This is a genomic window from Prevotella sp. E15-22, assembly GCF_023204875.1.
Taxonomy (GTDB): Bacteria; Bacteroidota; Bacteroidia; order Bacteroidales; family Bacteroidaceae; genus Prevotella.
Genome location: NZ_CP096247.1, coordinates 1,441,508 through 1,556,850, shown reverse-complemented (window position 1 = coordinate 1,556,850; position 115,343 = coordinate 1,441,508). Strand labels below are relative to the sequence as shown.

Below are 115,343 nucleotides of genomic sequence, written 5' to 3'. Positions count from 1 at the left end.
GGTATGGCCACACTGATGCTGGCGATACATGGCGAATGTGTCGGTATCGTAGTAGGTGGTATCGTACAGCATGTTTCGCTCGCCGTCGATATCCTGAACGTAATAGTCGGATTGGGCCATCGCCAGCAGTTTCCTCAGCATAGGGAGCGTCGTCACGAACTTGGTGTCCGTGCGATTCATCAGTTTTACACTGCTCATCTCGGCCAAAGTAATTGGGGCGAATGATGCCAGTAAATCATCCATATTCAGCTTTTAGTTATTTGAAATCGCTGCAAAAGTACACATTTTCGCAGAATTGTGCAAATAATTTCAGTGTACAGTGCATTTTTTCGGATAAATTTTTCAAAAATTCATATGAATTGTTTATCTTTGCACATTGGAATTATACATATTTATGGAGAACAAAATAAAGTTTATTGCAGGGCCCTGCGTTATTGAGTCGGCCGAGTTGCTGGACACAGTGGCAAGGAAATTGGTTGACATCAATGAGAAGTTGGGCACAGACATTATATTCAAGGCCTCGTTCGACAAGGCCAACCGCACATCCATCCACTCGTTCAGAGGTCCTGGCATTGAGAAAGGACTGCAGATGCTGGCCGACGTGAAAGCAAAATACGGATTGAAGTTGCTCACCGACATTCACGAGGCTTGGCAGGCCGAGCCTACTGGTCAGGTGGTTGACGTGATTCAGATTCCCGCTTTTCTTTGTCGTCAGACCGACCTTCTGGTGGCTGCAGCCAAAACGGGCAAGACGGTGAACATCAAAAAGGCGCAGTTCCTGGGCGGACGCGACATGCTGTATCCGGTAGAGAAGGCTCGCGAGGCAGGTGCTGCCGAGGTGTGGCTCACAGAGCGCGGCAACATGATGGGATATGGCAACCTGGTGGTTGACTTCCGAAACATCAGCGATATGAAAGAGATTGTGCCTACGGTCATCATGGACTGCACGCACAGTGTTCAGCGACCCGATGCCAAGGGCGGAAAGACGGGCGGCGACCGCCGTTTCGTGCCCTCAATGGCACTGGCTGCCAAGGCTTTTGGTGCCACTGGCTATTTCTTCGAGGTGCACCCCACCCCGGACCAAGGTCTGAGCGACGCAGCTAATATGCTGGAGCTGGACAAGTTGGAGAACCTGGTAAAACAAATTATCGCATGACAACAAGAGAATACGGCATACAAGCTATCAAAGACGAGGCGGAAGCCTTGCTGGAGTTGATTCCTAAGATGGACGAGAACTTCGACCGGGCCGTCGATCTGATTCTGCAGTGCAAGGGAAAGGTGGTGGTGACGGGCGTCGGCAAGAGTGGACACATCGGCGCCAAGATTGCTGCCACGCTGTCGTCAACGGGCACGCCCTCGTTCTTCATCAACCCGCTCGATGTCTTTCACGGCGATCTGGGCGTGATGACAAGCGACGATGTGGTGATTGCCATCTCGAACTCGGGACAGACGGACGAGCTGCTGCGATTCATTCCCATGGTATTGCACACCAAGATTCCTATCATTGGCATGAGCGGCAACCCTAAGTCGCTGCTGGCCAAATACTCTACGTATCACCTCTATGTGGGCGTCAGCAAAGAGGCATGCCCACTAAACCTGGCTCCAACGAGTAGTACCACGGCCACGCTGGCCATGGGCGACGCGCTGGCCATAGCCCTGATGCAGAAGCGTAACTTCCGCCCGCAGGACTTCGCGCATTTCCATCCGGGCGGCGAACTGGGTAAGCGTCTGCTGACAACGGCGCAGGATGTGATGCGAGCCGACGAGTTGCCTGTCTTCGCACCGGAAACGCTTCTGGGAACGGCTATCATGCTGGTGAGCGAAGGTAAACTGGGACTGGGTGTGGCTCAGGTGGACGGCAAGATTGCCGGACTAATCACCGACGGCGACATCCGTCGTGCCATCGAACGCTGGCAGGCCGATTTCTTCAACCATACGGTGAGCGACATCATGACGCGCAAACCTAAAACGGTGAGCTTAGAAACAAAAATCACAGAAATACAACGCATCATGCAGGAATATAAGATTCACTCTGTGTTGGTGGTCAGCGACGACAACCGACTGCTGGGTGTGGTCGACCACTATTCGTGCATGATTTAGCAAGAAGATAAATAGTATGAAAATCCTAAGAAAGCTTATATTCATTCTGCTGACAGTCATCGCACCACTACATGTCATGTCGGCCGACTATGTGTTCAAGATACTGGATGCAAGGCAGGGTCTTACATCGAGTCAGGTGAACTGCATCTTGAAAGACTCGCGCGGCTTCATGTGGTTCGGCACACCCGCCGGACTCTATCGTTACGATGGCTATATCTATAAGCACTTCCAGTGCGATTCGCAGGACGGCTCGTCGCTGCCCGACAGCTATATCGAGAGTATTCAGGAGATGGATGGCGATCTTTGGATTAAAACGCCTGCAGGCTACTGCATCTATCATCCGCAGTCTGAGAGCTTTGAGCGCGACATGCGACTGGTGTTCTCGAGGATTGGACTGAAAGAGGTGCCTTCTATCATCTATATCGACCGACACAAGAACCTGTGGGGATACATCCCTGGGAGGGGCACCATCTGCTATAACACGCAGCAACAACTGCATTTTGAGTTTGGTTATACCAACGACGCTAACGGCATCCCTCAAGGAAACATCTGCTCGATTGGCGAATGTAAGGATGGCACGGTGCTGGTGTACGACGACGGACGTATGGCTTGTTGCGAGGTGATTCCCCAACAGCACGTGGTATGGAAAAGTACGGAGATTGCTCAGCAGCACTTGAGAAACACCAAGACGCTTCGAGTATTCGCCGACCAGATGGACAACTTATGGCTCTACGGTCAGGGCACGCTGTTCCTCTATAACAAGAAAACGCATGAATGGAACACGCACATTGGCGACGAGTTGGGACTGTCTAGCGTGACCGTCGACCACGCTGTCAACTCGATTGGCGGCGACCGCAGCGGCAATGTTTGGGTGGGCACCAACCGTCATGGTCTGGTGAGAATCAACGTGAACACGCATGCCATGGAGTTCGTCACCATCAAAAGTATGAGTCCGTACCGAACGGCCAGAAGTAATGTCGGGGTGCGTAGCATCTATGTGGACGACACGGACCTGCTTTGGGTGGGCACCGCAAAATCGGGTGTTGCCTATACAGGACAGAACATCTATAAGTTTGAAGCTTCTGCGTTGGGCGACATTACAGCGCTGGCTCAAGACAATACAGGCAAGGTATGGTATGGAACTAGCGACAACGGACTGCTGGATTACAACGGACGATTGGCCAGTCTGAAGGTGTCGGCATTGGTCTATACTAACGACGGAAGCTTGTGGGTTGGCTCTATCCAAAACGGACTGACAAGGATAAAGAACGGACAGTCAACCATCTACTCGGTGGCGCAGGACAGCACACGTCGCACACTGATAGACGACCACATCAACGCGCTCACAGCCGACAAGATGAACAATCTTTGGATAGCTACCGATGGCGGACTGCAGGTGTATAACCCGCGCACAGACCAGTTCTCGAGCTACACACGCGAGAATGGTAAAATAAGAGTGAACAACATCACTTCACTCTATTATGCTAAGGGCAACAAGATGCTGATTGGTACGTCCGAGGGACTTATCATACTTAACATCTCGACCTCTGAGATGAAGTATCTCACAGGCAATTCTACCAACCTGTCTAAATTCACAAACAACTATGTAACTCAGGTGTTCGAGGACTCTCGTGGACTGATTTGGGTGGGTACGCGCGAAGGTGTGAACATCTATAACCCAGAGAACGATATCTTGGACTACCTGACCGAAAAGAATGGACTCTGCAACAATAATATCTGCGGCTTTGCCGAGGACAAAAACAAAAACGTCTGGATCTCTACGAGCAATGGTCTATGTCGTATCGTAACGCAAAGAAACCACGAGGACGGAACATATAACTTCGGTTTGTACAACTATACTCATGCGGATGGTCTGCAGAGCGACGAATTTAATCGCGGAGCCATGATGGTGAATAATGATGGCAATGTTTATTTCGGTGGTCTGAATGGTATTAACTGGGTAAGAAAAAGAACGGCCGATGAGACAGAGAGTCTGCCGCGAGTAATGTTGACGCAGTTCTTCATTGGTGAAGAGGAGATATTCACTGGACACGCCTACGACGGCAATGTGCCTCTGCAGCAATCTCTGAACGAAAGTAGCAGAATTGAACTGAATAGCGACCAAAACACATTTACCATCAAGTTTGCTGCTGGCAACTACAACCTGAGTGAGCGCCTGCAGTTCATGTACATGATGGAGGGACTGGACAAGACCTGGCACGACGGTGATGCCATGAAGCACGGCGTCACGTTCACCGATCTGCCATCGGGCACATATAGACTACATGTCAAGGCCATCAGCGCCGAGGGTGCGGTGAGCAATCAAGAGCGTGTCATTGAAATTGTCATCAGAAAACCTTGGTTCCTGCAGTGGTGGATGCTGGTGGTCTATGCCATCATCCTGATTGTTGCCGTATATCTCTGGAAGCAAGGCATGAACGAACTTCGTGCTCTCTGGAAAAAGAAGAACGCCATTCTCGTTGAACTGGCCCGACAGAAGGAGGAAATCAAGGCGGCAAGCGACGACCTGCGTCAGCCTATGTCGAGAATGACGACAATCATCATGAATCTCTCGGAAAAGGAAAGTACTCTTGAGGAACGCGAACAGTTGAACACACTCCACTCGCAAATGCTGCAGGTCATCACCCGAGTGAGTGATATGCAAATGGCCCTGGAGAATCCTCAAGAAAAAGCCAAGAAGAATGTCCACCGCTTCTATGAACTGAACAGTAATGGCGAGATGAGTCTGCCTGAGGTGCTCAACGACGAGCTGACATCAGAGATTAGACCTTATCAGTCTGAGCTGCCATCGGCGAAGTTCCGCGTGGTGTTTATCGATGGTAACCAGGAGTTCACACAGTTCGTTTACTCAAGACTGAAGTACATATACGATATCCATCCCTACGACAACATCCATAAAGCTGCTGCCGAGATTGAGTCAATGATGCCCGACCTGGTGATTTGTAAACAGAACATGGAGGGAATGACGGGTAGCGAACTGTGCAATAGCATCAAGATGCACCCCACCCTCAACAAGATTAAGTTCGTGTTGATGACAGATACTAAGTTGTCTGGACAGGAGATGATTAATCAGAACATCACAATGGCTGCCGACGACTATCTGGCTAAACCATTTAATATTCAGGAGGCCGTGATGCGATTCAATAAGTTGTTGGGAATTGGACCGTTCGAGGTAAACAGCGACTTGATAGAAGGTGCTGAGACAAGACAGTTGGAAGACAGGAACTCGAGTATGACCACCGCTACGGAAAGCATGGACCTTGCCACTATCAGTGCTTCGGGAACCATCAATGAGGATGAGATGTTGAGGGCCGTCAGTCTGCGCGTTGTAAAGAACCACAGCGACGACGCAATAGAAAGCAACTATCTCTTTGGCAATGATCACGACGAAATGCACGAAAAATACAGCATGTCGGATTCAATGGACCAACAACTGTTGAACAGTATTGAGCAGTATGTACAGCAAAACATGAATCGAGGCACCATCAATCTCGAAGATATGGCGGCAGCAATGGGCATGAGTATGAAACCCCTGTTCCAAAAGGTGCGCGAAATTACGGGCAGAACACCTGCCGAGGTGGTGCGCGACCTTCGACTGAAGCATGCCTGCATACTACTGCAACGCACGAATATCAACATGAGTGAACTTGCCAATCATGTGGGATTTGCCACGGGCGAGCACTTTATCAATATCTTTAAGGAAAGATTTGGCATGTCGCCATCAGAATACAGATTGAAATACAGGAAATGAGCAATAACACACACATGCGAATCAGGGCAATCATCATTGCCCTTGTTTCGTGTTGCGTCTGCATAAACGCACAGAATAACGAATCACTTTCTTCTGACTCACTTATACAAAAGCAACTGGAGGACTATGGCATCACGTTTACAAAGAACAACAGTGTAGCACTCCTTTTATCGGGACAGGAGAAGTTTGATGACATGTTTGAAGCCATTCGTCAGGCTAAGCACAGCATTCATTTGGAGTATTTCAATTTCCGCAACGACTCTATCGCCATGCTTTTATTCGATCTCCTGAAGCAAAAGCGACGCGAAGGTGTAGAGGTCAGAGCAATGTTCGACGGTTTTGGTAACGACTCGAACAATCAACCGCTGAAGAAACGCCATCTGAACGTATTACGTGCTGACAGCATCAACATCGTGGAGTTCGACCCAATCCGCTTTCCATGGGTGAATCACATCTGGCCCAGAGACCATCGAAAGATTGTGGTTATAGACGGAAGAATTGCCTATACGGGCGGTATGAATGTGGCCGACTATTATATAAAAGGTACGGAACAGGTGGGTGCGTGGCGTGATATGCATTGCCGACTGGAAGGTGGTGTGGTCAATGACCTGCAATTAATCTTTGCGCGCATCTGGAAGAAAGCCACAGGCGAGGACCTTTCAATTCATCCCCAATATTTTCGTGCCTACGAACAGGTGGAGGCCATAGGACTGAAAGCAGACACAACGGCTACGAGGGGACAGAAAACGGTGGGAATCATCAACCGAGAGCCTCGAACCACCAACGATGTGATGCGCTATTTCTATGTTAACGCCATAGACGATGCGAAGGACTCTATTCACATCATCAACCCCTACTTCACTCTGATTCCATCTGTCAGCAAAGCCATTAAACGGGCCATTAAGCGAGGTATCAAGGTTGACATCATGCTCTCTGCCAAAAGTGATATCCCACTCACGCCAGACTGTGCCTTCTACAACGCTCATAAACTGATGAAGAAGGGAGCTAATGTATGGCTCTATCAACCAGGGTTCCATCACTCTAAGATTATGATGGTAGACGGAAAATTCTGTACCGTTGGCAGCACGAATCTGGATGCGCGAAGCATGCGCTTTGACTACGAGGAAAATGCCGTCATCATAGATAAATGCACAACAAAGGAGTTGGACGACATGTTTGAACGCGACAAGAAAGAGAGCATTTATCTGACACCCGAGACCTGGAAGAAGTTTCGTACACCCTGGCAACGCTTCAGGGGGTGGTTTGCTCACTTGCTGAGACCATTCCTATAAAAGACAAATAGGTTGCCTTTAACAAAAGGCAAATAACCTTTTACTATAGAAAGTTCACAGCATCAAGCATCAACAGAACATCCATCTGACTAATATGATGTCGGCGTAGCATTTCGGCTTTTTCTACAAGAAACATTTCTCTGAAATCAGTAGTCTCACCTGCCGTTTTGCGTAGTTCCACATACTTTTTAAAAGCTTTTAACGCCTCGTCATTCTGCTTGGCAAACCAAAGGCAGAAAGCGTAATTCTTGAGATCATCAGCCTGATTTTGCTCACCCGACAACAATTGTTCGTACAACGATAGAGCTTGTTCATACTTGTCTTGTCCTGTCAGGACTTCGGCCAAACCACGTTTTACGTATAAGTCATCTGGATACTCGTAATTAAGCTTATACAGATATTTTTCGGCCTCATTATAGCGATACATATTGCTGAGGCTGTAGGCCAGATAAAGCATATAGCTCTTCTTCTCGGGCTGAATCTGCAACAACTTTTCATAATTCTCGATGGCTGCTGCATAACAACCTAAATCAAAAGAAGCACGAGCAAATCCAGTCATAGCTCGCTCGTCGTCAGGATTCAATTCTAAGGCCTTACGGAAGCAATCGGCAGCGTGAGCCAACAAGGATTTTTTATGCCTACATATGCCACCTTTCATCATATAGAGCTGATAGTTATACTGCTCTTGGGGTATCATTTCCAAAATACGGAGCGCATCGTCAGCATGCTGGCGCTTGATAAGAAACGATGCCACTTCCTGAAAATGCTTTTTCAGAGGCGTCGTGTTGAATAAACTGCAGGTAAAAAACAGCAAACTCCTATCCTTTCCGAACGGGTTGGGAAACTCAAATCTCTTGTCAAAGATATTGTAGAAACGATAAAGGTCCTGAAGATATATGCGACGAATATAAGCAGGCATCTTCTTTTCCTCAGGATCTACCTCACCACCAACAGGCATTGGTGTGGCTGCGCCGTTGTCCATCATCTCGATCATCTTTGAGGGCAATTGGTTTCTCACTTGTTCAAAAGCTAACACAAGTGAATACTTGTCGCTATCACAAAAAGACCCTACATCAGCTATATAATGCAGCATCTTACTTCCCTTGGCTTTCTCCCATGAATGTGCAATGGCAGGATGGTTTGGCATAAAAGGGGCAAACCAATTCGAGATGTCCTGGAAAAAGGGAAAACGCTTCATCTGACGGAAGCCAGAATAATAAATGTCGGCACCTTGTTTCTGCATGTCGGCCATTCGTTTCATACTTTTCTCCATTTTCTCCATATCACGCTCCAACGCCTCAGGATGAAGAATATCCTCCAGACTATCCTCGTCCATATCAAACTCCCCACCCTGCGACATCTGAATACGACTGCCATTCACCAAATCGGGCATAATTTCATCGTGAATAGTCTTCTGATCGTTGTCCGTGTCTATGCAATAATACAACTGCATCTGAAGTTCCGTCAGTTCCTTGCAATTCAAATCGTCTTGACATATCGTATTCACTATCTCGACAACCTCAGGAAATATTTCTGCTTCAGATGAATCGACTGCCAACACCCAGCCAACCAGTGCACGCTGACGCACATGATTATCAGAGGACTGCTGATATAGCGTAGTCAGCACCTTGAACTTATTAATATCAAAGGCGTTTTGTAATGACAATGATATGGCGCTGATAATCATCAATTGGTCGTTGACATCAATTGTGGGAGCCAAAAGTAAATCAACAAAAGCATCACACAAGGAATCTTTCCATAGATGGGATGTAAGAATGTAATCAAAAATATCATTCACCAACTGCTGATGACGCGTATTTAATTCCATCCGTTTCTTTTGTTGAACATGCTGAGGTTCCAGCTCCAATAATACAGAGTCTGATACATATGCCTCTAAATCACTTTTGATAGATGCGACTGCCCATTCTGTGCGCACTATCCGCGGACGTTTGTATACTCCCTGCAGATACGGACTCTCCATAAAACGTTCGTGCAGGTCTCTGTTGACAACAAGTTGATATAACCGGTGCAACAACTGACGATAAAGCATAGGACGCTGCGGATCATCAAAACCACGCCTCCAATAGTCTGCCATCAGCTGATAGTCATTGCGTATTTCTGTCAACTTGTCCAGATCTATTTGGGTGGGGCGAGTCGACAGATATATTTCCATGGCATTAATAGCCTCACCAAGGCGTTGGCGAGATATGTAATTGACTATCAAACGGAGTTGTTCGTTTTTGTGCATATGATGCATTCTTCTTTAGTGATTCAACCAATTAACGGCCCGGTCCACATCATTTTGCATAGGCAGATGAGAGGGAGAGAACTTGTAATCGGAAGGGATGGAGTCTACAACAGATGACTTCACCCGACAACGATTACGAATGAGGTCTCGATAGCCACCAAAACCATATTTATTAATTGAGTCGCAAGCCTCGTCATACGACTTAAGGAATGCTTCTACCTGACTCTTGCGGAGTGTAGCGTCAGCAATAGCTGTATCGTTCATCACCACCACACCCATATTAATATTATTATGACGTGTGTCATAAAGCACATTTACATCAAGTTCGCTAGCTGCAGATGCCAAAGGCTCGGGCAGAAGCAACAAATCCATCACTTGATTTTCAAGCATACTGTATCTGACACCCAAATCATTCACTTGTATCTTGAAAACATGGTCTTTTTCGCGGATAAGTGCCGTATCTACTAACATATCCACTAACATGTCGGTTGCCGAATAACGACTCATCGCCACCATCTTGTTTTCCATCTGATTCAGGCGTTTTACACGAGCCATCTTTGAAGCTACGAGTTGCCAATGAAGATCTGTTGAAGTGAGGTAAGACAGTAGCATACCCTGCTTCTTCAGTCTCTCTGCTCGCACCAAATCGGTTGCCATTGCATCTACCCAACCACCCGTCAAAGCTGTGTCGCAATCCATTTGGGCCGCATAAGAATAAAGACTAACACTAGCACCATTTCGAGCGAAAATACCGCGTTCGGACGCAACATAGATGGGCAAGCAGTCGAGCGTGGGCATCACGGCTATCTTTATCATAGCAGAATCATTGACCCAGGCTTCATAGGCCTCGTCGGCAAAGGATACTGCCTTGATATCTTCTTTTTTGCAAGCATTAAAGAACAGCAATATTGTAGCAAGCAACAAAAAACAGATTTTTCTCATTTCTAAATAAATATGCAATTATAGTCGCAATTTGAATGCAAAAGTAATAAAAAGTTTTGTAACCACGAAAATAATTAGTAATTTTGTACCATAAAACAAGGACCTATGGCAAAAGACAAGACAGCATACGTCTGCGAGAATTGTGGACAGGAATCGCCAAAATGGATTGGCAAATGTCCTGCTTGTGGACAATGGAACACTTTCAAGGAAATCAAAATTTCGGCCGACTCAGCTCGTCAAACTGCCACATCGGCAGCAGCCAGCACGGCTCGTTCGCTACTTAGCAACAAGGCTATGCGCCTGCGCGACATTAACAGCAAGGATGAAGTGCGAATTGATATGCATGACGGCGAATTGAACCGTGTGCTTGGTGGCGGACTTGTTCCAGGCAGCATTGTACTCTTGGGCGGCGAACCAGGCATTGGCAAGTCAACACTTCTGTTGCAAACCATGCTGAGTCTTAACGAGAAACTTATTCTCTATGTCAGCGGTGAGGAGAGCGCCCACCAACTGAAGATGAGAGCAGAACGTATATCTCCTAGCAACTCACACGATAATTTTCTGATTCTGTGCGAGAACTCACTAGAGAAAATCTTTGAGCATATCAAGGAAGAGAAGCCCGAACTTGTGGTCATCGACTCGATTCAAACCATCGCCACCGAAGATGTAGAGTCATCGGCTGGATCGCTGGCTCAAGTGCGCGAATGTGCGGCTTCGCTACTACGTTTTGCAAAATCTAGTGGCGTACCCGTCATCCTCATTGGCCACATCACCAAAGAAGGCACGTTAGCGGGGCCAAAGATCTTGGAACACATCGTCGATACGGTCATTCAGTTTGAAGGTGATCAGCATTATATGTATCGCATTCTGAGAAGCATTAAGAATCGATTTGGAAGTACCAGTGAATTAGGTATTTATGAAATGCAGACAAATGGGCTAAGACAGGTGTCAAACCCATCCGAATTACTTCTCACACAAGACCACGAAGGGCTCTCGGGCATAGCTATCTCCAGTGCCATAGAGGGCATCCGACCATTCTTGGTTGAAACACAAGCATTAGTATCATCTGCAGCATATGGCACTCCACAACGTTCTGCCACGGGATTTGACCAAAGACGTTTGAACATGCTTCTAGCAGTATTGGAGAAACGCGTAGGATTCAAACTGATGCAAAAAGATGTCTTCGTAAATATTGCTGGCGGACTAAGAGTTACCGACCTGGCAATGGACCTAAGCGTTATCGCAGCCGTACTATCATCAAATGTTGATACACCAATTGACAACACCTGGTGCATGGCTGGTGAAGTTGGACTGAGCGGTGAGGTTCGCCCCATCAACCGAATTGAACAACGTATAGCAGAAGCAGAGAAACTGGGATTCCAGCACATCATTATCCCACGCTATAATCTTCAAGGTATTGACCACCACAAATTCAACATAGAAATTCATCCAGTACGTAAAGTGGAAGAGGCCCTAAGAGCATTATTCGGATAAGAAACAAAAGTATCAAAGGACAAAATATTTTTATGTCGACAAATGTTTGCACATTTGAAGAATAATGCGTACCTTTGCAACGCAAAAGAAACATGTATCACGCAATGGACGATATCAAACGCATAGTTCTCACAGGTGGACCTTGCGCTGGCAAGACAACTGCCTTGGTGCGCATTATCGAGCATTTCTCCAGTCTCGGTTTCAAAGTCTTTACAATCCCAGAGGTTCCTACCCTTTTCACACAGGCAGGCATGAATTACCTGACCAAGAACCAAGGATTCTTCTATGAAGGCGAGAAAGCTACTCTTGAAATACAACTAGCACTTGAGGATAAATTCCTGCGAATGGCCCAGGAGTGCAAACAACCGTGTATCATTGTATGCGATCGCGGTGCAATGGACATCTCTGCATATATGGCCCCAGAGACTTGGGACAGCATTACTCGTGCTGTTGGCACATCAACACCTGAGTTGCGTGAGCGATACGATGCAGTGTTGCATTTGGTCTCTGCTGCTGATGGTGCCGAGCAATATTACACCACGGCCAACAATGCCCAGCGTTATGAGCAAATGAATGAAGAGGGATTGAATATTGCTCGTGGACTGGACAAGAAGGTTATTCATGCATGGACTGGTCATCCACACCTGCGTGTCATCAACAATCATGACGACTTCGATTGCAAGATGAATCGCGTCATCAAGGAGATTTCAAATGTGTTATGTCTGCCTCAGCCCATCGTAGAGGAACGGAAATACATTGTGGAGCTTAACGGTCAACTGCCAGATGATAGTATTCAGAGCGAGATAACTCAAACCTATCTAAAAGGCGATCCTGACGCAGAGATTCGTCTGCGAAAACGCTGCTGGGGACAAAAGCAGGTGTTTGTACATACAACAAAGAAGCAAACCTCTGAGAAAGAAGAGCTTGTCACCGAGCGACAAATAAACAATAGCCTCTATGAGATGATGCTAGGATTAGCCGACCCTGAGCGCAACACCATCCACAAGATTCGTAACAGTTTCATATGGAAAGGACAATACTTCGAGGTAGACACCTATCAAGACCAACTAGCGGGCCTCATCATTCTTGAGACAAAGGGCATTGCCGAGGGAGAGCCCGTAAAATTCCCGCCTTTTCTCAAGGTGGTAAAGGATATAACTGGCAACGAGGAATATTATAACTATACCCTCGCCAAGAAATAGAGAAAGAACAAATTATCATTTATACACATTAAATTTATTGTTAATTATGACTATCAACGAATTCAACTTTGCCGGTAAGAAGGCAATCGTACGTGTAGACTTCAACGTACCCCTCGATGAGAATGGTAAGATCACAGACGACACCCGTATCCGCGGTGCCCTGCCTACCCTGAAGAAGATTCTGAATGATGGTGGTGCTACTATCATCATGAGCCACATGGGTAAGCCCAAAGGTAAGGTAGATGCCAAGAAGTCACTCGGTCAGATTCGCGAGGCTGTTGAGAAGGCTCTGGGTGTTCCCGTTGCTTTCGCCCCCGACTGCGCTAAGGCTGCTGATGCTGCCAAGGCTTTGAAGATGGGTGAGGCTCTGCTGCTTGAGAACCTGCGTTTCTATCCTGAGGAAGAGGGTAAGCCCGTAGGTATCGACAAGGCTGATCCTGCATACGACGAGGCTAAGAAGGCCATGAAGGCCAGCCAGAAGGAGTTTGCTAAGACTCTCGCTTCTTACGCTGACTGCTACGTAATGGATGCCTTCGGTACAGCTCACCGCAAGCACGCTTCTACCGCTGTTATCGCTGATTACTTCGACGCTGACAACAAGATGCTCGGTCTGCTGATGGAGAAGGAGGTTCAGGCTGTCGACGCCGTTCTCTCTAACATCAAGCGTCCTTTCGTTGCCATCATGGGTGGTTCAAAGGTATCTTCTAAGATTGGTATCATCGAGAACCTGCTCGGTAAGGTTGATAAGCTCATCCTCTGCGGTGGTATGACATATACCTTCGCTAAGGCTCACAACGGTGAGATTGGCGAATCAATCGTTGAGCTCGACAAGCTGGATGTTGCTCTGGGTGTTGAAGAGCTTGCTAAGAAGAACGGTGTAGAGCTCGTTCTGGGTTCTGACTGCACAGCTACTAACGGTCTCGACTTCGGTACTATGAGCGTTAAGGCTGGTGCTGAGATCATCACCTGCCCCGCTAACAACGTACCTGCTGGTTTCGAGGGTGTTGACGCTGGTCCTGAGAGCCAGAAGGCATTCGCCGAGGCTATCAAGGGTGCAAAGACCATCCTGTGGAACGGTCCTGCTGGTGTATTCGAGTGCGATGCCTTCACCGCTGGTTCACGTGCCATTGGCGACGCTATCGCCGAGGCTACCAAGAACGGTGCATTCTCACTGATTGGTGGTGGCGACTCTGTTGCTTGTGTAAACAAGTTCGGGCTTGCTGATCAGGTATCTTACATCTCAACTGGTGGTGGCGCTCTGCTCGAGGCTATCGAGGGTAAGGTTCTCCCTGGCGTAGCAGCTATTAAGGGTGAATAACCTTTATTAATTGCATATGATGTTACCAATAAGGTAACAAAATTATATTCATTGAAAAGGGGGCTGCCCAATCGGCAGTCCCCTTTATCTTTTAGAAATTGATATATTAATCGGTGATCTCAGATAGTAAAGATAGAAGATATTCTATTAACTAACTATTTTCTGATAACCGTTACTTCACCCGTAGGGCCAAGTTTGATGATACTCGAAGGCTTGTGAGGCTTATGCTCCTGTCGGCGTGTCCAGCACACATAATCCACTTGTTCAAGTATGCGAGGGTCAATATCTCGGTAGTTTTGAGCAGCTGGTTCTCCACTAATATTGGCCGAGGTTGATACAATAGCTTTCTGGAATCGATAACAGAGTTCGTGTGAAAAACTCTCGTGCGTAATACGAATACCGATGGAACCATCCTCAGCAATAAGGTTAGGTGCAAGATTAACCGCACCATCAAGAATCAGCGTAGTGGGTTTATCTTGGTCCATACAATCGATAAGCTGCCATGCTACATCTGGGACATTTCGTACATAACGCTGAAGTCGAGCATCACTATCAACAAGACAAATAAGAGCTTTTGAATCGTCACGCTGTTTTATCTGGTATACACGCTTCACAGCCTCAGCATTTGTCGCATCACAGCCAATTCCCCATACGGTGTCGGTTGGATAAAGAATCACACCACCTTTGCGCATCACTTCGATGGCATTTTTAATATCTTGTTCCTGTGTCATACTTATATATAAAGATTTAATTATTTAATCGAATAATACGAATTCCAGTATGCTTTGGATGCTTCTTCAGATAACGATCCAAGGTCATTGGTTCTTCAACCACACGATGGTACAACTGAGAAGCATTAAGCAAATGTAGACCATCACGACGCCATACTGCAAATCCCAAATGAGCAATATCAAGACCTGACTTCGAGCATGTGATAGCGATGACATCACCATCATGAACAATCTTTCGCATCAGCTTAGTGTTCTTAACCATGTTCTTAGGTATATAACGATACCGTCGACCATTGAGATCTTTCTCCTGAGCAGCAATTTTATCAATAAATTCTGGGTGTACCTTTAAAGCTTCATAGGATTGTGGATGATTACTCATATAACCCACGTTAATAATCTGAACCGCAGAAAAAGGAGACTTTTCCTGCTGAATCTCATGAACAAAGCCCATTTTGGTATTGTCCTCAATCCAGTCGGTAAAATAGTGCAAACGCGAGGGATAGCCATTGATAACGCCATGACGATAGCGCAACTGGCGTAGATACTTTCGGAAAGCGTTGAAATGTCGCTCATTATTCTTTGCACACAATGTCAATGCTATTACATTCTCAACAAACGTTGTACAGTCCAACTCACGCGTATTAACAACCAAGCGTTCCTGTCCTTTGGCATGAATCTCTAGCGTATGCGCTACATAAGGCAAGCCTATAAACTGACGGGCAAAAGAAAGCACGTCGGTCGAAGTCCCTTGCAACGTTTTGACAACAAAGAGGCTATCCGCATTATGAGCCCGTGACACAAGGACCGAGAATGACATGAAGCATAAGATTAAGAGTCGTTTCATTTCTATTTCTTTTGTCGATATTTATTTTTCAATCCAAAGTTCACACCAACATAAACGTTAAGCGAGCCAAACGTATTATTAGTCTGAAACCTAGACTTTCGGTAGTTGTATGTATGAAAAATGGCACTGGCTCCCGCATACCACTTCATATTATTATATACAAGTGCAAAACGAGCAATGCCATCGATATTGAAATTATTAATAGAAAAACCACGCTGATCGATGCCTGCAGTCTCGCCATAACAGCGTTTATATCCTAAAGCCATTTGTAAGCTAGAAGCGAGGAGCCAGTTCTTTGCAAGAACCCAATTATAGGCATATCCACCAGAAAGGCTTACATCGTAATAGCGTACTGTATTAAACATTAGTCCGCTGTCCAATAATACAGAATGCTCCCCCATTTTCTCGTTAATTAGCGATTGAAGACTCTGATAGTCAAAGTCTAACGAATGGCGTGTATACCCCACTCCTGCCAGCCATGATCCACAACTAATCTTCTGAATAGTACTCTGCGAGAATGCTGCAGGATAAGAGAACCTTCCATGGTTAAATATGTAATAAACATTAAAGCCTGTGATGCCAACCTTCAATCCATCAAAAGGTTGGTCGTTGAGCTCCGAGGCATCTATACCTTCGCCCAAATTGGCGTCACGCAACTTATAATCAGAACCTGTACGACGATAAAACAAATCAACTCCTACCTGCGAACTATACATGCTAAAATCAAACTCACGACGTCCATCATCAAAGTTTAATTTACCCAATTCAAAACAATACCCCAAAAACACCCATTTCCAACCGGCATAAGGACCGGCCTTTACCTTTGCATCAGGCATAAATGTAATGCTTTGGTCAATAAGGCCAGAAGAACTCAGTGAATAACGGTCAATACTATAACTCCCTTGAAGCATAGCCGAAAAGACATAGTGTTGCGGTTCAATATATCGCTCATCCAAATGGTCGAACTCTCTGATAGTACGACGGATAACGCCAATTGAATCACTTTGTGACACCGCATAACAGGGCCACAAAGTCACCAACACAAAAAACAAAACAAGTCTTTTCATTCCCTACATTAGTACTTTCCTAAAATACGGTCAAGCACCCAGTTAACAGAGGTAGCCGACACGCTAGTGGCCGTACATACGGCACGACCCTGCAAGTGTTCACACACATTTTTAATCAACGGATACTGCACATAAGGCGGATTGGGCACTTCTATACGTTGCGTTCCTTCGCTAGTATGCAGTTCTATGGGGTCGTAATTGAAAACCGAAAAACTAAGTGAACCTTGATTACCAATAATCAGTATACGATCGGTGCGAGCCGACTCATGGCCAACAAAGCACCACGAGCCACTGCCAGGCAAACCGTTTTCAAAACGAAACACTGCGCTCACAGAATCCTCAGCAGAATACAGTCGGCCACGATTCGCACATATTCCTCGTGCTTCAACAATGACGCCAAACATCTCCTGTAGCAAATCAAGTTGATGAGGCGCTAAATCGTAGAAATAACCACCACCAGCAATATCTGGCTGAAGGCGCCATGGCAAATTCTCGGGATGAACATAGTCCAACTCACGGGGTGGCCAAGCAAACCTAATCTGCACATTAATAACATTACCTATAATGCCCTGCTCAACTATATTCTTAACTCGCAAGAAATAAGGTAAATATCTACGATAATAAGCCACAAAGCACGGCACACCCGTTTGCTCACTAATGCGATTGATTCGAGCACAGTCCTCATAGTTAGCTGCCAAAGGTTTCTCTACGTAAACTGGCTTTCCTGCCTTCATGGCCATAATAGCAAAAGTGGCATGACTTGAAGGGGGAGTAGCCACATAAATAGCATTCACATCAGGGTCATCAATAAGTTCCTGTGCATCAGTATACCACTTAGGCACATGATGACGCTCAGCATATGACCGTGCCTTTCTTTCCGAACGGCTCATCACAGCCACAACCGTAGAGTCCTCTACTTCAGCAAAGGCCGGTCCACTTTTCTTCTCGCAAACCTCTCCACAGCCAATAAAACCCCACTTCAACTTTTTCATAATTGCTAATTTTCTGCAAAGGTACAAAATAAATGAGAATTGACAATTGACTATTAATAATTATTTTGTACCTTTGCAGAAAAATTAAGAGACATCATGAACGAGAATAGCGAATTAAACGCGCATCGTGTACGCAGCATCCGAGCCATTGTCCGCGATGGTTATTTGCTCTATACCAACAACTTCAAGAAAATCTTTCGTGCAGTTTGGCTCATTGCCATTGTCTATGCTCTTGCGTTTGCATGGGCGCTGAACAATGTCATTAGTTTAATCCCAACATACATTGTAGCCTTCTCCGGAGGATATGTAGACCCAGTTTCGATGACTGTCAACAGTATGCTTTACATCGTCAGTTCTATACTATTCGACATCATGATAGTCATCTTAGCTTCGTGTGGTTTCAAAGCCTGCTACGAGCATTACACCACTGGCGAGATTATACGTACGAGACATTGGTGGGGAACGTTTCCCATGAAGACGTTCTTTAAATTGATTATACCAGCCATCTGCTGGTTCTTTCGCAATTGGCGTCATTGGGGATTCCTGATTGGCACACTCATACTTGTCTTCATCATTATGACTGCAGCAACCCTACTATGCTGCATGCCTGGTGTTATCATTACCATAGCAAACGTCAAAGCATATATTGGAGCTTTAGAAGGAGATCCGTTGGGCATGCCCGACTATCTTCCCACGCTGTCATTCATCGCATTTACGATAGCAGGTTTCATCCAGGCATTCGTTCATCTTTGGAGCGTGTTCCCACTATACTACACAATTGACACCATCAAGCAAAAAGAAATCAATAAAAAGAAATACCTATGAACCCTCAACGTATCCTATTCATTGACCGTGACGGCACCATCGTCGAAGAACCACACGACGAACAAGTAGATGCCCTAGAAAAGATTCGCTTCAAGCCAGGTGTTTTTCGTTGGCTTTCTTTTCTTCGTGAAAAAACTGATTTCCGCTTCGTAATGGTCAGCAACCAGGACGGATTAGGTACGTCATCGTTTCCTGAGGACACGTTTTGGCCTGCGCATAATTTCATTTTGGAAGCTCTGAAAGGCGAAGGTGTTGAGTTCGACGACATTCTCGTGGACAATCACTTTCCGGAAGACAATGCTCCCACCCGTAAGCCACAGACAGGCCTCGTTGAGAAATACATGAACGACCCTGCCTATGACATAGCCAATAGCTATGTTATTGGTGATCGTGAAACAGATGCGCAGTTTGCCAAGAATATAGGATGTAAGTCGCTAATATTAAGCGATGCCCTTTCGTGGAAACAGGTGGCCGAACAAATATTCGATGGAGAACGTACTGCAGAAGTGAAACGAACCACCAAGGAAACCGATATATATATAAAGGTGACACTTGACGGCACCGGACAAGCTGACATACAAACCGGTTTAGGATTCTTCGACCATATGCTTGAACAGATTGCACGCCATGGTCAGATGGATTTGGTAATACACACAAAGGGCGACCTTCATGTGGACGAGCATCACACCATCGAGGACACAGGACTGGCTTTAGGTGAATGTTTGCTGAAGGCGTTAGGTTCGAAACGAGGTATTGAGCGATATGGATTCTCACTTCCCATGGACGACTGTCATGCTCACGTAGCTTTAGACTTTGGTGGCCGTCCCTGGCTAATCTGGAATACGGAATTTCATCGCGAGCATGTTGGCGATGTTCCAACAGAAATGTTCTTCCATTTCTTCAAAAGCCTGAGTGATGCTGCACAGATGAATCTCTACATTGAGGCAGATGGTGACAACGAGCACCATAAAGCAGAAGCAATCTTTAAGGCTTTAGCACGTTCGCTGAAATCAGCCGTACGTCGTGACATAGACCACTATCAATTGCCCTCAACAAAAGGTATGCTATAAAGAAGCGGGAAACATACTGTTTCCGTGCATTATTCAGTAGCTTTCAATAGGCGTTCTGTATGCATCAACACCGATGGTTTCCTGACTACCAATTGTCATCTGACGCAAATCGTAGAATGAGCCATTATAGATATTGAAATCGACCGGTCCCTTGATGCCAGGCAGACTGCCCGCATCAGTGTGTTGCCAAAACTTCCAATCGCCCTCATACTTCAGACTGTCCACATAATAATGCGCAATCCAATAGGGATACTGATTAAAAACTGAGTCGTTCAAATAATCGAGTTTAAACTTATAATAGGTATAGAGAATGGGCTTCACACCATAATGCGACTCAACAACTTGAAGCCATTCCAGCACACTATTCTGAAAATCGTCTAAAGACTGTCGACGAGGTCTTTGTTCCACATCAAGTACGGGAGGAAGGTCACCAGGTTCCAGTTTTACAGTATTAATAAAATGGGAAGCCTGTGCCTTTGCCGAAGACTGGGTACTAAAATAATGATAGGCTCCACGCGTAAAACCATATTCACGGGCTTGATAGAAATTATCGTGGAAATTCTTGTCAATCTTGGTACAACCCTCTGTAGCCTTGATCATAACAAAACAAATGGGGCAATCATCAATAGAGCCCTGGTTTCGCAATAATTCCCAATCTATTTCACCTTGATAGTGACTGATGTCAATACCGTGAATATCAAAACCTTCAGGATAGTTTATTTCGCCATAAAGTGCCTGCCAACGCAATGCTGAAGACGAAACAAAGAAATAATAGAAGAACCAAATATAAATACCCGCAATTGAGAATCCGCCCATCCACCACGCCCAACCTGGAACATGGCGCAACAAACGGATAATTACACTTGGTTTCTTTCTACGAACAGGCGAAGTCAAGCGTGGTCGTTTGCGACCCGCCTGACTTCGCTTGATAGTTTTATTTCCAGACATCAATTATTTTGCCTGTTCAAGTGCCAGCGTCTTAGTGGGCTGGTCACAAACTTCTGTGGGACCCCAATACTGAATAGGACCGGGATAAACGTAAGCGGTCTCGCGAGCCCAACGATCACGCTGAGCAGCGAAGGTCTTGAAGGGTTTACCGTCGAGTTCTACAAGAGCTTTGCGGATAACAGGCTTCATCTCACCATTACGCTTCTCCATGTTCATCATCATCGTGATGGGCACACCACCAGCCTTCCAATCATCGGCAGGAGCAGTGGTATTCTTCACAATAGCCATATAACCAGTCTTGCCAGCAGCAATCAACTGAGCTGCGCTGGTACCAAGAGCATAGCAATAGTCGGCATCAAAGTTAGAAGGAGCAGCACAACGACCCTCATAACCGAAGAAGTGGTGCTGAGCAGCGAATTTACCAACATACTTACCTTCTTTCTTCATTTCATCAAGCTTCTTAGCTACCATCTCAGAAAGCAGCTTCTCGGTCTCAATGAGCGATACCTGTACGTTTCCGTGAGGGTCACGATCAAGAGCCAGCTGACGAGCCACGCCCTCGGGCAGACTGTTAAATACAGCAAGGTTCTCTGCGGTGAGGTGACTCTTAGCGAAGTCAACCTGCTCGTCGCGACTGATGTTCTTTGCCTCGGGCAAAGCCAAAACGTCGTTCAACTGAGCAATAAGTTTCTTGATGGCAGGGATGAACTCGATAACGCCCTCAGGAATAACAACAGTACCAAAGTTGTTGCCATCGGCAGCACGCTGAGCAACAGCATTAGCAATATAAGCAACGATATCATCAAGACTCATGGCCTTCTGCTCAATCTCCTCAGAAACGAGGCAGATGTTTGGCTGTGTCTGCAAAGCGCACTCAAGTGCAATGTGAGAAGCTGAACGACCCATCACCTTAATGAAGTGCCAATACTTACGTGCTGAGTTACAGTCGCGTTCGATATTACCAATGAGCTCTGAGTATGTCTTACAAGCGGTATCGAAACCGAAAGAAGTTTCAATCTGATCGTTCTTCAAGTCACCGTCGATAGTCTTGGGGCAACCAATAACCTGAACACCATACTTCTTAGCAGCATAGTACTCTGCCAACACACATGCGTTGGTATTTGAGTCGTCACCACCGATAATCACGATAGCCTTAATACCCAGCTCGCGAATAATCTCAAGACCTTTCTCGAACTGCTCCTCTTTCTCAAGTTTTGTACGACCAGAACCAATCATATCAAAGCCACCAGTATTACGATACTCATCAACAATCTCCTTGGTGAGCTCCATGTAGTTGTGATCAACCAAACCGCCAGGACCAAGAATAAAGCCATAGAGACGGTTGGCTGGGTTCAAACGCTTCACAGCATCGAACAGACCAGTAATCACGTTATGACCGCCAGGAGCCTGACCACCACTAAGGATAATACCAACGTTCATGGGCTCGTAGCTCTTATCTTCACCGGGAACAAACTCAACAAGAGGCATTCCATAGGTATTGGGGAAGAGGGCCTTGATTTCTTCCTGGTTATCAACACTCTGAGTGGGAGCACCTTCAACAACCTTTACTGCACCCTTAAGACCACGGGGCAACTTGGGCTGATAAGCTGCTCTTGCAATTTGCAATGCACTTTTTTCCATACTGTTCTAGAACAATTATATAAATAAAATAATGTTTTGGATTCTGGTTGCAAAGGTACTACAAAAATATGAAACCCCCAAAAAATTATTCAAGAAGATTTGGAGGTTACAATTATTTTATTTATCTTTGCAAAGGATTCAACAACTCTAAAGACTATGGCAAACAAGAGAACACTTAAGAAGGTAATTAATCAGATCTGCGAAGAACTGTTTACTGAGGCTGTAGCTGCTTCATTGTACGGAAACGAAGCCAACAAGGATAACACCCAGGCATTGCTTGTGGCAGTCATCAAAACCCAGCACAATTTTATTAGTCGCGTATCACATCCAGAACCTGGCATTGAAGCCAGCGCATACTACAAGGATTTGCGCGAGAAGTTTGCAGCGCAGGTGAGTGAAATCGTGGACCAAATAAACAACCTGTAAATGTGGCAGAAATTTTGTAACTGGTTATTATTCAAAAAAATGGGATGGACAGCTAATATTACTGAAAAACATCCCGAGAAATACATTATTTGTCTTGCTCCACACACCAGCAATTGGGACTTTCTTATAGGCCAGCTATATAATGGTGCTAAAGGTTTGGACAGCAATTTTCTAATGAAGAAAGAGTGGTTTTTCTGGCCACTTGGCACATTATTCAAACGAATAGGCGGCATCCCCGTATACCGTCAAAAACACACAAGCATGACCGACTCAATGGCAGAGACGGCCAAGCAAGCCACCTCTTTTCACCTATGTATTACCCCCGAAGGTACTCGCTCACGTGTTGAGGAATGGAAGAAGGGCTTTTACTTCATTGCACTAAAAGCCAACATTCCCATTCTGCTCTACGGCTTGGACTACGAAAAGAAACACATTCAATGTACCAAGACCATCATCCCCACAGGCGATCTTGAGGCTGACATGCGTGAAATAAAACTATACTTCAAAGACTTTAAAGGCAAGCGGCCCGAACTGTTCACGATAGGTAATGTATAGACTAACATTTCTATTTCTAACACTATTTGTGCTATCAGGTCGTCAACACCTGACAGCACAAGTTACATGGGAACATATAGATTACAAAGGAGAGCCATGGGTTAAGAACACTTCTCGTCCCTACTCCATCAGCCACGGACTGGAAGGGCGCCATATAGCACTCTGGGCCAGTCACGGACGCTACTTCGACAACAAAGAAGGACAATGGCGTTGGCAGCGTCCTGCATTATTTGGCACCACCGAGGACTTATTCACTCAAACCATTGTGGTACCATATCTCATCCCCATGCTCGAGAATGCCGGTGCCGTTGTATTCACACCTCGCGAGCGCGACTGGCAGCGCAACGAGGTTATCGTTGACAACAACTACGAGCAGTCGACATCAGTCTATCAGGAAAACGGAACGCACCATACGTGGAAAGACGCTCCTCATGCAGGATTTGCCATGCATGCAGGATTATATCACGACCTAGAGAACCCCTTCGAAGCAGGCACAGCGCGTATGATTGAGACAACCCATTCGCGCAACGCAGTAAGTACAGTTAGTTACCAGCCAGACATCCCCGAGGAGGGACAGTATGCTGTCTATGTAAGCTACCAGACTATCGAAGATGCCGTTGACGACGCACACTACACCGTATGGCATAAAGGTCAGAAGACAGAGTTTCATGTCAACCAGCAAATGGGTGGCTCCACATGGGTATATCTAGGAACATTCGCTTTTGACAAAGGTTGTTCTGAGCAGAATTGCGTCATTTTATCAAATGACAGTCACCACAAAGGTCACATAACAGCCGATGCAGTAAGATTTGGCGGAGGCATGGGAAATATTGAACGTGGCGGCGAGACAAGTGGCTTGCCACGCTGCCTGGAGGGAGCCCGATACTATGCACAATGGGCGGGAATGCCCTATGACGTATACAGTTCCAAGCATGGAGAGAACGACTATGGCGACGACATCAACGTCCGTTCACTCATGACAAACCTTTTATGTGGTGGTTCGCCTTTTGCCCCCGACTCCATCGGGCGTAAAGTCCCCATTGAACTATCATTAGCCATTCACAGCGATGCGGGTTATACAGACACCGGGGTGGGTGTTTACGGCTCTCTGAGCATCTGCACCACCCATCACGGCGATAGCGTTCTGGCTGCTGGAATCAGTCGTGAAGCTTCATATGAGCTGGCTTCCGATTTGCTGCACAACACCACCGAGGACCTAAGATATCGTCTTGGCGAATGGGTGGCACGCAACCTCTACAACCGCAACTATTCCGAGACACGCATACCCATCGTGCCAAGTGCCATTCTAGAGACATTATCGCACCAGAACTTCGGCGATATGAAATACGGTCAAGATCCCAACTTCCGATTCACATTGGCACGTTCCATCTATAAAACATTGCTTCGATACATCACACAACGACACGGAAAAGAATGCGTAGTACAGCCTTTACCCCCCACAGACTTCCGTATTGAGTTCACAGACAAGAAAGGACAAGTAAAACTAAGTTGGATTGGTCTGGAAGACGGCCAAGAAGTAACATCAACTCCAACAGGCTACACCCTATATATTGGTCAGGAAAATGGCGACTTCGACAACGGCACCTATCTTCGTGGCACATCATGCAATATTCAGTTAAAGCCTTACATCCTCTATAAGTTTCGAATAACAGCAAACAACGACGGTGGACAAAGTTTCCCTTCAGAAACGCTAACCGCACTATATAATCCACAGGCCAGCCAAAACATCATGATTGTCAATGGCTTCAATCGTCTCTCGTCACCAGCCATCAGTAAAACAGGACAAGGTTTCGACATGAGCGACGATATGGGTATCAGCTACGGGCGAACATGCGGTTGGTTAGGACTTCAGCGCATTTTCGACGTAAAAAAAATTGGTGTAGAGGATTCCACCGGGCTGGGATATACAACCCCTGATTTTCAAGGAATGTTCATTGCTGGCAACGAATTCAACTATAGTGTTGAACATGCTAATGCTATTCGTCGCGCAGGCAACTACAACATCATGAGTGCATCAGGAAAAGCTATAGAAAAGGGCTATCTTGACCTGCGCCCATACCAGGTTGTCGACCTTCTGCTAGGACTCGAAAAGAACGACGGACACAGTATTGTATTATATAAGAGTTTCCCGTATGCTCTACAACAGCAACTCAGAAACTACACGGCCCAAGGCGGCAACCTTCTGGTGAGCGGAGCCTATACTGGTTCGGACATGACATCAGAAGACGAGAAATTATTTATGAACGACGTTCTAAATACACGATACGAAGGCGTCAACACCGATCTAAACGAAGGCGTGAGCGGTATGGGAAAAACATTCAGTTTCTATCGATTGCTGAACGAACAACACTATTCCGCTAACAAGACAGATATACTGATGCCTGCCAACATGCTGGCTTTCCCTGCAATGGTATATGCCGACGGAACTAGCGCAGCTGTCGCTAGCCAGAATGGAAAATACAACGCATTTGTCATGGGTTTTCCATTTGAATGCATCAAGGATGAAGATATTAAAGCTATAATAATGAAAGGAATATTAAATTTCTTAATAAACAAATAGTTATGATAAAAATACAAGCAAACGCTTCAGGCACAAGAAGCATCGACATCAATGACCAGCACTTGTCAACAATTGACCAATATCAGTTGTTCCGTGATTTAGTTGACTCAAACGGCTACATTGACGAGTCAGTACTCGACAAATTAAAGCTCAACATCCGCTCGCTATTAGAGTCGGAAGCAGGACGTGACAAGCAGTTGTTAGACCTCTGTCTGGACGTTGTCTACCATCCCAACATGAAGGCCATCGGACTTCAAAATCTAGTATCAACTTACAAGGATTGGAAGGAAAAACAGGAGAATGGAGTATCGGCTGACTGATTTCTTACCTACTACAAAAAAAGAGCTTGAGCTGCGAGGTTGGGATTATGTAGATGTTATTCTTTTCTCGGGCGATGCCTACGTAGACCACCCATCATTTGGTGCGGCCGTCATCGGGCGTGTGCTCGAGTCGGCAGGTTATCGTGTGGCCATTGTACCTCAGCCCGACTGGCACGGAGACTTCCGCGACTTCAAGAAGTTGGGACGCCCACGATTATTTTTCGGCATCTCGCCTGGCTGCATGGATTCGATGGTTAATAAATACACGGCAGCCCGACGCCTTCGTTCCGAAGATGCCTACTCACCCGATGGTCGCCACGACATGCGTCCTGAATATCCCACCATCGTCTATACACAGATACTCAAAAAACTCTATCCCGACGTTCCTGTGATACTTGGTGGCATTGAGGCCTCTCTGCGCCGATTGACCCATTACGACTATTGGCAAGACAAATTACGGCCCAGCATTCTTTTAGATAGCGGAGGCGACATCATTAGCTATGGCATGGGCGAGAAGACCATTGTAGAGATTGCCAACAAGCTGTCAGAAGGCTGCCGAGTGAAAGATCTGTACGATTTGCCACAGACAGTCTATCTGACAAGAGACATACAGCCCAAGGAAAACGACATCGTGCTTCATAGTCACGAGGAATGCCTCCAGAACAAAAAAGCACAAGCCGAGAATTTCCGCCATATTGAGGAGCAGTCGAACATGATGCACGCCCAACGTCTTATTCAGCAAGTGGGAAGTCAGTATGTGGTGGTAAATCCACCATATCCACCAATGACCACAGACGAACTTGATGCCTCGTTCGACCTGCCCTACACTCGTCAGCCCCACCCCAAATATAAAGGCAAGCGCATTCCCGCCTACGATATGATTAAGTTCTCGGTCAATATTCATCGCGGATGCTTTGGCGGCTGCGCCTTCTGCACCATCTCAGCCCATCAAGGAAAGTTCATCGCCTGTCGTTCAAAGGAGAGTGTCTTGAAAGAAGTAAAGCAGGTTGTCCAGATGCCCGACTTCAAAGGCTATCTAAGTGATGTCGGTGGACCTAGTGCCAATATGTATGGCATGCATGGCCGCAACCTCAACGCATGCGAGAAATGTAAGCGTCCCAGTTGCATCCATCCGCAAGTATGCCCCAACCTTAATACCAGTCATCAGCAATTGTTAGACCTCTATCGTTCTGTCGATGCTATTCCTGGCATCAAAAAGAGTTTCATTGGTAGTGGCGTACGCTACGATTTGCTGCTGCACAAGAGCAAGGATGAGGCCGCCAACCAATCAACTAAAGAATACACACGCGAACTGATACGGAATCACGTCAGCGGACGCTTGAAAGTGGCACCCGAGCACACCAGCGACCGCGTGCTGATGCTCATGCGAAAACCACCATTCTCGCAGTTTGGCGAGTTTAAGCGCATCTTCGACCGTATCAACCGCGAGGAGAATCTACGTCAACAAATCATTCCCTACTTCATCAGTAGTCACCCCGGCTGCCACGAAGAGGATATGGCCGAGTTGGCCGTTCTGACAAAGAATTTAGACTTCCAACTGGAGCAAGTACAAGACTTCACACCAACGCCGATGACTGTAGCCACAGAGACATGGTACACAGGCTATCATCCCTATACACTGGAACCAGTATTCTCGGCCAAGTCGCCACGTGAGAAACAAGCCCAGCGTCAATACTTTTTCTGGTATAAGCCCGAGGAACGCCGCGGTATAGAACAGAGTTTGAAGCGCATCGGCCGACAAGACCTCATCCGCCAACTCTTCAATTCACCGATGCCCAACGCCGTGCCGCCAAGACAAAATTATCCCGTTCAAAACAATCAACACGCCAAGCGGAACAATTCTGCATACGGCAAGTCCAAAAAACGAAGGTAAAATCAGATTTACTGCATAAAATTTGGCTATTTCATAAAAAAATAGTAATTTTGCACTCGCAATTCGGGCACATCCCCAATGCAAGGATGGTTCCGTAGCTCAGTTGGATAGAGCAACAGCCTTCTAAGCTGTGGGCCTTGGGTTCGAATCCCAACGGAATCACTTCTTTACATAAGCCCCAATTCTTAAGGATGACGGGGCTTTTTCATTAAAAAGAGGTTTGAAGATGAAACTCATCATCATGACAAAGGCCACGTTTTTCGTGGAGGAAGACAAGATTCTCACTACCCTCTTTGAAGAAGGGCTGGAGAATCTTCATCTATATAAGCCAAACTCGGAGCCAGTCTACTCCGAAAGGCTTCTCACCCTGCTTTCTGACGAATATTACAAGCGCATTACCGTGCACGACCACTTCTATCTTCGCGAGGAGTTCGGTTTAAAGAGTATCCATTTGGATACCCTAGATACCGAGTTGCCCTACGGCTACCGTGGCGACTACAGTTGTACCTGTCGTTCGCTTGACCAATTGCAGGAATGCAAGAAAAAAGCCAGTTACGTATTCCTGCAGAACATCTTCGACAGCCAGAGCAACCCCAACGACACCCAGTCGTTTACAGAAGAAGAATTGCGCGCTGCTGCCAAACAAGGGCTCATCGATAAGCACGTCTATGCCTTGGGCGGCCTGAATCTGGAAAACATCCGAATGGTGCGCGACCTTGGCTTTGGAGGCGTGGTGATTTGCGGCGACCTGTGGAACCGATTCAACATTCACCAGGAGCAAGACTATAAAGACCTGATTGGTCATTTCAAGAAATGGCAGAAGGCCGTTAACTAAAACGAAGAACTTTTTACGAACCAAATAATAAAATGACTACACAAAATTCCTACATGGTCTTCTCAGGCACCGCCACGAGATACCTGGCAGAAAAAATCTGCCAGAGCTTAGGTTGTCCTCTGGGAAAACTGCAAATCACTAAGTTTTCTGATGGAGAATTTGCCGTATCCTATGAAGAATCAATCCGCGGACGCGACATCTTCCTCGTACAAAGCACATTCCCCAACAGCGACAACCTGATGGAGCTGCTGCTGATGATTGACGCCGCCAAACGTGCCTCGGCTCGCACCATCAACGCTGTTATCCCCTATTTCGGATGGGCTCGTCAGGATCGCAAAGACAAGCCACGTGTCAGCATTGGCGCAAAACTCGTGGCCGACCTTTTGAGTACCGCTGGTGTCAATCGCGTGATCACGATGGACCTGCATGCAGACCAGATTCAGGGATTCTTTGATGTACCCGTCGACCATCTGTATGCCTCGGGCGTTCTGCTGCCATATCTCCAAAGTCTGAAACTGGACGATTTGGTTATTGCCTCTCCCGATGTAGGCGGTTCTAAGCGTGCAAACACCTATGCCAAATATCTTGGATGCCCACTGGTTCTGTGCAACAAGACCCGCGCACGCGCTAACGTAGTGGCCACCATGCAGATTATTGGCGATGTAGAAGGTAAGAACGTGGTGATTATTGACGATATGGTGGATACCGCAGGCACCATCACCAAAGCCGCCGACCTAATGATGGAAGCAGGTGCTAAGAGTGTTCGTGCATGTGCCTCCCATTGCGTCATGAGTGGTCCCGCCAGCGATCGTGTACAGGAATCGGCCCTCAGCGAGATTGTCTTCACCGACTCAATTCCCTACACTCAGCGTTGTGCCAAGGTAAAACAGATCAGCGTAGCCGAGATGTTTGCCGAGACCATCAGAAGGGTGATTGAGAACGAAAGCATAAGCGACCAATACATTGTATAAATTATGAAGCAACTAAGACTTTTCATCGGACTGGCTTTCTCAGTTTTGGTAATGTCGGCATGCCAATCAAACGGCTACAAAGTCGAAGGCACCGCCGAAGGCATGGAAGATGGGGATACCATCTTGATTTTCAAGAATGCCCCCGCCCCCGTTGACACGCTCATCGTCAAGAACGGCGCGTTTGAATGGAGCGGACAAGCAGACTCTGTTGTATGCTACTTCCTGACAGCCCCCAAGACTGGCACTTCAACTCTGTTCTTTGCCGAGTGTGGCACCATTCACATCAGCCTGCCCGCCAAGGGAGTGGCAACGGTGTCTGGTACAACCGCCAACGACGCCCTTCAGGAGATGAACGTGAAGCAAGCTGAATTCCGTGGAAAGCTCGATGCGTTGCTATCAAAGCTTAATAACAAAGACACCAACGAGGAGCAGCAGAAGGTCATCTACGAGCAGTACAACAAACTGCTGGACGAGATGAACAAATATGTTGTCAGCATAGCCATCAAGAACCTCGACAACGAATTGGGCTATATGCTCATCACGGGAATGGCCTATGGTGATGTGTTTAAGAAAGACGAGTTGAAGGAACACATTTCTCAGATGCCTTCCGAATTTCAGCAGCGTCAGGCCATCAAAGATATTCTGAAGATGATTGAATCAACGTTCACCACCGAGGAAGGCGACGTGATTCCCGACTTCAGTATGAAGAATCCCGAGGGCACGGACATCAGCATCATGAGCGAGGTAAAGAAAAACAAGATTACCATAATCGACTTCTGGGCTTCGTGGTGTGCCCCTTGTCGCGAGGAGATGCCCGCCATGAAGAAGATGCTTGAGGCCAATGCCGCTAAGGGACTGGGTATTGTTGGCATATCAATTGACGACAATCAGGAAGACTGGACAGCCAGCATTCAGGAGATGCAACTCAGTTGGCCGCAGATGTCCGATCTAAAGGGTGGCGGTTCCACCATCGCCCGCAGTTTCGGCGTTCGTGCCATTCCTTTCACGGTTGTTCTGAACCAGGAAGGCAAGATTCTGAAGAAGGGTCTGCGCGGCGAGGAGTTGGCAACCTTTGTTAACGAGCAGTTGAAATAAGAATCAAACAAAAAAAGATATAAAAAAGTGGGTGCAACGTTCAGACGCTACACCCACTTTTTTTATATATCTTTATTTATATGCTCGGCGACCTACACCAGGCGGTTGTCTCTGGGGAAAACTACGGTAGGCTTGAAACTCTTCGCCTCCTCAAAGTCCATTAGCGCATACGAGATAATAATCACCGTATCGCCTACCTGAACTTTTCGAGCAGCTGCACCGTTCAAGCAAACACATCCGCTGCCACGCTCACCCTTGATGATATAAGTCTCGAAACGCTCACCATTATTATTATCCACAATCTGCACCTTCTCGCCAGCAATCATGTTGGCAGCATCCATCAAATCCTCATCAATGGTGATACTACCCATATAGTTCAGATTGGCCTCTGTCACCTGAACACAATGAAGCTTTGACTTCAATACCTCTATCATCATACTTCCTTATACTTAATATGGTCAATAAGACGAATAGGCGTCTTACCGCAATACACCGTTATACATCCCACGATATAAGCAGAATCCTCCCATTCTGCCACATCCTGCAAAGTGTTACCGTCGACAATAGAGAAATACTCCACGTCAAGTCCATCCACCTTATTAATATCAGCCACAACCTTGTCGTGCGTCTCCTTCAGGGTGTGCTTCTTGGCATATGTCAAACTATCCTTCAATGCCTTATAGATGGCAGGAGCGATGGCACGCTCATCGGCACTCAGCAACGTGTTACGGCTGCTACGAGCCAATCCGTCATCGTCGCGCACAATCTCGCATTCCACAATTTGAACGCCCAAGCCCAACTGGCGCACCATAGCCTTCACAACGGCAATCTGCTGCCAGTCCTTCTCGCCAAAGTAAGCTCTGTCTGGACGTACGATATAAAACAGGCGACTCACCACCTGACACACACCATTAAAATGGCCAGGACGATGCGCGCCCTCCATCACCGTAGACACAGGCGGAAACTCAAAATGACGCGTATCTGGCGTGGGATACATCTCCTCAACCTCGGGAGCCAGCACATAGTCGGCACCACAAGCCTCCAGCAATCGGCAGTCGGCCTCCAGGTCGCGAGGATAGTTTTTCAAATCATTCTTATCGTTAAACTGAGTTGGGTTAACAAACACCGATACAACGGTAACTTCATTCTCGCTCACACTACGTCTAACGAGCGATGCGTGACCCTCGTGGAGTGCGCCCATAGTAGGCACCAATCCAACGTTTTTCCCCTGTTTGCGTTCATCAAAAAGAGCGTTTTGCAGGTCAACAATCTTTTTAAAAACTTTCATTTTTTCTCTATGATTCTCGTTTTGAGGGTGCAAAATAACAACAATTTTCCCAAATATGGAAAAAAAACTCTAAAAATAAGCCTATAAAATGTCACTTTTTCCTAAAATCGCACATTTTTTGCGGTTTTATGCAAAATAATTTGTACCTTTGCATGTGATAAAATAAAGAATATGGCAAAGAAAAAAATTCTATTTATCAATCAGGAGATTTCTCCATACGTGCCAGACACCACCATGTCGGTATTCGGTCGCGAGATCCCTCGTGCCCTGCAAGAGAGAAACCACGAGATTCGTACGTTCATGCCCAAGTGGGGAAATATTAACGAGCGCCGCGGCCAGTTGCACGAGGTGATTCGCCTTTCGGGAATGAACCTGATTATTAACGACACCGACCATCCCCTTATCATTAAGGTGGCTTCCATTCCCACGGCCCGTGTTCAAGTGTATTTTATTGACAATGACGACTTCTTCACCAAGCGCCAAATGGCAGTAGACGAGAATGGCGAAGGCTATGCCGACAATGGCGAGCGCGCTATCTTCTTCGCCCGTGGCGTGCTGGAGACCGTGAAAAAGCTGCGTTGGGTGCCCGATATGATTCTCTGTCAGGGATGGATGAGCAGTGTGGTGCCCTTCTATATCAAGACCGCCTACCAAGACGAGCCATCGTTTGCCAACACAAAGGTAGTGACAGCCCTCTACAACAACAAGTTGAAGAAAGACTTCGGCCCCGAATTCAAGCAATGTCTGGAGTTCCGCGAAGCCAAGCAAGAGTTGCTCACCGACTATAAGGACCTGTTCGATTACGAAGACCTTGAGAAGTTGGCCATAGACTATAGCGACGGTATAGCCGTGATGGAAAAGGGCGTGAGCAAGACCAGCGTGAAATATGCCAAGAGTAAGGGACTTCCCGTTCTCGACATGCCTGGCGACGACTTTGGCGATGCCTACGAGGCCTTCTTCGACCAGATCAAGCCCGACGATCCTGAGTGATAGTCAGAAAAGAACAAAAAAATCATATACTTGTAAATGAAACGATTCTACTATTTGGCCGGTGTCGTCCTGACGGCTATGGCCATTTATTCATGTAGCGAGGATACGGCGGGCATCGGTCAGTCGCTGACCAACCCTACCGACCAGTTGGACGTTACGACAGCCGACATCGAGGTAGACTCAACCCGCACCATTATTGCCGACTCCGTATTTACATTAGGCAACAGCTCTTATCTAGGTTGCGTGCGCGACCCTGAGACCCTGGCTGATGTAAAGAGCGAGTTTACCACCCAGTTTAATCTTCTGAGCAACTTCTTCGTATCGGACGACGACAAGTTCGTGAGTCGTGCTGACGACGGGCTGGCCGCTGCCGACTCGTGTGACATCATTCTCTATGTGTCGAGCCCATACAACGCCAAGGACAGTCTCTCGGCCGTCAAGATGAAGATCTACGAGCTGCAGAACACCTTGGAGGAAGGCACCCGCTACTATTCAAGTTTCGACCCACTGAAACAAGGGATGGTGCGTGCCAACGGACTGGATAAGACCAAGATGATGACCTTCCTCAACCAGTTGGACACCGACGATGAGCGTGAGGCCAAAAACTATCTCAACAACATCCGTATCACATTGAATGCGCCCTATATCGCGCCCGACGGCACTACGTACAACAACTACGGAACATACCTCATCCGCCAGTATCACAAGCACCCCGAGTATTTCCGCAACTCGTACACCTTCTGTCACAACGTTTGCCCGGGCTTCTTTTTCCAGATTACCGACGGCTACGGCTTCTACTCAAACCTGTCGAACATCGGTCTGCGCACATTCTACAGAATACAAGACGGCGATAGCATTGTGAACAAGACCATGATCATGGCTAGCACCAAAGAGGTGCTCCAGACCACATACGTGACCAACGACAAGGAAGCCATCCAGAAGTTGGCCAGCGAGAAGACACACACCTATCTGAAGACCCCTGCGGGCCTGTTCACCGAGGTTGCCCTGCCCATTAAGAAAATTAAGGAGGGCCACGAGAACGACTCGCTGATAGCCGCAAAGATTACGTTCCAGCGACTGAACAACCAGTCGACCGACGAGCGCATGTTCGGCATTCCCCAGAACCTGCTGATGGTTCAGAAAGACAGTTTGAAGAACTTCTTCGAAGAAAGTCTGCTACCCGACAACAAGTTGTCGTATATCGTGAAATACAACTACAACGGCAGCACCTATAAGAACAACAACACATACAACTTCACCAATATCTCGAACCTCATCACCAGTCTATGGAACATGCGCCAGAAAGGCGTCAGCGAGAACCCCAACTGGGAGGCTGAACATCCCGACTGGAACAAGGTTGTATTGGTGCCTGTGAGCTACGACAGCAACACTTCGACGAGTGTCGACCACGACATGTCGCTCACCAGCGTGCGCCTTGTTGGCGGCACAGAGAACCCCAACGACCCCATCAAGGTGAGTGTTGTCTACGGCAAGTTCCGCGAGAAATAAATAAGCATATCGGTTCCATAATCCGCAATATACAATAACGACTATGGCAGACGGATATCTAGAGAAACATCAGGCCGACTATGAGGCTCGCAAGGAAGCATGGCTCAGGAAAAAGCGCCATTTGCCCCAGACGAAGCCCCGCCCACAGCGGCCCGACGACGAAGCACTATAAAAAGCAATGGGAAGCATCTTTCGATGTTTCCCATTCTTTATTTATCTATTCAAGTCTTACGCCTTACGCTGTCTCACAGCCTCGTAGAGCAAGATAGCTGCCGACACCGACACGTTGAGCGAGTCAAGCTGTCCACACATCGGAATGCGAATATGCGCATCGGCTGCCTGACGCCACTCGTTGGTGAGTCCCGTAGCCTCCGTTCCCATCACAATGGCCGTGCCGCAGGTCATATCCATATCGTAGTACAACTCCGAGTCCTGCAACTGCGCCGTCAGAATCTTGATGCCGCGCTCCTTCAGGAAAGCAATACACTCCTTGTTGCCCACAGCCACCGTAGGCACCGTAAACAAAGCTCCGATGCTAGCACGAATAAGGTTGGGATTGTAAAGATCCGTCAGCGGGTCGCACAGAATCACCGCATCGGCACCAGCCGCATCGGCCGAGCGCAACACAGCACCCAGGTTGCCCGGCTTCTCAACACTTTCGAGAACCATAATCAGCGGGTTCTCGGGCAGGTTCAGCGTGTCCAGCCCATGCGCCTTAGCCTTGACTACAGCCAGCAGTCCCTCCGTACTGCCACGATACGCCATCTTCTCGTAAACCTGCGGCGTCACCTCGTAAACATGCTCCACGCCAACCAGCACCGACATGTCTGAGAAGAGCGATGCACAATAGTAAATACTGTCCACCACGTAGCCGGCCTTCATGCAATGGCCCAACTCACGTACGCCCTCCACCACAAACAAACCCGTCTTGCGGCGTTCTGAAGACTTCTGCTGAAGCAGCATCACCTGCTTCACTCTCTGATTTTGTAAACTGGAAATGAACTGTGGTTCTATCATAAAAAAAGAAAAGGAGCGGAATACGGGACTCGAACCCGCGACCCTCGGCTTGGGAAGCCAATGCTCTACCAACTGAGCTAATTCCGCGATTTTTTGATTCTAAAGAATGGATAAAAGCAAAAAAGGGGTAACCCTACCCCTCTCAACCTTCTTTTCTTGAGCCGACACCCGGACTCGAACCGGGGACCTACGCATTACGAATGCGTTGCTCTACCAACTGAGCCATGTCGGCAACCCTTGTGTGTTTTGCGGGTGCAAAGGTAACTATTTTTTTTCTTTTCAACAAATTTTATCTCAACTTTTTTAGCCTCCGCGCCCGCAATTATCGATACCTGCCGTTTCGAGACTCTAAAGATGCCATTTCGAGGCTCCAGATATGCCGTTTCGAGGGTCTAAAGATGCCGTTTCGTATCATAGGGGGCGTGGATATGGTTTTCCAACCAAAATTCCGCGTCGATGGTATGCGCGCCAAGTGAGGGGAAAAGCATCGGTACAAGCGGTTCTTGCATCTCTTTTGATACTTGTGAGAGTAGTAATTTCACTACTTCTGTGCCTTTTCCGGGCTTTGGCATCGCCGGAGCGGTGCGGTCAAAAATATTGTAAGTCATTGCTTTTTAGGGAATTAAATGATAATTTTAATAAAGGACAGTCTCAGTCTCAGAATCTCAGTTGTTTTTTAGTACACCCTTTATCTCTCCATATTCTTATTATATATTATATATATATTTAATAATCAATAAGTTATAAAATAAATAAAGGGCATTGTTGAGGTGAGAAGTCCCTTGATTTTTAATTGAGATTTGAGATTTTGAGATTATTACGACCCATTTCTCAATTCCCTACTAGGCCCTCCATTGCCCACAGCAGTTCCGCGACAAACGAACTTGCGAGTATTCAAAAAAAAAGCGAGGAGTTGACATCACGTCAACTCCTCTTTCAATCACATAATGATGCGGTTCTCACGAAAGGCAACACCATAACCATTAAATAACAAAAAGTGTATCTCTTAGCGTCAATCCCATATGTTCTTGTCGAGCGAGAACGTGTAGTTTACGGTGAACAAGAATTGATGACGCTGATTTTTCAAGTCAACCAACTTGGCCAGGTTGCTGATGTACTGGTCCTCGTACGAGTCGAACGGAGCAAACTTGCCCTTCTGAACCGAATACTGATAGGCTGCACCAAAGTTCCAGGCGCCCGACTGAATGCCGAGTCCGCAGGTGATACGATGCGTAGCATCCCAGTTGATGAAGTCGCTCGTTGAGCTGTGATACGAGCCCATAGATCCCAGCCATGTGTCCTTATAGCCATTCTTCTCGTACATAGGCGACACGTAGTTGTAGCCAAAGCGCACAGCCACGGCGGGATCGGGGCGCAGCTCAATGCCAGCCTTGAATGTAGACACGCCCTTGAGGGTTTTGGCCGTGTGGCGGTTCATCTCGTTGTCGCTCTCGCTTTCCTCGCCGCCGTCGTAGGTATACTCGCCAGTCAACTGACGTGTGTCCATGCTGCTGTAGTCGGCAAACTCGTAGCCCAGGCCCAATGCCAGCCAGTCGCCCACGGTATGTCCAGCCGAGAGGTTGAAACGCCAAGGAGTGTAGAGTCGGAACTTATACTCGTCGGCAATGCCATCGTACACGCCTGTATTGTCTTTATAAGTGGTGAAACTACTCGTCTTCAGGTCGTACCATGTAGGCGTGCTCACGCTCAAGCCGAAGCGCAAGGGCGATTCCTCGATAGGACGGAAGATGACACCCACCTTGACATCGGCGCCCTGACCTTTGATGCGACGGTCGTCGCTGATGGTGACACCAAAGCTCTGCGGCACGCCACCGAGTCCGCCCACCAGATTCTCGGCATATTCGCCATAGTGATGATAGTGCACATCGTGAATGCCCACGGTGACGCCCCAGAAGAAGCGGTCTTTCACGTTGCCACTCAGGTTGAAGTCGTACTCGCCCACATAGCCATCATGCATGCGGTCGAAGACATACTCCTCACCATCGTACGAATACCACCTCCGATCGGTAGCATTGTAGTTCAGGTTGTTGGCATAGAGGGCATCAAGGACGCTGCACGAGCTGTAAGCGCGATTGAAATCGGGCTTGTCATTCTCCTCAACATAGAGCAGTCTTTGGTCGCGCTTAATCACAGTGGCTTTGTTTTGCGAAGCACCATTCAGTCCATCGGCCACACTAAGAATCTGGTCGAAGTTGCGACTTTTGTGGTAGTTGAAACCAAAGTTCACATTGTTGTTTGAGTTCCACTGAGTGGCGTAAACCAATCCAATCTGGTCGAAGCTGAGGTTGGTCTTATAGCCATCGGCAAAGCGCTTGGCGTTCTGCTGACTCACCACTCCGGCCGACAGCGACACAGACGATGAGCGGAACAGACCAATGCCGGCAGGGTTTGTGCCGATGGTCGATATGTCGGCTCCGAGCGCGTCCATAGCGCCACCCATACCCACATAGCGTGCCGTGCCGTTCAGGTCTTCTGTGGCCACCGCTGCGTTCTGATATGTCTCTTGTGCAACCATGGGCATTGCACCCATCGCTAAGGCTGCGATAAACAAATACTTCTTCATATGGTTTAAAGTTTTGAATGTCCTTTTTTATCTGCGTCCATCTATCCTGGGTTGAGCACCGACTGGTTATCTGCGTCCACCGCTGGTTGAGCGACCGCCACCTACGGAACCGCCGCCAGAGCGACCACCGCCACCAAACGAACCTCCGCCGCCACCAACAGAACTACCTGCGCTACGGTTGCCACCGCCGCTGTAGACGCTGCCCGAGGTAGAGCGCGTGTTGCCGTTGCCAATGCTGGTGTTAACAGTTGTATTGGTGCGAACAGGTGCCGTGGTTCGGCTGCCCGTGTTAGAACGACCTCCAATGATACCTGCCGAACGTACACCGCCCGTAGTGCTTCTGCCGGCTCCCACGCCACGACCGTTGGCCGTAGACGAATAGGTGGTGCTGCGATGATTGTTCTCTACAATGCGTCCGTGGCTCTGTGTGCCGGTACGCGAGGTATAGACGCTACCATGGCGAATAGTGGTGGGCGAAGTGTAGCTATAGTAATAATAAGGATAGCCATAGCCGTAGTAGCCATACCAGCCACCATACCATCCACCATAGCCTGCATACCAGCCGTAGCGACGCCAACCATAGTCATAATACCAGGGATCGTACCATCCAGCATACCAGGGATCGTAGTACCAGGGATCGTACCAGGGATAGAGCGATGAGTAATACCAGGGCGAATGCCAACCCCAACTGTCGCGCTGACCGGCCTTATAGCCTTCCCAATAGGCTATCGATGGCACATAGTCGTCGAAGCGGGTCATCTGCTTGGTCAACTGATAATCGGCCACAGAGTCGGGATAAACGCCCTCCACAGCATCAAACGTAATCACGTCGCCAGTATCCTTAGGCAGCACCTGATAGCTGCTGCCCATGCGGTTATAGTCATCAACGCTGCGCTGCGAACCACAATAGTAAGTGCGCTCGTAAGCCTCTCGGGCCTTCTGGGCTGCCTCACGCTCGGCCTTCATCTTCTTACTCGAAGCGAAGTACATGTCGTCCTGAGCCGTCGCCGTGAGCGATGTCAAGACCAGCGTCATTGATAATAGAATCCACTTTTTCATATGCTCTATATGTTTTATTTATTTCTTCACGATGCAAAAATACTCAGAATTTAAGTGCAAAGATACGGAAAAACCCTAAAACGTGGTAGGATTTTCCCTATTTTTAGTAATTTTGCAGGAAAATAATATTTATTGATAATTGGTTAACGGTTATTGACTATGAAGTATTTTGAAGTGGATTTTACAATTGAGACGCCCCAGGTGATGATGCAGGACGCACGCGATATAGTGGCCGCGCTGGCTGGCGAGGCTGGGTTCGAGACGTTTGAGGATACGGAAAAAGGCATTAAAGGCTATGTTCAGCAAACGGAATACAACAAACAAGTACTCAGAGCATTACTCGACGGATGTCCGCTACCTTCGTGCACCATTTCGTTTACAACGAAGGAGGCCGAGGACAAGGACTGGAACGAGCAATGGGAGCAGGAAGGATTCGAACCGATTATTGTTGAGGGGCAAGGAACAAGGAGCAAGGAGCAAGAGAACAAGCCTGCAAATACGATTATCATTCACGATGGCAGGCACTTGCCACAAGACTATCCGCTCAACAATCACATCTCCATTGAGATTGACGCTCACCTGGCTTTCGGCACGGGCACACACGAGACGACACGCATGATGGTGAGTCAACTCATGGAACTCGACCTCGAAGGCAAGCGGGTGCTCGATTGCGGCACGGGCACAGGCATCCTGGGCATTGCAGCCCTGAAACTTGGAGCTAGTGATGCTGTGGGCTACGACATAGATGAATGGAGTGCCGACAACGCACGCCACAATGCGGTGATCAACAGGGTGGACAGTCAGTTCACGTCGCTTCTGGGCGATGCCTCCATACTTAAAGAGGTGGAGGGCGTGTTCGATGTAGTGTTGGCCAACATCAACCGAAACATCCTGCTGAACGATATGGAGGCGTTTGCTGGTAAGATGGCCCCCCACTCTACACTTCTTCTCAGCGGCTTCTATACGCAGGATATTGATTTGTTGGAACAGAAGGCATCGACATTAGGACTCACAAAAAAAGCCCAGAGGCACGATGGCGACTGGGCGTGTGTAATGTTTGAACGATAAAAGTTCTGTATATTGCGTTGGCAACGCAATATACAATACCTAAGGAATGAGTAGCGAACTGTCGCCATAGCTCAGAAAACGGAAGTCATGAGCCAAGGCATAGTCGTAAATCTTGTGCCAGTCGCCATGAACAAAGGCGCTGACAAGCAACAGCAGCGTGGACTGCGGCTGGTGGAAGTTGGTCACCAGCATCTTCACAATCTTATAACTATAGCCGGGGGCTATGATTATCTGGGTACTGCTGTGCAGGGTCTGCAGACCGTTGCGGTCGAGCCAGCCAAGCAGAGCCTCAATAGCCTTTATGGACGAAACCGCCTGCTCATTGCCTCTATTTTCTTGCTCCTCATACGGCTCCCATTGCATCACGTGCAGTTCACTCTCCTGCATATCGGGCTTCCGCATCACCTTGAGACCCATATAATACAGGCTCTCGAGGGTACGTACGCTGGTGGTGCCTACGGCAATAGCCTCGCAGTTGTGCGCCAAGAGTTTCTCTAATGTCTGGCGGCGCACACTGATATACTCGGTATGCATCGTATGACCTTCTATCTCCTCGCTCTTCACGGGCTTGAACGTGCCAGCACCCACGTGCAGCGTCACCTCCTCGCGGTCAATGCCGTGAGCATCGATGGCCGAAAGCACCTCGGGCGTGAAATGAAGTCCGGCAGTGGGAGCAGCCACACTACCCTTAATCTTTGAATAGACGGTCTGATAGGTGGTCTTGTCGCTTTCCTGAGTCTCGCGGTTCAGATATGGCGGAATGGGCAGTTCACCCATCGACTCGAGAATCTCGGCAAACGAGATGCTATAATTATCCCACTCAAAGTCTATGCGATAGCTGGTGCCGTGAATATCGCCACGGGTGGCACTCATCGTAAGGTGCTCGCCATGAATGTCGAGCTCGCGCTTCAGCGTGCCTTCCTTCCATTTCTTCAGGTTGCCCACAAGACAGTACCACGAGCAATGACCACGCATCTGAAACATCAGTTCGTAGTCTGATGGCTCAGCTGGCTCCAGCAGGAATATCTCGATAAGGGCACCCGTTTCCTTGCGGAAATGCAGTCGGGCTTGAATGACCTTCGTATTGTTGAAAACCATCAATGCGCCTTGAGGCAGATGACTGGGCAGATGGCAGAACGTGTCCTCGCCCACCTCACCGTGATTGTATACCAGCAATTTAGAATGGTCGCGCTGGGCCAGAGGGAACTTAGCTATGCGCTCGTCTGGCAAGGGGTAGTTATAGTCGCTGATGCGAATGTGTTTTGTATCCATAGTGTATTTAAAATTTCGTGTATTTATTCGATAATATGCGCAAGCATGCGCACGAGTTATGCGTGAATATAGAGGCAGCTGCGCAAAATGGCGTAGAAAACGGTGAGCACAAGTATCGAGAGTACTACGCTGACGTCGCTGAGCAAATAGCCGGTACTGGTATATTGAGTAGATACAAACTGCTCGCTGTCGTCTATACGATGGCGCAAGTACTGGTGAAGATACCACACGCCGATACCCACAGTGGCACCCCATAGAAGTCCGCAGAGAATGTCGCCGGGATAATGAACACCCAGATACATACGGGTCCAGCAATTAGTGAGCGACCACAGCACAAGTCCTATGGTGAGGGCACGACTGCGAATGAGCAACGAGAAGAACAAAGCGATACTAAACGTGTTGGCCGCATGCGACGAGAAGAAGCCGTAGTCACCCCCACGATAACCGTTCACCGTGTCGACGAGCATCGCTATTTCGGGGTCGCGTGAAGGACGCCAACGGCACACCCAGGGTTTGATGAGCAGGTCGTTGAGCGAACCGGCCAGAAACACGCAAAGGCCCGCAGCACCCAGTATCAGAAGTATCTTCTGAACGCTGTTATTGTTTTTGAGAACAAGATACAGCAGACTGAAATACAGGGGAATCCACGTCGAAGCGGTGGTCAGCGTCTTGGCCATACCGTCGAGAAACAGCGAGTCGCTGCCATTGAACCACAACAGCAACTGCTTGTCCATATCTATAATCGTTGTCCAGTCCATCTTTTTATATTACCTCAATCTGTTTGGTTTCCACCCAGCCTTGCTTACCATCGGGCACACTCACCTCACACCAGTCGCCAATCGAGTTGTCGAGCACACGCACCTTCGTGCCTTCGTGCAAAATAAAGAGATCGGTGCCGCCCTGTGAGGGGGTACTTTTCACGGGCACAGCGGCATCCATGATGATGGCGCCATCGCGATTGTCAACAATACATGTCTGCTGCCATGCAAAGATGTTACTCAGCAGGAAGGCAAAGAACACGGCGATGCTGCCGAAGAAGCCTATCTTGCGTAGCCAGATGCGCGTGCAGAACAGATATACAAAGAACAGCAGGAAGATGGCGACTAGAAGGAAACAGCCCGTTTGAGCCCATGCATCGGCACTCATCAAATTGACCACCGAACGATACCATGTGACGACAAAGAACTCGCTCTGGGGCACAATCTTATCGACGGTCTTACTACGGGCCAACTGCAGATTAAAACGGATGTCGGCATCGCCTGGAGCCAACAGCAGGGCACGCTCATAGTTGAGCACGGCGTGGGGCATGTCGTCCATGCGGTAGTAGGCATTGCCCAGGTTATAGTGGAGCTCAACACGCGACCCATAATGCTTAATCAACTCCTCATACTGCTCGATTGCTTTCTGATAGTTCTCGTGTACATAGCTACTGTCGGCATCGGCCTTACTCAAAGCAAATGCTGACGACGGCAGCATGAAGAGTAACAGCAGTACGGCTGTGGCAACGGTTTTCTTGTGTTTGCGATTCATTCCTTCTTCAATCTTCTCGATGGCACTCATGGCCAACTGATATACTTTACTCATATTACCCTTAGGATCGCCGGGAGCATAGCGCTCGAACTCACACTCATCGATGGCCTCGATAAACTGGCGGATAACTGCCTCGTCAACCTGACGGGCACTCAAACGGTCGCTGATATTTTCGCGCGAGAGTTGTTCAACAGGGATATTCAGTTTATCACCTACATAGCCCCATAGAGCACGCAGGGCCTCGTCGTAGAATTCGCCAGGCTTATTGTCCTTCATCAGACGAGCTGACTTCTTCAGACGCTTGGTGGCAATCTTATTTGCGCGTTTGCCGCGAACCTTCACCAGGTCGGCATTTTCAATAGCACGCTTACGGAAAGCAATGATAATGGCAATGAATAAACAAAGTAAACCGATGAGACTAATGATATGCTGTGTTGAGCCGAAGTAGCGATTGTCGTCATCCTCGTTGGACACTTCGTCCAACTTGATGAAACGAATATCGTTGGCCAGCATCTGGATCTCTTCCTGGTCGCCGCCGTAGCTTTGAACTGCACTCTCGCCCCCTTCTCCCTTGGCAATATCGAGGTCGTACGACTCTGAAGTAAGGGTCTTGTATTGTTTCTCGGCAGTATCGAAATAGGTAAACTCGATGGCAGGCACAGTGAACTTGCCCTGATGACGAGGCACAGCCAGATATTCGTATATCATGCTGCCTTCAAGTCCGCCAGCGGTGAGGCGTGTCTTATCAGTGGTCTTCACGTCGTAGGTGTCGAAGTCCTTGGGAAACTTCACCTCGGGTGCTTTCATCAGCTTCATATTGCCGGTGCCGCTGATAGTGACGCGTACGGTCAGAGGATCGTTAGTTTTCAAATCTGTCTTGTCTATCTCGGTCTTCATCTTGAAACTGCCCACGCCGCCAGAGAATCCAGCAGGGCGCTTGGGCAGAGGCATCACGTCGATGGTAACACCCGGAGCCTTGATCTGTTTCTTCACCTCCACATAGCCAGAGCCACCGTTGAAGAAGGCCTCGAAGGGATCCACGTTGCGGTTCTGCTGAACCACGATGCCATTGAAGGTGATGGGAGGAACCTGCAACTTGCCAGACATCTGGGGGAACATCACGTACTGACTCCATGTGACAGTTTTGTAGTTACGACCATTAAACTGCTCAATCTTAAAGCTCTTCTCCTGAGGCAGAGGTATCTCTTGGGTGTGGAAACCTTTCAGGTCGGGCATCTTACCTTCCAACTGAGTAAGACTCACCAAAGTATATACTTTATAGGTGAGAAGTATAGGTTCCTGCTCGTAAACACGCTGTTTTGACGCGCTAACCTTAATAAAAAGGTCGGAACCGCTAATAGCAGAGCCGGCTGCTCGCATCTCGTTCTGCTGCTGTGCGCGGCCTCCCTGACGGGATCCTCCACCCTGGGCTGTGCCAACCACCTCTATCTTCAAGGCGTTCGATTTCACATGATTGCCTCCAACGTTAATTGTGGCGGCGGGAATAGTAAAGGTGCCATTCTTCAGGGCAGAAAGTATATAAGTATAGGTGACGCTCGAGGTCTGAGAGGTCTGGCCATTGATCATACTGAAACTGCTCTGTGTACTGGTGCTGGGTCCCATCAGTATCTCGAATGCCTCGCTGGGCACCTGTCCCATACGGAAGCCAGAAACATCTTGCGAGTTGACGGTATAGGTCAGCCTGAACTGTTGACCCACAGCCACTTGCTGAGGGGCATTGGCGGTGAGGCGCTGGGCTATGGTCGCCGTCAAAACAAAATTGAAAAACGATATGATGAGTAATAATCGTTTCATAATCCTTGTTGCGTTTATTATGGTTTTTCTATTCTTTTTTCGGTTCTACAGAATGAATTATCAAACAGGCAGCATACCTACCAGTTTTTCTCTATCCTACGACGCTTTGACTGCTGCTGCTTGGCATCCTGCATACGCTGCTGGGTCTGCTTCTCTTGCTGCATGGCGGCATTCAGCAACTGTTCGGCGTTCTCCTTGCTCATTGGAGGTTCTTGCTGCTCCTGTTGCTTGTCCTGCTTCTGTTGCTGCTGCTTGTCTTGCTGCTTCTGCTGGTCTTGCTTATCTTGCTGGTTGTCTTGCTTATTTTGCTGATTGTTATTGCCTCCGCCTTGCTTTTTCAGTTGGCGCTGACACAGCACAAGGTTATAGCGTGTCTCGTCGTCGTTCGGATTAAAGCGCAAAGCCATCTTATAGGCCTCAACGGCATTCTGAAAATCGTGAGCTCCCTGACAGATAACGCCTATGTTGTGGAAGGCTTGCGACTTTCTATAAGGAGTGGTCTCGTGCTGGGCGGCCGACTTGAAATAGTTAATCATGGTGTCGCGCTGGTGCTCGCCTACCACCTTCCATTGCTCGGGAAACATCGAGGTGCCAAGGTTATAAAGAGCACGGGCATTAGTGCTATCGGCACGCATAGCCTTGTAATAGTCTACGAGAGCCTCGCGATGCTTACCCGAGCGGTAGAGACTGTTGCCGTGGCGGATATATTTGCGCGACTGACGGTTATCGGCAGAGATACTCCCAGTACCAATAACAGCCAGGATAAGAATCAAAATAAACTTTGAAATATTCATTTCTTAAACAGTTTTATCTTCTTAAACAAAGGATTCTTGCAATCCATAATACATATCTCTACAATCAACAGCAGCATGGCCAGGACACCAGCATACTGAAAGAGTTCCTCGTAGTGGCTATAGATAACGGTATCGCCCTTCTCGAGCTTGTCGAGTTCTTCGTCCAACAGGCGCTGGGCGCTAGAACTGTTATCCACATGGATATAGGCTCCGCCACCGGCCTGTGCAATCTCACGGCACATGTCCTCGTTCAACTTCGACATCACCATATTGCCTTGGTTATCGGTCATAAAGTTGCCGGTCTGTGGGTCGGGAATGGGCTCGCCCTTTGTACTGCCTATGCCGAGGATATAGATGTTAAAGCCTTTCTCGTGTGCTTCCTTGGCGGCTTCCATCGCTCCACCCTCGTGGTCCTCACCATCGGTAATGACTATGATGGCCTTGCCTACACCCTCTTGCTGGGTAAAACTGTGTGAGGCCATGTTGATAGCAGCTGCAATATCGGTGCCCTGGTTGACAATCATCGAGGGGTCGATGCTACTGAGAAACATCTTAGCCGACACGTAGTCGCTGGTGATGGGTAACTGAACAAAGGCGTCGCCAGCAAAAACAATCAGACCAACCTTCGAATCGGTGAAGTCCTCAACAAGGTTCTCTACCATCATCTTGGCGCGGTCTAAACGATTGGGAGTAACATCCTGCGCACGCATGGAGTTACTGACATCGAGAGCTATGATAGCCTCGATGCCTTGGCGTTTCTCCTGACTCACGCCATTGGCCTGCTGTGGGCGGGCTGCCATTACAATAAGCAGGGTGAGAGCTAATTCAAGCATCAGAAATTTAACCAACGGACGCCAACGTGATACATCGGGCATCAGATGACGCAGAAGGTCGGGGTCGCCAAACTTACGCAGGCGCTTCTTCTGATTGAAATAGGTGACGAAACGGATGATGGCCAGCACGCCAACAACCACCATCAGCCATAGATATTCTGGATTTTCAAATCTATACATATTATTATGGTATCCTCCTAAATATCGTTATTCTTAGAAGTATCTCGAGTAAGAGGAACGCAACGGCGGCAAGGGCGTAACGCTGGTAGTCCTCATAGCGACGACTGTACTTCTGGACTTCTATCTTCGACTTCTCAAGTTTGTCTATCTCATGATATATCTGACGTAATTCCTCGGCATTCTTGGCACGATAGAACTGACCATTGGTGGTCTTGGCAATATCGGTCAGAGTCTGCGTATCAATCTCAACAGGCATCTGAATATACTGCACTCGCCCACCTACATTCAGCGGATAACGAGCAGTGCCGTTGCTACCAACACCTACGGTATAAACTCGAATACCCAGACTCTTGGCAATCTCGGCAGAGGTCATCGGCGAAAGGTCGCCACGATTGTTACTTCCGTCGGTCAGGAGAATGACCACTTTACTCTTGGCTTTCGAATCCTTCAGACGACTGACGGCATTGGCCAAGCCCATGCCGATGGCGGTACCATCTTCTATTAGTCCACGAGCGGCAATGTCGGTACGGACGTTCTGAAGCAACGACAGCAGTGAGGCATGGTCGATGGTCATGGGGCATTGAGTAAAGGCCTCACCAGCAAATATGGTAAGACCAATGTTGTCGTTGGGACGACCAGATATGAATTCGGCAGCTACGTTCTTAGCGGCTTCAATACGATTCTGAATATGGTGGGAGTCATCACGCAAGTCTTCAGCCAACATTGAGGTGGAAACGTCCATGGCCAACATGATATCTATGCCCTCTATACTCTCGTTCTGCATATTGTCATGCGTCTGAGGACGTGCCAGGGCTATGACCAAGAAGGTGAATGCCAGGATACGAAGCACAAGTTGAATGGGCATCAGAATAACCTTCCAACTGCGCGAGGCATACTGAAAAGCAAAGGTGTCGGCCATCCTGATGGTTGGCTCTTTTTTCTTTCTGAACAACACATACCATATTATATAAGGTAGGATGAGCAGAAGTAAAAACAGATATTCTCTATTTGCAAATTCCATCTTTATCCATTTATATTATGTCGTACACACAATATGCTATATAACCAAACAGCAATACACTAACCACAGCAGCCACAGCGATTGCGGTCTTCAGAGCTATGCGACTATTCTTGGTGCGCTGTTCCTCGGCCGTGAGCTGGGGCATGAGTTCCTGTTCGCTGACTGGAGTGTCGACTTTGGTCTTATTGATAAAGTCGATGGCACTAACCAAGTTGGCATCGTTTTCATTAATAAGCGTAGAATACTTGGCAAACTTCACAAGATCGGCGGTGAGGAATAACTGACGCAACTCACTTAGGGTCTGCGGATCGTCAGTATTCATCAGACGATCAATAATCTCGCTACTGGTCATCTCCATTGCGCTGAAGCCATAGCGCTCTTCAATATATTTGCGAAGAGCGTCGGTCAAGCGGGTGTAATACATCTTAGGATCTTCTGCTGTCACCATTTTCTCAGCCTTAATCTCCTCTATGGCTTTCATGGCTTTCTGATGGGGCAACAACCGCTTCACCACACGAATATGGGCAATAACGGGCTTGTTGTCGCGAAGACGAATATAAAGGTAATAGGTCAACGCCATCAGAACCAACAGAACCACACTCAACCAAAACGGACGAGCCCAGTCGTCAAGTTCCCAGTCGAAAGGATTATCCTGCACGTTCTTGGGACCATAGTACTGCTCGTAGTTGGTGGTATCCACATCGACGGTGAGCACCTTCAGGGCAAGTTTCTTTGTCTGATAAGTCTTGCCATCTACTCTTACCTCTAGCGGAGGAAGATAATAGAGAGTGTCGTCGAAAGAGGTAAGAACATAGCCACGCTGACGGGTTACTTGTCCATCATCCAACGAGAGGTTGGGCATATCGATGGCACCGAGAAACTCTATGCCTTGAGGAAAGATGGCCGTCTGCGGAAACTCAACAACGGCGTTTTCATCGGCGGTGGCCGATACGGTGAGCTGAACCTGCTGACCTACGAGCATCTCTATGGAACTGATGCTCGACTCTACCTTGACTTGAGCCGAACTAATCAAGGCTCCGCAGGCCAGAAGATATGTAATGAATAGTCTCTTCATTTATCCACGTTGTTTAAACAAACCCATCAACGACTTCACATAATCTTCGTCGGTAGCAATACTTACGCTATCTACATTACTCTTGGCAAACGTCTCTTTGAGCTCGGTCTGACGCTTCATCCAATAACGTTTATATGACTCGCGCAACTTTTTGCTGCTCGTATCTACATACTGTTCATAGCCGGTTTCGCTGTCGACAACCTTCATCAGTCCGACATCAGGCAACTCACATGCACGTTTGTCGTACACCTGGATGGCAACAACATCGTGCTTGCGATTGGCTATGGTGAGTTGCTGGAGGAAATCCTGACGCACAAAGAAGTCGCTCAACAAAAAAGCTGTGCAACGACGCTTGCTGACACCAGTTAGAAACTCTATTGCCTGAGCCACATCGGTACGACGGCTGTCGGCATGAAAGTCCAACATCTCGCGAATGATATATAGAATATGTTTGCGTCCCTTCTTGGGTGGGATGTACTTCTCAATCTTGTCAGAGAAGAAAATAACACCTATTTTATCGTTGTTCTGTATGGCCGAGAAAGCAAGTGTAGCAGCTATCTCGGTCACCATATCGCGTTTGAACTGCTTCTGAGTGCCAAAGTCCAATGAACCGCTGACGTCAATAAGCAGCATAACGGTGAGTTCACGCTCTTCTTCGAATACCTTGACATAGGGTTTGTTAAAACGGGCTGTCACGTTCCAGTCTATATCACGTACGTCGTCTCCATACTGATATTCACGTACCTCTGAGAAGGCCATACCACGTCCCTTGAAGGCCGAATGATATTGACCTGCAAAGATATTGGAACTAAGACCGCGCGTCTTAATCTCAATCTTCCTGACTTTCTTAATAATTTCAGATGTTTCCATATGCTAACCAGATATTCCAAGACATCATTGGATGCCTTGGGTAATCCTTGGTCTTACTATGAATCAGGGTACTTCGACCTTATTGATAATCTTTGAAACAATCTCTTCGCTGGTGATGTTTGATGCCTCGGCCTCGTAGGTCAGACCAATACGATGACGCAACACGTCGTGAGCCACAGCACGCACATCTTCGGGAACAACATAGCCACGACGTTTGATGAATGCATAGGCACGCGATGCCTTGGCAAGATTAATTGAGGCACGAGGAGAGCCACCAAAGGAAATCATATCCTTCATATCTTTCAAACCATAGCGATCAGGATAACGGGTGGCAAATACAATATCTGCAATATACTGCTCAATCTTTTCGTCAATATATACTTCGCGAACAACCTCACGTGCCTTCAGAATCTCATCTGATGTGGTCACGGGTCTTACCTCAGGCAGGCCACCGGCAATGTTTTCGCGGATAATCTTCTTCTCCTCTTCAAGTGTAGGATAATCAATAACAACCTTCAACATGAAACGGTCTACCTGAGCCTCTGGGAGAGGATAGGTGCCTTCCTGCTCAATGGGGTTCTGGGTGGCCATTACTAAGAAAGGATTGGGAAGGCTGAAAGTCTCGCTTCCTATGGTAACTTGTTTCTCCTGCATAGCTTCGAGCAAGGCACTCTGCACCTTTGCCGGAGCACGGTTAATCTCATCGGCCAACACGAAGTTTGCAAACACAGGACCCTTCTTCACTAAGAACTTCTCATCCTTTTGTGAATATATCATCGTACCTGTCACGTCGGCAGGCAGAAGGTCTGGGGTAAACTGAATACGACTATAGTTAGCGTCGATTAACTGAGAAAGGGTCTTGATGGCTAATGTCTTTGCCAGTCCAGGAACGCCTTCCAACAGAATATTACCATCGCTCAACAAACCGATAAGTAGGCAGTCTACCAGATGTTTCTGTCCTACAATTACTCTATCCATACCCGTTACGAGGTTCGTAACGAAAGCACTTTGCTGTTCAATCCGCATGTTCAACTCGCGGATATCAATATTCTCTGCCATAATTATACAATGATTAATATTGTTGATTTATTCTTTTTTACGTTTCTTCTTTAATTCCAACTTAGGAATCATTATCTCCTGACCTTCCTTTAGTGTCTGACCGGATGAAATGTTATTATATACTTCAACATAGCATTCCATACCTTCGCCCAAGATGCGATTAGCAATACGTTTTAGTGTCTCGCCACTCTTCACCTTAACAACACGGTCGGTTCCTACAATACGATAAGCACCCGTACGCACACGTGAATCCATATCTTCATATTTCTTCCATTCGGGAGTCTCTTCGTCAGTTTTCTTGGTCAATACGTCAGATTTCACGCTATCAATCTTTTGTTTGGACATCTCCTGCTCTTCAGCCTTCAACGTATCGTTCTTTTGGGCACTGATAGTCAGAGTGTCTTGGCAATTGACGACGACTGCAAGTGTGGTATCCGACTTCGATTCTTCATCATCATAGATGCTATTACGGTCCATATGGCGACCTAAAATGTAGCCTCCAGCAAAACTACATACACAAGCAACAATAGCTATTAATAGCCACAACCACCAATATGATTGCTTATACTCTGTGGTCTCAGTGAGCTCTGGGGCTTCCGAAATCTCTGGTGTTTCCGATACGGAAGACACCTCGGGAACTTCGGATGCTTCAGGTTCGTCAGAAACTTCTGGGGATGCTGGCGCGTCAGATATCTCGGTGACAACAGATGCTTCTGATACTTCTGAAACAACAGGAATTACGGATGATTCAGATTTCTCAGATGATTCAGGTGCTTCAGATTTTTCCGGTACAGATGATATCTCAGATACCTCAAGGATTTCTGTTTCTTCAGGTTTCTCTGTATCTTTCAGTTCCTCTACAGACTCCGTATTCACATCATCAAAATCTACCCCATCGTTCAATACTACAGTCTCAAACTGAGAGAAAGGTTTGTTAACCAAATCCTTCATGGCACTATCGGGGGTAAACGTTAACTTCTGATGAGAATCAATGGTCACACGTTCTCCGGTGTTTACATTAACACTCTCGCGTGCCTCAACATCAATAACTTTAAAGGTACCAAGTCCCTTAATTTTTACGATTTTATCGTTATTAACGCCTTCTTGAATAGTTTCAACAACTGCGGACAGAAACTGCTGAGCATCACGCTTGCTCATTCCAGCCTGCTCCGCAAGACGGTCGGCCAAGTCACTCATAAATATCTTTCCCATCACTCAGTTCCTCCCTTCTTAATCATATCTTTCCAAGTGGGATTGGGCTTGAATGTCAAAGCCAACTTGGGAGGAACAAGCATACGCTGACCAGTCGTTGGACTAACCATGATTCGTTCCAACTTCTTTTTAACTTCAAACGTACCAAAATTAGCCATCTGTACAGTATCTCCCTCTTGAAAGCAATCGCCCATGATGGAAATAATTGATTCCATGGTCTTTTGAGCCTCAGAAACCTTCATTCCTGTGCGTCCTGCCAATAATGTAACAAACTCTTTATTATTCATTAGTTTCCAGTTTATTTTTCCACAATTCCATAAAGATCAAATTCCTCTGAGTCAATAATTCTCACTTGATAGAATTTACCAATTTCCAATGTCTCATCATGAATGGATATGAGTACTTCTGGGTCAACCTCTGGTGAACAAAACTCTGTACGGCCAATATAATAATCCCCTTCAATTCTATCAATAATTACGGGAAGTGTCTGGCCAACTTTTTCTGCCTCTATCTCAGCACTAATATTCTGCTGCACACGCATCAGCCTGCTTAATCGCTGTTCCTTAACTTCCTCGGGAACATCGTCTTCATAATGTTCTGCAGAATATGTTCCATCTTCCTCAGAATAGGAGAAAGCACCCATTCGTTCAAATCGAGCCCATTTCACAAAATCTACCAATTCTTGGAAATCTTCATCTGTTTCACCAGGGAAGCCAACCATTAACGTAGTTCTCAAGTGGATGCCAGGCACTTCTCGACGCATACGTTCAATAAGTTCCATCGTTTCTTTCTTCGATGTATTACGGCGCATCCTTGTTAGCATGTGGTCGCTAATATGCTGTAAAGCAATATCCATATAGCGACAAACATTCTTTTTTTCACGCATCACACGCAGTAAGCCCCATGGAAAATGATTGGGATAGGCATAATGAAGTCTGATCCACTCTACGCCATCGATATCAGCCATACGCTCAATAAGTTCGGCAATGCGCTGCTCACCATAGATATCCACTCCATAGTACGTCAACTCCTGCGCAATAACCTGGAACTCTTTTGTGCCTTGACTCACCAGCCAGCGCACCTCGTCCAAGATATCCTCCATAGGTCTACTTTGGTGCCTGCCCGTAATCAGCGGGATGGCACAGTAAGCGCAATGTCTGTCACAACCTTCGCTTATTTTGATATAGGCATAGTGAGAGGGCGTGGTGAGTTTCCGATGTATCACGTTACATTTTCCCATCTCGGAATCATCTGCAGGACAATCTTCAGACTTTAACAAATCCTCCAACAACTGACGATAGTTAAACTTGCCATACCATCCGTCCACCTCAGGTATCTCAGCTTCAAGATCCGCAAGATAACGCTCCGAGAGACACCCCATAACGAATATCTTCTGCACCTTACCCTCGTTTTTGCGAGCAACTTGTTCTAAAATTGTATTAATGCTTTCCTCCTTGGCATCGGCGATAAAACCACAAGTATTAACAACGACAACTTCTCCTTTAGGATTATCGCTATCGTGGGTCACGTGGAAGTTCTTCGCTTCAAACATACCCATCAGGTTCTCGCTGTCCACCAGATTCTTAGAGCATCCGAGTGAAATAAAGTCAATAGTCTTCATCATTCATTATAATATGAAGAAGAGACAAGCAGCAAATGCGCCACATGCCAATCCTATAATCAAGCCTTCAAAAAAAGTTTTCTTCATATTCTCAGCCTTTAAACAAAGAATCCACAAAATCTTTCTTATTAAAAAGCTGCAAATCTTCCATACCCTCGCCCAGTCCGATGTACTTAACAGGCACCTTCAACTGATCGCTGATACCAATGACAACACCACCCTTGGCCGTACCATCTAGTTTGGTGATTGCCAGTGAAGTAATCTGCGTCACGGCAGCAAACTGTTTAGCCTGTTCAAAAGCGTTCTGTCCAGTGGAACCATCCAGGACCAACATCACCTCATCAGGAGCCTCGGGCAGCACCTTTTTCATCACATCCTTAATCTTCTTCAATTCGTTCATCAAGCCAACTTTATTATGCAAGCGACCTGCAGTATCGATTATCACCACGTCTGCATCATTAGCCTTAGCACTCTGTAAAGTATCAAAAGCCACGGATGCTGGATCAGACCCCATCTGCTGTTTTATGACAGGCACGCCTACTCGCTCGCCCCAAATGCACAACTGCTCTACAGCTGCAGCACGGAATGTATCGGCAGCACCAAGATAAACTTTCTTGCCTGCCTGCTTAAACTGCCAAGCTAACTTTCCTATTGTGGTGGTTTTACCTACGCCATTCACACCAACCACTAAGATGACATATGGCTTATGATCCTTGGGCAAGTCCCAATTATCGTTATCATCAGAATTATTCTCTGCCAACAACGCAGCGATTTCATCGCGAAGAATAGCATTCAACTCGCTCGTTGATACGTATTTATCGCGAGCGACACGCTCTTCTATTCGCTCAATAATCTTCAATGTGGTATCCACACCCACATCACTCGTAATCAACACTTCCTCAAGGTTGTCTAGCACATCATCATCAACTTTAGACTTTCCAGCAACGGCACGAGCAAGCTTGTCAAACACAGACGTTTTAGTCTTTTCCAGACCTTTGTCTAATGTTTCTTCTTTTTTCTTCTTACTAAAAAAATCAAATAATCCCATATTCGAATACGTATTTCAACGTGCAAAAGTACAAAAATTCCTTGATTCTTGCAATAGTTATTGATATTCTTTACCGCCTTTTCACATTAGTTTGCAGGATACACTTAAAAAGTGTACCCTTCATGTAGTTTGTACGAGTAAATATAACAATTTTAAAGATTAAACGACACGAAATTTTGCAAATTTCAAAAGCAACTGCTTGGTTCCCGCATTACGGAACTCCACCGTAGCCTTTTCATTGTCACCAGCCCCTTCGATCTTAATCACCTTTCCGATACCAAAACGCTGATGTTCGATAGTTACGCCTTCAGTCAAAGAAACAGCCTGACTAGAAGTAGACGCCGTTGGAGCTATCCTTAACACAGGCTTAAATCGCCCATTACTTGCCTTGTTCAACTGACGTTCGAATGAAGCGCTAAAAGGATTGACCGCTGGTTCAGGCTTACGTATAGGTATTTGACGCGGCTTCGGATCAGCCTTGAACTGCGTGGCCACAGGTCTTGGATTTTGCATCCATTCTGGCCCCTCCGAAGGTCTCTGCCAAGGCTTTCTAGCATCGTCATGGCTACGAAACCCTCCTTCCAGATTTCCCTCTACTCGAAGTAACGCAGAATCAAAATCACGAATAAAACGTGAGGGAGAATTAAACTCTATATGTCCAAAGCGAAAACGATTCTGAGCACACGTCAGAATACAATGTTTCTCTGCACGGGTAATGGCCACATAGAGCAATCGTCTTTCTTCTTCTAATTCACGCATCGAATTAATGCACATGGGAGAAGGTAAGATGTTTTCCTCAAGGCCAACAACAAATACCGTAGGGAACTCCAATCCCTTTGCCGAGTGAATGGTCATAAGTGACACTTTTGACTGATTCTCGTCAGTATCACTATCCAAATCGGTCAACAGAGCAACCTCTTGCAGGAAATCACTTAAGGCCACCTGATCTTCCATGCCTTCCTCACGGCGACTCTCAACAAAATCTTGCATTCCACCGAGGAATTCCTCAAGATTCTCCTGTCTAGAAAGGTCTTCAGGATTCCTACTGGAATAAATATCTTTAGACACACCACTCTCCTGAATAATAGCATGACCCAACTGATAAGCATCCTCAACATCCTTCCGATTACCCCACCCTTCAACAAGTTGTCGGAATGCTTCTACTTTTTTGGCTGTTCCTGCACTTATTTCTAGATGAAAGAGCACAGGTTGTTGAATAACTGTCCACAGCGAAACGCCATAGGTCGTGGCTGTTGCAACAATCTTATTCAAAGTTGTATCACCAATACCACGCGCAGGATAATTTATAATACGCTTCAAAGCCTCTTCATCATTTGGATTTGAAACCAAACGGAAGTATGCAATCACATCCTTTATCTCTTTTCGTTGATAAAAGCTCAATCCACCGTATATTCGATAAGGAATTCCATCCTTTCGCATCTGTTCCTCAAACGAACGACTTTGTGCATTTGTACGATATAGAATAGCAAAGTCGCTATATTCTGCATGTTCTTGACGACGGATACGTTGAATATCCTTACAAACGATAATTGCCTCTTCTTTATCACTATATGCAGGTTTAAGTGTCAATTTCTCGCCATGTTCATTCTTACTGAACACATCTTTAGGAATCTGACGCTCATTCTTACGAATCAGACTATTAGCAGCCTGAACAATTAACTGGGTGGAACGGTAATTCTGTTCTAGTTTAAACAGTTTAGCATTATCATATGAATCCTTAAAATTCAGGATATTATCAATATTTGCACCACGGAAACTATAAATACTTTGGGCATCATCACCTACTACGCACACACGTTGGGGCTCCAGAGTTAGTTGTAGCACGATTTTCTGCTGAGCGAAATTCGTATCCTGATACTCGTCAACCAACACAAAGGCAAAACGCTCAACATATTTCCGTCGCACTTCTTCATGGTTATTAAACAGTAACCATGTATTTACCAGTAAATCATCAAAGTCCATAGCATTTGCCTGCCGACAACGCTCTGAATATCTCACATAAATATCGACCACCTTGGGCTTCTTGTTGTCGTAGAGCGAACAGTTCACAAAAGCATTAGGCAAAATCAAATGGTTTTTGGCCATTGAAATTTGATCGCTCACCGCAGAAGGTTTATAGTCTTTATCATCGAGCCCCATCTCCTTGATAATACTTTTAACCAACGAACGCGCATCAGTCTGATCATAGATAGTGAAGTTCGATGAAAAGCCCATTTTTTCGGCCTCAGCTCTCAGAATTCGCGAGAACACACTATGAAATGTACCCATATTTAGATAACGCGCTTGTTCGTGACCAACAAGCTTCGCAATACGTTCCTTCATCTCACGCGCAGCCTTATTTGTAAACGTAAGAGCTAGAATATTCCAAGGCTTCAACCCTTTTACTTGCAGTAGATAAGCAATTTTATATGTTAGCACACGCGTTTTTCCAGAGCCCGCACCAGCAATCACCAATGAGGCTCCATCACAATATTCCACAGCGCTGCGCTGACTTTCATTCAGTTGTGACAGCAAATCTATCATATTAATAATTCTTTCCTAAAAAACCTCTTATTGTAAAATACAACCACTCTTCACAACGAAAGAGTATCCAGGCAGGCATAACCATATAACCAAACTTTCTTGTAGTACGTCCGTCAAGTAAAGATCTATCTATCGTTTTCCACACCCTACGAAGTTCCTGTAGTCCCCAGCGACAATCAGCCTTACTTAACTCATGACCATGAACAAAGTAGAACATATAGACACCAACTAAGTTTAGCCAACGGTGATTTTCGTATAATGCCAGGACATCACGAGGAGCCTTCTCTTTAAAAAGCATCGATTTCATCGACTCATTTGCCTTTAGATAATCAAAGCGCCTGACACTAATCTGATGTGTCATAGAACCTTCGTGTTGGCGATAATGATATACACCTTTACAACTCATAACACGCTGTGAATAAAGAAAATGCATCCTCGTTGTATTATCATCACTATAAAGTCTGCATGTCGTGTCATAAGGAAAACGTTGGTGAATAGCTGTACGAACCATGTAGACTCCATGAATCTGCCACGTAAGACTCATTCGGAAAGCTTCCTTACCTGTCAAATACTCAAATGACGGCATAGGATATCTCTCTGTATGATCCTGATAATCCATTGACACATCAAAAAGAACTGAATCTACGTTATTATTCTCAAACGCTGATACAGCAAGTTCTAGTGCATCCTCTGCAAACCAATCATCCGCATCTAGAAAACAAACATACCGTCCCTTAACATACTTCAAACCTTCGTTGCGTGCATAAGCCTGTCCTTTATTCTCCTTCAAATGAATAATCTCCACACGTGCATCTCGCCGAGCGTATTCTTGAAGAATATTCAATGAATTATCTGTAGAACAATCATCAATACACAAAACTTGAATATCTCGATACGTTTGCCTTAGTAGCGAATCAAGACACTCTCCTAAATAAGTCGAAGCATTATAAACTGCCACAAGAACGGAAACGTTAGTCATGCCCACGAAGTTTTGACGTTATTTTAGCTCTTAAAGCATTCCAAAGTCGAGTCTTCTGATGTACAATATAAATTGATATAGCCATACTGACAAATGCCAGAATAAGTCCTAAACTCCATGCCATCAAGACATTATCAAGACAAGTGGTAAAATAGACTGCAATGCCTAATGGTACCTGGATAGCCACAAGTTGAACTGCAGAGATAGATATTCTATAACCATATTTTACATGAGCATAGGCATATACCATCACAACATTCATAAAATACGATACACTTAGTGCCAATCCAGTTCCAATAAGTCCCCAGAATTGATAGAAAAGCACGACGAAGAGTACCATTACGACATCAAAAACGCCCTCTAGCAAAAGATAGCCTATAGAGTTTGCCTTAGCCAGTTGTAGATATGCAATAGGCAAAGATATAGCCTTAAAATACATTGAAAGTACTGCAATTTGGGCCATAGAAATAACAGGCAGGAAATCTTGTCTGAATAGTAAAGGAATAGCTACAGGCATAAAGACAATCAGTAGGGCCAACAGAGGAGAAGCGATAAGCAATGACACCTCTATCTGTCGATTTACCATGTCACACATCTGCTTTCGATCATTACCTACCGCCGACAATCGAGGAAAATAATCCGTTTCCATCGCAGAAAAGACCATACCGGAATAGGTAACAGCAATCATCAGTCCTGCATTATAGAATCCCACAGTATCCAGATCGCCTACCTTATTTAAAAAAGAACGGATTAGGATTTCTGCTCCACTACCCAATATACCAGCCAACACAAATGTTCCTCCCAAACGCACCATTCCCATTCCTTCGCCTAAAACGCCAGAACTTCCGTACAAGCTAAAAGGAAAAAGTTTGTAGGAATACCAAATAGTGGTTATCATCATAACGGTGGCCATCAAAATAATGACAGGCACAATTCCCGACTGCCCTAGCGTACTAAATATCACAACAGCTAGTACTAGAGCGACAAAGACATTGATTACCTGTATTATCGCAAGCGCTTTCAACCTTCTACATCCTTTCAAAATAGCAGTTTCGCCACCTGTAATAGCCATTAAGCCTACCGCAGGAGCCAACAAAATGAAATGCAAGGTGTGATCACCCCATGAAAACGTGTTGTTCATTAACGGACCCGCAATCACACATACAAGCATACCAATCAAAGCCGTTAAAAAACTCCACGCACGAACCACCTTAATAAACTTCTGCATACGAACTTCATCTCCAGAGTCATACAACTCTGACACGTGTTTCACTGCACTAAAAGAGATACCCATGTTCGTACTCTGCGAGATAAAGTTTATCGTAGAGTTAAACAACGAAACTAGTCCCATTCCATCGGGGCCCAAGAAAAATGCGACAACCTTGTTGCGTACTAAGCTCACAAGAATACTAAGCCCCTGTACACCACCAAAGATGCCCACATATTTCAGTACGTGACCGTAACTATTTTCGTTTTTTGATGTCATTTTATTAATTCGATATGCAAAAGTACAACAAAAATTTTGATTTTCCGTTATTTTCTTGTAATTTTGTGCATATGAAACTAAGTGTAATTGTTCCTGTCTATAAAGTTGAAGCCACGCTAGATCGCTGTGTGGACAGCATTGTGAGGCAGACATTCACCGATCTGGAAATAATCCTGGTAGATGACGGTTCGCCCGATCGTTGTCCGCAAATGTGTGAAATATGGGCTACGAAGGATTGCCGAATTCGTACCATTCACAAGACAAACGGTGGACTTAGTGATGCGCGCAATGCCGGTCTGGATGTTGCGACAGGCGATTATATTACATTTGTAGATTCTGACGACTATCTTCAAACAGATACATATGAATCGATACTCCCCCTAACCAACGCTTGTGACATCGTGGAATTTCCAATATATCGTTTCTATGGCTCAGAGAAACAATCACTACTATCTTTCCAAGACAACATCTATTCCGACATAGCGTTCTATTGGCTAAAACAAGAAGCATACAGGCATACATATGCCTGCAATAAAATATATAAGACCACGCTTTTTGAGAACATACGATTCCCCAAAGGACATGTATTCGAAGATGCATATACTTTCCCATTGCTCCTTCAAAAAGCCAATCGAATAGGCACGTCCAGTTATGGGTTGTACTTCTACTGTCATAACGATAGCGGTATCACAATATCTGCACAAGGTAAGGAACTGACAGATTTATTAAACTCACATCTGAAAACCATGAGGATATGGTGCGATGACACATACTACATGCATATACTTAACATACAGATGGACGTCTATGAGATGACAGGATTGGCTCAACAATTACCCTTTCGATGCATAAACCCTTTTGTTAAGAATCTCTCAATCGTCCAAAGGTTCAAAGCAATTTTGCATAACATCGTCGGCGTAAGAAGAATGTGCATATTAAATAAAATCATTCATCAATGGAAAAACAAGTTTTGATTAGTTTCATTATACCGGTCTACAATATCCCAACGAATATGTTGTACGACTGTCTTAATAGTATAATTAATCTTTCGCTTAGAAGATTTGAGCGCGAGATAATCATCATTGATGACGGCTCAGACATTTCCCAAATCAAAATGCTCGACAAATACCTTGATGACATTATTTACATACGTCAAAGTAACGGAGGATTGGGCTCCGCACGCAATAGAGGACTGTTAAATGCCACAGGTCAATATATTCAATTTATCGACGCAGATGATACCCTTATATGCAACCAGTATGAACATTGCCTAGACATTCTCCGTTTTTCTTTGCCAGATATGGTTCTGTTTGACTTTTGCAGAAAAAGGAATAGCCAGAAAGTATATAACGACAAGACTGCTATTAGCGGGCGAGAATTAATGCATCATAACAACATTAAAGCTACAGCATGGGGATACGTCTTTAAGAAAACTATTCTGGGGAACCTAAAATTCACCACAGGAATATTCCATGAAGACGAAGAGTTTACTCCGCTTCTGATCCTCAGGGCTGAAAAAATAATTCAAACTGATGCAGAAGCCTACTACTACAGAAAGCGCCCAGACTCAATTACGACGAGCAAAAAAACAAGAGATACGATAAAACGCATTAATGACTTCAAAGGAATAATAATCCGACTGTATCAAACAACAGCAGTTATTCCAGGAATTGACCGATTGGCATTATTACGCCGCGTCCACCAACTTACAATGGATTTCATTTATAAAGTAATTGTAGAGACAAAAAATGAGCATTACTTAAATAGGCAACTGAATGACCTTCAAAAGAATGGACTATATCCTCTACCCAATCGAGATTATACGATAAAATACAAACTATTTCGTCGACTAGCCAATACAAGAAGTGGCTTAGCACTCCTTATGCGCACATTACCATTAATTAAAAAAGAACGATGAGAATCTTATTACTGGGCGAGTATAGTAATGTTCATGCGACGCTGGCAGACGGACTACGTCTACTAGGTCATCATGTCACCGTTGCATCAAATGGAGATTTCTGGAAGAATTATCCTCGCGACATTGATTTAAAAAGACGTCCAGGAAAACTTGGTGGACTTGCACTCATGGCAAAGGTTTATGCAAACCTTGCCAGATGGCGAAACTATGATGTGGTACAACTCATCAACCCCTTGTTTGTTGAACTAAAAGCAGAACACATTTTTCCAATATACAACTACTTGCGACGAAACAATGGAAAGATGATTCTAGAAGCCTTGGGCATGGATTGGTATTGGGTGCATGAATGCACCTACAATAAGCCCATGCGCTATAGCGATTTTAATATCGGCGAAAGAATACGCACAGATGAAACCGCTTTACAAGAACAACATGACTGGCTAGGAACGACCAAAGAACGGCTAAATCAATACATCGCAAACGATTGCGATGAAATCATCGCAGGCCTCTACGACGACTACGTCTGTTACAAGCCATATTTCCCACAGAAACTCCATTTCATTCCTTTGCCCATTCAGATGCCCACCTCTATTACGTCGGATTTCAACACACCAACACGCGTGAAAGTGTTCATAGGCATCAGCAAAGGGCGTAGCACCTACAAAGGAACAGACATTATGCTTCGCGCAGCCCAAGACATTCAAAAGAAATACCCTTCTTTGATGGAACTAGTCAAAGTTGAGGGGGTACCATTTGCAGAATACCAAAAGTTGATGGAAGGAAGTGACGCCATTTTAGATCAACTATATAGCTACACTCCTTCCATGAATCCCCTATTAGCAATGTCAAAAGGCATTATTTGTATCGGCGGCGGCGAACCCGAAAACTACGAGATTATTCATGAACATGAACTCCGCCCAATCATTAATGTACAACCAACCTACGAAAGTGTGTATCACGAACTCGAGCAACTGGTTCTTCATCCAGAACGTATTCCTTTGCTTAAGCAACAAAGTATTGAATATGTACGTCGACATCACGACCACATTAAGGTTGCACAACAATACGAAGCCATCTATAAACGAAGTTAACAAACATGTAATGCGTAAGTAACATACTTACGCATTACAAACATTATACTTTCAAAATATAAACACTATATTTTCAGTTCTGAAATAGCATTATAATGGTGAAACTGACATCGGAGAGAGTACTGCGGCATGGGCTGCCTGTTGAGCAATTGTTGCCAATTCAGGAATAAGCCCCTTTGGTCTGGACTTCATTCCGATACAACTTTTACCCGTTAGAACCTCAAACCATGTGCAGGCAACAATGTAACGTCCAACAACATAGTTCAGATGATAACCATCACGAGTCAAGTCACGATTAACATTTTTCTCTTTAGGCCGACTCTTTGCTAGCATCGTTGTTCGCGCATTTTGTATGGCCGTACCAGAAGGTATATAAAAGGACAAATCGCCTTGATGAAAGTGCATGGCTTTGTCAACAGCCGCTGTGATGCATGAGTACATTAGAAACTGATTGCGGTTATAATTATTAAAACCTTTGTGCTCGGAATCCTGGGAATATGCCCATGTTTGATGGAACCCTAATCGGACGGAATCAACAGTAAGAGCCTTCACATAACCAATCATCAAGCTCAATCCTGGTTCATAAGTATCTTGCCGTCCAGCATCCTGACTTACTTGTTGGAATGTGACTACGTCCCATGGCTCATCAATAATAATATCTCGCAGAGTATGAAATCCCAAGTTGACACGCTTTCCATTAGTTACTTTGCGAAACTCTGTACTGGAATTCATAGAGCGAGCATCCTTCCAATGAGCACTCAAACTCCATCCTCCACGATAAGCGTTTCCAATAATAAAGTTAATTCCTGCTTCTTGGCCCAATTCCCAAAGATATTGTTCAACAGCATCCTCCGAAAAAGAATTTCCAATAGCCAACACCCTTAAGGTGTCCTGCCTCTCCTTTGTCTTTTTCCCCTTTGCGCTAGAGATGTTTACAAGAAGAGAAAAGATTATTAAGATATAGACTTTCTTCATATTTTTGCAAAATAGAGAGCGTGATTTATTAATCACACTCCCTATTATATAATTAATCCAAAAAATTAGTTATTTACAGAACCACCAACGATATCGAGCAATTCACTGGTAATGGCCTGCTGGCGACTCTTGTTGTACTGCAGGTTCAACTGACGCAACAACTCGTCGGCATTGTCTGTGGCTGTCTGCATAGCCACCATACGGGCGGCATGCTCCGAGGCAACGCTGTCGAGCAAGGCTGTATAAATCATGAGGTGGGCCAACTTAGGCAACAACTTGGTAAGCACAGTAGTCATATCAGGCTCCACAATGAAGTTGTCATTCAGTGGCTTCACTTCGTCTTCTCTTACATCCCTCTTCCTACGGTTGCGCTTCAGATAATCTTGAGCCTTCTTGGTGATAACAGTCGACGACAAATCACGTTCATGGTCACGCTCCAACTCGCTCTCAACATCGATAGGCAAAAATGTCTTGTGGGTCAGAATCTGCGAACCGGCACTTTTGAAGTGGTGATAGATTAACTCTACCCTATCCACCTCACCATCAGCAAACCTGCGCCCAAGTTCCATTGCCAAGTCAATACATTGCTTCACGTTGGGTTTGTCCACTAATTCGCAATAGTCGCCCTTAACGTTGAACCCCATCTTCTGAGCCTTCTCTGCCACTTTACGACCTACGGGATATATATCCACATTTTCAGGACCAATGGCGTCAGATAGTTCTTGGACAGCATGCAGCATTATACGTATGACATTGGCATTGAACCCCCCGCAAAGTGACGAGTTGCTAGAGAATACCACAAGGGCCACACGCTTCACCGGGCGCTCTTGGTCATAGATAGTCTGAGCACCAGCTTCGGCTGCAAGAAACGACTTAAGGATGTGTTCCAATAAGGTCTCATAGGGCAGCATATTCTGGATGGCCACCTGTGCATGATGTAGCTTACTCGAAGCAACCATTTTCATAGCACTCGTGATCTTACGCGTGGAGTTGACAGAGGCAATACGACCTTTAATTTCTTTCAAACTTGGCATAGCGGTAGCAAATTATTCTCTTTCACCTTATTTATAGGTTCCGGCAATATCGGCCATAACTTGTTCAATCACATCGGTGGTGATATCGTCAATCTTGCCGCTTGCCAACGTCTCAATAATCTCGGGATGAGCTGAGCGCAACTTATCGAGGAATTGGTCCTGACACTGGCGCACCTTGTCGATGGGCACCTGACGCATCAGGCCGTGCACACCACAATAAAGGATGGCAACCTGCTCACCTACGGGCATAGGACTATACTGAGGCTGAATGAGCAACTGGTTGTTCTTACGACCACGGTCGAGGGTCATCGCCGTCACGGCATCCATATCGCTAGAGAACTTAGAGAAGGCCTCGAGCTCGCGATACTGAGCCTGATCAATCTTCAACGTACCAGCAACCTTCTTCATCGACTTAATCTGTGCTGATCCACCTACACGAGACACAGAGATGCCAACGTTGATAGCTGGACGGAAACCCTGGTTGAAAAGATCACTCTCAAGGAAAATCTGACCATCGGTGATTGAGATTACATTTGTGGGAATATAAGCTGAAACGTCACCTGCTTGGGTCTCGATGATTGGCAGAGCAGTAAGTGAACCACCACCTCTAACGTGACCTTTCATACATTCGGGCAGATCGTTCATCTGTTCGGCCACTTCTTGCTGTTCGTTCATCTTAGCAGCACGTTCTAACAAACGGCTGTGCAGGTAGAACACGTCGCCAGGATAAGCCTCACGACCAGAGGGGCGGCGCAGAATCAGCGACACCTCACGATAGGCCACAGCCTGCTTTGACAGGTCGTCGTAGACCACCAGTGCGGGCAGACCACGGTCGCGGAAATACTCACCGATAGCGGCACCGGCGAAAGGTGCGTAGTACTGCATAGCAGCGGGATCGGCAGCAGTAGCGGCCACGATGATGGTATATGGCATTGCGCCATGCTCCTTCAGGGTTTGCACAAGAGCCGCGACGGTAGAAGCTTTCTGACCGATGGCCACATAGATACAATAAACAGGTTTGCCTGCCTCGTAGAAACTCTTCTGGTTGATGATGGTGTCCACGGCAATGGCGGTCTTACCCGTCTGACGGTCACCAATAATCAACTCACGCTGGCCACGACCGATAGGAATCATTGAGTCTACAGCCTTCAAACCGGTCTGCAGGGGCTCCTTCACGGGCTGACGATAGATAACGCCTGGTGCCTTACGGTCCAGGGGCATCTCGAACGAGTCTTTCAGGTCGATTTCGCCCTTGCCGTCGATGGCCTGACCCAGTGGGTTGATGACGCGGCCCAGCATATTGTCGTTCACGCGGATAGAGGCAATGCGCTTAGTACGCTTCACGACCATACCTTCTTTGATGCCTGACGTGGTGCCCAGCAGCACACAACCCACGTTGTCTTCCTCGAGGTTCATCACGATGGCCATCGTGCCGTTTTCAAACTCCAACAACTCGTTGGCCTCAGCATTACGCAGGCCATAGATACGAGCCACACCGTCAGAGACCTGAAGAACGGTACCAACCTCGTCAAACTGGGCATTGTCTGAGATGCCGTTCAACTGTTCAAGCAGCACCTGAGAGACTTCGCTTGGTTTAATTTTATCTGACATTGTTTCTTATTTTTCGTTATCACGTTATAACATCTGTCGTTATGACGCTATTTCTTTAGTGTTTGTAGAATGTCGTTGAGACGTGACTTAACACTAGCATCCATGCGATAAGTATCGTACTCCAATACGAAACCACCGATGATTTCAGGGTCGACCTGTGTCTCAAACTCCACAGTACCTTGAGTCTTTGCTTCCACAACCTTGCGCATTTTCTGTTCCATTGCAGCAGACACACGCGTGGCTGTGGTCAGTTTACCCAGGATGATGTTCTTTTGTTGACGATAGAGCGTAACGTACGAATTAACCATGAACTGAATCATGCTTTCGCGACCTTCCTTCAACACAAGTGTGATAAAGGACCTCGAAAGTGCTGCCGACTGATCACCACCGGCTGCAGTCTCCAGCAGCATCTGCTTTTTTTCCTTGGCAAGCATCGGGTTGTCTATCGTGTGGCGAAGGGAAGGCACATCAACATAACTCTTAGCCAAGAGTTGCATATCAGCATATACCTGGACTTCGACCTTAGCCTCAGTGGCACTCTTCAAGAGCGCACGGGCGTAACGAACCGATATTACTCCTATGTCCATACGCAATCGCTTTAATCCTTAGAAGACACATCATCCAGCATGCGGTCTATAAGTGCCATCTGTGAGGCATCATCCTTAAGGCTGGCACGGAGCACCTTTTCGGCAATCTCGACGCTGAGCGTAGCAACTTGCTGGCGAATGTCTGCAATGGCAGCCTTTTTCTCCTGCTCGATGGCCACACGGGCTTCCTCAAGCAGGCGGGCACCTTCTTGACGGGCCTTCGCCTGAGCTTGTTCAACGATGACTTCACGCGTCTCGGCAGCTTCCTTCAGTATCTGTGCCTGCTTTTCACGAGCCTCCTGCAAGATGGATTCACCTTCCTGCTCGATATTGGCCAAACGCTCCTGAGCCTCGTGGGCCTTGCGAAGACTGTCGTCTATGTATTTGTTTCGCTCGTCCACCATATTAATAATGGCTGGGAAACCATACTTAGCAAGCACGCCAAAGACCACCAAGAACGCTAGCATCATCCAGAACAGAAGTCCCAGATCGGGCGTAAGGATTGCTGGTAATTGAGTGAAATCCATTAGCTAAATTTATTTTACTTGATCAAGAATGCGCAGGCAGCAATAGCAAAGAGGGCACATCCCTCAACAAATGCGGCAGTCAGAATCATCTGAGAGAAAATCTTACCAGAAGCCTCGGGCTGACGGGCAATAGCATCAACAGCGCTGCCACCAATCTTTCCAATACCAATACCTGCGCCAATAACAGCGATACCAGCTCCCAGACCGCAGCCCAGCTGTGCCAGACCTTCAGCGGCTAATAACAATGATGTAATCATAACTTTGAAATGTTTTTTAAGTTGTTAATATTTTAATTTCTTGTTTTTCGTTTGTATGTTGTGACTGCCCTCCTATTCCTTATGATGCTCAGGATGGGCCAATCCAATAAACACTGCCGACAGCATGGTGAATACGTATGCCTGTACAAAGGCTACCAACAGTTCAAGGGCATTCATGAACAGCAGCATGATAGCACTAAAAATGTTTAACGAAGTTCCCAGTGTAGGACCTAATGTCCATCCCAAGAATATGACACACGTAAAAGCAAGAATCATCGCGTGGCCTGCCATCATGTTTGCAAAGAGTCGAATCATAAGCGCGAAGGGCTTTGTGAAGACACCAAACAACTCAATAGCTGGCATAATGGGGATTGCCTTCAAAAAGAGAGGTACATCGGGCCAGAAGATTTCTTTCCAATACTCTCTGTTGCCAAATAGGTTAATTGCGAGAAAAGTACACAATGCAAGGAAAAAGGTGATATTAATGTTGCCAGTCACATTCGAACCGCCAGGGAAGATAGGTATCAACCCCAATAGATTGGTGACCAGAATAAAGAAAAATACCGTGAGCAGATAAGGGGCGTAGGGCTTATAGTGCTTCTCACCAATTGATGACTTAATGACATCATCATTAATCATCATCACCAGCAACTCGATGGCTCCAACAAATCCAGTTGGCGCATTGTCTGTCTTATCATGCCTCTTGTACCATCGTGCACAACTAAGGAATATCACCAAAAGCACAGCTACCACAATCCAAATCTGTACCACATTACGCGTTAAACTCAGATCCAATGGACGAACTGAAGCACCATCAGCCATACGTTCATATATCTTGCCATGAGCCTCTGGATTGAAGAAAAAGCCTTCAGGCAGAGAATGCTCTGTACAGAAATGCCATTCACCGGTCTCGGAACTTCTGATAATGATAGGCAACGGTATGCTAACATCACTAACAATATGCCACTCATATGCATCGGCCAAATGATGCAGCACAATCTCCGGGATGTTGATGGCATCCTCTTCTTCATGCTCGTTGGCCCAGCCAGCCAATGGCATCAAAGCTACCATCAAAAAGAGACATATAGACTTTATATTTTTCATTCTAAAAATTGGATTATAAATCGTTATAAACGATTTGAAACTTTTACAAAGAAGATACTGTGATGAATCAGTGACAGAATATAGAACAAGAGGAATACCATGATAAATGTCATCATGTCCCCATTTTCTACAGTCAGATAGCAGATAAACATAACCAACAACGCACCTAAGAACCTGAAACCAGAGACTGCAGTATAGAACGTGGGCAGCATATCCCGATGATTCAGGGCAACCCATCGCCATAGCAACGACGCAGTCACATCCAACACCAAGACAAAAATGGTACTGACTATTTGTGCAGCCAACAAATCATATTCCCCAAACTTAGCAGTTAAACTAAAGCACAGATTAAGGAATGTGACCATACAGATACTCTGCACTATATAGTTGATGCTCTGTTTTATAATGTCCATACGCGCGTACCTTATATATTATATCAACTCTGCACAAACACTTACAACGTTCTTCTGCACTTCTACAAAGCCTCCGATGATGTCAATGCTCTTCTTCTCGCCACCTTCCAGGACATAAATCACCTTGCCTTTCTCAAGCGTAGAGATAATGGGAGCGTGGTTTACGAGTATCTCAAACTGACCCATAGTGCCAGGCACAAGAACACTCTTCACTTCTCCCTCAAACTCTATCCTTTCCGGAGATACTATCTTTAATTTCAGCATATTCATTTCGGTTTTGGATCTTATCCCTTCGCAGCTTCAAGCAATTTCTTAGCCTTGGCCTTCGCATCTTCAATTGTACCAACACTCAGGAATGCCTGTTCTGGCAAATCATCCACTTCACCATCAAGAATAGCATTAAAGCCCTTGATGGTGTCTTCGATACTGACCATCACACCAGGTAAACCAGTAAATTGCTCGGCCACAGAGAACGGTTGACTGAGGAAACGTTGTACACGACGAGCGCGGTTCACAGTCAATTTATCTTCGTCAGAAAGTTCGTCCATTCCTAAAATAGCAATAATATCCTGCAGTTCCTTGTAGCGTTGAAGTATCTCTTTCACACGCTGAGCACACTCATAATGTTCTTTACCCACAATCAGCGGATCGAGGATACGTGAGGTAGAACCCAAAGGATCAACAGCAGGATAGATACCCAACTCGGCAATCTTACGATCAAGTACAGTGGTAGCATCCAAATGAGTAAAGGTCGTTGCTGGAGCAGGGTCTGTCAAGTCATCGGCAGGCACATAAACAGCCTGCACAGAGGTAATAGAACCAGACTTTGTTGAGGTAATTCGCTCCTGCATAGTACCCATTTCCGATGCCAGTGTTGGCTGATAACCAACGGCGCTAGGCATACGTCCTAACAAGGCAGACACCTCAGAACCTGCTTGCGTAAAACGGAAAATATTATCAATAAAGAACAGGATATCAGCAGCACCGCCGTCTTTTCCACCTGCATCACGAAACTCCTCGGCTACAGTTAGTCCACTTAAAGCCACAGAGGCACGTGCACCAGGCGGCTCATTCATTTGACCATAGACAAGAGTTGCTTGACTCTTCTTGAGTTCCTCAGAGTCAACAAGACTCAAATCCCATTTTCCTTGTTCCATTGCCTCACGGAACTTTTCTCCATAACGGATAACGCCACTCTCAATCATCTCACGAATCAGGTCATTACCCTCACGTGTGCGTTCTCCTACTCCCGCAAAAACAGAAAATCCATTATGTCCCTTTGCAATGTTATTGATGAGCTCCATAATGAGCACCGTTTTACCGACTCCAGCGCCGCCAAACAGGCCAATCTTACCACCTTTCATATAGGGTTCCAACAAATCAATAACTTTAATACCTGTTGACAGAATTTCCTTCTTGGTAGAAAGCTCTTCAAAGGATGGAGCCTCACGATGAATGGGATAGGCCCCCTGCATATCGAGATCCTTCATGCCGTCGATAGGCTTTCCTATCACATTAAGCATACGACCTTTAATTTGTTCACCTGCTGGCATCAAAATTGGTGAGCCCACAGGGATTGCCTCTAATCCACGCTGAAGTCCATCAGTATTATCCATAGCCACGCAACGAACCGTATCCTCACCGATGTGCTGCTGCACCTCTACGATAAGTTCCTGGCCATTGCCACGCTGTATTCTAAGAGCTTCATGGATTTTAGGCAGCACTTTCTCAGCATCCATACCCTTGGTATCGAAGAATACGTCGATAACCGGACCAATAATTTGGGAAATGCGTCCTGTAATCTGTGACATAGTTGTAATTATTTAAAGTTTGTTCTATACTAAATATTGGTGATGCAAAGGTACAAAAAAAACGCATAAACCACAAACTGCGTTGCAACTATTTTTTTCAAAATATAAAAAAAGGACGGATTTATAAAAAATCCATCCCTATTGTTCTAACTGCCGAGCGCGCCAAACGCTGATACATGAGCCCTAACTCAGAGAATCTAAGGACCGACTGCATTGCAGCCTTGCGCAAACTAAGATTCGAACTTTGCAGAGCAACAAGCGCCTGATCGACAAACTCATTAATTCCTCGCTCGTTGGGCTCTTGTTTGTTCAGAAACAATCGCGAGAGGACATGATAACCGCATAGTTGAGTTAGGTCGTCTGGAGCAGCTAGCCATTGGTAAGCTTTCTCTGCTGCAAATGGCAAATGCTGGAAGAGATTGTATGATGCTTGCTCGGCTATCTCGATGGCATCAATCTGCTCTACCCAGATGTCAATAACCTCTGGTAGCACCTTATTAGAAGGCATAATCATTGTTGCGAGAATCTTACATTCACGGACGTTTTCTTTCCACAAAGCAATAGCCAAGTCGTAGTTCGGACCTATTTCCGTTGCTTTCTCCTTCAAACGAGGCAATGTAGCCCCCCAATTCAAGTGATAGTTCACGCCCTTGTCACGCATGGACTGAGCAATAGAGCCATCCATCATCTGGCGGAACGACTGTTTTATTTCTTTAACTTGTTCGTTCGTATTCATATCAAAGTGGCATATTCTGAACTATAACGAAGCATTTGGTGCTCGTAGGTCTCAGAATAATTTATTTGAATATCTGTTATCTCTCCACGTTCATTACATACTGGCAACAGCCAGGGATTAATAAAGCCTTTATATGGCGCTATGTTCAACTTCTTATAACGTCCCAACACCTCAGCATGTAATTCAGAATCAACTTTTATTGCATAGGTTTCAACCAATTCACGGGCAGTCTTATAGTCTCCTTCGCTTTTGATACGTTGAATCTCTGCCAACAATTCTGCAAAGAGATTCCTCAACTCTTCAAAACTACCTATTTCCAATTCGTAATAGCCATGTTTATGCGTCAAATTCATGCTGTTTGCATGAGCCAAACACCATCTTGCTATCAGCGCACGATTACGCATGTGAGCTTCCTCTATCTGGTGTCCAGGTTCAATACGCACCAATTGAGTCATCAACCCATTTAACATATAGGTATAATAATGAGCCTTGTATGCCTCGTTATTAGGCAGCAAACCTAACTCCACTAGTTTCTCGTCGGCCATATAGTAGAGTCCAAACAAGTCAGCCCTTGCCTCTTCAATGGTATTACCATATGCCAGCAACGCATCCGGATCAACACCTGGTAATAGCTGACCGCTACCATGTCCTAAACACTCATGAAGGTCAGTGTGTAAATCATCACAAACGTCAGCATACTTCTCGATAAGTTCTAATATCTTTTTATCCTTAATGAACTCTTCACGAAAACCGCTGCCATGCGAAGCTTTGTTGTATGCTTCAGTAATATTGCTAATGGTGATACTCTTGGAACCATAGCGTGCACGAATCCAATCGGCATTAGGAAGATTAATGCCAATAGCTGTTGATGGATATTCATCTCCGCCCAGCATGGCCGCACAGATAACATTGGCCGATACACCTTTAACCTCTTTCTTTTTAAATCGAGAATCTACTGGCGAATGATCCTCAAACCACTGAGCATTTCGACAGACAATCTGCGTACGATGGGTGGCCTCCTCGTCGATATACTCTACAAGACCTTCCCACGAACCTTTCAATCCCAAGGGATCTCCATAGACTTCAATAAAACCATTGATAAAATCAATTTTGGTATCAAGACATTGCAACCATTTTATAGAGAAATCATTGAATTTGTGCAAATCACCCGTCTGATAGTAGGCAATCAGAGTATCGAGAACTTCTTTTTGTGCTTCATTCTCAGCCACAGCACTTGCTTTCTCTAACCAATAGACAATATGCTTGATGGCATTGGAATAGTGACCTTGAGCAGACCAAGGAAGTTCTTTAACGATTCCATTCTCCTTAACTAACGTAGAATTCAATCCGTAGGATGGTGGCTCTAAGTCTTTTATGTTTTTCATTCTGGCATAAAAATCCTCAGCCTCCCGCTGCGTTACTCCCTGATAGAAATTACATGCAGAAGTCTGAATAAGATCTTCGCCATCTGTCTTATTAACACGTTTAGCAAGCAACTCTGGATCGAAGATGACTGGCAACAATTCGTCTATCAACTCATCTACAGTTTGACCTTCATCTAAAGGTAACTGACGAGCATCAACCTGATGAATCACCTGCCTAAGATACGATTCTCTAAAACCAGGTTTGAACTTATCACATCCATAGTGATGATAGATGCCATTAGAAAACCAAATCCGTTTAAGATATGTCTCTAAGGCACGAAAGTCATCACAATCGCGATTTACATCTTGATTTTGGAAAACAACTTCTAAAGCCTTACGAATTCGAAGATTATATTTCCCATATTGATCAAATATAATATCGCGCCCATATAGTGTAGCTTGAGATAAATAAAAGACGAGTTTTTTTTGCACAAGAGACAAGCTATCGAAACCATTCAAACGATAGCGCAACATCTGGATATCGGCAAAACACTCGTCCTTATACCCAAAAGAATCACAACTCATTACCTGATTTTCTTTAACTTCTCAGGCAGCAATGTTGTATGCTTAATTTTGTACTCTCTTGGGGTTATGCCAATAAGCCTATAGAACGAAGCGTAGAACGACTGACGATTAGAGAAACCAACCATATCGCTTACCTCTTCTATTCGAAGGTCTTGATAACGCTTATCAACAAGGATTGACATTGCTTCTTCAATACGGTACTTGTTTACAAAAGATGTGTAATTCATGTGGAACTTAACGTTTACAACTGCAGAAATGTAACGTGTGTTTGTTCCCAAGTCTAAGGCAAGCTTCTTCGCAGAGTAATCCTTATCCTTGTATTTCTTTTGCATGACAATGACATTGAGAATTTTCTCCTTCAATTCATCCATTAATGTTGGGCTGATCAGACTACGATAAGCTGCATCCCTTTCTTTTTTTTCTGTAATGTTATACTTTGCCATGGTTCAAACTTTAATTAAATGTTTGATTATTCGAATATTTTTTGCAAATGTAGTATTTTATTTTCATATTACAAACAACTTTGGTGAAAAAAATAATAAAAAAGTGAGAAAATGGCTATGAAATAATATTTTTTTGTATCTTTGCACGTCAAAAAGAGGTATTTTGAATATGGAAATGAAACCAACAGCTATTTTACTCCTGCATTGCCCTGACCAACAGGGTATCATCTCAGAAGTTACTAAATTTATTACCGACAACAAAGGAAACATTGTAGACCTAGACCAATATGTAGATCATCAGGATGGCATGTTTTTTATGCGTGTCCAATGGGAGCTTGATTCTTTTTTAATTCCCCGAGAGAAAATCAAAGAGTATATAGAGACACTCTATACACAGCGCTATCAAATGGAGTTTAGTTTATACTTTAGTGACCAGCGCCCAAGAATGGCAATCTTCGTATCGAAAATGAGCCATTGCTTATACGACTTATTAGCTCGTTGGAAAGCAGGAGAGTTTGCGTGCGATATTCCATGTATTGTCAGCAACCATGAAGATCTTCGCTATGTAGCAGAACAATTTGGAATTCCCTACTACGTATGGTCAATCAAAAAGGACCACAGCAACAAAAGCGAAGTAGAGGAAGCAGAAATGAAATTATTAAAAGAAAAGGGCATAACATTCATCGTACTTGCTCGTTATATGCAAATAATCAGCGACGACATGATTGCAGCATACCCTCACCACATCATCAACATCCATCATTCATTCTTGCCAGCCTTTATTGGTGCGAAGCCATATCATCAGGCATGGGAACGTGGCGTGAAAATTATTGGAGCAACTAGCCACTACGTAACAGCCGAACTTGATGCTGGCCCTATTATTGAACAAGATGTTACCCGTATCACACACAAGGATACTCCTGAAAGCCTGGTACTGAAAGGCAAAGACCTTGAGAAAATAGTATTGTCACGCGCTGTCAGCAAGCATATTCAGCGAAAGATATTGACTTATAAAAACAAAACTATTATATTCAGTTGATTTAAAATGCAGGTAGCAGTAGTTAAATACAATGCAGGAAACATTTACTCAGTAATGAATGCACTGAGGCGTTTAGGCGTGGAGCCGCTATTGACTGATGATGCTCAGCAATTGCGTAACGCAGACCGAGTATTGTTTCCCGGGCAAGGGGAGGCTCTTGGTGCCATGACCTATCTACGCGAGCACAAACTAGACGAAGTTATACGTTCCTTAACACAACCTGTATTGGGAATTTGCATTGGCCAACAATTACTTTGCAGCCACTCTGAAGAAGGAGACGTAGATTGTCTTGGCATATTTAATGTACCTGTCAAGCGTTTCTCCCCAGTTCAACACGAAGACAAAGTACCATGCATGGGATGGAACAAACTCTACAACACGAAATCTGCCTTAATGGAAAAAGTAGAATCACAGTATGTTTACTTTGTACATAGTTACTATGTTCCACTTTGCGAGGAAACTATTGCTGAAGCTAACTATATTCAACCGTATAGTGCAGCACTTCACAAAGATAATTTTTATGCGACACAGTTTCATCCAGAAAAAAGTGGTTGTGTCGGCGAAAGAATCATCAAGAATTTCTTAGAATTATGATAGAATTAATTCCCGCTATAGATATCATTGATGGACATTGTGTCAGACTGACAAAGGGCGACTATTCTCAAAAAACCATTTATGGTGATCCCATGGAGATGGCTATCCAATTTGAGAGTATCGGCTATAAGCGCCTACACGTAGTCGATCTTGATGGAGCTAAATCAAAGCACATAATCAATGACGACGTGCTCAGACGAATCACAACCAACACATCACTTGTCGTTGATTTTGGAGGCGGCATTAAAACAGACGATGATATAAAAAAAGCTTTTGATGCAGGGGCTAGCATGGTCACAATTGGATCTATTGCCGTTTCTAATCCTGAGCTATTTAAGAAATGGCTTCAAATATATGGTCCAGATCGAATTATTCTTGGCGCAGACGTAAGAAATGGTTATATAAGTATCAATGGATGGAAAGATAATTCCGAAGAAGAATTACTACCTTTCTTGAAGCGCTATGTAGACATGGGAGTTAAGAATGTACTATGCACCGACATTTCCAAAGATGGCACCCTATCAGGACCTGCTATTTTATTATATAAAGAGGTAATGTCTGCCTACCCCACCCTAAACCTCATTGCAAGCGGTGGTGTAAGTAGCATTGACGATATAAAAGAGCTCAACGCTGCAGACATTCCATCTGTAGTATTTGGAAAGGCTATATACGAAGGAAAAATTAATCTAAAAGAACTATGGGATTGGCAAAACGCATCATACCCTGTTTAGACGTAAAAGACGGTGAGACTGTAAAAGGCGTGAATTTCGTTGACCTACGCAGCGCGGGCGACCCTGTAGAACTTGGTAAAGCCTATAGCGAGGCCGGTGCCGACGAATTAGTTTTCCTTGATATTACAGCCAGCTATGAGGGTCGAAAAACATTTACCGATATGGTTAGTAAAGTTGCACAGCATATTAACATACCTTTTACGGTTGGTGGAGGAATCAATGAACTATCCGATGTTGAGCGTATGCTATATGCAGGTGCCGATAAAGTTAGCATCAATAGTGCAGCTATTCGTCATCCGTATCTAATTGAAGAAATTTCTACCCGCTTTGGCAGTCAAGTGTGTGTCGTTGCTATTGATGCACGTAAAGACGAAGACGGATGGCATTGCTATCTAAAGGGAGGACGTGAACGAACGGAGCGCAGTCTTTTTGAATGGGCACACGAGGTACAAGAACGCGGCGCGGGCGAGATTCTATTTACTAGCATGGACCACGATGGCGTAAAAGCTGGCTACGCCAACGAGGCGTTAGCACAGTTAGCAGACAATCTGCAAATTCCAATTATTGCAAGCGGTGGTGCTGGATGTAAAGAGCACTTTCGTGATGTATTTATCCAAGGACATGCAGATGCAGCATTAGCTGCCAGTGTATTTCACTTTGGTGAGATACCCATCATGGAATTAAAAGATTATTTAAGAAAAGAAGGAATAAACATTAGACTATGACAATAGATTTCAATAAAATGGGAGGGCTTGTGCCTGCAATCATACAAGATGCAGACACTCGAAATGTACTCATGCTGGGCTTCATGAATGAAGAAGCCTACAAAAAAACTATCGAAACAGGTAAGGTAACCTTCTGGAGTAGAACCCGCGAGACCCTTTGGACAAAGGGTGAGACAAGTGGTAACTTTCTCCATCTGGTCAGCATTGACATTGACTGTGATAATGACACGTTGTTAGTAAAAGTACATCCATCTGGCCCAACTTGTCACAAGGGAACAGACACATGCTGGGGTGAAATAAACGAAAAACCTGCAATCACATTTTTGTCTGAACTTCAAGATTTCATTGAAAAGCGTCATCAGGAAATGCCAGAGGGAAGTTATACAACGAAGCTATTCCGAGATGGTATTAACAAAATGGCTCAAAAGGTTGGCGAAGAAGCATTGGAAACAGTCATTGAAGCAACAAACGGAACTGATGAGCATCTGATTTACGAAGCATCAGATATGCTTTATCATCTTTTGGTATTGCTTACAAGTAAAGGGTTGCGAATTGAAGACCTTGCAGAAGAACTGCACAAACGCCATGATCCCAACTGGGATATACAACGCAGGAAGGCAAAAGCCGCAGGTACAATGGATTAAATTCAAAAGAATATGCTCATAGAATACAAGAAAGCAACTATTTGTCAGAAAGATGGCATCACCGTTTTAAGTGATGTTGATTTTCATGTAGACAATGGCGAGTTCATATATATAATAGGTAAGGTTGGCTCTGGCAAAAGTACATTACTAAAAACAATCTATAATGAACTTGATATTGATAAAGCAGAAATTGCTCAAGTACTTGGTAGCGACATGCTGACACTAAAACGCAAACAAGTGCCAGCCCTTCGCAAACAAATGGGCATTATATTTCAAGACTTCCAACTATTGGGAGATCGCAACGTGTATAAGAATCTGCGGTTTGTCTTAAAAGCCACAGGATGGAATAACGGCAAAGAGATCGACGAGCGTATTGACAAAGTTCTTTTTGATGTTGATTTACTTGACAAGAAAGACAAGATGCCTCACGAATTATCTGGAGGAGAACAACAACGTATCGCTATAGCACGTGCTATTCTTAACTCACCGAAGTTAATCGTTGCAGACGAACCAACAGGAAACCTTGATCCTGAAACAGCTGATGGTATCATGCAGTTATTACGACAGATATCCCAAACAGGAACAGCAGTCATCATGACAACCCATAATATGCCTTTACTCGACAAGTATCCAGGTATCGTTTACCATTGTCATGATGGACATTTTGAAGAGGTTACAAACGACTACAACAAAATTTGTATTGCAGAAGAGGAAGAAAAAGAAACTAATAACATTATAGAATCATGAAAGTAATGAAATTCGGCGGAACCTCTGTAGGCACGCCACAGCGAATGAAAGAAGTGACAGCTCTAGTCACCAAGTCAGGAGAACCCGTTTTTGTTGTTCTTTCTGCGATGTCAGGAACCACCAACTCTCTCGTAGAGATATCAGATTATCTATATAAGAAGAATCCTGATGGTGCAAATGAAGTCATCAATGGCCTTGAACGTAAATACATGAAGCATCTTGACGAACTTTACACCAAGGACGAATATCGCACACAGACTGCAGAATTCCTTCGTGATGAATTTAACTATTTGCGTTCTTTCACAAAAGAGCTCTTCACATCTTTTGAGGAAAAGACAATCGTTGCACAAGGCGAAATGATGTCTACGAACATGGTAGTTAACTACATGAAAGAGATTGGTATTAATGCCGTGTTACTGAACGCCCTCGACTTTATGCGAACCGACAAAAACGCAGAGCCTGATCCCGTCTACATCAAGGAAAAACTGGCTGCTCAGATTGAACAAAATCCGGGAGCACAGGTTTACATTACACAAGGTTTTATTTGTCGGAATGCTTATGGAGAAATTGACAACTTGCAGCGTGGAGGTTCTGACTATACTGCATCGTTAATTGGCGCAGCATTGAATGCCGAAGAAATTCAGATATGGACAGATATTGACGGTATGCACAATAATGACCCACGCGTTGTTGACCACACACAACCTGTACACCAACTGCAGTTTGAAGAAGCTGCAGAATTGGCATACTTCGGAGCAAAGATTCTGCATCCTACATGTGTACAACCTGCCAAATATGCCGGCATACCTGTTCGTCTTTTAAATACGATGGATCCTGATGCTGAAGGTACAACCATTTCTAATGCAACAGAATATGGAAAGATAAAGGCTGTAGCTGCGAAAGACAACATTACAGCCATCAAAATCAAGTCTTCTCGTATGCTCTTAGCAACAGGTTTCCTCCGCAAAGTATTTGAAATTTTCGAAAGCTACCAAACACCCATCGACATGGTTTGTACATCTGAAGTTGGTGTATCAATGAGTATCGACAACTCATCACATCTTGGTGAGATTATGGATGAGCTAAAGAAATATGGTACTGTGACCGTTGATACCGGAATGTGTATTATCTGTGTTGTTGGCGATCTTGATTGGCAAAACGTTGGCTTTGAGTCAAAAGTTATGGATGCCATGAAGGATATTCCTGTTCGCATGATCTCATACGGAGGTTCTAATTATAACATATCCTTCCTCATTCGTGAAGAGGACAAGAAACGTGCATTACAGAGTCTAAGCGACAATTTATTTAAATAAACACATCCAAAAACCAACATGAAAGGACATTTTCCTATAGAGAGGTTCGCTTCCATGCGAACTCCTTTCTACTATTATGATATGGATTTGCTACGCCAAACGCTGCAGGCCATTACTACTGAAGCCAACAAGCATGAAGGATTCTGTGTCCATTATGCTATTAAGGCTAATGCCAACAGCCAGGTGCTAAAAACCATTCGCCAAGCAGGTTTAGGAGCTGATTGTGTTAGCGGTGGTGAAATAGAAGCATCGTTAAAAGCAGGCTTCCCGTCTTCAAAGATTGTTTATGCAGGCGTGGGGAAAAGTGACTGGGAAATCAATCTTGGTCTAGACGCTGGCATTCAGTGTTTTAATGTAGAAAGCGTACCTGAACTAGAAATAATAAATGAATTAGCAGGAGCCAAGAACAAAATTGCTAATGTAGCATTTCGCATCAATCCAGACGTTGGTGCTCACACCCATGCCAACATCACGACAGGACTTGCAGAGAATAAATTTGGAATTGCCATGCGAGACATGGAATCCATTATCGAACAGGCAAGTCAGATGAAGAATGTCAATTTTGTCGGACTCCATTTTCACATTGGTTCCCAAATACTAGATATGGGTGACTTCCAAGCACTCTGCAACCGAATTAACGACTTGCAGGATCAATTAGAGCGTCATCATATTATCGTAAATAGCATCAATGTCGGCGGTGGACTTGGTGTTGACTATCAACATCCCAATCGTATACCCATTCCAGACTTCAAGGCATACTTTGACACCTATGCAAAACGTCTGAAATTACGCCCAGGACAAACTCTACATTTTGAATTGGGACGAGCAGTGGTAGCCCAGATGGGGTCATTGATAACTCGCACATTATATATTAAGAATGGTGCCGCCAAGAAGTTTTGCATTGTAGATGCAGGCATGACCGACCTGATAAGACCGGCCCTATATCAAGCTTATCACAAAATAGAGAACATCTCTAGTGAAGAGCCTTTTGAAACATACGATGTTGTAGGTCCAATATGTGAATCAAGCGATGTCTTTGCCAAACAAGTAGATTTAAATAGCACCAAAAGAGGTGATTTCATTGCAATACGCAGCGCTGGTGCCTATGGCGAAATAATGGCATCTCAATACAACTGCCGTCCACTTCCTGTAGGATATACAAGCGACGAGTTATGACAGATTATCAATGATGATGAAAACTGATATACGATACCTACATCTGCTATCAAACACCTATCCCACCATTGCTGATGCAGCTAGTGAGATAATCAATTTGGAGGCAATTCAGAATCTGCCCAAAGGGACAGAGCATTTTCTTGCCGATTTACACGGAGAGCACGAAGCATTCATTCATATTCTGAAAAATGCTTCTGGCAATATTAAGCGCAAGGTTTCCGAGATTTTCGGCAATACAATTCGCGAAAGCGAAAAGAAAGAACTATGTACTCTGATTTACTATCCCGAACAAAAGCTTGAGCTCATTAAAGCCGGAGAAGAAGAGCTAGATGATTGGTATCGTATCACCATACATCAATTGGTACGCGTATGTCGCGACGTTTCAAGCAAGTACACTCGTTCAAAAGTTCGAAAGAACCTGCCCGAAGAATTCTCATACATCATTGAAGAACTACTTCATGAACGTACAGAGGATCAAGATAAAGCTGCTTACGTGGCTGTAATTGTAGATACCATTATATCTACCGGGCGTGCCGACGATTTTATTGTTGCCATCTGTAATGTCATTCAACGATTGGCCATTGACCAACTGCATATCTTGGGTGACATTTTTGACCGTGGACCTGGTGCACATATCATTCTAGACACCCTACGTCAATACCATTCATGGGATATACAATGGGGAAACCATGATATACTGTGGATGGGAGCTGCTGCAGGAAATGATGCTTGTATATGTAATGTACTCCGCCTCAGTCTTAGATATGCCAATCTGGCAACACTCGAAGAGGGATATGGAATAAACCTGGTGCCACTAGCCACTTTCGCACTTGACACATATGGTGATGATCCATGTGAGGGATTTGAGCCAAAGCTATTGAAGGATGATGGAAAAATGGACGAAAAGACTCGTCAACTTATTGCCAAAATGCATAAGGCAATATCCATTCTCCAGTTCAAGACCGAGGCTCAGATAATCCAACGTCATCCAGAGTGGAAGATGGAAGATCGGAATTTGATAGAGAGAATTGATCTCAAAAAACAAACATGCGAAGCTAATGGCGTGAGTCACTCCATGAAATCATGTCATTTTCCCACTATCATCGAAGGCAAACCATCAGAATTAACACCAGAGGAAGTTGATTTGATGCAGAAGCTGCATCACTCATTCAGGGTAAGTGAGAAATTACGTAAGCATATCCGCACCATACTAAGTCATGGTTGCATGTATACAATCTGCAACAAGAACTTATTATTTCATGCCTCTATACCACTCAATGATGATGGTTCTTTGAAGGAAGTCAGCATTATGAATCAAACATATAGTGGTCGTGAATTGTTGGATGCCATTGGTCAGACTATCCGCAGTGCTTTTCAGAATGACACTCCTGCCAATCAGAAAGCATTTGCCAAAGACTATTTCCTATATCTATGGTGTGGAAAGGACTCCCCTCTTTTCGACAAATCGAAGATGTCAACCTTTGAACGCTATTTCCTGACAGATAAAGACACATATCACGAAGAGAAAGGCAATTACTTTAAATTGCGAGACTCCGCAGAAGTATGTGACCGTATCCTTGATGCTTTTGGCGTAACTGGTAATAATAGGCATATCATTAATGGTCATGTCCCTATTCATGTATCCAAAGGTGAGAATCCAATTAAAGCCGGCGGTCGACTGATGGTTATTGACGGTGGTTTTTCAGAAGCTTATCATAAAGAGACCGGTATTGCAGGTTATACATTGGTTTACCATAGTCGTGGTTTCCAACTTGTTCAGCACGAACCTTTCACTAGTGCACAGGATGCTATACTCCGTGGAACAGACATCAAATCCACAACACAGATTGTTGAGATGTCAGCTCATCGGATGTTAGTTGCAGACACTGATAAAGGTGCAGAATTAAAAACACAGATAATAGAACTGAAAGATTTGCTGTATGCCTATCGTCATGGCATCATCAAAGAGAAGCGGTTGTAGTTTTCAAAGACACAATAATCAAAAGCAAATGGCATACTTAGACTATCTAAGTATGCCATTTACATATGCAGAATGCCATACTTACGATAGCTAAATAGCATACTTAGTATTGGCATTAAATTCTGTATTCGTCAGATTTTCAGTTCTCTCATCAGTTCACTCATACGTTGGAGCGTTGAGATGCGTGTGGGCACCAAAGGCAAACGCAAAACATTCTCGATGAAACCCATCTCGTGAAGCATGGCTTTGACGCCAGCGGGATTTCCATCAACGAAAAGCAATGAGAACAAATCTGTAAAACGATGATGAATAATGCGAGCAGGATCATATTCTCCCTTCATCTGAAGTCGAATCATCTTCGAGAATTCTTTGGGCAGAGCATTACCTATTACAGAGATAACACCTACAGCGCCACACGAAATCATAGGAAAAGTCAGTGAGTCGTCACCTGAAATAACGTCAAAGTCACGAGGTTTGTTCTTTATAATCTCGTCAACTTGCTCTAGGTTTCCACTTGCTTCTTTAATAGCAACAATATTCTGGCAGTCACGAGCCAACCTAACCGTTGTTTCTGCTTTCAGGTTCACACCGGTTCGTCCTGGTACATTGTAAAGGACTACAGGCAGAGACGTGGCAGCAGCAATTGCTTTGAAATGTTGATATAAACCTTCTTGCGACGGCTTATTGTAATATGGACAAACACTCAGAATACCATCAATACCCTTAAAATCACCTGTTTTGAGCTCCTCAACAACAGCTGCAGTATTATTGCCTCCGCAACCCATAAGTATGGGAACTCTTGCTTGAACCTTGTCTACTATCAAGTCCTTTATGCGTTTCTTCTCTTCCGCCGACAATGTAGGTGTCTCGCCCGTAGTGGCAAGAATGCATAAGAAATCCGCGCCATTCTCTAATTGATAGTCAAGAAGACGCAAAAGAGCGTCGTAATCAACAGATCCATCTTCCTTGAAAGGTGTAACGAGAGCAATTCCCAACCCCTTAAAGATATTGTATACCATAATACACTGAGTCTAATTTGGTTGCAAAGGTACAAAAAAGATTGCAAACTAGCGAATAGTTTGCAATCTTTTTTTATAGGCCAATTTTATTCTCCTTTAAACAATTCTTTGATGCCTCCAATGCTTCCCATCAGGTTAGTTGCTTCGTAAGGCAGATATACTGTTTTCGTCTTATCACCCTGTGCCAATTCCTGTAGCATCTGAATATATTTCTGAGCCAGCAGATAGTTGGCAGGATTAGTACTTTTACCAACAGCTTCTGTAATGAGTTCAATAGCTTTTGCCTCGGCTTCGGCTTTACGTATACGTGCTTGTGCTTCACCTTCCGCCTGAAGAATGGCTTGCTGTTTAGCTGCTTCCGCACGGTTGATGGTAGCTGTTTTTTCGCCTTCTGAAGCGAGGATCTCGGCAGCCTTCTCACCTTCCGATGTCAGGATCTGTGCACGTTTATTACGTTCGGCCTGCATCTGCTTTTCCATGGCAGTGAGTACTGATGACGGAGGAGTAATATCCTGCAGCTCTACACGATTCACCTTAACACCCCATTTGTCTGTTGCATCATCAAGCACTGCACGGAGTTTTGTATTGATTGTATCGCGTGAGGTCAGCGTCTCGTCAAGTTCCAACTCACCAATAATATTACGAAGGGTTGTCTGCGTCAACTTTTCAATAGCATTGGGCAGATTATTAATCTCGTATGTAGCTTTGAAAGGATCCATAATCTGGAAATAAAGCAATGCATTAATCTCCATTTGAATATTGTCCTTGGTAATGACATTCTGTTTGGGAAAGTCGTATACCTGCTCACGAAGATCAATATTGTTTGAATATACATAGCGCCCGTACTTTAACACCACCACATTCTTGGCCTTATCCACAAATGGGATAATGAGGTTAATACCTGGTTTCAATGTAGCATGATAACGTCCTAGGCGTTCAATAATTTTTGTTTCCGACTGCGGAATGATAACAAGAGCCATTTTGGCAAAGAACAATACCAAGACAGCAACTGCAATCAAAAAATACAATGATAGTTCCATAATTATTGATAATTTTATGATTAATAAATGATTATACTCTCTTAACAGTGATAATAATACTTTCGCGTCCTACAACAAGGACTCGTGTTCCAACAGGAATGTCAGAATCCTCAGTAGACACGGCTTTCCAGTCATCGCCTCCAATGGCGACACGACCGTATCCGCCAGCTTTTATCGTTTCACTTACAACGCCATGCTGTCCAAGTAAAGCCTCTGCATTACTCAATCTATCCTCATCTGCTTTATGAAGATATCGTAGTGCAAAGGGACGAATTTGGAAAATACTCAAAGACGTAGCAATGATAAAAACAGCCAATTGCACATATATGTTTGCAAAAGGCGATACTATGGCTGCACCACAAGCGCCTATGGCAAAGCAAATGATAAAGAAATCGCCAGAGGATAGTTCCAAGATCAATCCCAATACGGCTACTACAGCCCATACTTGCCACATATTGGCAGTTAAATACTCAATCATATCCTTTTCCTTTCTAAATTATTATAATGATAGTATAAATTCATCCCAATCACGTGTTGAACCCTTTTGGCCAAATATCTTCTGATACAATCGGCTACGTGTTGATGCAACACTTTCTTTTGAGTGTGCAGTTAGCGAGGCAATGTCTTTGGGTTGCACGCGAACCTTTATTAATAGACACACTCTATAGTCTTGTTCACTCATCTTATAAAGACTATACAATTTTTCCGTGAAGCCCGTATACACATGATTCACAATAACCGACAACTGTTGCCAATCTTCCTCACCCATGCTACGTCCTTCTGCCATCAGAAGTTTCATTCTCAGATAGACATCCGATTCGAAAATGGCCGTCTCCGCCTGATTACGTTTTTCGTTGTCAATGATTGCCATCTTGTTGGCATAGTCCAACTTTGCTTTTTTCTCTTCCAATTCCAATTTCAACATGGAGTTCTCATCGCCCAATTTTTTCAAGAGTTCCTCCAGCTCTGCAATCTTAACCTTGTTTTGTTCAATACGCAGTAAACTTTTGGTTTCATTCTCTTCTTGTATCGCATGTACCTTATCTAAGCGTTGGCGCAGCAAAAGTATCTTGCGTCTACTGTTCTGAACAGTGACGATGAAAAGTACTATATAGGTTATCGAACCTATAATTAGTAGGAATACCTCACGCTGAGTTAATATGGTCATCAGTTGGTTCATGTCGCAAAGGTAAAACAAAAATGCGAATTACACAAACTTTTCAATTCGCAATAATTCGCATTTAATTTTTCAGTTTGCAAAAGTTTGCAAACATCCTAATTGTATTATCGACTTCCGATATATAGGAATATCATTCCCAGCAATACTAATGCCAAATCAACAGCCTTTGCCTTCAGATTCTTTTCATGGAAAAGAACTGCTCCACAGAGAAATGACACAATAACACTTCCTCGGCGAACCATTGACACAATGCTTATCATCGCTGCTGGTACGCTCAAAGCATAGAAATATACGAAATCAGCTGTTGAAAGAAACAAACTCACACCTATAATGGCCCAATCCCAATGGAATGGTGTTGTTTCTTTGTGCTTAGGCCACCAAAGTAATATCAGCATGGCCAACATCATAATACATTGATAGATGTTATACCACGATTGCACCATCATGCGATCTAGTCCCACACCCCCTTCGCTCACGGGTGCCATAAGGAACTTATCGTAGAGTCCACTGACAGCTCCCATCATGGCAGCACCAACAATCATAAAAATCCAGTGGTTGTGCTTGAAGTCAATTCCCTCTTTCTTTCCACTTCGACTGAGTAACAAAAACGAGATAATGGCAAGTGACACACCTATCCATTGCCAGACGTTAAGACGTTCACCAAAGAATAATAAGGCACCAATGAGCACCATCACGGGACGTGTAGCATTAATGGGGCCAACGATTGTAAGCGGAAGATGCTTCATACCGAAGTAACCCAACACCCACGAAGAAAGTACAATGAAAGCCTTCAGTACAACAAACTTATGTGTTTCCCATCCACCACTGCCAACATGAAAGATGCTATCATCAAGCAAGTCCGTTGACTCACTGAGAATAATGAAAGGTAGGAAGATCAGAGATGAAAACAGCGTATTCAGGAAAAGTATTGGAATCACTGCATTATTCCTTAGTGCTTTCTTTTTCAGCGAGTCGTAGATGCCCAGGAAGGCAGCAGACATGAATGCTAATATAAGCCACATATAATATCGTGTATGTTTGTTTAATTAATAGGTAATATTAACGAGAAACAATGCATTGCCGGGCATTGACTCACCTGCTTCGGTGCGTCGCTTACCTTCTATCACCGTTCTGAAATCATCGAGTGTCATTCTGCCACGACCAACCTCAATCAGTGTGCCCACCACAGCTCTAACCATATTTCTAAGGAAGCGGTTGGCTGTTATCTCAAAATACCAGGTGAATGACGATGTCTGATGCCATTCTGCTTTGGTCACATGACAAAGGGTGGTCTTTACATCTGCATGACTCTTACAGAATGCACCGAAATCCTCATATTCCATTAGAATGCGAGCCGCCTCGTTCATTTTATCAAAGTCTAGTGGATAATGCAGTTCGCAGGAATAATGACGTTCAAAAGGCGATTTCTCCGTATGAATATGATAATAGTATGTTCGTGATGTAGCCGAGAAGCGAGCATGTAGGTCGTCACTCACTTGCTCCACCTTTTGAACGGCAATGTCCTGCGGCAGTAGCTTATTAAGTTTATAAGCCAATTGCCTGCAGTCCAATTCACCTACGTAATCAAAATGAGCCACCATCATGCTGGCATGCACTCCAGCATCGGTTCTTCCTGCACCTGTCACAATAATTTCCTGTCGCAACAGCAACGATAAACCGCGCTGTAACTCTCCCTGTACCGAGATTCCATTAGGTTGAATCTGCCAGCCATGGAATCGAGTGCCATCGTAACTTAATGTAATGAAGAACCGCATAGACTGATATAATTACTTTATAATTTTCTTTCCGTCAATAATGTAGATACCATGCTCCAAGGTCTCCTTGTTGGTACCCATAAAACGTCCATCGAGTGTATATATGCGACCTATAGAACTTGTACTCATGGTCTCAATCGCAGATGTTTCTAAAGGCATTACCAACACTTCATCTAAGAAGAAACGTGACTTCGAGCCTGACAGGCTTTGGAAAGTCACCGTTACAAGGCCTTTACCGTTCAATTTCAGCTCATAGTTCTGGAACGCACCTCTATTCATTGTTACGGTGCTCTTACTTACCTCTGCACCTGAAGCACTAACGGTAAGTATATCACCTTCAGAATTTGCATTCCAGGCACCAGCGCGGAAAGTTAATTTAGCTTCACCCGTCAGTTTGAAAGCAGGAGTGGTTACATCACCCTTAGCCTTGGTTGTACCAAATTTAGCACACTGATTAGCACCATATCCTCTTCCGCCATTAATATTGATGACCCATCCATCATTGTCAGTAACAAATTCGCCATTAGCAATACTACTATTCCAAAAGCCGTCGTTACCACCAGTACCTGTACACTGATTGAATGACTCATAGAAAATTGCACCTTCTGGTTTCAAGGGATTATCATCATTTTGATTACCCTGGTTTGTGCCGGCCACATAGCTGAATCCTATTGTACCATCAACATTTTGAGTGATTCCCTCTATAGAAGCATCAATCCAATTGGTACCATTGATATTCTTTTTAAAAAACTTTGCAGCCTTGGCAGCAATGTTGTCGTATGTCTTGAAATCCTTGTTGAACGATGTAACGTTACGCTGAGGGAATGCATCACCTTCGCCTGTGAAATAGGTCTGCCCAAAATATGTAGACTTCTGACAGCGACCATCGGCAGGCACTACCACCATACGCTGATGGTTAGGATCGTCATTGGGGCCGTTCTGCGCCCATACCTCCTGATCATAATCACAATGTGTGATGAGCAGTCCGCCATAGTTAAGAGAGGCATCCCATCCTTCGAGTTGACGGTTCTCGAGCATCAGGAACTCGTTAACGTTTCCCTTATTATAGATAATATAGCACTCACCACCATTCTGCAACGACTTCATATTCGTTACAGTCATATCCTCATTGTCCAACTCTATTGGTGTAAGCCATCCAGCTGTCCATCTCTCATAAGCCGTATAGCCAGCTGGCTGATAGCCATCACCATTGTAGCTGCCTTGATCCATCAAATCCCAGAAGTCCATACCCTGACCGCCACTGTAGTCCACATCATAAAAATCAGGATAACCCAAACAATGTGAGAATTCATGACAGATAGTACCGATACCCTCAATAGCTTTGTTTCCATTCAACTCTGATCCGCAGGCATAGGTATTAACCTTCAAACTAGTAGAAACATTCACAGGTCCTGTACCGTCACCATAGTAATTAGCAGAACTCAAATCGTAGGCGTGTGGCCATATAGTTTCGTCCTCACCACCGTCAGCCTCACCCTGACCAGCATAGACAATATACACCTGATCAACATAGCCGTCATTGTTCCAGTCGTACTGCTGCCAATCACTCACTTCACTTTTTGCCTTCGTCACAGTCTCACAGACCATTTCTCCGGCATGCATATCATTACCGTCAGCATCGTTTTGACCATAATACTGGGCATTTTTGCTCACTGTTACAGGTCCCACGATATCGAAGTCAAGCATAAATTGGCCACGGCTTTGTGCCTTAAAATAGTCGGCCATAGAACCCTTGAACTTTCCCTCAGAATAGCCTTCTTCATTAGCAATTTTCTGAAACAACTCATTATTGTGTAAAGCATTAAACTTGACATCTTTGAAGTTTACCAAAATAATCAGTCCTTTCTTCTGGCCGAAATAACTGCCTACACCTGCCTCTGGAAGTCTTTGGACACGTTTAGCATTGGCTTGATGACGCATAACCTTCGCTCTGTTGACTATTTTTTGTCCGTCAATCTTCTTATAGCATTCACCATCTTTCATGTAGGCTATACCATCAGCTGTTTTCCAAAAATGACCGAACTCATCTCCAACGAGTGTGGCTCTCACAATCGAGCCATCGGCCAATGTTATTTTTTTCCATTGTCCGCGTTTCGCGGGAATCGCGACGGCTGATAAAGCCATCGATAACATCATAGCAATTATAAAAAAATTTTTCATAAATTAGACTTCACTATCTTCTTAAAATTCGCTCGTAAAATGAAACTGAATATGCTCAAAATCCTGCTGAGCCATTGACAAAACATAACCCGAGTCGGCCAGGAAGACATCCCTGCCTTCCTTATCCTTAGCCATATATTGGTATTTACGTTTCTTGAAGTTCTCAAGTTCTTTTTCATCGTCACTCGAAATCCAACATGCCTTATATAGGTGCACTGGTTCCCAACGACATTTAGCATTGTATTCGTTTTCTAAACGATATTGAATAACCTCGAACTGTAGCTGACCTACAGTACCAATAATTTTGCGACCATTGAACTGGTTAACAAACAATTGAGCCACGCCCTCGTCCATTAGTTGATCTATGCCCTTCTGAAGTTGCTTCGATTTCATGGGATCATCGTTCTCAATATACTTGAATAATTCGGGTGAGAATGAAGGTAATCCGCGAAAATGCAGTTGTTCACCCTCGGTTATAGTATCGCCAATTTTAAAGATTCCTCCCGTATCAGGCAAACCAACGATATCACCAGGCCATGCCTCATCGATAGTACTCTTACGTTGGGCCATGAATTGCGTAGGCGAAGTGAAACGCATAGTCTTGCCCTGACGTACATGCAAATAAGGCACATTTCTTTGAAACTTGCCACTGCACACCTTGCAGAATGCGATACATGAACGATGATTAGGGTCTATATTTGCTGTAATCTTAAAGATGAATCCTGAAAATTTCTGCTCTTCAGGCTGCACATCACGTTCCTCCGCTTTTGTCGGACGAGGACTCGGTGCAATTTCCACAAAACAGTTCAACAATTCTTGCACGCCAAAGTTATTCAATGCAGAACCAAAAAATACTGGGGCAACCTCTGCTGAGCGATATGTCTCAACGTCAAACTTTGGATAAACACCTTCTACTAACTCTAGATCCTCACGTAGTTTTGCAGCATCTGCTTCTCCAATACGAGCATCCAGTTCCACACTATCAATGTCAACCTCTACTTTTTCTGTTACACGCTGTTTGTCAGGTGTAAAAAGATCAAGTTTATTTTCATAAATATTATAGACACCCTTAAACTTAGCACCCTGATTAATTGGCCAACTCAACGGACGTACTTTAATTTCCAATTCTTGTTCCAATTCATCCAACAAGTCAAAAGGATCTCGACCCTCACGATCCATCTTGTTAACAAAGATAATAACTGGTGTTTTACGCATACGGCAGACCGTCATCAGTTTTCGTGTCTGCGTCTCTACACCCTTAGCGCCATCCACCACAATAATAGCAGAATCCACAGCTGTCAGTGTACGGAATGTATCCTCTGCGAAATCTTGGTGGCCTGGTGTATCCAGGATATTAACTTTATACTCAATATCTTTACCGTCGGGAGTATAATCAAACTCCATAACAGAAGTGGACACAGAGATACCACGCTGCTTCTCTATCTCCATCCAGTCACTCGTGGCCGTTTTCTTAATCTTATTGCTTTTCACAGCGCCAGCCACCTGAATCTGTCCGCCAAACAGCAGAAATTTCTCTGTCAAAGTAGTCTTACCAGCGTCTGGATGCGAAATAATCGCAAATGTTCTTCTACGTTCTATTTCTTGATTCATAATTCAATTTTAATTATTCATGAGAAGTTTGTTTATACAAACCTCAAGACTATCTTCCCAATAAGGAATCTCTATATCATAGGTTCTCTTTATTTTTGTTTTGTCAAGCACACTGTAGTGTGGACGAGCGGCTGGCGTTGGATATTCCTCAGTATGTAATGGATGAATTTTACAACCAACAATGTTAGACATGCGATGAATTGCTTTTGCAAAATCATACCACGATATAACGCCCTCATTACTAAAATGATATACACCTGGAACTATACCTTTTCTGATAATTAAAAAAATAGCTACAGCTAAATCACGTGCATTAGTAGGTGTTCCTATCTGATCGAAGATAACTCCCAATTCCGGCTTTTCTTTTCCAAGACGCATCATCGTCTTGACAAAGTTATTTCCAAATGTACTATATAGCCAAGCTGTACGAATAATCATCGACCTTTTACAATTCTGCTGCACAGCCTTTTCGCCAGCCAGCTTTGTGCGTCCATACATGCTATTTGGACAAACTGGATCAGTTTCGACATATGGTTTATGATTTTTTCCATCGAACACATAGTCCGTTGATATTTGAATCATCCAACCACCTCGTCTCTCTACGGCTGCAGCCAAATAACCAGGAGCATCAGCATTAAGAACAGTGCAAAGTGTTTGATTATCTTCTGCTTTATCCACTGCTGTGTAGGCAGCACAGTTTACGATACCATCAATTTTGTTATCGCAAACGAATTGTTCAATTGCTTGGCGATTAGTAATATCTAATTCTGCAACATCGGTATTATAATAAATATTCTCAGGGAACTGCTCTTCAAGCAATTGCATCTCATTGCCCAACTGTCCATTGCAACCTGTAACAAGTATATTCATATCTATTAAAAATCTAACGGTTCTTCTTTATCTTTCGCATAATAGTCAGTTAGCATGCCAATAAAAGAGGAAACCTCCTTCACTGCATGTTCCGTATTAGGTGTAATCTCTTTTTTCTGAAGTCGTAACATCATCACACCATAAAGCAAATTCAAACAAGTTTCAATCTCCCCTACTTCTTTATTGTCACCACGATTACGCAATTCGACGATAAAAGGTAGAACCTTATAATATGCAGAATTATAGAAAGGAAATTTAGAAGAACTCAGAAGCTGTTGATGCAACTCAGTGAGCAATTGTAGTGTTACCTTATTAATCTGAAGATGTCCATGCTCACGACAGCCCTCCTCATTCATCATCTTTATAAGGTTTCCAAACCAATCAGCCTCCTCATCCTTCTGCTCATTATCATAATCAAAACGATCAATATACTCTCGACGGATACGTGACAACGAGCATCCAAAAGCGCGGATAGTATCCTCGACCTGCCACATATAGAGCAGGTATTCCGCAATATTTTTCTTACGTAATTCCTGTGCAATAAACATAACTAAAAGTTACTAGAAGATATTATACAAATGCAAACTCGTCAGTGTAGACAGAAGAATAACTACACTGCCCAAAATGACCAGCATGCCAATAATCTGATTTATTATGCGAATTCCGTTGGTATCAAACTTTGTACGGATCTTGTCAACCAACCATGTCAGCCCCCACCACCATACCAATGCGCCAGCTACAATGCTCAAAAATCCCGCAACCATCTCAATAGGTCTTTCTGGTTGCAGACCAAAAGCAAATTGAGCATAAAGTGCCATAAAAAGGAAAATAATTAGCGGATTACTAAGTGTCACCAAGAACGCAGTTATACCATTATGCGTTAACGTACCCTTATTCTGCCCCGGTTTTCGCATATTTTTCGTCGGATCTGTCCGATAGGTATAGAGCCCAAACAAAAGCAGCATCAAACTACCCACAATTTGCAGATAGAACCGATTTGTATCATTGCTTACAAAATCAACCACCAAACCCATTCCCAACCCGGTAACACCAGCATAGATAATATCACTCATCGCAGCGCCACATCCTGTAACAAATCCATACCAACGCCCTTTGTTCAATGTGCGCTGTACACAAAGTACTCCAACTGGTCCCATTGGTGCGGAAGCGATAATGCCAATGAGCAATCCTTTAAATGCTATATCTAATATATTGGGTATGGTATTGAGCATAACGACTGCAAAGGTACACTTTTTTAGCCACTTTATAGACTTTATTGGAGTTAAAAGGAGTTAAAGGCCATGAGTTTTGCAAAGAATATCGTAACTTTGCAGCAAACAATAATTGTAATTCTACACAAAAATTCTTCGACATGAACGAACAAGCACTTTTGAAGCCATTTGTAATTGGCTTAGATTTAGGAGGTACTAATTCTGTTTTTGGAATAGTAGACTCAAGAGGCGACATTAAAGCAACCACAGCGATAAAAACAGGAGGCTACAACAATGCAGAAGACTACGTAAACGCTTGTATTACTGCCTTACAACCCATCATTGAACAAGTTGGTGGTATTGAAAAAATAAAAGCAATGGGAATAGGCGCACCTAATGCAAACTATTATAAAGGAACAATTGAATATGCTCCTAATCTACCATGGGCACACAATGGTGTAGTCCCTCTTGCCAAGATGTTTAGCGAAAGATTAAACAATATTCCTGTTGGAATGACAAATGATGCTAACGCCGCAGCAATCGGCGAAATGGTTTATGGTGTTGCTCGTGGAATGAAAAACTTCATTGTAATAACATTAGGAACTGGTGTTGGCTCTGGCATCGTTGTAAATGGTCAGCTTCTATATGGACACGATGGATTCGCAGGGGAATTGGGACATGTAACGATGGTTCGCGGTGAATCAGGACGTCTATGCGGATGTGGACGTACAGGATGTCTCGAGGCATATTGCTCTGCCACAGGTGTTGCACGTACTGCCCGTGAATTATTAACAACAACAGACCGTCCTTCAATACTTCGCGACATGAACATTGAAGATATCACATCTCTTGATGTTAGTATAGCCGCTGGCAAGGGTGACATATTGGCAAAAGAAATATATGAATTTACAGGAAAAATGCTAGGAGAAGCTTGTGCAGACTTTGCAGCATTCTCATCTCCAGAAGCATTTATTTTCTTTGGCGGAATGGTTAAAGCTGGTGAACTAATTATGAACCCCATTCGCGAATCATACGAATCTCACGTAATGGAAATTTTCAAAGGTAAAGCAAAATTCTTAATTAGCGGACTCGATGGCGCTTCTGCTGCAGTGCTCGGTGCCTCTGCTGTTGGTTGGGAGATACAATAACAATAAGGGCTAGCGCATTGCGAGCCCTATTTTTTTATATTATGATTTTTTATTTTTCAGGAACTGGCAACACGAGATGGGTTGCCGAAGAACTAGCAAAAAAAACTGGAGAAAAACTCCTCTGTATTCCAGACGAACTTAAAGGTGAGTGTTCATACTTTTTACAAGAAGGAGAAAGACTCGGCTTTTGTTTTCCCGTACATGGATGGCAGCCACCCCGGATTGTTAAGGATTTTATAAACAAAGTTACGTTTTCATTTAAATCACCCATCTATATTTATACAATTTTGACATGCGGAGACAACATTGGACAAGCCTTGGAATTATTTAAGAAAGAACTTGACAAGAAGCGTCTTCAAATTTCAAGTGCGTATTCACTTATCATGCCTGAATCATACGTTTGTTTGCCATTCATGTACACTGACGCACCAGAAAACGAGCTTAATAAAATTCATAAAGCAACAATTGAATTAACGCGTATAGCAAATGAAATTATTAGTCGAGAGTCTGGTATTGTCAGAATAAACACTGGCAAATTCCCTTGGATACTAAGTCATGTGATTGGAGCCTATTTTAATGCTTTCATGATAAGTGATAAAAAATTCTTTGTAGAAGAAAATATTTGTATTCATTGCAGGAAATGCGAGAAAACATGCCCCATAGGAAACATCTTTATCAAAAACGGCCTACCCCATTGGCACCATAATAACATTTGCACAAATTGCCTAAGTTGTTATCATCACTGCCCAAAACATGCTATCAATTATGGAAAAATCACGCGTAAACGGGGACAATACTTTTTTGGTCACACAATAAACAACCATTAATTTTTGGCACGAATTTTGCAAAGGATTTCCTAGAACATAATTTTTCATAATTCTATGCAAAAAGGTAATATTGGGGTTACAACAGAGAACATTTTCCCCGTCATCAAAAAGTTTCTCTATAGCGATCAAGAGATTTTCCTGCGTGAGATAGTTTCAAACGCCGTTGACGCCACTCAAAAATTAAAGACCCTTCAAGAGAAGGGAGAATTTAAAGGTGAGATTGGAGATATCACTGTACATGTGAACCTCGACATAGACAAAGGCACCATTACCATTAGCGACCATGGTATCGGTATGACAGAGGAGGAGATTGACAAGTATATCAATCAGATAGCCTTCTCAGGCGTAACCGATTTCCTTGAGAAATACAAGGACAATGCCAACAATATCATCGGTCACTTCGGCCTTGGTTTCTACTCTTCATTCATGGTTTCTAAGAAGGTAGAGATTATTACTCGTTCATGGAAAGAGGGATCTAAGGCCGTAAAATGGAGTTGTGACGGTTCACCTGCCTACGAGATTGATGATGCTAAGCGCGAAGCTCACGGTTCAGACATCATTCTCTATATCGACGATGATTCTAAGGAATTCCTCGATAAATTCAAACTTGAGGGATTATTAAATAAATATTGTAAGTTCCTTCCCGTTCCTGTTGCCTTTGGTAAGAAGACCGAGTGGAAAGACGGCAAACAGGTAGAAACTGCCGAGGATAACATTATTAATAATGTAGAGCCGCTGTGGACGAAGACTCCCTCTACGCTGAAGGACGAGGACTATAAGTCGTTCTACCGTACACTCTACCCCATGCACGATGAACCTCTGTTCTGGATTCACCTGAACGTGGACTACCCCTTCAACCTCACAGGTATTCTTTACTTCCCACGCATCAAGAACTCGCTGGAACTGCAGAAGAACAAAATTCAACTCTACTGCAACCAGGTGTTTGTAACCGATCAGGTGGAGGGTATCGTACCTGAGTTCCTGACCCTGCTTCATGGTGTTATCGACTCACCCGACATTCCTCTGAACGTGTCTCGTTCTTATCTCCAGAGCGACCGTGAGGTCAAGAAAATCTCTACCTATATTACCAAGAAGGTATCTGACCGCCTGAAGGCTATTTTCAATGAAGACCGCAAGGCCTACGAGGAGAAATGGGACGACCTAAAACTCTTCATCAACTACGGTATCCTAACCGAGGAGAATTTCTATGACCGTGCCAAGGACTTCTCGCTCTTCAAGGATACAGAGGGGAAATACTTCACTTTTGACGAGTATAAGACACTCATCGAAACTGCCCAGAAGGATAAAGACGGCAACCTCGTTTATCTCTATGCCACAAACAAGGACGACCAGTATTCTTATATCAAGGCTGCCCAGAACAAGGGTTACTCAGTATTGCTTTTCGACGGACAGCTTGACGTCCCCTGTATCCAGACCTTGGAGCAGAAGTTCGAGAAGAGTCGTTTTACCCGTGTTGACTCTGACACTGTAGATCACCTCATCCAGAAAGAAGACAAGCCCAAGACTGACCTGAGTGACACAGAGCGTGACAATCTGTCAGCCATATTCCAGACACAGATGCCCAAACTCGACAAGGCTGAGTTTATCGTTGAGGTCAACGCCCTGGGTAGCGAGCAGCGTCCTGTTGTCATCACACAAAACGAGTGGATGCGTCGTATGAAGGAGATGAGCCGTTATCAGAGTGGCATGGGCTTCTACGGACAGATGCCCGACACATTCAATATCGTGCTGAATAGTGACCACCCCCTGATTAAGCGTGTACTTGGCGACGCCCAGGCTCAACTGAGTGACGAGCTCAAACCCATCGAGGGTGAAATCAAAGGACAGGAAGCTCGTCTGGCTGCGCTGAATCAGCAGACAGAGGGTAAGAAGCCAGAGGAAATCACACAGGAGATTAAGGATGACAAAGCCAACACCCAAAAGACTATCGACGAGCAGAAAGAGAAGAAGGAAGGCGTGCTACGCAGCTTTGCTGAGAAGAACGACGTCATTCATCAGCTCATTGACCTGGCCTTGCTTCAGAACGGTATGCTAAAGGGCGAAGCGCTCGATAAGTTCCTGCGACGTAGCGTAGAACTTATCAAGTAGACATTACAAAATTACACATAATAACAAAGGGACGGACATAATTCCGCCCCTTTTCTTTTTTGCTTACCCATTTTTTTTACTCATTTTTAGGTATTCTCATTGAAAATTTGTAACTTTGCAACCACGAAATTAATTTCACTATTTTAAAATAGGTAACAATGATTTATTCTAAGGAAGTTGAAAACATGTGTGTTGTGGCCAAAGGCCCCAACCACGGTCCTGCTCCCATTCCCGAAGAGGGCAAGTGGATTCAGGCCAAAGAGATCAAGGACATTTCGGGCTATACCCATGGTATTGGCTGGTGCGCTCCTCAGCAGGGTGCTTGTAAGCTAAGCCTGAACGTAAAGGACGGCGTTATCCAGGAGGCACTCGTTGAGACCATTGGCTGCACAGGTATGACTCACTCAGCAGCTATGGCTTCTGAAATTCTGCCTGGTAAGACCATCCTCGAGGCTCTGAACACCGACCTCGTTTGCGATGCTATCAACACCGCTATGCGCGAGTTGTTCCTGCAGATCGTTTACGGACGTACACAGAGTGCTTTCTCTGAGGGCGGTCTCGTAATCGGTGCTGGTTTGGAAGACCTCGGTAAGGGTCTGCGCTCACAGACTGGAACACTCTATGGCACCGTTGCCAAAGGTACCCGCTACCTGGAGCTCACCGAGGGTTACATCACCAAACAGTTCTTGGATAAGGACAATCAGGTTTGCGGTTACGAATACGTGCACCTGGGTAAGATGATGGAAGCCATCAAAGACGGCATGGACGCCAACGAGGCTGTGAAAAAGTTCACTGGCTCTTACGGTCGTACCACTGCTGAGCAGGGAATTGTTAAGGCTATTGACCCACGTAAAGAGTAAGGAGGACAAAAATTATGATTAGAAAAGTATCATTCGAGAGCTACGAGCGTCGCATCAACCAGGTGCTGGCTGCTCTGAAGGAGAACGGCATCAATAGCATTGAAGAGGCTAACGAGATTTGTGAGAAGGCAGGCGTTGATCCCTATCAGATGTGTGAAGAGACCCAACGTATTTGCTTTGAGAATGCTAAATGGGCATACGTATGCGGTGCGGCCATCGCTATTAAGAAGGGCGTTAAGAGCGCTGCTGAGGCTGCCGAGGCTATCGGTATCGGTCTGCAGAGCTTCTGTATCCCCGGTTCAGTGGCTGACGACCGTAAGGTAGGTCTGGGTCACGGTAACCTGGCAGCTCGTCTGCTCCGCGAAGAAACCGAGTGTTTTGCTTTCCTGGCTGGTCACGAGTCATTCGCAGCTGCTGAGGGTGCTATCAAGATTGCCGAGAAGGCTAATAAGGTTCGTAAGAAGCCCCTTCGCGTTATCTTGAACGGCCTTGGTAAGGACGCCGCTATGATAATCAGCCGTATCAACGGTTTCACATACGTACAGACTCAGTTCGACTACTACACTGGTGAGGTTAAGGTCGTTAAGGAAGTTCCTTATTCTGACGGTCCCCGCGCTAAGGTAAAGTGCTACGGTGCTGACGACGTTCGTGAAGGTGTTGCCATCCTGTGGAAGGAGAACGTTGACGTGTCAATCACTGGTAACTCTACCAACCCCACCCGTTTCCAGCACCCCGTAGCTGGTACCTATAAGAAGGAGCGCGTGCTCGCTGGCAAGCCCTACTTCTCAGTAGCTTCAGGTGGTGGTACTGGTCGTACTCTGCACCCCGATAACATGGCTGCAGGTCCTGCTTCTTACGGTATGACTGATACTCTGGGTCGTATGCACTCAGACGCTCAGTTCGCAGGTTCTTCTTCAGTACCTGCACACGTTGAGATGATGGGCTTCCTGGGTATTGGTAACAACCCCATGGTAGGTGCTACTGTATCTATCGCTGTGGAGATTGACCTTGCTCTGAACAAGAAGTAATTAATTATCTCTGATAATCACGAGTTTCACGAATTGTGCGGTTTCAGTCTTACGGGAATGATTTCGTATGATTCGTGAAATTTTATTAATCCCCCCCCCAATAGCATTCAAAAAATGGATATTACTGAACGATTCCTTAACTACACAAAGTTTGACACCCAGTCATCAGAAGAGAGTGAGACTGTACCTAGCACCTCGAAACAACTTATTTTTGCTCGCTACCTGAAAGAAGAATTGGAAGAGATTGGTCTTCAAGACGTGTCACTCAATGACAAAGGATACATCTACGCCACCCTACCTTCTAATATCAAGGAAGAGGCGCCAGTTATTGGATTCATATCACACTATGACACGAGTCCAGACTGCTCGGGAGCCAATATCAAGCCACATATCGTGAGCAACTATAGTGGTGGAGACATTGAACTGTCCGAAGGTATCATGCTCTCACCAAGTAAGTTTCCAGAGTTGCTGCAACATATAGGCGAAGACCTAATTGTAACTGATGGTCACACTCTTCTGGGTGCCGATGACAAGGCCGGAATTGCAGAGATTGTGCAGGCCATGGTGTATCTTAAGGAACACAAGGAGATAAAGCATGGTAAGATTCGAGTAGCATTCAATCCCGATGAAGAAATAGGCATGGGGGCTCATCACTTTGATGTAGAGAAGTTTGGTTGTGAATGGGCATACACAATGGATGGAGGTGACGTAGGCGAACTGGAGTTTGAAAACTTCAATGCAGCCTCTGCCAAGATTACCATCAAGGGAGTGAGTGTGCATCCAGGCTATGCCAAAGACAAGATGCTGAATGCTAGTCTGCTGGCTGCCGAATTCGTTGGCATGATTCCCGCCGACGAGACTCCAGAAACAACAGAAGGCTACCAAGGCTTCTATCACCTGACAGGCATGCAGACACAAACAGAGCTAGCAAAGTTGTCATACATCATCCGTGACCACGATCGCAATAAATTTGAGGACCGCAAACGCTTCATCCAGTGTATTGTCGACAAAATGAACAAGAAGTACGGAGATGCCACAGTATCGGCAGAAATTAATGACCAGTACTATAACATGAAGGAGAAGATTGATCCTCAAATGCATGTCATCGACCTAGTGCTTAGAGCTATGCAAGAGAGCGGTGTCACTCCTAAAGTGCGTCCCATCCGTGGTGGAACCGATGGAGCTCAATTGTCATTTAAAGGGCTCCCCTGCCCTAACATTTTTGCCGGTGGCATCAACTTTCACGGTCCCTATGAGTTTGTGCCTATCCAATCCATGGAGAAGGCCATGCAAGTCATTGTAAATATCTGTAAACTCACAGCCGAGTACAATTCATAATGGCAGAACTACCCACAATGATTCGAGATCTTGCACTGATGCTCATGGTTGCAGGTGTGGTAACTTTGGTTTTTAAGAAGCTAAAGCAACCTCTGGTACTTGGTTACATCGTAGCTGGTTTTCTTGTTTCGCCCCACATGCCCTATACGACCTCAGTTGTCGACATGTCGAATATTCATTTGTGGGCAGATATTGGCGTTATGTTCCTATTATTCTCATTGGGTCTAGATTTCTCATTTAAGAAAATCTTGAAAATGGGAGCTTCGCCCATCATCTCAGTGGTATGCATCATCTTTGCCATGAGCATCCTTGGAGTCATTGTAGGTCATTCTTTTGGATGGTCCAAAATGAACTGCATCTTTCTAGGCGGAATGCTAGCCATGAGTTCCACCACTATCATATACAAAGCCTTCGACGACCTTGGCCTGCGCCAACAGCAGTTTGCAGGCCTGGTAATGAGTGTACTCATCCTAGAAGACATCTTAGCAATTGTTATGATGGTTATGCTAAGTGCAATCGCTAGTGGTAGCAATCCCAATGGTGGTCAGATGCTAGGTGCGGTAATAAAAATTGGTTTCTTCCTAATTCTTTGGCTTATAGTTGGAATATTTGCTATTCCATTGTTTTTGCGAAGAGTACGTAAACTCATCAACAGCGAGGTTTTACTCATCGTTTCCTTAGGGTTATGTTGCGCAATGGCCGTCATCTCAACCGAAGTAGGATTCTCATCTGCTTTTGGTGCCTTTATCATGGGAAGCATTCTGGCTGAAACTATTGAGGCCGAAAGAATAGAGAAACTTGTAGAGCCCGTAAAAAACCTATTTGGAGCCGTTTTCTTTGTCTCAGTTGGCATGCTTGTTGACCCAAAGATTATAGTTGACTATGCTCTGCCAATCTTTACCTTGGTAATGACCATCATTATAGGGCAAGCCATCTTTGGTTCGTTTTCCTTTCTGCTTGGTGGCGAATCTTTAAAGTCAGCCATGCGATGTGGTTTTTCTATGGCACAGATTGGTGAATTCTCGTTTATCATCGCCTCACTAGGTCTTTCACTTGGTGTCATAGGCAATTTTCTATATCCGGTTGTGGTAGCCGTATCCGTTATAACCACTTTTCTCACACCTTACATGATACGGCTTGCCACGCCGGCTTATAATGCATTAGAAAAACGTTTACCAACACGTATTATAAAGTCACTGAACCACCTATCAACAAGCCATCCTAACACTACCGAGCAGAGTCAGTGGAAGCGCCTTCTCACTCAGATGACGATTAATACTCTTGTCTACAGCATTCTCTCTTCGGCCGTCATCGCAGTCATGTTCACCTTTCTACTTCCATTCACACGCAAACTACTGCCTGGTTGGGAACTACACTGGTATGCCAATGCCATTACCGGCATCATCACCGTGTTATGTATTTCGCCCTTCCTCCGTGCCATGGTCATGAAGAAGAACCGCAGCGAAGAGTTTAAAACTCTATGGCAAGAGAGCAATCGCAACCGTTTACCCCTATTATTCACCATTTTGGTGCGTGTAGGCATCGCTGTGACATTTATTTTCTATATATGCAACTACCTTAGTAGATTCACCCCAGCCATAATGATTACCGTTGGTCTATTGGTCATCATATTAATCGTTTCATCAAAAGGCATTAAGCGTCGCAGTATCCTACTGGAACGACTGTTCATCAACAACCTTCATTCACGTGATATTGAAGCTCAGGTACAAGGAAAGAAAAAACCTCTATATGAAGGAAAGTTATTAGATCGAGACATTCATATTGCAGATTTTGACGTTCCTTACAATTCGAAATGGATGGGACACACATTACGTCAACTAAATCTTGGTCGCAAATATGGGGTTCACATCAGTAGCATACTTCGAGGAGGTTTCCGGTTAAACATCCCAGATGGCAATTCTATCATATATCCATATGACAGACTTCAAGCTATCGGCAGCGACGATCAGCTAACTACATTTCGTAACGCCATCGAAACCGAAATACTGGGAGAGGATACCGAATTAGAAAAACGTGAAATGAAACTCCGTCAATTAATCATTTGTAGCAATAGCCCATTAATTGGAAAAACCCTTGAAGAAAGTAATATACGTCGCCATTACAATTGTATGGTAGTAGGACTTGAAGAAGGAAAAGAAAATCTATCATCTATATCAACAGCCAGAAAATTTCAGGAAGGAGATATACTGTGGGTTGTTGGAGAGCAAGATGATTTAGATATACTATCAAGATTCTGCAAAAGTTAAATTGTCACATTTCAACTAAACAAACAAGGTGTTTAGAAGGAATATATGACATACTTATTGAGGAATAACAATATATTTATTTATCTTATATATATCAAAAAAAACAGGGAGCGTTATAATAATCACACTCCCTATTTAATATCTATACTATAACAAAATTAGTTCTTGAAGAAGTCTTTAACGGCCTCATTGGGAACCATCTGCTCATCAAAGATGTAAGCACCAGTCTTTGGACTACGAACCATCTTGATGACCTTTGAGTAAGCGCGACCATCCTTCGAACCTTCGTGGAGGGTTGCAACGGTTTTCTTTGCCATACTGTCTTACTTATCTTACTTAATCTCCTTGTGAAGAGTCATCTTCTTCAGGATGGGGTTATACTTCATCAACTCCATGCGCTCAGGCGTGTTCTTACGATTCTTGGTCGTAATGTAACGGCTGGTGCCGGGAAGACCACTATTTTTCATCTCGGTGCATTCCAGAACTACCTGGACGCGATTACCTTTTGCTTTCTTGCTTGCCATGGTCTATTAGTCTCCTATTACTTTAATGTCCTTCCAATCCACGAAGCCATTGGCAACAGCCTGCTTCAGTGCAGCGTCAAGACCTACTTTATTAATCATGCGAAGGCCAGCAGCGCTAATCTTCAACTGAATCCAGCAACCTTCCTCTACATAGTAGAATTTCTTGCTGAACAGGTTTACGTCAAAGCTACGCTTGGTACGGTGCTTTGAGTGAGACACATTGTTACCAATCTGTGCCTTCTTTCCTGTGATTTGACAAATTTTCGACATTTCTATCTACTTTAATTGTGTTCCTTATTGTAACTTACTCCAAACAGGGTGCAAAGGTACTGAATTTTCTTGTAAATTGGAAGTGTATATTTAAGAATTATAATAATCTTAATGATTTTTAACACTCACCCTCACTATCTGATGTACCGTTTGCACTTTCAGCCTTCAAGAACTCGCAAAGCAAATTCATAGCTCGATTGGTGGCATTCTGAAGATTGATATCGCGCCCTTCATCCTCGCTCAACTTGTATGTTATCTGTTTTTCTGGGGTGCCGCAGGCCAACCAAATTGTACCCACTGGAATTTCTTTCGTACCGCCACCAGGTCCTGCAAAACCCGTGGCAGCAACAGCATAGTCTGTATTAAGGGCCTTACATGCTCCCTTAACCATTTCAATGGCCACCTCTTCGCAAACGGCTGTTTTCTCTTCAATCAACTCGTGCGAAACGCCTAAAAGGTTCTCTTTCACCTCGTTAACATAACAAATAATGCCTCCCTTAAAATATTTTGAAGCACCGGGAACTGCAATCAACGCCTCACCAATGCGACCACCTGTACAACTCTCGGCTGTACCTACGGTCTTTTCAGACTCCCATAGCAGCTGACTCACCTCTCTGCTAATGATTTTTCCTTCTAAATCCATATCTTTTTACTTAAAAGTTACTTTTGAAAATGCTGGTGCATCAATCTTACAGAAATCACCATCCAGATATTTCTTGTATCCCACAATACCAATCATCGCAGCATTATCTGTGGTATAACTGAACTTAGGAATATAAATTGTCCATCCATAGCGACGGGCATGGTCTTTGAAAGCATTACGAAGACCATTGTTAGCACTAACACCGCCAGCAACAGCAACATGTTTGATACCAGTCTGCTTCACTGCCAAGCGCAGCTTCTTCATCAAGATATCGACAATAGTCCACTCCAACGATGCAGCCAAATCTTCCTTATGATGCTCTACGAATTCCGAATCATTCTCCACCCACTTACGTAGGTTATAAAGGAACGAAGTCTTCAACCCCGAAAAACTATAGTTAAGCCCAGGAATCTGAGGCTCAGAGAACTGATATGCCTTTGGATTACCTTGACGTGCCAAGCGGTCGATAATGGGACCGCCAGGATAGCCTAAGCCCATAACTTTTGAGCATTTATCGATAGCTTCACCCGCAGCATCATCAATGGTCTGTCCAAGTACCTCCATATCGTTATAAGCGCGCACCAACACTATCTGTGAATTACCACCACTCACCAACAAGCATAAGAATGGGAGGGGCGGTGGATTAAAGTCACCCTCGCCACCATCAATAAAATGTGCCATCACATGGCCTTGCAGGTGGTTGACATCTATCATTGGAATGCCCAACGAACGAGCAAAACCTTTTGCAAAACTGACGCCAACAAGTAACGACCCCATCAAGCCTGGACCACGTGTAAAGGCAACAGCACTCAGCATTTCCTTGGTAATGCCCGCACGTTTAATGGCTTGGTCAACTACAGGTACCACATTCTGCTGGTGGGCACGTGAGGCCAATTCTGGAACAACGCCGCCATAGGCTTCATGAACGGCTTGTGAGGCTGTTACATTAGACAATAGAACGCCATTCTTCAAAACGGCTGCCGACGTATCGTCACAACTAGACTCTATACCCAATATGTAAATATCGTTTTCCATTTAAATTTTATGTCGTTATAATAACATTACGTTTATTGTTATTACGTCATATCATTATTACAACCTTAATAAGTTAACACTTCCACACCATGCTCTGTCATAAGCAACGTATGTTCCCATTGGGCACTAGGTTTTTCATCTTCCGTGATAACTTCCCAGCCGTATGGATCGTCAGCATCAATAAAAACACGCCATGTACCCATATTTATCATCGGCTCTATGGTAAACACCATTCCTGGAACCAAGAGCATACCAGTGCCACGATAACTATCATGATCGACTTCTGGTTCTTCATGGAACTTCAAGCCAACACCATGACCAGCCAAGTCTTTCACGATACCATAACCATATTTCTTACAATGTTTCTTGATAGCATGACCTATGTCACCCACAAAGCCCCAAGGCTTGGCAGCTTCCATACCTATCTCTAAACACTCTTTAGCGACACGCACTAGTTGTTCCTTCTCAGGAGTTGTCTTTCCAATGATAAACATACGTGAAGCATCTGCATAATAGCCATCCTTGATGGTTGTAAAATCGACATTGATAATGTCACCCTCTTCAAGCACATCCTCCTCTTTGGGAATACCATGGCATACTACCTCGTTGATACTGGTACATACACTCATCGGAAAGCCTTCATAGTTAAGGCAGGCAGGAATTGCATCATGCTCTTCGCAATAGCTGCGACATATTTTATCAATCTCGAGAGTGTTCATACCAGCATGAATCTCAGCAGCCACTGCATCCAAAACGCCGGTATTAATCACACCTGCACGACGAATGCCCTCTATTTGCTCAGGGGTCTTAATAAGATCGGGAGTAGGAACCAACTTGCCCTTACTCTCCCAATACATAATTTTCTTATCAAATTCAGTAGGTTCCTGTCCTGGATGACAGTGCCATCTGCGTTTTTTTGCCATAACCTGTTTGTTTATAATGGTGCAAAGGTACTGCAAAATGACGGAAACGCAAAATTTTGGGGCACGAATTATAACTTTTTAGAATATTCCACCACCGTTTCAACCAATGCTGACGGGTTTCCCATATCATAACGATAGCCTTTCAAACGCAAACCTATCATACCCGAACGGCTACGGACTGCTTCCAACGCAGATGTGAGTTCAATTTCTTTAGAAAAATCACCCGATGCATCCGCTGCCGCAATATCTGCTCCTAGCTGCATAAAAACTTCTGGAGTTAGGATATATTGTCCAAATACCGAACAATACTCTTTTTCGCCCTTTTTGTTTTTCACACCTAAGAACTCTTCTGCATAGCTTGCTTTTGGTTTCTCAACAAATGTGTTTACATGTAAGACGCGTTCATCTTTATCTTCCCAAACTCCACTCATGATACCAAAGTGGCTCACCATTGTCAAAGGAACTGGATAGACACCCAACATAAGCTTATTATAACGCTCATATGCCTCTATCAACTGCAAAGCACAAGGTTTATTTGTCATGGAACGACTCAAAGTATCACCCAACATAAGTAACACGGGCTCACCCTTTGCAAAATTTGCCGCTTGATATACTGCATGACCAAAGCCACGCTTCTCTGTTTGGATTACATAATACAAATGTTTGCCGATATCAAGAATTCTATTTTCATACTCTTGAGATTCTGCATTCAATTTATTGAAATGCTCGGAGCTCAATGGGTGATCAAAGAATTCACGATATAACTTACGTTCCTCTTCACTCCCCAATACCAAACAGATTTCTTCGATTCCACTTTGAATAAGTTCCTCTAACAGAATCAGAATAACGGGACGCACCATCCCATCAGGGCATGGAATAGGGAAAAAATCTTTTTTTAGACAGCGTGTAGCTGGATAAAGACGTGTACCCAAACCAGCCACAGGAATAATCGCTTTACGGACCGTATGAACAGGCTTAATTGTAAGACAATAGGCACGCATGCCTAGGTTGTTCAAGTACTCAACCAACTGCTGTTGGCAATTAGGATCCTTAGTTAGAAACTGAACGGCGCCATCTCCGTGAGAACCAACACCTTTACCACCATAAGTCAGTGTTTTAACGTGTTTATCGTTAAGAATGGCATGCAGTTTGGGTGCAGTTAGTTCCTCTGGGCACATTGGCGCAACCTGAGCATTAAAAACGGCTTCGGTTTCCGTCATCAGCAAGCCTAACTGTTCCACTTCGCCATTAGCCATATACTGAATAGCACGTTGGACAAATTCCGTATTCTTCACGCCAAGCGCCTCATGAAGCTTTCTTTCTTGTTCATTGGCAGGAAAAGGGTATGCCTTGTTTAGGTCTGCTAAGATTTTAATTGTATTTTTTCCTGCACATAAGTCAGCAAAAACCCAATAAAGCGGCTTCTTTACATTTAGGGTCTGAACTTCTATTTCATCGCCATCAAAAGTCATTAGGTTAGGTTTAACGCCAAAAGCACAAGCCTGATCGAGACGTCCACAACGCGAAGAGGTTCTCAGCTCTCCAACATAGGCGATATTCATCTCGCCCATAGTATTAAGGTTCAGCTTATAAATCAGATTAAAGGCTCGTGCAACCAGTACACAAATGGCAGCCGATGAAGAAAGACCACTTTTCATCGGAAGTGTCATATCTGTGATAGTAATGCGCACGCCACCAACTTTATACCATTCTAGCATATATGAAGCCACTCCAGCACAGTATCGGAAAAAATCACCCGAACGAGCGACACGCTTCAATGCTTGTTCATCCATAGGGCAAGAGAAGTCACTCCACATACCTTCCATTTGCTTTGCCGTACTATAGACTTCAAAAACTGTCGACTTTTCAACCTCCGCATAGACACCTTGCTCAATACCTGTCACAATGGCAGCGCCAGGAAGAATATCAGCATTCATCGTCCTATAATGACCAGCCCAATCGGTATGCTCTCCAAACAGGCACAATCTGCCCGGTACAAATAGCTTCAACATAGTAATATCTGTTTTATGTTGCAAAGGTAACAAATAAAAAGTATTTTTAACGCATTATGCCAACAAAAATTTAACACGCATAAAAAAAAGTTGCCAACACTTACCGCATTGGCAACTTTAAAAACGTATTTTGGGAAAATAAGTCCGTAAATTCTATAATAAAGGGCTTTATCCTCCAAAGTTATCATACATGATTGACTCAGGATCCACACCAAGAGAATCAAGCATTGAAACCACAGCTTTCGACATGGGACCAGGACCACACATGTAGTACTCAATGTCCTCGGGGGCTTCATGATCCTTCAAATAAGTATTCAACATCACTTGATGAACGAAGCCTGGAGTGTACTTCACACCTGCAGCATCGGCTGCGGGATCAGGACGGTCCAAAGCCAAATGGAAATGGAAATTGGGGAATTCCTTCTCCAATCCAAGGAAGTCATCAAGATAGAACACTTCGTTCAGTGCACGAGCACCATAGAAATAATGCATCTCGCGATCGGTGGTGTGCAGTGTCTTTGTCATGTGCATAATTTGAGCACGCAGAGGAGCCATACCAGCACCACCACCAACCCAAATCATCTCCTTCTTCGAATCGAAGTGTGGGTGGAAGTCGCCGAAAGGTCCGCTCATAATCACCTTATCGCCTGGTTTAAGCGAGAAAATGTAAGACGAAGCGATACCAGGATTCACGTCCATGAAGCCCGAACGGTCGGCCTTAAACGGAGGAGTAGCGATACGTACGGTCAACATGAACACGTCGCCCTCAGCAGGATAGTTGGCCATTGAGTATGCGCGGATGGTATCCTCTGGATTCTTACACTTCAAGGGGAAGAGCCCAAACTTCTCCCAAGCTGGCAGGTACTCGTCACCAATCAAACTTTTGTCGAAATCCTTATCATAGTCGATACAATCAAACTTAGGAATACGAATCTGGGCATAAGAACCTGGCAGAAAATCCATATGGGCACCAGCAGGCAGTTGCACCTTAAACTCCTTAATGAAGGTAGCCACGTTCTTGTTAGAGATAACGGTACACTCATACTCTTTAACGCCCAAGATAGACTCGTCAACATGGATTTTAAGATCACCTTTAACCTTACACTGGCAACCCAGACGCCAATGGTCCTTAATTTGCTTACGAGTAAAATGGGGTTTCTCACTATCAAGAATCTCGCCGCCACCCTCAAGAACCTGTACCTTACACTGGCCGCATGAGGCCTTACCACCACAAGCAGAAGGCAAGAAGATGCCGTTCTCGTTGAGCGTAGCCATCAAGTTATTACCTTGAGGAACATTGAGCACACGGTCACCATTCACGGTGATATTAACATTACCGCTGGGCGAAAGATATTTCTTCGCTACAAGCAGAATGATGACGATAGCGATAATCGTCACCAGGAAAACGATAATACTATTTAATATAAACATAACTGTCGCCCTCCTTAGATTTTAAGTCCACTAAAACACATCATGGCCATAGCCATCAGACCCACAGTAATAAACGTGATGCCGAGACCCTGCAGGGGTTTGGGCACATCGCTATACTGCATCTTCTCACGAATGGCACCCATTGCCACGATAGCCAATGTCCAGCCAATACCAGAACCCAAAGCATAGACTACGGCGTCACCGATGCTAGTGATAGCCTTTGTCTCGCTGGGATCAAGCAGGATGCGTTGCTGCATGAAGAGCGAGGCACCCATGATGGCACAGTTAACGGCAATCAAAGGGAGGAAGATACCCAGTGCAGCATAGAGCGAAGGTGAGTACTTCTCTACGATCATCTCGACCAACTGCACGATACCGGCGATAACGGCAATGAACAGGATGAACGACAAATATGAGAGGTCCATACCGAAGATGCCATCCTCAGAGAGCACCTTTGTCTGGAGCAAATAGTCAACAGGTACGGTAACAAACAGCACGAAAGTTACTGCCATTCCCAGTCCCAATGACGTCTTCACATTCTTCGAAACGGCAAGGAACGAACACATGCCCAGGAAGAAAGCAAAGATCATGTTGTCGACAAAAATCGAACGGAAGAATAATGATATTGCGTGTTCCATAATTTACTTCTCCTTATAAAAATAAGCACGGTGTACCCAGATAACAATACCCACGAGGATCAGCGCCATAGCAGGCATCGTCATCATGCCATTATTAAAGTCCTTACAATCAATAATCTGGAAGCCCAACAGAGAGCCACGTCCGAAGAACTCGCGCACAGCACCCACGATAATCAGAATCATGGCATAGCCTAGACCATTGCCCACACCATCGAGGAACGAAGGCCAAGGCTTGTTCTGCATGGCGAACGCCTCCAGACGTCCCATCAGGATACAGTTGGTGATAATCAGACCCACATAGACAGAGAGCTGTACACTAACATCATAGACATAAGCCTTGAGAATCTGACTGACGATAGTCACCAAAGCAGCCACAACAACCAACTGTACCACGATACGGATACGTGTAGGAATGGTATTGCGGATAATAGAGATAATTACATTGGCAAAAGCCGTAATAACAGTCACAGCCAAACCCATCACAATAGCAGGCTTCAACTGACTAGTCACAGCAAGCGCCGAGCAGATACCCAACACCTGTACGAGGATTGGGTGGTCGAGGTTCAACGGATTGGTGAACGCCTCTTTATTTTGCTTACTAAATAGTGCCATAGTTCATTAGTTCTTTAAAAAGTCCATATACTTGGCCAACTGGTCCTTCAGCATCTTACTGACAGCCGTAGAAGTAACGGTAGCACCAGTAACGGCATCGACCGTTGTTTCGTTGTTGACAGCTTTCTCTACAGACAGAGCCAGTGTTTCCTTTGTCTCATCAGCAAAGATCTTCTTGCCCTGGAACTTGGCCTGCCAAGCGGCGTTGTCCTTAATCTCTGCACCTAGACCGGCAGTCTCACTCTCATGGTTGAAGTAGGCACCATAAACAGTATTCTTGTCGCTATCGATAGCCAGAAAAGCGCTGATGCCGCCCCACATGCCCTGCCCCTTGAGGGGTAATACATATTTCACGTCACCATTCTCGAGAGTGCATACATAGACGTTCTGAGCCTCGTCATACTTCACAATTTTCTCATAGGTAGCATGAGCATCATCGTCACTCAGTCCACGCATATTCAGAGAATTCAGAATCTGCTTCTCTGTATCAAGAGCTACGTTCTTGTCCTGCATGGGCTTCAGCGTCTGAGAGACGAAAGCCAACAAGAATGCTACGATAAGTACCATAATCGCACTATATATAATAATGTACGCGTTAGAATTAGTATTTAGTTTCATTTTGAACCTCCTCTCTTCAAACGTTTTGAGATATTGCGATCAACCACAAAGTAGTCAATAGCAGGTGCAAACATATTCATCAGCAGGATTGCCAACATCATGCCCTCTGGAAAACCGGGGTTCATTACGCGAACCACAATGGCAACGGCACCAATCAAGAAACCGTAAACCCACTTGCCACACTCGGTGCGGCATGAGGTAACAGGGTCGGTAGCCATAAACACTGCACCGAAGCAGAAGCCACCCAATGCAATGTGTTCATACCAGTGAATAGGAGTCATTTCAAGGTTCTCAAACATCAAGCCCGTAAGAATACCGCCCACAAAGACACTGAGCATGGTTTTCCAAGAAGCTATACCCGTAATAAGCAGGATCACAGCACCTATAGCGATAGCAATAACACTAGTCTCACCAATAGAACCAGGAATCAAACCGTAAACGGCGTCCATCGTAAAGTTGTAGTCGCTGAGGTTGGCCAATGGAGTTGCGCCAGAAAAGCCATCGGGCACCTGACCGCCAAAGCCAAAGATAGGACTGTCTGCAATCCAAGCCTGATCGCCAGTCATCTTCTGAGGATAAGCAAAGAAGAGAAATGCACGGCAGAGCAGAGCGGGATTGAATATATTCATACCTGTTCCACCGAAAATCTCCTTACCAATGATAACTGCGAATGCAACGGCAATGGCCAACATCCACAAGGGCAGGTTGACGGGAACAATCAGAGGAATAAGAATACCTGACACGAGGAATCCTTCCTGAATCTCTTCGTTCTTCCACTGAGCCCAGGCAAACTCAATACCTAGACCAACAACATAGGAAACCAGAATCTTTGGCAGCACAGCCAACAGACCAAAGATGAACATATCCATAAAGGAAGCATTCAATCCAGATGCAATAGCATTCTGATAACCAACGTTATACATTCCAAATAGCATAGCAGGCATCAAGGCGATAACCACCATACTCATAATACGCTTCGAGTCGATCGCATCGTGGATATGGACGCCCTTTTTAGCCGTTGTATTGGGCACAAAAAGGAAGGTCTCAAAACCATCGAAGAGGCTACGGAAAGCGTGCAGTTTACCCTCCTTCTCAAAGGCGGGTTTTATCTTATCGAGATAATTTCTTAGTGCTTTCATCGTCGTTATGCGTTTTCTTTACGTAAATTATTCAATCCTTCACGGACAATGCGCTGAAGTTCCAACTTCGAAGAGTCCACAAACTCAGCCAAAGCGAAGTCCTCAGGAGCGACCTCATAGATACCCAACTGCTCCATCTTATCGATATCGCCAGCGATGATAGCTTTAATGAGGTATTCGCCATAGATATCCATAGGCAGCACTTTATCATACTCGCCACTCATAATCATATGACGCTCGCCACCCTTCACACGGGCATCCAAAGCATACTCCTTCTTACCGAAGAGCCAAGAGAAGTAGCTGCGGTTCACAGAGAACTGACCGAAGCGGGGCATGATCCATCCCAACATCTCGTTGTTATCGTCACCCTCGGGAATCACGGTAATCTCTGAACTGTGAGCTCCCAGGAAACTATCCTTCGATGCAACACGGCCCGTCAGCACGTTACCATTAATGATACGCACCGAGTGGTCTGCATCAAAACTGTTAGAGAGCAACGTAGAGAGCTCCTCACCCACTAGCATATCCACGTAACAAGGTTTCTTCACCTCACTACCACAAAGAGCTACAGTGCGAGTCAAGACAACCTTACCCGTATTCAGCAGACGACCGATGAAGAGTACCACAGAGGGGTCACCGATGGTCCACACCACCTCACCCTTGTTCACTGGGTCGATATTATTCACCTGTACACCTACGTTACCTGCAGGACACTTGCCTTTAAACACGTTCACCTCAACGTCCTTCACAGTCTCGAGACACGAGCCAATGCCTACACCCAGATATGTTTTGGCGATCTTTGAGAGTGCAGTAAGACCTGTCTGGAAGTCAACCTCTTGACCCTTCACCTCAAACTCAAAGCTACTAGCCAAAGGCTTGTCACGAAGAGCTGAAACGAAGATAGCCTTCGGCATCACCGAAGGATTAGTAGAGATGGCATAGGGCAGCTGGTCGATATAGCCAAAGAGACCAGCCTCAAGCAGAGCATCAACGACAGCTTTACCGTCCATTTTCTGCACATCCTTCTTACCAAAATCTACATACTGTTGCTGACTGTCGGCCTCTACCTTCACGCAGAGCACCTTGCGACGTTCACCACGTTCCACTGCGGTCACCTTACCGCTAACAGGCGAAGCGAAGCGAACTTCGGGATAGAGTTTGTTAACGAACAAAGCATCCCCGGCTTTGACCACGTCACCTTCACGGACAACGACCTTGGGAACGACACCCTCAAAATCGTCAGGCACCAAAGCGAAATGCCCGTTCGACTTGAGGTTCATTTTCGTTTCCTCAGCTTTTCCTTGAAGGTGAATGTCTAAGCCTTTGCGTAGCCTAATAACATTTGCCATATTAAATAAATTGGTTTGATTATCCTTTGGGTTGCAAAATTAATAAATTTTAGGATAATAGAGAAGAAAAAAGTAAGGAAAAACACGGATTTCGAAACTTTTGTATTAAATTTGCAGTTAATTTATGGCACTTGTGCAAACAATTGCCAACTCGAACTGACAGAATAGTGAAGAAAGTAAAACATATCATCAACTGGTTTGTGTGGAGCCTTCTGGCTTTACACATCCTTTTACTTATTGTTATACACGTTCCTTTTGTTCA

Annotated in this window: 109 protein-coding genes and 3 tRNA genes (2 of these 112 running past the window's edge); 42 read left to right on the top strand and 70 right to left on the bottom strand. The window is 45.0% G+C overall.

The annotated features are described in order from the left end of the window. On the bottom strand, window positions 1-243 hold the 5' end (the start) of the coding sequence (locus M1D30_RS06315) for a VTC domain-containing protein (protein ID WP_248507490.1). It extends 507 nt beyond the left edge of the window; 243 of the gene's 750 nt are visible here — the first part of the coding sequence; the start codon lies at window positions 241-243; the stop codon falls past the left edge of the window. A gap of 151 nt (window positions 244-394) precedes the next feature. Between M1D30_RS06315 and kdsA the strand changes: the two genes are divergently transcribed. From kdsA to cls, 4 genes are read left to right on the top strand one after another with little or no spacing between them, the layout of a single operon-like run. Then, complete coding sequence (kdsA, locus tag M1D30_RS06310; RefSeq protein ID WP_248507481.1) at window positions 395-1,156, top strand: 3-deoxy-8-phosphooctulonate synthase; 762 nt, start codon at window positions 395-397, stop codon at window positions 1,154-1,156. Then, window positions 1,153-2,100, top strand: coding sequence for an SIS domain-containing protein (locus M1D30_RS06305; protein ID WP_248507480.1), 948 nt, complete (start codon window positions 1,153-1,155; stop codon window positions 2,098-2,100). The genes kdsA and M1D30_RS06305 overlap by 4 nt, the downstream gene beginning before the upstream one ends. 16 nt (window positions 2,101-2,116) lie before the next feature. Continuing rightward, entirely contained in the window at window positions 2,117-5,872 is a 3,756-nt protein-coding gene (locus tag M1D30_RS06300; RefSeq protein ID WP_248507478.1) for a two-component regulator propeller domain-containing protein, read from the top strand. Next, the gene (cls, locus tag M1D30_RS06295) at window positions 5,869-7,164 is read left to right on the top strand and encodes a cardiolipin synthase (protein WP_248507476.1); all 1,296 of its coding nucleotides are present in this window, start codon (window positions 5,869-5,871) and stop codon (window positions 7,162-7,164) included. The genes M1D30_RS06300 and cls overlap by 4 nt, the downstream gene beginning before the upstream one ends. Window positions 7,165-7,207: 43 nt before the next feature. On the opposite strand, the gene M1D30_RS06290 is transcribed toward cls, so the two are convergent. Together M1D30_RS06290 and M1D30_RS06285 are read right to left on the bottom strand one after the other, a co-directional pair. Then, the gene (locus M1D30_RS06290; RefSeq protein WP_248507474.1) at window positions 7,208-9,412 is read right to left on the bottom strand and encodes a tetratricopeptide repeat protein; all 2,205 of its coding nucleotides are present in this window, start codon (window positions 9,410-9,412) and stop codon (window positions 7,208-7,210) included. Between the two features lie 15 nt (window positions 9,413-9,427). Continuing rightward, complete coding sequence (locus tag M1D30_RS06285) at window positions 9,428-10,354, bottom strand: ABC transporter substrate-binding protein (protein WP_248507472.1); 927 nt, start codon at window positions 10,352-10,354, stop codon at window positions 9,428-9,430. A gap of 105 nt (window positions 10,355-10,459) precedes the next feature. Here M1D30_RS06285 and radA point away from each other — a divergent pair, with 105 nt between their 5' ends. From radA to pgk, 3 genes are all read left to right on the top strand, one after another. Then, on the top strand, window positions 10,460-11,848 hold the full coding sequence (radA, locus tag M1D30_RS06280; RefSeq protein WP_248507470.1) for a DNA repair protein RadA: 1,389 nt from the start codon (window positions 10,460-10,462) through the stop codon (window positions 11,846-11,848). 104 nt (window positions 11,849-11,952) lie between these two features. Then, on the top strand, window positions 11,953-13,050 hold the full coding sequence (locus M1D30_RS06275) for an AAA family ATPase (protein WP_248507468.1): 1,098 nt from the start codon (window positions 11,953-11,955) through the stop codon (window positions 13,048-13,050). A gap of 46 nt (window positions 13,051-13,096) precedes the next feature. Next, window positions 13,097-14,368, top strand: a complete 1,272-nt coding sequence (gene pgk / locus M1D30_RS06270) for a phosphoglycerate kinase (RefSeq protein ID WP_248507466.1) — start codon at window positions 13,097-13,099, stop codon at window positions 14,366-14,368. A 155-nt stretch (window positions 14,369-14,523) separates the two neighbouring features. Here pgk and M1D30_RS06265 read toward each other — a convergent pair whose 3' ends face one another. From M1D30_RS06265 to M1D30_RS06250, 4 genes are read right to left on the bottom strand one after another with little or no spacing between them, the layout of a single operon-like run. Then, the gene (locus tag M1D30_RS06265) at window positions 14,524-15,099 is read right to left on the bottom strand and encodes an L-threonylcarbamoyladenylate synthase (protein ID WP_248507465.1); all 576 of its coding nucleotides are present in this window, start codon (window positions 15,097-15,099) and stop codon (window positions 14,524-14,526) included. Window positions 15,100-15,115: 16 nt separating this feature from the next. Next, window positions 15,116-15,943 carry an N-acetylmuramoyl-L-alanine amidase-like domain-containing protein gene (locus M1D30_RS06260; RefSeq protein WP_248507463.1) on the bottom strand — a complete coding sequence of 276 codons (828 nt, stop codon included), beginning with the start codon at window positions 15,941-15,943 and terminating at the stop codon, window positions 15,116-15,118. 2 nt (window positions 15,944-15,945) lie between these two features. Further along, window positions 15,946-17,010 (bottom strand): DUF4421 domain-containing protein, encoded by a 1,065-nt coding sequence (locus M1D30_RS06255; protein WP_248507461.1) that lies wholly within the window; start codon window positions 17,008-17,010, stop codon window positions 15,946-15,948. Window positions 17,011-17,018: 8 nt separating this feature from the next. Beyond that, complete coding sequence (locus M1D30_RS06250; RefSeq protein WP_248507460.1) at window positions 17,019-18,002, bottom strand: Gfo/Idh/MocA family protein; 984 nt, start codon at window positions 18,000-18,002, stop codon at window positions 17,019-17,021. Between the two features lie 96 nt (window positions 18,003-18,098). Here M1D30_RS06250 and M1D30_RS06245 point away from each other — a divergent pair, with 96 nt between their 5' ends. Both M1D30_RS06245 and hisB read left to right on the top strand, forming a co-directional pair. Further along, the gene (locus M1D30_RS06245; RefSeq protein ID WP_248507458.1) at window positions 18,099-18,827 is read left to right on the top strand and encodes a hypothetical protein; all 729 of its coding nucleotides are present in this window, start codon (window positions 18,099-18,101) and stop codon (window positions 18,825-18,827) included. Next, window positions 18,824-19,897 carry a bifunctional histidinol-phosphatase/imidazoleglycerol-phosphate dehydratase HisB gene (hisB, locus tag M1D30_RS06240; protein WP_248507456.1) on the top strand — a complete coding sequence of 358 codons (1,074 nt, stop codon included), beginning with the start codon at window positions 18,824-18,826 and terminating at the stop codon, window positions 19,895-19,897. The genes M1D30_RS06245 and hisB overlap by 4 nt, the downstream gene beginning before the upstream one ends. 33 nt (window positions 19,898-19,930) lie before the next feature. Here the strand turns inward: hisB and M1D30_RS06235 are convergent, their stop codons facing one another. Continuing rightward, entirely contained in the window at window positions 19,931-20,845 is a 915-nt protein-coding gene (locus M1D30_RS06235; protein ID WP_248507454.1) for a glycoside hydrolase family 25 protein, read from the bottom strand. 3 nt (window positions 20,846-20,848) lie between these two features. Next, complete coding sequence (locus tag M1D30_RS06230; protein WP_248507452.1) at window positions 20,849-22,486, bottom strand: diphosphate--fructose-6-phosphate 1-phosphotransferase; 1,638 nt, start codon at window positions 22,484-22,486, stop codon at window positions 20,849-20,851. Between the two features lie 156 nt (window positions 22,487-22,642). On the opposite strand from M1D30_RS06230, the gene M1D30_RS06225 reads away from it, so the two are divergent. From M1D30_RS06225 to M1D30_RS06185, 9 genes are all read left to right on the top strand, one after another. Then, complete coding sequence (locus M1D30_RS06225; RefSeq protein WP_248507450.1) at window positions 22,643-22,912, top strand: hypothetical protein; 270 nt, start codon at window positions 22,643-22,645, stop codon at window positions 22,910-22,912. Next, complete coding sequence (locus tag M1D30_RS06220; protein WP_248507448.1) at window positions 22,913-23,467, top strand: 1-acyl-sn-glycerol-3-phosphate acyltransferase; 555 nt, start codon at window positions 22,913-22,915, stop codon at window positions 23,465-23,467. Beyond that, window positions 23,460-26,048, top strand: coding sequence for a xanthan lyase (locus M1D30_RS06215; RefSeq protein ID WP_248507446.1), 2,589 nt, complete (start codon window positions 23,460-23,462; stop codon window positions 26,046-26,048). Before M1D30_RS06220 ends, M1D30_RS06215 begins: the two co-directional genes overlap by 8 nt. A gap of 2 nt (window positions 26,049-26,050) precedes the next feature. Then, the gene (locus M1D30_RS06210; protein ID WP_248507444.1) at window positions 26,051-26,368 is read left to right on the top strand and encodes a hypothetical protein; all 318 of its coding nucleotides are present in this window, start codon (window positions 26,051-26,053) and stop codon (window positions 26,366-26,368) included. Further along, complete coding sequence (locus M1D30_RS06205; RefSeq protein ID WP_248507442.1) at window positions 26,349-28,262, top strand: YgiQ family radical SAM protein; 1,914 nt, start codon at window positions 26,349-26,351, stop codon at window positions 28,260-28,262. Before M1D30_RS06210 ends, M1D30_RS06205 begins: the two co-directional genes overlap by 20 nt. A gap of 88 nt (window positions 28,263-28,350) precedes the next feature. Continuing rightward, window positions 28,351-28,424 (top strand) — tRNA-Arg (locus tag M1D30_RS06200). A gap of 64 nt (window positions 28,425-28,488) precedes the next feature. Beyond that, entirely contained in the window at window positions 28,489-29,097 is a 609-nt protein-coding gene (locus M1D30_RS06195) for a thiamine phosphate synthase (RefSeq protein ID WP_248507440.1), read from the top strand. A gap of 32 nt (window positions 29,098-29,129) precedes the next feature. Further along, entirely contained in the window at window positions 29,130-30,068 is a 939-nt protein-coding gene (locus M1D30_RS06190) for a ribose-phosphate pyrophosphokinase (RefSeq protein WP_248507438.1), read from the top strand. A gap of 3 nt (window positions 30,069-30,071) precedes the next feature. Beyond that, window positions 30,072-31,163, top strand: coding sequence for a TlpA disulfide reductase family protein (locus M1D30_RS06185; protein ID WP_248507436.1), 1,092 nt, complete (start codon window positions 30,072-30,074; stop codon window positions 31,161-31,163). A gap of 92 nt (window positions 31,164-31,255) precedes the next feature. Here M1D30_RS06185 and panD read toward each other — a convergent pair whose 3' ends face one another. Together panD and panC are read right to left on the bottom strand one after the other, a co-directional pair. After that, a complete protein-coding gene (panD, locus tag M1D30_RS06180; RefSeq protein ID WP_248507434.1) occupies window positions 31,256-31,600 on the bottom strand; it encodes an aspartate 1-decarboxylase in 345 nt (114 codons plus the stop codon). Next, window positions 31,597-32,451 (bottom strand): pantoate--beta-alanine ligase, encoded by an 855-nt coding sequence (gene panC, locus M1D30_RS06175; protein ID WP_248507432.1) that lies wholly within the window; start codon window positions 32,449-32,451, stop codon window positions 31,597-31,599. Before panC ends, panD begins: the two co-directional genes overlap by 4 nt. Before the next feature lie 171 nt (window positions 32,452-32,622). Here panC and M1D30_RS06170 point away from each other — a divergent pair, with 171 nt between their 5' ends. Genes M1D30_RS06170 through M1D30_RS06160 form a run of 3 tightly spaced genes read left to right on the top strand, consistent with a single transcriptional unit; the run spans window position 32,623 to window position 35,122 of the window. After that, complete coding sequence (locus M1D30_RS06170) at window positions 32,623-33,441, top strand: glycogen/starch synthase (protein ID WP_248507431.1); 819 nt, start codon at window positions 32,623-32,625, stop codon at window positions 33,439-33,441. Window positions 33,442-33,477: 36 nt separating this feature from the next. Next, window positions 33,478-34,950 carry a DUF4270 domain-containing protein gene (locus M1D30_RS06165; protein WP_248507429.1) on the top strand — a complete coding sequence of 491 codons (1,473 nt, stop codon included), beginning with the start codon at window positions 33,478-33,480 and terminating at the stop codon, window positions 34,948-34,950. Window positions 34,951-34,993: 43 nt separating this feature from the next. Beyond that, window positions 34,994-35,122: a dehydrogenase gene (locus tag M1D30_RS06160; protein WP_248507427.1), complete on the top strand. Its 129-nt coding sequence runs from the start codon at window positions 34,994-34,996 to the stop codon at window positions 35,120-35,122. Window positions 35,123-35,178: 56 nt separating this feature from the next. Here the strand turns inward: M1D30_RS06160 and M1D30_RS06155 are convergent, their stop codons facing one another. The 6 genes from M1D30_RS06155 to M1D30_RS06130 form a co-directional block, all read right to left on the bottom strand. Further along, window positions 35,179-35,925, bottom strand: a complete 747-nt coding sequence (locus M1D30_RS06155; protein ID WP_248507425.1) for an RNA methyltransferase — start codon at window positions 35,923-35,925, stop codon at window positions 35,179-35,181. Window positions 35,926-35,981: 56 nt separating this feature from the next. Next, window positions 35,982-36,054: transfer RNA gene (locus M1D30_RS06150), tRNA-Gly, on the bottom strand. A 72-nt stretch (window positions 36,055-36,126) separates the two neighbouring features. Next, window positions 36,127-36,199: transfer RNA gene (locus tag M1D30_RS06145), tRNA-Thr, on the bottom strand. Between the two features lie 160 nt (window positions 36,200-36,359). Continuing rightward, complete coding sequence (locus tag M1D30_RS06140) at window positions 36,360-36,575, bottom strand: hypothetical protein (protein ID WP_248507415.1); 216 nt, start codon at window positions 36,573-36,575, stop codon at window positions 36,360-36,362. A 404-nt stretch (window positions 36,576-36,979) separates the two neighbouring features. Continuing rightward, complete coding sequence (locus M1D30_RS06135; protein WP_248507413.1) at window positions 36,980-38,551, bottom strand: OmpP1/FadL family transporter; 1,572 nt, start codon at window positions 38,549-38,551, stop codon at window positions 36,980-36,982. Between the two features lie 66 nt (window positions 38,552-38,617). Beyond that, window positions 38,618-39,610 (bottom strand): hypothetical protein, encoded by a 993-nt coding sequence (locus tag M1D30_RS06130; RefSeq protein ID WP_248507411.1) that lies wholly within the window; start codon window positions 39,608-39,610, stop codon window positions 38,618-38,620. Between the two features lie 159 nt (window positions 39,611-39,769). On the opposite strand from M1D30_RS06130, the gene prmA reads away from it, so the two are divergent. After that, window positions 39,770-40,678, top strand: coding sequence for a 50S ribosomal protein L11 methyltransferase (gene prmA, locus M1D30_RS06125; RefSeq protein WP_248507410.1), 909 nt, complete (start codon window positions 39,770-39,772; stop codon window positions 40,676-40,678). A 39-nt stretch (window positions 40,679-40,717) separates the two neighbouring features. On the opposite strand, the gene M1D30_RS06120 is transcribed toward prmA, so the two are convergent. The 16 genes from M1D30_RS06120 to M1D30_RS06045 form a co-directional block, all read right to left on the bottom strand. Then, a complete protein-coding gene (locus M1D30_RS06120) occupies window positions 40,718-41,950 on the bottom strand; it encodes an S-adenosylmethionine:tRNA ribosyltransferase-isomerase (RefSeq protein WP_248507408.1) in 1,233 nt (410 codons plus the stop codon). Between the two features lie 56 nt (window positions 41,951-42,006). After that, complete coding sequence (locus M1D30_RS06115) at window positions 42,007-42,708, bottom strand: phosphatase PAP2 family protein (protein ID WP_248507406.1); 702 nt, start codon at window positions 42,706-42,708, stop codon at window positions 42,007-42,009. Between the two features lie 4 nt (window positions 42,709-42,712). Next, window positions 42,713-45,295 (bottom strand): BatD family protein, encoded by a 2,583-nt coding sequence (locus M1D30_RS06110; protein WP_248507404.1) that lies wholly within the window; start codon window positions 45,293-45,295, stop codon window positions 42,713-42,715. Window positions 45,296-45,372: 77 nt separating this feature from the next. Continuing rightward, on the bottom strand, window positions 45,373-46,089 hold the full coding sequence (locus M1D30_RS06105) for a tetratricopeptide repeat protein (protein ID WP_248507402.1): 717 nt from the start codon (window positions 46,087-46,089) through the stop codon (window positions 45,373-45,375). Beyond that, entirely contained in the window at window positions 46,086-47,102 is a 1,017-nt protein-coding gene (locus M1D30_RS06100) for a VWA domain-containing protein (protein ID WP_248507395.1), read from the bottom strand. Before M1D30_RS06100 ends, M1D30_RS06105 begins: the two co-directional genes overlap by 4 nt. Window positions 47,103-47,106: 4 nt before the next feature. Next, window positions 47,107-48,123 (bottom strand): VWA domain-containing protein, encoded by a 1,017-nt coding sequence (locus M1D30_RS06095; protein ID WP_248507393.1) that lies wholly within the window; start codon window positions 48,121-48,123, stop codon window positions 47,107-47,109. A gap of 10 nt (window positions 48,124-48,133) precedes the next feature. Further along, window positions 48,134-49,198, bottom strand: coding sequence for a BatD family protein (locus M1D30_RS06090; protein WP_248507391.1), 1,065 nt, complete (start codon window positions 49,196-49,198; stop codon window positions 48,134-48,136). Continuing rightward, window positions 49,199-50,068, bottom strand: a complete 870-nt coding sequence (locus M1D30_RS06085) for a DUF58 domain-containing protein (RefSeq protein WP_248507390.1) — start codon at window positions 50,066-50,068, stop codon at window positions 49,199-49,201. Between the two features lie 63 nt (window positions 50,069-50,131). Then, window positions 50,132-51,127 carry a MoxR family ATPase gene (locus M1D30_RS06080; RefSeq protein WP_248507388.1) on the bottom strand — a complete coding sequence of 332 codons (996 nt, stop codon included), beginning with the start codon at window positions 51,125-51,127 and terminating at the stop codon, window positions 50,132-50,134. A gap of 27 nt (window positions 51,128-51,154) precedes the next feature. Next, window positions 51,155-52,339, bottom strand: coding sequence for an HU family DNA-binding protein (locus M1D30_RS06075; RefSeq protein ID WP_248507386.1), 1,185 nt, complete (start codon window positions 52,337-52,339; stop codon window positions 51,155-51,157). Beyond that, a complete protein-coding gene (locus M1D30_RS06070) occupies window positions 52,339-52,626 on the bottom strand; it encodes an HU family DNA-binding protein (RefSeq protein WP_248507384.1) in 288 nt (95 codons plus the stop codon). Before M1D30_RS06070 ends, M1D30_RS06075 begins: the two co-directional genes overlap by 1 nt. Before the next feature lie 11 nt (window positions 52,627-52,637). Next, on the bottom strand, window positions 52,638-53,963 hold the full coding sequence (rimO, locus tag M1D30_RS06065; protein WP_248507382.1) for a 30S ribosomal protein S12 methylthiotransferase RimO: 1,326 nt from the start codon (window positions 53,961-53,963) through the stop codon (window positions 52,638-52,640). An 88-nt stretch (window positions 53,964-54,051) separates the two neighbouring features. Further along, the gene (ftsY, locus tag M1D30_RS06060; RefSeq protein WP_248507380.1) at window positions 54,052-55,008 is read right to left on the bottom strand and encodes a signal recognition particle-docking protein FtsY; all 957 of its coding nucleotides are present in this window, start codon (window positions 55,006-55,008) and stop codon (window positions 54,052-54,054) included. 159 nt (window positions 55,009-55,167) lie between these two features. Continuing rightward, window positions 55,168-57,552: an ATP-dependent helicase gene (locus M1D30_RS06055; RefSeq protein ID WP_248507378.1), complete on the bottom strand. Its 2,385-nt coding sequence runs from the start codon at window positions 57,550-57,552 to the stop codon at window positions 55,168-55,170. Between the two features lies 1 nt (window position 57,553). Continuing rightward, window positions 57,554-58,531, bottom strand: coding sequence for a glycosyltransferase family 2 protein (locus tag M1D30_RS06050; RefSeq protein ID WP_248507366.1), 978 nt, complete (start codon window positions 58,529-58,531; stop codon window positions 57,554-57,556). After that, window positions 58,524-60,017: an oligosaccharide flippase family protein gene (locus tag M1D30_RS06045; protein ID WP_248507364.1), complete on the bottom strand. Its 1,494-nt coding sequence runs from the start codon at window positions 60,015-60,017 to the stop codon at window positions 58,524-58,526. Before M1D30_RS06045 ends, M1D30_RS06050 begins: the two co-directional genes overlap by 8 nt. Window positions 60,018-60,031: 14 nt before the next feature. Between M1D30_RS06045 and M1D30_RS06040 the strand changes: the two genes are divergently transcribed. From M1D30_RS06040 to M1D30_RS06030, 3 genes are read left to right on the top strand one after another with little or no spacing between them, the layout of a single operon-like run. After that, window positions 60,032-60,991: a glycosyltransferase gene (locus tag M1D30_RS06040; protein ID WP_248507362.1), complete on the top strand. Its 960-nt coding sequence runs from the start codon at window positions 60,032-60,034 to the stop codon at window positions 60,989-60,991. After that, complete coding sequence (locus M1D30_RS06035) at window positions 60,973-61,935, top strand: glycosyltransferase (RefSeq protein WP_248507360.1); 963 nt, start codon at window positions 60,973-60,975, stop codon at window positions 61,933-61,935. The genes M1D30_RS06040 and M1D30_RS06035 overlap by 19 nt, the downstream gene beginning before the upstream one ends. Further along, window positions 61,932-63,026: a glycosyltransferase family 1 protein gene (locus tag M1D30_RS06030; RefSeq protein WP_248507358.1), complete on the top strand. Its 1,095-nt coding sequence runs from the start codon at window positions 61,932-61,934 to the stop codon at window positions 63,024-63,026. The genes M1D30_RS06035 and M1D30_RS06030 overlap by 4 nt, the downstream gene beginning before the upstream one ends. 90 nt (window positions 63,027-63,116) lie before the next feature. Here the strand turns inward: M1D30_RS06030 and M1D30_RS06025 are convergent, their stop codons facing one another. From M1D30_RS06025 to M1D30_RS05965, 13 genes are all read right to left on the bottom strand, one after another. Next, window positions 63,117-64,001, bottom strand: a complete 885-nt coding sequence (locus M1D30_RS06025) for a DUF4886 domain-containing protein (protein ID WP_248507356.1) — start codon at window positions 63,999-64,001, stop codon at window positions 63,117-63,119. Window positions 64,002-64,066: 65 nt separating this feature from the next. Then, window positions 64,067-65,035: a F0F1 ATP synthase subunit gamma gene (locus M1D30_RS06020; RefSeq protein ID WP_248507354.1), complete on the bottom strand. Its 969-nt coding sequence runs from the start codon at window positions 65,033-65,035 to the stop codon at window positions 64,067-64,069. Window positions 65,036-65,062: 27 nt separating this feature from the next. Then, complete coding sequence (gene atpA, locus M1D30_RS06015) at window positions 65,063-66,646, bottom strand: F0F1 ATP synthase subunit alpha (protein WP_248507352.1); 1,584 nt, start codon at window positions 66,644-66,646, stop codon at window positions 65,063-65,065. Between the two features lie 47 nt (window positions 66,647-66,693). Beyond that, complete coding sequence (locus tag M1D30_RS06010; protein WP_248507350.1) at window positions 66,694-67,233, bottom strand: F0F1 ATP synthase subunit delta; 540 nt, start codon at window positions 67,231-67,233, stop codon at window positions 66,694-66,696. 11 nt (window positions 67,234-67,244) lie between these two features. Further along, on the bottom strand, window positions 67,245-67,760 hold the full coding sequence (atpF, locus tag M1D30_RS06005; RefSeq protein WP_248507348.1) for a F0F1 ATP synthase subunit B: 516 nt from the start codon (window positions 67,758-67,760) through the stop codon (window positions 67,245-67,247). Window positions 67,761-67,774: 14 nt separating this feature from the next. Then, window positions 67,775-68,017 (bottom strand): ATP synthase F0 subunit C, encoded by a 243-nt coding sequence (gene atpE / locus M1D30_RS06000; protein ID WP_248507347.1) that lies wholly within the window; start codon window positions 68,015-68,017, stop codon window positions 67,775-67,777. A gap of 72 nt (window positions 68,018-68,089) precedes the next feature. After that, on the bottom strand, window positions 68,090-69,121 hold the full coding sequence (gene atpB / locus M1D30_RS05995; RefSeq protein WP_248507345.1) for a F0F1 ATP synthase subunit A: 1,032 nt from the start codon (window positions 69,119-69,121) through the stop codon (window positions 68,090-68,092). Between the two features lie 23 nt (window positions 69,122-69,144). Beyond that, the gene (locus M1D30_RS05990) at window positions 69,145-69,534 is read right to left on the bottom strand and encodes a hypothetical protein (RefSeq protein ID WP_248507343.1); all 390 of its coding nucleotides are present in this window, start codon (window positions 69,532-69,534) and stop codon (window positions 69,145-69,147) included. Window positions 69,535-69,552: 18 nt separating this feature from the next. Then, complete coding sequence (gene atpC / locus M1D30_RS05985) at window positions 69,553-69,798, bottom strand: ATP synthase F1 subunit epsilon (protein WP_248507341.1); 246 nt, start codon at window positions 69,796-69,798, stop codon at window positions 69,553-69,555. A gap of 20 nt (window positions 69,799-69,818) precedes the next feature. Further along, window positions 69,819-71,345 carry a F0F1 ATP synthase subunit beta gene (atpD, locus tag M1D30_RS05980; RefSeq protein ID WP_248507339.1) on the bottom strand — a complete coding sequence of 509 codons (1,527 nt, stop codon included), beginning with the start codon at window positions 71,343-71,345 and terminating at the stop codon, window positions 69,819-69,821. Window positions 71,346-71,466: 121 nt separating this feature from the next. Next, entirely contained in the window at window positions 71,467-72,081 is a 615-nt protein-coding gene (locus M1D30_RS05975) for a DNA alkylation repair protein (RefSeq protein WP_248507338.1), read from the bottom strand. Continuing rightward, entirely contained in the window at window positions 72,078-74,030 is a 1,953-nt protein-coding gene (locus M1D30_RS05970; protein WP_248507336.1) for a dipeptidyl peptidase 3, read from the bottom strand. Before M1D30_RS05970 ends, M1D30_RS05975 begins: the two co-directional genes overlap by 4 nt. Continuing rightward, entirely contained in the window at window positions 74,030-74,473 is a 444-nt protein-coding gene (locus M1D30_RS05965; RefSeq protein ID WP_248507334.1) for an AraC family transcriptional regulator, read from the bottom strand. The genes M1D30_RS05970 and M1D30_RS05965 overlap by 1 nt, the downstream gene beginning before the upstream one ends. Window positions 74,474-74,648: 175 nt before the next feature. Between M1D30_RS05965 and purU the strand changes: the two genes are divergently transcribed. The 9 genes from purU to M1D30_RS05920 are packed head-to-tail and all read left to right on the top strand — an operon-like array spanning window position 74,649 to window position 83,423. Next, window positions 74,649-75,512: a formyltetrahydrofolate deformylase gene (purU, locus tag M1D30_RS05960; protein WP_248507756.1), complete on the top strand. Its 864-nt coding sequence runs from the start codon at window positions 74,649-74,651 to the stop codon at window positions 75,510-75,512. Window positions 75,513-75,518: 6 nt separating this feature from the next. Next, window positions 75,519-76,106 carry an imidazole glycerol phosphate synthase subunit HisH gene (gene hisH / locus M1D30_RS05955; RefSeq protein WP_248507332.1) on the top strand — a complete coding sequence of 196 codons (588 nt, stop codon included), beginning with the start codon at window positions 75,519-75,521 and terminating at the stop codon, window positions 76,104-76,106. Next, window positions 76,103-76,837 (top strand): 1-(5-phosphoribosyl)-5-[(5-phosphoribosylamino)methylideneamino]imidazole-4-carboxamide isomerase, encoded by a 735-nt coding sequence (hisA, locus tag M1D30_RS05950; RefSeq protein ID WP_248507329.1) that lies wholly within the window; start codon window positions 76,103-76,105, stop codon window positions 76,835-76,837. Before hisH ends, hisA begins: the two co-directional genes overlap by 4 nt. Next, complete coding sequence (hisF, locus tag M1D30_RS05945; RefSeq protein ID WP_248507327.1) at window positions 76,804-77,562, top strand: imidazole glycerol phosphate synthase subunit HisF; 759 nt, start codon at window positions 76,804-76,806, stop codon at window positions 77,560-77,562. Before hisA ends, hisF begins: the two co-directional genes overlap by 34 nt. Further along, window positions 77,559-78,206 carry a bifunctional phosphoribosyl-AMP cyclohydrolase/phosphoribosyl-ATP diphosphatase HisIE gene (gene hisIE, locus M1D30_RS05940; protein WP_248507325.1) on the top strand — a complete coding sequence of 216 codons (648 nt, stop codon included), beginning with the start codon at window positions 77,559-77,561 and terminating at the stop codon, window positions 78,204-78,206. Before hisF ends, hisIE begins: the two co-directional genes overlap by 4 nt. A gap of 12 nt (window positions 78,207-78,218) precedes the next feature. Continuing rightward, a complete protein-coding gene (locus M1D30_RS05935) occupies window positions 78,219-78,953 on the top strand; it encodes a cell division ATP-binding protein FtsE (protein ID WP_248507323.1) in 735 nt (244 codons plus the stop codon). Next, complete coding sequence (locus tag M1D30_RS05930) at window positions 78,950-80,266, top strand: aspartate kinase (RefSeq protein ID WP_248507321.1); 1,317 nt, start codon at window positions 78,950-78,952, stop codon at window positions 80,264-80,266. The genes M1D30_RS05935 and M1D30_RS05930 overlap by 4 nt, the downstream gene beginning before the upstream one ends. A gap of 18 nt (window positions 80,267-80,284) precedes the next feature. Beyond that, window positions 80,285-81,442 carry a diaminopimelate decarboxylase gene (gene lysA / locus M1D30_RS05925; RefSeq protein ID WP_248507319.1) on the top strand — a complete coding sequence of 386 codons (1,158 nt, stop codon included), beginning with the start codon at window positions 80,285-80,287 and terminating at the stop codon, window positions 81,440-81,442. 10 nt (window positions 81,443-81,452) lie between these two features. Next, on the top strand, window positions 81,453-83,423 hold the full coding sequence (locus M1D30_RS05920) for a fructose-1,6-bisphosphatase (protein WP_248507317.1): 1,971 nt from the start codon (window positions 81,453-81,455) through the stop codon (window positions 83,421-83,423). A gap of 131 nt (window positions 83,424-83,554) precedes the next feature. Here M1D30_RS05920 and dapA read toward each other — a convergent pair whose 3' ends face one another. The 11 genes from dapA to M1D30_RS05865 all read right to left on the bottom strand — a co-directional run bounded on the left by dapA (window position 83,555) and on the right by M1D30_RS05865 (window position 94,331). After that, window positions 83,555-84,442: a 4-hydroxy-tetrahydrodipicolinate synthase gene (gene dapA, locus M1D30_RS05915; protein WP_248507315.1), complete on the bottom strand. Its 888-nt coding sequence runs from the start codon at window positions 84,440-84,442 to the stop codon at window positions 83,555-83,557. A gap of 86 nt (window positions 84,443-84,528) precedes the next feature. Next, window positions 84,529-85,482 carry an SPFH domain-containing protein gene (locus M1D30_RS05910; protein ID WP_248507313.1) on the bottom strand — a complete coding sequence of 318 codons (954 nt, stop codon included), beginning with the start codon at window positions 85,480-85,482 and terminating at the stop codon, window positions 84,529-84,531. Window positions 85,483-85,513: 31 nt separating this feature from the next. After that, window positions 85,514-85,960 (bottom strand): NfeD family protein, encoded by a 447-nt coding sequence (locus M1D30_RS05905; protein WP_248507311.1) that lies wholly within the window; start codon window positions 85,958-85,960, stop codon window positions 85,514-85,516. 21 nt (window positions 85,961-85,981) lie between these two features. Further along, window positions 85,982-86,650 carry a hypothetical protein gene (locus tag M1D30_RS05900; RefSeq protein WP_248507309.1) on the bottom strand — a complete coding sequence of 223 codons (669 nt, stop codon included), beginning with the start codon at window positions 86,648-86,650 and terminating at the stop codon, window positions 85,982-85,984. 116 nt (window positions 86,651-86,766) lie between these two features. Next, a complete protein-coding gene (locus M1D30_RS05895) occupies window positions 86,767-87,684 on the bottom strand; it encodes a DMT family transporter (RefSeq protein WP_248507307.1) in 918 nt (305 codons plus the stop codon). Window positions 87,685-87,708: 24 nt separating this feature from the next. Beyond that, window positions 87,709-88,437: a tRNA pseudouridine(38-40) synthase TruA gene (truA, locus tag M1D30_RS05890; protein ID WP_248507305.1), complete on the bottom strand. Its 729-nt coding sequence runs from the start codon at window positions 88,435-88,437 to the stop codon at window positions 87,709-87,711. Between the two features lie 12 nt (window positions 88,438-88,449). Then, entirely contained in the window at window positions 88,450-90,594 is a 2,145-nt protein-coding gene (locus M1D30_RS05885) for a M6 family metalloprotease domain-containing protein (protein ID WP_248507303.1), read from the bottom strand. Window positions 90,595-90,639: 45 nt separating this feature from the next. Further along, complete coding sequence (locus M1D30_RS05880) at window positions 90,640-92,229, bottom strand: peptide chain release factor 3 (RefSeq protein WP_248507302.1); 1,590 nt, start codon at window positions 92,227-92,229, stop codon at window positions 90,640-90,642. A 9-nt stretch (window positions 92,230-92,238) separates the two neighbouring features. After that, the gene (rfbD, locus tag M1D30_RS05875) at window positions 92,239-93,099 is read right to left on the bottom strand and encodes a dTDP-4-dehydrorhamnose reductase (protein WP_248507300.1); all 861 of its coding nucleotides are present in this window, start codon (window positions 93,097-93,099) and stop codon (window positions 92,239-92,241) included. Window positions 93,100-93,104: 5 nt separating this feature from the next. Beyond that, entirely contained in the window at window positions 93,105-93,647 is a 543-nt protein-coding gene (locus tag M1D30_RS05870) for a DUF4924 family protein (RefSeq protein WP_248507298.1), read from the bottom strand. Between the two features lie 12 nt (window positions 93,648-93,659). Further along, window positions 93,660-94,331, bottom strand: a complete 672-nt coding sequence (locus M1D30_RS05865) for a LysE family translocator (protein WP_248507296.1) — start codon at window positions 94,329-94,331, stop codon at window positions 93,660-93,662. 140 nt (window positions 94,332-94,471) lie between these two features. On the opposite strand from M1D30_RS05865, the gene M1D30_RS05860 reads away from it, so the two are divergent. The 7 genes from M1D30_RS05860 (at window position 94,472) to M1D30_RS05830 (ending at window position 103,887) form a co-directional block, all read left to right on the top strand. Continuing rightward, the gene (locus M1D30_RS05860) at window positions 94,472-95,458 is read left to right on the top strand and encodes an ROK family protein (RefSeq protein ID WP_248507294.1); all 987 of its coding nucleotides are present in this window, start codon (window positions 94,472-94,474) and stop codon (window positions 95,456-95,458) included. 41 nt (window positions 95,459-95,499) lie between these two features. Continuing rightward, window positions 95,500-96,285, top strand: a complete 786-nt coding sequence (locus tag M1D30_RS05855) for an EFR1 family ferrodoxin (protein ID WP_248507292.1) — start codon at window positions 95,500-95,502, stop codon at window positions 96,283-96,285. A 54-nt stretch (window positions 96,286-96,339) separates the two neighbouring features. Then, on the top strand, window positions 96,340-98,394 hold the full coding sequence (htpG, locus tag M1D30_RS05850) for a molecular chaperone HtpG (RefSeq protein ID WP_248507285.1): 2,055 nt from the start codon (window positions 96,340-96,342) through the stop codon (window positions 98,392-98,394). A 158-nt stretch (window positions 98,395-98,552) separates the two neighbouring features. Continuing rightward, window positions 98,553-99,254 carry an iron-sulfur cluster assembly scaffold protein gene (locus tag M1D30_RS05845; protein ID WP_027450376.1) on the top strand — a complete coding sequence of 234 codons (702 nt, stop codon included), beginning with the start codon at window positions 98,553-98,555 and terminating at the stop codon, window positions 99,252-99,254. A gap of 14 nt (window positions 99,255-99,268) precedes the next feature. After that, window positions 99,269-100,282, top strand: coding sequence for a GGGtGRT protein (locus M1D30_RS05840; protein ID WP_237827651.1), 1,014 nt, complete (start codon window positions 99,269-99,271; stop codon window positions 100,280-100,282). A gap of 114 nt (window positions 100,283-100,396) precedes the next feature. Then, complete coding sequence (gene pepT, locus M1D30_RS05835) at window positions 100,397-101,620, top strand: peptidase T (protein WP_248507283.1); 1,224 nt, start codon at window positions 100,397-100,399, stop codon at window positions 101,618-101,620. Continuing rightward, a complete protein-coding gene (locus M1D30_RS05830) occupies window positions 101,620-103,887 on the top strand; it encodes a cation:proton antiporter (protein WP_248507281.1) in 2,268 nt (755 codons plus the stop codon). The genes pepT and M1D30_RS05830 overlap by 1 nt, the downstream gene beginning before the upstream one ends. A 158-nt stretch (window positions 103,888-104,045) precedes the next feature. On the opposite strand, the gene M1D30_RS05825 is transcribed toward M1D30_RS05830, so the two are convergent. The 13 genes from M1D30_RS05825 to M1D30_RS05765 all read right to left on the bottom strand — a co-directional run bounded on the left by M1D30_RS05825 (window position 104,046) and on the right by M1D30_RS05765 (window position 115,081). Further along, a complete protein-coding gene (locus M1D30_RS05825) occupies window positions 104,046-104,204 on the bottom strand; it encodes a DUF4295 domain-containing protein (protein WP_081778508.1) in 159 nt (52 codons plus the stop codon). 15 nt (window positions 104,205-104,219) lie between these two features. Further along, entirely contained in the window at window positions 104,220-104,411 is a 192-nt protein-coding gene (gene rpmG / locus M1D30_RS05820) for a 50S ribosomal protein L33 (protein WP_248507273.1), read from the bottom strand. A gap of 6 nt (window positions 104,412-104,417) precedes the next feature. Next, complete coding sequence (rpmB, locus tag M1D30_RS05815; RefSeq protein WP_248507272.1) at window positions 104,418-104,681, bottom strand: 50S ribosomal protein L28; 264 nt, start codon at window positions 104,679-104,681, stop codon at window positions 104,418-104,420. 118 nt (window positions 104,682-104,799) lie between these two features. Further along, window positions 104,800-105,324, bottom strand: a complete 525-nt coding sequence (locus M1D30_RS05810) for a CinA family protein (RefSeq protein ID WP_248507270.1) — start codon at window positions 105,322-105,324, stop codon at window positions 104,800-104,802. 6 nt (window positions 105,325-105,330) lie between these two features. After that, window positions 105,331-106,359, bottom strand: a complete 1,029-nt coding sequence (gene tsaD / locus M1D30_RS05805) for a tRNA (adenosine(37)-N6)-threonylcarbamoyltransferase complex transferase subunit TsaD (RefSeq protein ID WP_248507268.1) — start codon at window positions 106,357-106,359, stop codon at window positions 105,331-105,333. A 65-nt stretch (window positions 106,360-106,424) separates the two neighbouring features. Next, window positions 106,425-107,282: a type I methionyl aminopeptidase gene (gene map / locus M1D30_RS05800; RefSeq protein WP_248507266.1), complete on the bottom strand. Its 858-nt coding sequence runs from the start codon at window positions 107,280-107,282 to the stop codon at window positions 106,425-106,427. 68 nt (window positions 107,283-107,350) lie between these two features. Further along, entirely contained in the window at window positions 107,351-109,294 is a 1,944-nt protein-coding gene (locus tag M1D30_RS05795) for a sugar phosphate nucleotidyltransferase (RefSeq protein WP_248507264.1), read from the bottom strand. A 168-nt stretch (window positions 109,295-109,462) separates the two neighbouring features. Next, on the bottom strand, window positions 109,463-110,725 hold the full coding sequence (gene nqrF / locus M1D30_RS05790; protein WP_248507262.1) for an NADH:ubiquinone reductase (Na(+)-transporting) subunit F: 1,263 nt from the start codon (window positions 110,723-110,725) through the stop codon (window positions 109,463-109,465). Between the two features lie 14 nt (window positions 110,726-110,739). Next, window positions 110,740-111,363 (bottom strand): NADH:ubiquinone reductase (Na(+)-transporting) subunit E, encoded by a 624-nt coding sequence (nqrE, locus tag M1D30_RS05785; protein WP_248507260.1) that lies wholly within the window; start codon window positions 111,361-111,363, stop codon window positions 110,740-110,742. Window positions 111,364-111,366: 3 nt separating this feature from the next. Next, entirely contained in the window at window positions 111,367-111,975 is a 609-nt protein-coding gene (locus tag M1D30_RS05780; protein WP_248507258.1) for an NADH:ubiquinone reductase (Na(+)-transporting) subunit D, read from the bottom strand. Between the two features lie 6 nt (window positions 111,976-111,981). After that, window positions 111,982-112,593, bottom strand: a complete 612-nt coding sequence (locus M1D30_RS05775) for an FMN-binding protein (RefSeq protein ID WP_248507256.1) — start codon at window positions 112,591-112,593, stop codon at window positions 111,982-111,984. Continuing rightward, a complete protein-coding gene (locus M1D30_RS05770; RefSeq protein ID WP_248507254.1) occupies window positions 112,590-113,732 on the bottom strand; it encodes an NADH:ubiquinone reductase (Na(+)-transporting) subunit B in 1,143 nt (380 codons plus the stop codon). The genes M1D30_RS05775 and M1D30_RS05770 overlap by 4 nt, the downstream gene beginning before the upstream one ends. 5 nt (window positions 113,733-113,737) lie before the next feature. Next, window positions 113,738-115,081 carry a Na(+)-translocating NADH-quinone reductase subunit A gene (locus tag M1D30_RS05765; protein WP_248507252.1) on the bottom strand — a complete coding sequence of 448 codons (1,344 nt, stop codon included), beginning with the start codon at window positions 115,079-115,081 and terminating at the stop codon, window positions 113,738-113,740. 167 nt (window positions 115,082-115,248) lie between these two features. Between M1D30_RS05765 and M1D30_RS05760 the strand changes: the two genes are divergently transcribed. Then, window positions 115,249-115,343 carry the beginning of a translocation/assembly module TamB domain-containing protein gene (locus tag M1D30_RS05760; protein WP_248507250.1) on the top strand. Its footprint extends 4,294 nt past the window's final position, so 95 of the gene's 4,389 nt are visible here — the first part of the coding sequence; the start codon lies at window positions 115,249-115,251; the stop codon falls past the right edge of the window.

Coding starts and splice junctions, on each gene's coding strand:
- M1D30_RS06020 (WP_248507354.1), bottom strand. CDS start 65,035: ATGCCAAGTTTGAAAGAAATTAAAGGTCGTATTGCCTCTGTCAACTCC.
- atpD (WP_248507339.1), bottom strand. CDS start 71,345: ATGTCACAGATTACAGGACGCATTTCCCAAATTATTGGTCCGGTTATC.
- M1D30_RS06010 (WP_248507350.1), bottom strand. CDS start 67,233: ATGGACATAGGAGTAATATCGGTTCGTTACGCCCGTGCGCTCTTGAAG.
- lysA (WP_248507319.1), top strand. CDS start 80,285: ATGAAAGGACATTTTCCTATAGAGAGGTTCGCTTCCATGCGAACTCCT.
- M1D30_RS06050 (WP_248507366.1), bottom strand. CDS start 58,531: ATGACTAACGTTTCCGTTCTTGTGGCAGTTTATAATGCTTCGACTTAT.
- M1D30_RS05970 (WP_248507336.1), bottom strand. CDS start 74,030: ATGAGTTGTGATTCTTTTGGGTATAAGGACGAGTGTTTTGCCGATATC.
- M1D30_RS06190 (WP_248507438.1), top strand. CDS start 29,130: ATGACTACACAAAATTCCTACATGGTCTTCTCAGGCACCGCCACGAGA.
- M1D30_RS06025 (WP_248507356.1), bottom strand. CDS start 64,001: ATGAAGAAAGTCTATATCTTAATAATCTTTTCTCTTCTTGTAAACATC.
- M1D30_RS06255 (WP_248507461.1), bottom strand. CDS start 17,010: ATGAAAAGACTTGTTTTGTTTTTTGTGTTGGTGACTTTGTGGCCCTGT.
- truA (WP_248507305.1), bottom strand. CDS start 88,437: ATGCGGTTCTTCATTACATTAAGTTACGATGGCACTCGATTCCATGGC.
- dapA (WP_248507315.1), bottom strand. CDS start 84,442: ATGGTATACAATATCTTTAAGGGGTTGGGAATTGCTCTCGTTACACCT.
- M1D30_RS05930 (WP_248507321.1), top strand. CDS start 78,950: ATGAAAGTAATGAAATTCGGCGGAACCTCTGTAGGCACGCCACAGCGA.
- M1D30_RS05845 (WP_027450376.1), top strand. CDS start 98,553: ATGATTTATTCTAAGGAAGTTGAAAACATGTGTGTTGTGGCCAAAGGC.
- nqrF (WP_248507262.1), bottom strand. CDS start 110,725: ATGTTTATATTAAATAGTATTATCGTTTTCCTGGTGACGATTATCGCT.
- hisF (WP_248507327.1), top strand. CDS start 76,804: ATGGGATTGGCAAAACGCATCATACCCTGTTTAGACGTAAAAGACGGT.
- M1D30_RS06225 (WP_248507450.1), top strand. CDS start 22,643: ATGGCAAACAAGAGAACACTTAAGAAGGTAATTAATCAGATCTGCGAA.
- M1D30_RS06035 (WP_248507360.1), top strand. CDS start 60,973: ATGGAAAAACAAGTTTTGATTAGTTTCATTATACCGGTCTACAATATC.
- M1D30_RS06030 (WP_248507358.1), top strand. CDS start 61,932: ATGAGAATCTTATTACTGGGCGAGTATAGTAATGTTCATGCGACGCTG.
- M1D30_RS06260 (WP_248507463.1), bottom strand. CDS start 15,943: ATGAAACGACTCTTAATCTTATGCTTCATGTCATTCTCGGTCCTTGTG.
- M1D30_RS06170 (WP_248507431.1), top strand. CDS start 32,623: ATGGCAAAGAAAAAAATTCTATTTATCAATCAGGAGATTTCTCCATAC.
- hisH (WP_248507332.1), top strand. CDS start 75,519: ATGCAGGTAGCAGTAGTTAAATACAATGCAGGAAACATTTACTCAGTA.
- M1D30_RS06120 (WP_248507408.1), bottom strand. CDS start 41,950: ATGGATACAAAACACATTCGCATCAGCGACTATAACTACCCCTTGCCA.
- M1D30_RS06185 (WP_248507436.1), top strand. CDS start 30,072: ATGAAGCAACTAAGACTTTTCATCGGACTGGCTTTCTCAGTTTTGGTA.
- M1D30_RS06285 (WP_248507472.1), bottom strand. CDS start 10,354: ATGAGAAAAATCTGTTTTTTGTTGCTTGCTACAATATTGCTGTTCTTT.
- M1D30_RS05810 (WP_248507270.1), bottom strand. CDS start 105,324: ATGGATTTAGAAGGAAAAATCATTAGCAGAGAGGTGAGTCAGCTGCTA.
- rpmG (WP_248507273.1), bottom strand. CDS start 104,411: ATGGCAAGCAAGAAAGCAAAAGGTAATCGCGTCCAGGTAGTTCTGGAA.
- M1D30_RS05905 (WP_248507311.1), bottom strand. CDS start 85,960: ATGATTGAGTATTTAACTGCCAATATGTGGCAAGTATGGGCTGTAGTA.
- rpmB (WP_248507272.1), bottom strand. CDS start 104,681: ATGTCGAAAATTTGTCAAATCACAGGAAAGAAGGCACAGATTGGTAAC.
- M1D30_RS06045 (WP_248507364.1), bottom strand. CDS start 60,017: ATGACATCAAAAAACGAAAATAGTTACGGTCACGTACTGAAATATGTG.
- M1D30_RS06130 (WP_248507411.1), bottom strand. CDS start 39,610: ATGAAAAAGTGGATTCTATTATCAATGACGCTGGTCTTGACATCGCTC.
- M1D30_RS05920 (WP_248507317.1), top strand. CDS start 81,453: ATGATGATGAAAACTGATATACGATACCTACATCTGCTATCAAACACC.
- M1D30_RS06115 (WP_248507406.1), bottom strand. CDS start 42,708: ATGGACTGGACAACGATTATAGATATGGACAAGCAGTTGCTGTTGTGG.
- M1D30_RS06265 (WP_248507465.1), bottom strand. CDS start 15,099: ATGACACAGGAACAAGATATTAAAAATGCCATCGAAGTGATGCGCAAA.
- M1D30_RS06300 (WP_248507478.1), top strand. CDS start 2,117: ATGAAAATCCTAAGAAAGCTTATATTCATTCTGCTGACAGTCATCGCA.
- M1D30_RS06305 (WP_248507480.1), top strand. CDS start 1,153: ATGACAACAAGAGAATACGGCATACAAGCTATCAAAGACGAGGCGGAA.
- hisA (WP_248507329.1), top strand. CDS start 76,103: ATGATAGAATTAATTCCCGCTATAGATATCATTGATGGACATTGTGTC.
- M1D30_RS06055 (WP_248507378.1), bottom strand. CDS start 57,552: ATGATAGATTTGCTGTCACAACTGAATGAAAGTCAGCGCAGCGCTGTG.
- prmA (WP_248507410.1), top strand. CDS start 39,770: ATGAAGTATTTTGAAGTGGATTTTACAATTGAGACGCCCCAGGTGATG.
- tsaD (WP_248507268.1), bottom strand. CDS start 106,359: ATGGAAAACGATATTTACATATTGGGTATAGAGTCTAGTTGTGACGAT.
- M1D30_RS05975 (WP_248507338.1), bottom strand. CDS start 72,081: ATGAATACGAACGAACAAGTTAAAGAAATAAAACAGTCGTTCCGCCAG.
- rimO (WP_248507382.1), bottom strand. CDS start 53,963: ATGATGAAGACTATTGACTTTATTTCACTCGGATGCTCTAAGAATCTG.
- M1D30_RS05840 (WP_237827651.1), top strand. CDS start 99,269: ATGATTAGAAAAGTATCATTCGAGAGCTACGAGCGTCGCATCAACCAG.
- panD (WP_248507434.1), bottom strand. CDS start 31,600: ATGATGATAGAGGTATTGAAGTCAAAGCTTCATTGTGTTCAGGTGACA.
- M1D30_RS06275 (WP_248507468.1), top strand. CDS start 11,953: ATGGACGATATCAAACGCATAGTTCTCACAGGTGGACCTTGCGCTGGC.
- M1D30_RS05895 (WP_248507307.1), bottom strand. CDS start 87,684: ATGTGGCTTATATTAGCATTCATGTCTGCTGCCTTCCTGGGCATCTAC.
- radA (WP_248507470.1), top strand. CDS start 10,460: ATGGCAAAAGACAAGACAGCATACGTCTGCGAGAATTGTGGACAGGAA.
- atpE (WP_248507347.1), bottom strand. CDS start 68,017: ATGATTACATCATTGTTATTAGCCGCTGAAGGTCTGGCACAGCTGGGC.
- panC (WP_248507432.1), bottom strand. CDS start 32,451: ATGAAAGTTTTTAAAAAGATTGTTGACCTGCAAAACGCTCTTTTTGAT.
- M1D30_RS06165 (WP_248507429.1), top strand. CDS start 33,478: ATGAAACGATTCTACTATTTGGCCGGTGTCGTCCTGACGGCTATGGCC.
- purU (WP_248507756.1), top strand. CDS start 74,649: ATGAAACCAACAGCTATTTTACTCCTGCATTGCCCTGACCAACAGGGT.
- atpA (WP_248507352.1), bottom strand. CDS start 66,646: ATGTCAGATAAAATTAAACCAAGCGAAGTCTCTCAGGTGCTGCTTGAA.
- M1D30_RS05770 (WP_248507254.1), bottom strand. CDS start 113,732: ATGAAAGCACTAAGAAATTATCTCGATAAGATAAAACCCGCCTTTGAG.
- M1D30_RS06245 (WP_248507458.1), top strand. CDS start 18,099: ATGAACGAGAATAGCGAATTAAACGCGCATCGTGTACGCAGCATCCGA.
- M1D30_RS05900 (WP_248507309.1), bottom strand. CDS start 86,650: ATGACCATATTAACTCAGCGTGAGGTATTCCTACTAATTATAGGTTCG.
- atpB (WP_248507345.1), bottom strand. CDS start 69,121: ATGAAAAATATAAAGTCTATATGTCTCTTTTTGATGGTAGCTTTGATG.
- M1D30_RS05880 (WP_248507302.1), bottom strand. CDS start 92,229: ATGAATCAAGAAATAGAACGTAGAAGAACATTTGCGATTATTTCGCAT.
- htpG (WP_248507285.1), top strand. CDS start 96,340: ATGCAAAAAGGTAATATTGGGGTTACAACAGAGAACATTTTCCCCGTC.
- M1D30_RS06215 (WP_248507446.1), top strand. CDS start 23,460: ATGTATAGACTAACATTTCTATTTCTAACACTATTTGTGCTATCAGGT.
- atpF (WP_248507348.1), bottom strand. CDS start 67,760: ATGGATTTCACTCAATTACCAGCAATCCTTACGCCCGATCTGGGACTT.
- M1D30_RS05990 (WP_248507343.1), bottom strand. CDS start 69,534: ATGGACATTATAAAACAGAGCATCAACTATATAGTGCAGAGTATCTGT.
- M1D30_RS06100 (WP_248507395.1), bottom strand. CDS start 47,102: ATGTATAGATTTGAAAATCCAGAATATCTATGGCTGATGGTGGTTGTT.
- M1D30_RS05935 (WP_248507323.1), top strand. CDS start 78,219: ATGCTCATAGAATACAAGAAAGCAACTATTTGTCAGAAAGATGGCATC.
- M1D30_RS05775 (WP_248507256.1), bottom strand. CDS start 112,593: ATGAAACTAAATACTAATTCTAACGCGTACATTATTATATATAGTGCG.
- M1D30_RS06205 (WP_248507442.1), top strand. CDS start 26,349: ATGGAGTATCGGCTGACTGATTTCTTACCTACTACAAAAAAAGAGCTT.
- M1D30_RS06135 (WP_248507413.1), bottom strand. CDS start 38,551: ATGAAGAAGTATTTGTTTATCGCAGCCTTAGCGATGGGTGCAATGCCC.
- M1D30_RS05795 (WP_248507264.1), bottom strand. CDS start 109,294: ATGTTGAAGCTATTTGTACCGGGCAGATTGTGCCTGTTTGGAGAGCAT.
- M1D30_RS05830 (WP_248507281.1), top strand. CDS start 101,620: ATGGCAGAACTACCCACAATGATTCGAGATCTTGCACTGATGCTCATG.
- M1D30_RS06235 (WP_248507454.1), bottom strand. CDS start 20,845: ATGTCTGGAAATAAAACTATCAAGCGAAGTCAGGCGGGTCGCAAACGA.
- M1D30_RS06250 (WP_248507460.1), bottom strand. CDS start 18,002: ATGAAAAAGTTGAAGTGGGGTTTTATTGGCTGTGGAGAGGTTTGCGAG.
- M1D30_RS06290 (WP_248507474.1), bottom strand. CDS start 9,412: ATGCACAAAAACGAACAACTCCGTTTGATAGTCAATTACATATCTCGC.
- M1D30_RS05910 (WP_248507313.1), bottom strand. CDS start 85,482: ATGGAACTATCATTGTATTTTTTGATTGCAGTTGCTGTCTTGGTATTG.
- pepT (WP_248507283.1), top strand. CDS start 100,397: ATGGATATTACTGAACGATTCCTTAACTACACAAAGTTTGACACCCAG.
- cls (WP_248507476.1), top strand. CDS start 5,869: ATGAGCAATAACACACACATGCGAATCAGGGCAATCATCATTGCCCTT.
- M1D30_RS06195 (WP_248507440.1), top strand. CDS start 28,489: ATGAAACTCATCATCATGACAAAGGCCACGTTTTTCGTGGAGGAAGAC.
- M1D30_RS05825 (WP_081778508.1), bottom strand. CDS start 104,204: ATGGCAAAGAAAACCGTTGCAACCCTCCACGAAGGTTCGAAGGATGGT.
- M1D30_RS06105 (WP_248507402.1), bottom strand. CDS start 46,089: ATGAATATTTCAAAGTTTATTTTGATTCTTATCCTGGCTGTTATTGGT.
- M1D30_RS06085 (WP_248507390.1), bottom strand. CDS start 50,068: ATGGAAACATCTGAAATTATTAAGAAAGTCAGGAAGATTGAGATTAAG.
- hisB (WP_248507456.1), top strand. CDS start 18,824: ATGAACCCTCAACGTATCCTATTCATTGACCGTGACGGCACCATCGTC.
- M1D30_RS05860 (WP_248507294.1), top strand. CDS start 94,472: ATGAACGAACAAGCACTTTTGAAGCCATTTGTAATTGGCTTAGATTTA.
- atpC (WP_248507341.1), bottom strand. CDS start 69,798: ATGCTGAAATTAAAGATAGTATCTCCGGAAAGGATAGAGTTTGAGGGA.
- M1D30_RS05765 (WP_248507252.1), bottom strand. CDS start 115,081: ATGGCAAATGTTATTAGGCTACGCAAAGGCTTAGACATTCACCTTCAA.
- M1D30_RS05885 (WP_248507303.1), bottom strand. CDS start 90,594: ATGATGTTATCGATGGCTTTATCAGCCGTCGCGATTCCCGCGAAACGC.
- M1D30_RS06080 (WP_248507388.1), bottom strand. CDS start 51,127: ATGGCAGAGAATATTGATATCCGCGAGTTGAACATGCGGATTGAACAG.
- ftsY (WP_248507380.1), bottom strand. CDS start 55,008: ATGGGATTATTTGATTTTTTTAGTAAGAAGAAAAAAGAAGAAACATTA.
- M1D30_RS06230 (WP_248507452.1), bottom strand. CDS start 22,486: ATGGAAAAAAGTGCATTGCAAATTGCAAGAGCAGCTTATCAGCCCAAG.
- M1D30_RS05865 (WP_248507296.1), bottom strand. CDS start 94,331: ATGCTCAATACCATACCCAATATATTAGATATAGCATTTAAAGGATTG.
- M1D30_RS06075 (WP_248507386.1), bottom strand. CDS start 52,339: ATGGGAAAGATATTTATGAGTGACTTGGCCGACCGTCTTGCGGAGCAG.
- hisIE (WP_248507325.1), top strand. CDS start 77,559: ATGACAATAGATTTCAATAAAATGGGAGGGCTTGTGCCTGCAATCATA.
- M1D30_RS06040 (WP_248507362.1), top strand. CDS start 60,032: ATGCAAAAGTACAACAAAAATTTTGATTTTCCGTTATTTTCTTGTAAT.
- M1D30_RS06160 (WP_248507427.1), top strand. CDS start 34,994: ATGGCAGACGGATATCTAGAGAAACATCAGGCCGACTATGAGGCTCGC.
- pgk (WP_248507466.1), top strand. CDS start 13,097: ATGACTATCAACGAATTCAACTTTGCCGGTAAGAAGGCAATCGTACGT.
- M1D30_RS05780 (WP_248507258.1), bottom strand. CDS start 111,975: ATGGCACTATTTAGTAAGCAAAATAAAGAGGCGTTCACCAATCCGTTG.
- M1D30_RS06090 (WP_248507391.1), bottom strand. CDS start 49,198: ATGAAGAGACTATTCATTACATATCTTCTGGCCTGCGGAGCCTTGATT.
- M1D30_RS05855 (WP_248507292.1), top strand. CDS start 95,500: ATGATTTTTTATTTTTCAGGAACTGGCAACACGAGATGGGTTGCCGAA.
- M1D30_RS06140 (WP_248507415.1), bottom strand. CDS start 36,575: ATGACTTACAATATTTTTGACCGCACCGCTCCGGCGATGCCAAAGCCC.
- kdsA (WP_248507481.1), top strand. CDS start 395: ATGGAGAACAAAATAAAGTTTATTGCAGGGCCCTGCGTTATTGAGTCG.
- M1D30_RS06210 (WP_248507444.1), top strand. CDS start 26,051: ATGATAAAAATACAAGCAAACGCTTCAGGCACAAGAAGCATCGACATC.
- M1D30_RS05870 (WP_248507298.1), bottom strand. CDS start 93,647: ATGTTTATTGCACAGGAATTACGTAAGAAAAATATTGCGGAATACCTG.
- M1D30_RS06220 (WP_248507448.1), top strand. CDS start 22,913: ATGTGGCAGAAATTTTGTAACTGGTTATTATTCAAAAAAATGGGATGG.
- M1D30_RS06110 (WP_248507404.1), bottom strand. CDS start 45,295: ATGAAACGATTATTACTCATCATATCGTTTTTCAATTTTGTTTTGACG.
- M1D30_RS06070 (WP_248507384.1), bottom strand. CDS start 52,626: ATGAATAATAAAGAGTTTGTTACATTATTGGCAGGACGCACAGGAATG.
- rfbD (WP_248507300.1), bottom strand. CDS start 93,099: ATGAATATACTTGTTACAGGTTGCAATGGACAGTTGGGCAATGAGATG.
- M1D30_RS05965 (WP_248507334.1), bottom strand. CDS start 74,473: ATGGCAAAGTATAACATTACAGAAAAAAAAGAAAGGGATGCAGCTTAT.
- nqrE (WP_248507260.1), bottom strand. CDS start 111,363: ATGGAACACGCAATATCATTATTCTTCCGTTCGATTTTTGTCGACAAC.
- map (WP_248507266.1), bottom strand. CDS start 107,282: ATGGCAAAAAAACGCAGATGGCACTGTCATCCAGGACAGGAACCTACT.
- M1D30_RS06095 (WP_248507393.1), bottom strand. CDS start 48,123: ATGGAATTTGCAAATAGAGAATATCTGTTTTTACTTCTGCTCATCCTA.